Source organism: Chitinophaga pinensis (genome assembly GCF_007896845.1).
In the GTDB taxonomy this organism is placed as follows: Bacteria; Bacteroidota; Bacteroidia; order Chitinophagales; family Chitinophagaceae; genus Chitinophaga; species Chitinophaga pinensis_C.
Window position 1 is genome coordinate 230,686 of sequence record NZ_VOHS01000001.1, and the last position, 115,343, is coordinate 346,028.

110 protein-coding genes and 1 tRNA gene are annotated in these 115,343 nt (G+C 44.8%); 61 read left to right on the forward strand and 50 right to left on the reverse strand.

What is annotated here, in order from left to right:
- Window positions 1-142: 142 nt before the first annotated feature.
- The 3 genes from FEF09_RS00945 to FEF09_RS00955 all read right to left on the reverse strand — a co-directional run bounded on the left by FEF09_RS00945 (window position 143) and on the right by FEF09_RS00955 (window position 3,028).
- Complete coding sequence (locus FEF09_RS00945; RefSeq protein WP_146302999.1) at window positions 143-823, reverse strand: carbonic anhydrase family protein; 681 nt, start codon at window positions 821-823, stop codon at window positions 143-145.
- 51 nt (window positions 824-874) lie between these two features.
- Complete coding sequence (locus FEF09_RS00950) at window positions 875-2,521, reverse strand: SulP family inorganic anion transporter (protein WP_146303001.1); 1,647 nt, start codon at window positions 2,519-2,521, stop codon at window positions 875-877.
- Window positions 2,522-2,737: 216 nt separating this feature from the next.
- Entirely contained in the window at window positions 2,738-3,028 is a 291-nt protein-coding gene (locus FEF09_RS00955; protein WP_089810543.1) for a hypothetical protein, read from the reverse strand.
- 365 nt (window positions 3,029-3,393) lie between these two features.
- On the opposite strand from FEF09_RS00955, the gene FEF09_RS00960 reads away from it, so the two are divergent.
- From FEF09_RS00960 to FEF09_RS00975, 4 genes are all read left to right on the forward strand, one after another.
- On the forward strand, window positions 3,394-3,720 hold the full coding sequence (locus FEF09_RS00960; RefSeq protein WP_146303003.1) for a PadR family transcriptional regulator: 327 nt from the start codon (window positions 3,394-3,396) through the stop codon (window positions 3,718-3,720).
- A 47-nt stretch (window positions 3,721-3,767) separates the two neighbouring features.
- The gene (locus FEF09_RS00965; RefSeq protein WP_146303005.1) at window positions 3,768-5,573 is read left to right on the forward strand and encodes a PspC domain-containing protein; all 1,806 of its coding nucleotides are present in this window, start codon (window positions 3,768-3,770) and stop codon (window positions 5,571-5,573) included.
- A gap of 183 nt (window positions 5,574-5,756) precedes the next feature.
- Window positions 5,757-7,892, forward strand: a complete 2,136-nt coding sequence (gene feoB, locus FEF09_RS00970; protein ID WP_146303007.1) for a ferrous iron transport protein B — start codon at window positions 5,757-5,759, stop codon at window positions 7,890-7,892.
- Window positions 7,893-7,950: 58 nt separating this feature from the next.
- Window positions 7,951-8,856 (forward strand): M28 family peptidase, encoded by a 906-nt coding sequence (locus FEF09_RS00975; RefSeq protein WP_146303009.1) that lies wholly within the window; start codon window positions 7,951-7,953, stop codon window positions 8,854-8,856.
- Here FEF09_RS00975 and FEF09_RS00980 read toward each other — a convergent pair.
- Window positions 8,796-9,470 carry a hypothetical protein gene (locus tag FEF09_RS00980; protein WP_146303011.1) on the reverse strand — a complete coding sequence of 225 codons (675 nt, stop codon included), beginning with the start codon at window positions 9,468-9,470 and terminating at the stop codon, window positions 8,796-8,798. The two genes, FEF09_RS00975 and FEF09_RS00980, sit on opposite strands and share 61 nt — an antisense overlap.
- A 64-nt stretch (window positions 9,471-9,534) precedes the next feature.
- On the opposite strand from FEF09_RS00980, the gene paaA reads away from it, so the two are divergent.
- From paaA to nadD, 5 genes are read left to right on the forward strand one after another with little or no spacing between them, the layout of a single operon-like run.
- Entirely contained in the window at window positions 9,535-10,539 is a 1,005-nt protein-coding gene (paaA, locus tag FEF09_RS00985) for a 1,2-phenylacetyl-CoA epoxidase subunit PaaA (RefSeq protein WP_146303013.1), read from the forward strand.
- Window positions 10,540-10,595: 56 nt separating this feature from the next.
- Window positions 10,596-10,964 carry a 1,2-phenylacetyl-CoA epoxidase subunit B gene (locus tag FEF09_RS00990; RefSeq protein WP_146303015.1) on the forward strand — a complete coding sequence of 123 codons (369 nt, stop codon included), beginning with the start codon at window positions 10,596-10,598 and terminating at the stop codon, window positions 10,962-10,964.
- Between the two features lie 14 nt (window positions 10,965-10,978).
- Entirely contained in the window at window positions 10,979-11,734 is a 756-nt protein-coding gene (paaC, locus tag FEF09_RS00995; RefSeq protein WP_146303017.1) for a 1,2-phenylacetyl-CoA epoxidase subunit PaaC, read from the forward strand.
- A gap of 12 nt (window positions 11,735-11,746) precedes the next feature.
- Window positions 11,747-12,238: a 1,2-phenylacetyl-CoA epoxidase subunit PaaD gene (gene paaD, locus FEF09_RS01000; protein ID WP_146303019.1), complete on the forward strand. Its 492-nt coding sequence runs from the start codon at window positions 11,747-11,749 to the stop codon at window positions 12,236-12,238.
- Between the two features lie 14 nt (window positions 12,239-12,252).
- The gene (gene nadD / locus FEF09_RS01005; protein ID WP_146303021.1) at window positions 12,253-12,864 is read left to right on the forward strand and encodes a nicotinate (nicotinamide) nucleotide adenylyltransferase; all 612 of its coding nucleotides are present in this window, start codon (window positions 12,253-12,255) and stop codon (window positions 12,862-12,864) included.
- 1 nt (window position 12,865) lies between these two features.
- Here nadD and FEF09_RS01010 read toward each other — a convergent pair whose 3' ends face one another.
- On the reverse strand, window positions 12,866-13,900 hold the full coding sequence (locus FEF09_RS01010) for an AI-2E family transporter (protein ID WP_146303023.1): 1,035 nt from the start codon (window positions 13,898-13,900) through the stop codon (window positions 12,866-12,868).
- A 257-nt stretch (window positions 13,901-14,157) separates the two neighbouring features.
- Between FEF09_RS01010 and FEF09_RS01015 the strand changes: the two genes are divergently transcribed.
- The 3 genes from FEF09_RS01015 to FEF09_RS01025 are packed head-to-tail and all read left to right on the forward strand — an operon-like array spanning window position 14,158 to window position 15,228.
- Window positions 14,158-14,355 carry a YtxH domain-containing protein gene (locus FEF09_RS01015; RefSeq protein WP_146303025.1) on the forward strand — a complete coding sequence of 66 codons (198 nt, stop codon included), beginning with the start codon at window positions 14,158-14,160 and terminating at the stop codon, window positions 14,353-14,355.
- Window positions 14,356-14,381: 26 nt separating this feature from the next.
- Window positions 14,382-14,822 (forward strand): hypothetical protein, encoded by a 441-nt coding sequence (locus FEF09_RS01020; protein ID WP_146303027.1) that lies wholly within the window; start codon window positions 14,382-14,384, stop codon window positions 14,820-14,822.
- A gap of 34 nt (window positions 14,823-14,856) precedes the next feature.
- The gene (locus FEF09_RS01025) at window positions 14,857-15,228 is read left to right on the forward strand and encodes a hypothetical protein (RefSeq protein WP_146303029.1); all 372 of its coding nucleotides are present in this window, start codon (window positions 14,857-14,859) and stop codon (window positions 15,226-15,228) included.
- A gap of 11 nt (window positions 15,229-15,239) precedes the next feature.
- Here the strand turns inward: FEF09_RS01025 and FEF09_RS01030 are convergent, their stop codons facing one another.
- Complete coding sequence (locus tag FEF09_RS01030; protein ID WP_146303031.1) at window positions 15,240-16,265, reverse strand: SPASM domain-containing protein; 1,026 nt, start codon at window positions 16,263-16,265, stop codon at window positions 15,240-15,242.
- 122 nt (window positions 16,266-16,387) lie between these two features.
- On the opposite strand from FEF09_RS01030, the gene FEF09_RS01035 reads away from it, so the two are divergent.
- The gene (locus tag FEF09_RS01035) at window positions 16,388-17,155 is read left to right on the forward strand and encodes a glycoside hydrolase family 25 protein (protein WP_089810574.1); all 768 of its coding nucleotides are present in this window, start codon (window positions 16,388-16,390) and stop codon (window positions 17,153-17,155) included.
- 20 nt (window positions 17,156-17,175) lie between these two features.
- The gene (locus FEF09_RS01040) at window positions 17,176-17,454 is read left to right on the forward strand and encodes a hypothetical protein (RefSeq protein WP_146303033.1); all 279 of its coding nucleotides are present in this window, start codon (window positions 17,176-17,178) and stop codon (window positions 17,452-17,454) included.
- Between the two features lie 78 nt (window positions 17,455-17,532).
- Here the strand turns inward: FEF09_RS01040 and FEF09_RS01045 are convergent, their stop codons facing one another.
- A complete protein-coding gene (locus FEF09_RS01045) occupies window positions 17,533-17,745 on the reverse strand; it encodes a hypothetical protein (protein WP_012788473.1) in 213 nt (70 codons plus the stop codon).
- 516 nt (window positions 17,746-18,261) lie between these two features.
- On the opposite strand from FEF09_RS01045, the gene FEF09_RS01050 reads away from it, so the two are divergent.
- Entirely contained in the window at window positions 18,262-18,447 is a 186-nt protein-coding gene (locus FEF09_RS01050; protein ID WP_146303035.1) for a hypothetical protein, read from the forward strand.
- Window positions 18,448-18,572: 125 nt separating this feature from the next.
- Here the strand turns inward: FEF09_RS01050 and FEF09_RS01055 are convergent, their stop codons facing one another.
- Window positions 18,573-18,995, reverse strand: a complete 423-nt coding sequence (locus FEF09_RS01055) for a YybH family protein (RefSeq protein ID WP_146303037.1) — start codon at window positions 18,993-18,995, stop codon at window positions 18,573-18,575.
- A gap of 80 nt (window positions 18,996-19,075) precedes the next feature.
- On the opposite strand from FEF09_RS01055, the gene FEF09_RS01060 reads away from it, so the two are divergent.
- The 3 genes from FEF09_RS01060 to FEF09_RS01070 are packed head-to-tail and all read left to right on the forward strand — an operon-like array spanning window position 19,076 to window position 22,104.
- A complete protein-coding gene (locus FEF09_RS01060; protein WP_146303039.1) occupies window positions 19,076-20,266 on the forward strand; it encodes a DegT/DnrJ/EryC1/StrS family aminotransferase in 1,191 nt (396 codons plus the stop codon).
- A gap of 9 nt (window positions 20,267-20,275) precedes the next feature.
- Window positions 20,276-21,004 (forward strand): 3-deoxy-manno-octulosonate cytidylyltransferase, encoded by a 729-nt coding sequence (kdsB, locus tag FEF09_RS01065; RefSeq protein WP_146303041.1) that lies wholly within the window; start codon window positions 20,276-20,278, stop codon window positions 21,002-21,004.
- 23 nt (window positions 21,005-21,027) lie between these two features.
- Window positions 21,028-22,104, forward strand: a complete 1,077-nt coding sequence (locus FEF09_RS01070) for an iron-containing alcohol dehydrogenase family protein (RefSeq protein ID WP_146303043.1) — start codon at window positions 21,028-21,030, stop codon at window positions 22,102-22,104.
- An 89-nt stretch (window positions 22,105-22,193) separates the two neighbouring features.
- On the opposite strand, the gene FEF09_RS01075 is transcribed toward FEF09_RS01070, so the two are convergent.
- Window positions 22,194-23,420, reverse strand: coding sequence for an MFS transporter (locus tag FEF09_RS01075; RefSeq protein ID WP_146303045.1), 1,227 nt, complete (start codon window positions 23,418-23,420; stop codon window positions 22,194-22,196).
- Window positions 23,421-23,537: 117 nt separating this feature from the next.
- On the opposite strand from FEF09_RS01075, the gene FEF09_RS01080 reads away from it, so the two are divergent.
- Window positions 23,538-24,278 carry an NYN domain-containing protein gene (locus FEF09_RS01080; RefSeq protein WP_146303047.1) on the forward strand — a complete coding sequence of 247 codons (741 nt, stop codon included), beginning with the start codon at window positions 23,538-23,540 and terminating at the stop codon, window positions 24,276-24,278.
- 64 nt (window positions 24,279-24,342) lie between these two features.
- On the opposite strand, the gene FEF09_RS30560 is transcribed toward FEF09_RS01080, so the two are convergent.
- The 4 genes from FEF09_RS30560 to FEF09_RS01095 all read right to left on the reverse strand — a co-directional run bounded on the left by FEF09_RS30560 (window position 24,343) and on the right by FEF09_RS01095 (window position 27,899).
- Complete coding sequence (locus FEF09_RS30560) at window positions 24,343-24,486, reverse strand: hypothetical protein (protein ID WP_012788481.1); 144 nt, start codon at window positions 24,484-24,486, stop codon at window positions 24,343-24,345.
- A gap of 71 nt (window positions 24,487-24,557) precedes the next feature.
- Entirely contained in the window at window positions 24,558-26,537 is a 1,980-nt protein-coding gene (locus FEF09_RS01085) for a thiamine pyrophosphate-dependent enzyme (RefSeq protein ID WP_146303049.1), read from the reverse strand.
- Window positions 26,538-26,555: 18 nt separating this feature from the next.
- Complete coding sequence (locus FEF09_RS01090) at window positions 26,556-26,906, reverse strand: phage holin family protein (protein WP_146303051.1); 351 nt, start codon at window positions 26,904-26,906, stop codon at window positions 26,556-26,558.
- A gap of 48 nt (window positions 26,907-26,954) precedes the next feature.
- Window positions 26,955-27,899 carry a hydroxypyruvate isomerase family protein gene (locus tag FEF09_RS01095; RefSeq protein WP_146303053.1) on the reverse strand — a complete coding sequence of 315 codons (945 nt, stop codon included), beginning with the start codon at window positions 27,897-27,899 and terminating at the stop codon, window positions 26,955-26,957.
- 165 nt (window positions 27,900-28,064) lie between these two features.
- Between FEF09_RS01095 and FEF09_RS01100 the strand changes: the two genes are divergently transcribed.
- The 3 genes from FEF09_RS01100 to FEF09_RS01110 all read left to right on the forward strand — a co-directional run bounded on the left by FEF09_RS01100 (window position 28,065) and on the right by FEF09_RS01110 (window position 31,857).
- On the forward strand, window positions 28,065-29,036 hold the full coding sequence (locus FEF09_RS01100; protein WP_146303055.1) for a formylglycine-generating enzyme family protein: 972 nt from the start codon (window positions 28,065-28,067) through the stop codon (window positions 29,034-29,036).
- A 78-nt stretch (window positions 29,037-29,114) separates the two neighbouring features.
- Window positions 29,115-30,452: a Gfo/Idh/MocA family protein gene (locus FEF09_RS01105; RefSeq protein ID WP_146303057.1), complete on the forward strand. Its 1,338-nt coding sequence runs from the start codon at window positions 29,115-29,117 to the stop codon at window positions 30,450-30,452.
- An 82-nt stretch (window positions 30,453-30,534) separates the two neighbouring features.
- Window positions 30,535-31,857, forward strand: coding sequence for a D-alanyl-D-alanine carboxypeptidase/D-alanyl-D-alanine-endopeptidase (locus tag FEF09_RS01110; protein ID WP_186774141.1), 1,323 nt, complete (start codon window positions 30,535-30,537; stop codon window positions 31,855-31,857).
- Here FEF09_RS01110 and FEF09_RS01115 read toward each other — a convergent pair.
- From FEF09_RS01115 to FEF09_RS01135, 5 genes are all read right to left on the reverse strand, one after another.
- Window positions 31,854-32,474 (reverse strand): hypothetical protein, encoded by a 621-nt coding sequence (locus tag FEF09_RS01115; protein ID WP_146303061.1) that lies wholly within the window; start codon window positions 32,472-32,474, stop codon window positions 31,854-31,856. The two genes, FEF09_RS01110 and FEF09_RS01115, sit on opposite strands and share 4 nt — an antisense overlap.
- Before the next feature lie 135 nt (window positions 32,475-32,609).
- Window positions 32,610-33,977 carry a carboxypeptidase-like regulatory domain-containing protein gene (locus tag FEF09_RS01120; RefSeq protein WP_186774142.1) on the reverse strand — a complete coding sequence of 456 codons (1,368 nt, stop codon included), beginning with the start codon at window positions 33,975-33,977 and terminating at the stop codon, window positions 32,610-32,612.
- 128 nt (window positions 33,978-34,105) lie between these two features.
- A complete protein-coding gene (locus tag FEF09_RS01125) occupies window positions 34,106-35,551 on the reverse strand; it encodes a Gfo/Idh/MocA family protein (protein WP_146303065.1) in 1,446 nt (481 codons plus the stop codon).
- Window positions 35,552-35,620: 69 nt separating this feature from the next.
- Entirely contained in the window at window positions 35,621-36,307 is a 687-nt protein-coding gene (locus FEF09_RS01130) for a gluconate 2-dehydrogenase subunit 3 family protein (protein WP_146303067.1), read from the reverse strand.
- 21 nt (window positions 36,308-36,328) lie between these two features.
- Complete coding sequence (locus FEF09_RS01135; protein ID WP_146303069.1) at window positions 36,329-38,068, reverse strand: GMC family oxidoreductase; 1,740 nt, start codon at window positions 38,066-38,068, stop codon at window positions 36,329-36,331.
- 104 nt (window positions 38,069-38,172) lie between these two features.
- Here FEF09_RS01135 and FEF09_RS01140 point away from each other — a divergent pair, with 104 nt between their 5' ends.
- Entirely contained in the window at window positions 38,173-39,642 is a 1,470-nt protein-coding gene (locus tag FEF09_RS01140; protein WP_146303071.1) for a gluconokinase, read from the forward strand.
- A gap of 76 nt (window positions 39,643-39,718) precedes the next feature.
- Here FEF09_RS01140 and mutL read toward each other — a convergent pair whose 3' ends face one another.
- Window positions 39,719-41,611, reverse strand: a complete 1,893-nt coding sequence (mutL, locus tag FEF09_RS01145; protein WP_146303073.1) for a DNA mismatch repair endonuclease MutL — start codon at window positions 41,609-41,611, stop codon at window positions 39,719-39,721.
- A gap of 330 nt (window positions 41,612-41,941) precedes the next feature.
- Between mutL and msrB the strand changes: the two genes are divergently transcribed.
- Window positions 41,942-42,406: a peptide-methionine (R)-S-oxide reductase MsrB gene (msrB, locus tag FEF09_RS01150; RefSeq protein WP_146303075.1), complete on the forward strand. Its 465-nt coding sequence runs from the start codon at window positions 41,942-41,944 to the stop codon at window positions 42,404-42,406.
- A 56-nt stretch (window positions 42,407-42,462) separates the two neighbouring features.
- Here msrB and FEF09_RS01155 read toward each other — a convergent pair whose 3' ends face one another.
- Window positions 42,463-42,750 carry a YciI family protein gene (locus FEF09_RS01155; RefSeq protein ID WP_012788497.1) on the reverse strand — a complete coding sequence of 96 codons (288 nt, stop codon included), beginning with the start codon at window positions 42,748-42,750 and terminating at the stop codon, window positions 42,463-42,465.
- Between the two features lie 264 nt (window positions 42,751-43,014).
- Between FEF09_RS01155 and FEF09_RS01160 the strand changes: the two genes are divergently transcribed.
- The 5 genes from FEF09_RS01160 (at window position 43,015) to FEF09_RS01180 (ending at window position 47,080) form a co-directional block, all read left to right on the forward strand.
- Entirely contained in the window at window positions 43,015-44,790 is a 1,776-nt protein-coding gene (locus FEF09_RS01160; protein ID WP_146303077.1) for a DUF4836 family protein, read from the forward strand.
- A gap of 108 nt (window positions 44,791-44,898) precedes the next feature.
- On the forward strand, window positions 44,899-45,549 hold the full coding sequence (locus tag FEF09_RS01165; RefSeq protein ID WP_146303079.1) for an ATP-binding cassette domain-containing protein: 651 nt from the start codon (window positions 44,899-44,901) through the stop codon (window positions 45,547-45,549).
- Entirely contained in the window at window positions 45,546-46,526 is a 981-nt protein-coding gene (locus tag FEF09_RS01170) for a hypothetical protein (protein ID WP_146303082.1), read from the forward strand. Before FEF09_RS01165 ends, FEF09_RS01170 begins: the two co-directional genes overlap by 4 nt.
- On the forward strand, window positions 46,526-46,744 hold the full coding sequence (locus FEF09_RS01175) for a hypothetical protein (protein ID WP_146303084.1): 219 nt from the start codon (window positions 46,526-46,528) through the stop codon (window positions 46,742-46,744). The genes FEF09_RS01170 and FEF09_RS01175 overlap by 1 nt, the downstream gene beginning before the upstream one ends.
- A gap of 33 nt (window positions 46,745-46,777) precedes the next feature.
- A complete protein-coding gene (locus tag FEF09_RS01180) occupies window positions 46,778-47,080 on the forward strand; it encodes a Dabb family protein (protein ID WP_012788501.1) in 303 nt (100 codons plus the stop codon).
- An 87-nt stretch (window positions 47,081-47,167) separates the two neighbouring features.
- Here FEF09_RS01180 and FEF09_RS01185 read toward each other — a convergent pair whose 3' ends face one another.
- The 3 genes from FEF09_RS01185 to FEF09_RS01195 are packed head-to-tail and all read right to left on the reverse strand — an operon-like array spanning window position 47,168 to window position 52,097.
- A complete protein-coding gene (locus FEF09_RS01185) occupies window positions 47,168-49,723 on the reverse strand; it encodes a DUF3857 domain-containing protein (protein WP_146303086.1) in 2,556 nt (851 codons plus the stop codon).
- Between the two features lie 16 nt (window positions 49,724-49,739).
- Window positions 49,740-50,801 (reverse strand): DUF2891 domain-containing protein, encoded by a 1,062-nt coding sequence (locus FEF09_RS01190; protein WP_146303088.1) that lies wholly within the window; start codon window positions 50,799-50,801, stop codon window positions 49,740-49,742.
- Between the two features lie 48 nt (window positions 50,802-50,849).
- Window positions 50,850-52,097, reverse strand: coding sequence for an NAD(P)/FAD-dependent oxidoreductase (locus FEF09_RS01195; protein ID WP_146303090.1), 1,248 nt, complete (start codon window positions 52,095-52,097; stop codon window positions 50,850-50,852).
- Window positions 52,098-52,163: 66 nt separating this feature from the next.
- Here FEF09_RS01195 and FEF09_RS01200 point away from each other — a divergent pair, with 66 nt between their 5' ends.
- The 3 genes from FEF09_RS01200 to FEF09_RS01210 all read left to right on the forward strand — a co-directional run bounded on the left by FEF09_RS01200 (window position 52,164) and on the right by FEF09_RS01210 (window position 53,847).
- The gene (locus tag FEF09_RS01200; protein ID WP_012788505.1) at window positions 52,164-52,475 is read left to right on the forward strand and encodes a YbaB/EbfC family nucleoid-associated protein; all 312 of its coding nucleotides are present in this window, start codon (window positions 52,164-52,166) and stop codon (window positions 52,473-52,475) included.
- Window positions 52,476-52,528: 53 nt separating this feature from the next.
- Window positions 52,529-52,601: transfer RNA gene (locus tag FEF09_RS01205), tRNA-Thr, on the forward strand.
- A gap of 106 nt (window positions 52,602-52,707) precedes the next feature.
- The gene (locus FEF09_RS01210) at window positions 52,708-53,847 is read left to right on the forward strand and encodes a TPR end-of-group domain-containing protein (protein WP_146303092.1); all 1,140 of its coding nucleotides are present in this window, start codon (window positions 52,708-52,710) and stop codon (window positions 53,845-53,847) included.
- Here FEF09_RS01210 and FEF09_RS01215 read toward each other — a convergent pair.
- From FEF09_RS01215 to FEF09_RS01225, 3 genes are read right to left on the reverse strand one after another with little or no spacing between them, the layout of a single operon-like run.
- Window positions 53,813-54,478 (reverse strand): DUF2306 domain-containing protein, encoded by a 666-nt coding sequence (locus FEF09_RS01215; protein ID WP_146303094.1) that lies wholly within the window; start codon window positions 54,476-54,478, stop codon window positions 53,813-53,815. The genes FEF09_RS01210 and FEF09_RS01215 overlap by 35 nt on opposite strands.
- A gap of 3 nt (window positions 54,479-54,481) precedes the next feature.
- Window positions 54,482-55,228, reverse strand: coding sequence for a hypothetical protein (locus FEF09_RS01220; RefSeq protein ID WP_146303096.1), 747 nt, complete (start codon window positions 55,226-55,228; stop codon window positions 54,482-54,484).
- 38 nt (window positions 55,229-55,266) lie between these two features.
- Window positions 55,267-55,986, reverse strand: a complete 720-nt coding sequence (locus FEF09_RS01225) for a hypothetical protein (RefSeq protein ID WP_146303098.1) — start codon at window positions 55,984-55,986, stop codon at window positions 55,267-55,269.
- Between the two features lie 190 nt (window positions 55,987-56,176).
- Here FEF09_RS01225 and FEF09_RS30565 point away from each other — a divergent pair, with 190 nt between their 5' ends.
- The gene (locus tag FEF09_RS30565; RefSeq protein ID WP_186774143.1) at window positions 56,177-56,764 is read left to right on the forward strand and encodes a hypothetical protein; all 588 of its coding nucleotides are present in this window, start codon (window positions 56,177-56,179) and stop codon (window positions 56,762-56,764) included.
- Window positions 56,765-56,851: 87 nt separating this feature from the next.
- On the opposite strand, the gene obgE is transcribed toward FEF09_RS30565, so the two are convergent.
- Window positions 56,852-57,928, reverse strand: coding sequence for a GTPase ObgE (obgE, locus tag FEF09_RS01235; protein WP_146303100.1), 1,077 nt, complete (start codon window positions 57,926-57,928; stop codon window positions 56,852-56,854).
- A 156-nt stretch (window positions 57,929-58,084) separates the two neighbouring features.
- The gene (locus FEF09_RS01240; RefSeq protein ID WP_146303102.1) at window positions 58,085-58,672 is read right to left on the reverse strand and encodes an adenylate kinase; all 588 of its coding nucleotides are present in this window, start codon (window positions 58,670-58,672) and stop codon (window positions 58,085-58,087) included.
- 367 nt (window positions 58,673-59,039) lie between these two features.
- On the opposite strand from FEF09_RS01240, the gene FEF09_RS01245 reads away from it, so the two are divergent.
- Entirely contained in the window at window positions 59,040-62,081 is a 3,042-nt protein-coding gene (locus tag FEF09_RS01245) for a glycoside hydrolase family 3 N-terminal domain-containing protein (protein WP_146303104.1), read from the forward strand.
- A gap of 93 nt (window positions 62,082-62,174) precedes the next feature.
- Here the strand turns inward: FEF09_RS01245 and FEF09_RS01250 are convergent, their stop codons facing one another.
- Window positions 62,175-62,600 carry a hypothetical protein gene (locus tag FEF09_RS01250; RefSeq protein ID WP_146303106.1) on the reverse strand — a complete coding sequence of 142 codons (426 nt, stop codon included), beginning with the start codon at window positions 62,598-62,600 and terminating at the stop codon, window positions 62,175-62,177.
- A 198-nt stretch (window positions 62,601-62,798) separates the two neighbouring features.
- Here FEF09_RS01250 and FEF09_RS01255 point away from each other — a divergent pair, with 198 nt between their 5' ends.
- Window positions 62,799-63,848, forward strand: coding sequence for a COX15/CtaA family protein (locus FEF09_RS01255; protein ID WP_146303108.1), 1,050 nt, complete (start codon window positions 62,799-62,801; stop codon window positions 63,846-63,848).
- Between the two features lie 120 nt (window positions 63,849-63,968).
- Window positions 63,969-66,164 carry a patatin-like phospholipase family protein gene (locus FEF09_RS01260; RefSeq protein ID WP_186774144.1) on the forward strand — a complete coding sequence of 732 codons (2,196 nt, stop codon included), beginning with the start codon at window positions 63,969-63,971 and terminating at the stop codon, window positions 66,162-66,164.
- A gap of 3 nt (window positions 66,165-66,167) precedes the next feature.
- Here the strand turns inward: FEF09_RS01260 and FEF09_RS01265 are convergent, their stop codons facing one another.
- Window positions 66,168-67,169, reverse strand: coding sequence for an alpha/beta fold hydrolase (locus FEF09_RS01265; RefSeq protein ID WP_146303112.1), 1,002 nt, complete (start codon window positions 67,167-67,169; stop codon window positions 66,168-66,170).
- Between the two features lie 360 nt (window positions 67,170-67,529).
- On the opposite strand from FEF09_RS01265, the gene typA reads away from it, so the two are divergent.
- The 4 genes from typA (at window position 67,530) to FEF09_RS01285 (ending at window position 71,463) form a co-directional block, all read left to right on the forward strand.
- The gene (gene typA / locus FEF09_RS01270; protein WP_146303114.1) at window positions 67,530-69,344 is read left to right on the forward strand and encodes a translational GTPase TypA; all 1,815 of its coding nucleotides are present in this window, start codon (window positions 67,530-67,532) and stop codon (window positions 69,342-69,344) included.
- Window positions 69,345-69,454: 110 nt separating this feature from the next.
- A complete protein-coding gene (locus FEF09_RS01275; protein WP_146303116.1) occupies window positions 69,455-70,072 on the forward strand; it encodes an alpha-ketoglutarate-dependent dioxygenase AlkB family protein in 618 nt (205 codons plus the stop codon).
- A gap of 24 nt (window positions 70,073-70,096) precedes the next feature.
- A complete protein-coding gene (locus tag FEF09_RS01280; protein ID WP_146303118.1) occupies window positions 70,097-70,972 on the forward strand; it encodes a hypothetical protein in 876 nt (291 codons plus the stop codon).
- A gap of 56 nt (window positions 70,973-71,028) precedes the next feature.
- Window positions 71,029-71,463 carry an META domain-containing protein gene (locus tag FEF09_RS01285; RefSeq protein ID WP_146303120.1) on the forward strand — a complete coding sequence of 145 codons (435 nt, stop codon included), beginning with the start codon at window positions 71,029-71,031 and terminating at the stop codon, window positions 71,461-71,463.
- A 73-nt stretch (window positions 71,464-71,536) separates the two neighbouring features.
- On the opposite strand, the gene FEF09_RS01290 is transcribed toward FEF09_RS01285, so the two are convergent.
- Window positions 71,537-71,893 carry an IPT/TIG domain-containing protein gene (locus tag FEF09_RS01290; RefSeq protein WP_146303122.1) on the reverse strand — a complete coding sequence of 119 codons (357 nt, stop codon included), beginning with the start codon at window positions 71,891-71,893 and terminating at the stop codon, window positions 71,537-71,539.
- 276 nt (window positions 71,894-72,169) lie between these two features.
- Window positions 72,170-74,326, reverse strand: a complete 2,157-nt coding sequence (locus FEF09_RS01295; protein WP_146303124.1) for a S46 family peptidase — start codon at window positions 74,324-74,326, stop codon at window positions 72,170-72,172.
- Between the two features lie 170 nt (window positions 74,327-74,496).
- Between FEF09_RS01295 and FEF09_RS01300 the strand changes: the two genes are divergently transcribed.
- From FEF09_RS01300 to recA, 5 genes are all read left to right on the forward strand, one after another.
- Entirely contained in the window at window positions 74,497-74,928 is a 432-nt protein-coding gene (locus tag FEF09_RS01300; protein WP_146303126.1) for a hypothetical protein, read from the forward strand.
- Window positions 74,929-74,980: 52 nt separating this feature from the next.
- The gene (locus FEF09_RS01305) at window positions 74,981-75,643 is read left to right on the forward strand and encodes a ribonuclease HII (protein WP_146303128.1); all 663 of its coding nucleotides are present in this window, start codon (window positions 74,981-74,983) and stop codon (window positions 75,641-75,643) included.
- Between the two features lie 45 nt (window positions 75,644-75,688).
- On the forward strand, window positions 75,689-77,182 hold the full coding sequence (gene rpoN, locus FEF09_RS01310; RefSeq protein ID WP_146303130.1) for an RNA polymerase factor sigma-54: 1,494 nt from the start codon (window positions 75,689-75,691) through the stop codon (window positions 77,180-77,182).
- Window positions 77,183-77,227: 45 nt separating this feature from the next.
- Window positions 77,228-77,920 carry a hypothetical protein gene (locus FEF09_RS01315; RefSeq protein ID WP_146303132.1) on the forward strand — a complete coding sequence of 231 codons (693 nt, stop codon included), beginning with the start codon at window positions 77,228-77,230 and terminating at the stop codon, window positions 77,918-77,920.
- A 282-nt stretch (window positions 77,921-78,202) separates the two neighbouring features.
- Window positions 78,203-79,213, forward strand: a complete 1,011-nt coding sequence (recA, locus tag FEF09_RS01320; protein ID WP_146303134.1) for a recombinase RecA — start codon at window positions 78,203-78,205, stop codon at window positions 79,211-79,213.
- Window positions 79,214-79,957: 744 nt separating this feature from the next.
- On the opposite strand, the gene FEF09_RS01325 is transcribed toward recA, so the two are convergent.
- From FEF09_RS01325 to rlmD, 8 genes are all read right to left on the reverse strand, one after another.
- Complete coding sequence (locus FEF09_RS01325) at window positions 79,958-80,578, reverse strand: DNA-3-methyladenine glycosylase family protein (RefSeq protein ID WP_146303136.1); 621 nt, start codon at window positions 80,576-80,578, stop codon at window positions 79,958-79,960.
- Between the two features lie 92 nt (window positions 80,579-80,670).
- Window positions 80,671-81,657 carry a M28 family peptidase gene (locus FEF09_RS01330; RefSeq protein ID WP_186774145.1) on the reverse strand — a complete coding sequence of 329 codons (987 nt, stop codon included), beginning with the start codon at window positions 81,655-81,657 and terminating at the stop codon, window positions 80,671-80,673.
- Window positions 81,658-81,687: 30 nt separating this feature from the next.
- A complete protein-coding gene (cysS, locus tag FEF09_RS01335) occupies window positions 81,688-83,187 on the reverse strand; it encodes a cysteine--tRNA ligase (protein ID WP_146303140.1) in 1,500 nt (499 codons plus the stop codon).
- Window positions 83,188-83,265: 78 nt separating this feature from the next.
- Window positions 83,266-84,324, reverse strand: a complete 1,059-nt coding sequence (locus tag FEF09_RS01340; protein ID WP_146303142.1) for an endonuclease/exonuclease/phosphatase family protein — start codon at window positions 84,322-84,324, stop codon at window positions 83,266-83,268.
- Between the two features lie 105 nt (window positions 84,325-84,429).
- On the reverse strand, window positions 84,430-85,485 hold the full coding sequence (locus FEF09_RS01345) for an endonuclease/exonuclease/phosphatase family protein (RefSeq protein WP_146303144.1): 1,056 nt from the start codon (window positions 85,483-85,485) through the stop codon (window positions 84,430-84,432).
- 142 nt (window positions 85,486-85,627) lie between these two features.
- Window positions 85,628-86,380 carry a rhomboid family intramembrane serine protease gene (locus FEF09_RS01350; RefSeq protein ID WP_146303146.1) on the reverse strand — a complete coding sequence of 251 codons (753 nt, stop codon included), beginning with the start codon at window positions 86,378-86,380 and terminating at the stop codon, window positions 85,628-85,630.
- A gap of 18 nt (window positions 86,381-86,398) precedes the next feature.
- Complete coding sequence (locus FEF09_RS01355) at window positions 86,399-87,232, reverse strand: rhomboid family intramembrane serine protease (protein WP_146303149.1); 834 nt, start codon at window positions 87,230-87,232, stop codon at window positions 86,399-86,401.
- A 13-nt stretch (window positions 87,233-87,245) separates the two neighbouring features.
- On the reverse strand, window positions 87,246-88,664 hold the full coding sequence (gene rlmD / locus FEF09_RS01360; protein WP_146303151.1) for a 23S rRNA (uracil(1939)-C(5))-methyltransferase RlmD: 1,419 nt from the start codon (window positions 88,662-88,664) through the stop codon (window positions 87,246-87,248).
- A gap of 81 nt (window positions 88,665-88,745) precedes the next feature.
- Between rlmD and FEF09_RS01365 the strand changes: the two genes are divergently transcribed.
- The 4 genes from FEF09_RS01365 (at window position 88,746) to FEF09_RS01380 (ending at window position 92,662) form a co-directional block, all read left to right on the forward strand.
- Window positions 88,746-90,152, forward strand: coding sequence for a redoxin domain-containing protein (locus FEF09_RS01365; RefSeq protein ID WP_146303153.1), 1,407 nt, complete (start codon window positions 88,746-88,748; stop codon window positions 90,150-90,152).
- 117 nt (window positions 90,153-90,269) lie between these two features.
- The gene (locus FEF09_RS01370) at window positions 90,270-90,968 is read left to right on the forward strand and encodes a porin family protein (protein WP_146303155.1); all 699 of its coding nucleotides are present in this window, start codon (window positions 90,270-90,272) and stop codon (window positions 90,966-90,968) included.
- Between the two features lie 127 nt (window positions 90,969-91,095).
- The gene (locus FEF09_RS01375; RefSeq protein WP_146303161.1) at window positions 91,096-91,713 is read left to right on the forward strand and encodes a porin family protein; all 618 of its coding nucleotides are present in this window, start codon (window positions 91,096-91,098) and stop codon (window positions 91,711-91,713) included.
- 247 nt (window positions 91,714-91,960) lie between these two features.
- On the forward strand, window positions 91,961-92,662 hold the full coding sequence (locus FEF09_RS01380) for an outer membrane beta-barrel protein (RefSeq protein WP_146303163.1): 702 nt from the start codon (window positions 91,961-91,963) through the stop codon (window positions 92,660-92,662).
- A gap of 282 nt (window positions 92,663-92,944) precedes the next feature.
- Here the strand turns inward: FEF09_RS01380 and FEF09_RS01385 are convergent, their stop codons facing one another.
- Window positions 92,945-93,898: a methylenetetrahydrofolate reductase gene (locus FEF09_RS01385; protein ID WP_146303165.1), complete on the reverse strand. Its 954-nt coding sequence runs from the start codon at window positions 93,896-93,898 to the stop codon at window positions 92,945-92,947.
- Between the two features lie 211 nt (window positions 93,899-94,109).
- Between FEF09_RS01385 and lptB the strand changes: the two genes are divergently transcribed.
- From lptB to fabG, 3 genes are read left to right on the forward strand one after another with little or no spacing between them, the layout of a single operon-like run.
- Entirely contained in the window at window positions 94,110-94,874 is a 765-nt protein-coding gene (gene lptB / locus FEF09_RS01390; RefSeq protein WP_146303167.1) for an LPS export ABC transporter ATP-binding protein, read from the forward strand.
- Between the two features lie 23 nt (window positions 94,875-94,897).
- The gene (locus tag FEF09_RS01395; protein WP_146303169.1) at window positions 94,898-96,430 is read left to right on the forward strand and encodes a GH3 auxin-responsive promoter family protein; all 1,533 of its coding nucleotides are present in this window, start codon (window positions 94,898-94,900) and stop codon (window positions 96,428-96,430) included.
- A gap of 38 nt (window positions 96,431-96,468) precedes the next feature.
- On the forward strand, window positions 96,469-97,218 hold the full coding sequence (gene fabG / locus FEF09_RS01400) for a 3-oxoacyl-[acyl-carrier-protein] reductase (protein WP_146303171.1): 750 nt from the start codon (window positions 96,469-96,471) through the stop codon (window positions 97,216-97,218).
- 162 nt (window positions 97,219-97,380) lie between these two features.
- On the opposite strand, the gene FEF09_RS01405 is transcribed toward fabG, so the two are convergent.
- Complete coding sequence (locus tag FEF09_RS01405; RefSeq protein ID WP_146303173.1) at window positions 97,381-98,271, reverse strand: SMP-30/gluconolactonase/LRE family protein; 891 nt, start codon at window positions 98,269-98,271, stop codon at window positions 97,381-97,383.
- A 219-nt stretch (window positions 98,272-98,490) separates the two neighbouring features.
- On the opposite strand from FEF09_RS01405, the gene FEF09_RS01410 reads away from it, so the two are divergent.
- Window positions 98,491-99,966: a hypothetical protein gene (locus tag FEF09_RS01410; RefSeq protein ID WP_146303175.1), complete on the forward strand. Its 1,476-nt coding sequence runs from the start codon at window positions 98,491-98,493 to the stop codon at window positions 99,964-99,966.
- 22 nt (window positions 99,967-99,988) lie between these two features.
- Window positions 99,989-101,041 (forward strand): nucleoid-associated protein, encoded by a 1,053-nt coding sequence (locus tag FEF09_RS01415; RefSeq protein ID WP_146303177.1) that lies wholly within the window; start codon window positions 99,989-99,991, stop codon window positions 101,039-101,041.
- A gap of 154 nt (window positions 101,042-101,195) precedes the next feature.
- Here FEF09_RS01415 and FEF09_RS01420 read toward each other — a convergent pair whose 3' ends face one another.
- The 5 genes from FEF09_RS01420 to radA form a co-directional block, all read right to left on the reverse strand.
- Window positions 101,196-102,665 (reverse strand): stage 0 sporulation family protein, encoded by a 1,470-nt coding sequence (locus tag FEF09_RS01420; RefSeq protein WP_146303179.1) that lies wholly within the window; start codon window positions 102,663-102,665, stop codon window positions 101,196-101,198.
- Between the two features lie 127 nt (window positions 102,666-102,792).
- On the reverse strand, window positions 102,793-103,932 hold the full coding sequence (locus tag FEF09_RS01425; protein WP_146303181.1) for an ATP-binding protein: 1,140 nt from the start codon (window positions 103,930-103,932) through the stop codon (window positions 102,793-102,795).
- 9 nt (window positions 103,933-103,941) lie between these two features.
- The gene (locus tag FEF09_RS01430) at window positions 103,942-104,469 is read right to left on the reverse strand and encodes a glutathione peroxidase (protein ID WP_261387281.1); all 528 of its coding nucleotides are present in this window, start codon (window positions 104,467-104,469) and stop codon (window positions 103,942-103,944) included.
- Window positions 104,470-104,576: 107 nt separating this feature from the next.
- A complete protein-coding gene (locus tag FEF09_RS01435) occupies window positions 104,577-105,266 on the reverse strand; it encodes a ComF family protein (protein WP_146303185.1) in 690 nt (229 codons plus the stop codon).
- A gap of 56 nt (window positions 105,267-105,322) precedes the next feature.
- Window positions 105,323-106,696: a DNA repair protein RadA gene (radA, locus tag FEF09_RS01440; RefSeq protein ID WP_146303187.1), complete on the reverse strand. Its 1,374-nt coding sequence runs from the start codon at window positions 106,694-106,696 to the stop codon at window positions 105,323-105,325.
- Between the two features lie 701 nt (window positions 106,697-107,397).
- On the opposite strand from radA, the gene FEF09_RS01445 reads away from it, so the two are divergent.
- The 6 genes from FEF09_RS01445 (at window position 107,398) to pyrH (ending at window position 112,485) form a co-directional block, all read left to right on the forward strand.
- Window positions 107,398-108,087 (forward strand): zinc metallopeptidase, encoded by a 690-nt coding sequence (locus FEF09_RS01445; protein ID WP_146303189.1) that lies wholly within the window; start codon window positions 107,398-107,400, stop codon window positions 108,085-108,087.
- Window positions 108,088-108,640: 553 nt separating this feature from the next.
- Entirely contained in the window at window positions 108,641-109,084 is a 444-nt protein-coding gene (rplM, locus tag FEF09_RS01450; RefSeq protein WP_146303192.1) for a 50S ribosomal protein L13, read from the forward strand.
- A 14-nt stretch (window positions 109,085-109,098) separates the two neighbouring features.
- Window positions 109,099-109,488, forward strand: a complete 390-nt coding sequence (gene rpsI, locus FEF09_RS01455; protein WP_012788555.1) for a 30S ribosomal protein S9 — start codon at window positions 109,099-109,101, stop codon at window positions 109,486-109,488.
- A gap of 74 nt (window positions 109,489-109,562) precedes the next feature.
- Window positions 109,563-110,588 carry a 30S ribosomal protein S2 gene (rpsB, locus tag FEF09_RS01460; protein ID WP_089810726.1) on the forward strand — a complete coding sequence of 342 codons (1,026 nt, stop codon included), beginning with the start codon at window positions 109,563-109,565 and terminating at the stop codon, window positions 110,586-110,588.
- A 126-nt stretch (window positions 110,589-110,714) separates the two neighbouring features.
- Window positions 110,715-111,542 carry a translation elongation factor Ts gene (gene tsf / locus FEF09_RS01465; protein ID WP_146303194.1) on the forward strand — a complete coding sequence of 276 codons (828 nt, stop codon included), beginning with the start codon at window positions 110,715-110,717 and terminating at the stop codon, window positions 111,540-111,542.
- Between the two features lie 229 nt (window positions 111,543-111,771).
- Complete coding sequence (gene pyrH / locus FEF09_RS01470) at window positions 111,772-112,485, forward strand: UMP kinase (protein ID WP_146303196.1); 714 nt, start codon at window positions 111,772-111,774, stop codon at window positions 112,483-112,485.
- A gap of 108 nt (window positions 112,486-112,593) precedes the next feature.
- Here pyrH and FEF09_RS01475 read toward each other — a convergent pair whose 3' ends face one another.
- Window positions 112,594-113,679, reverse strand: coding sequence for a DUF3298 and DUF4163 domain-containing protein (locus tag FEF09_RS01475; RefSeq protein WP_146303198.1), 1,086 nt, complete (start codon window positions 113,677-113,679; stop codon window positions 112,594-112,596).
- Window positions 113,680-113,807: 128 nt separating this feature from the next.
- Here FEF09_RS01475 and pdxH point away from each other — a divergent pair, with 128 nt between their 5' ends.
- Window positions 113,808-114,452: a pyridoxamine 5'-phosphate oxidase gene (gene pdxH / locus FEF09_RS01480; RefSeq protein ID WP_186774146.1), complete on the forward strand. Its 645-nt coding sequence runs from the start codon at window positions 113,808-113,810 to the stop codon at window positions 114,450-114,452.
- A 136-nt stretch (window positions 114,453-114,588) separates the two neighbouring features.
- On the opposite strand, the gene FEF09_RS01485 is transcribed toward pdxH, so the two are convergent.
- Both FEF09_RS01485 and FEF09_RS01490 read right to left on the reverse strand, forming a co-directional pair.
- The gene (locus FEF09_RS01485) at window positions 114,589-114,705 is read right to left on the reverse strand and encodes a 30S ribosomal protein THX (protein WP_012788561.1); all 117 of its coding nucleotides are present in this window, start codon (window positions 114,703-114,705) and stop codon (window positions 114,589-114,591) included.
- Window positions 114,706-114,859: 154 nt separating this feature from the next.
- A complete protein-coding gene (locus FEF09_RS01490) occupies window positions 114,860-115,129 on the reverse strand; it encodes an HU family DNA-binding protein (RefSeq protein WP_012788562.1) in 270 nt (89 codons plus the stop codon).
- Window positions 115,130-115,343: the final 214 nt, after the last annotated feature.

Genomic DNA, 115,343 nt, shown 5'->3' on the forward strand with positions numbered 1-115,343 from the left:
CGTAGGATGAACGTAGGATAAGCATTATCTAAGCATTATCAGACTACACAAAGATACTAAAAATAGAGAAGCCGCTCCTGGAGAAGAGCGGCTTTTCCTTTGTATATGACTACAAGCATGGCTTGTCAGGAGTTGTACATCCTTAGACTGTCACAGCCTCAGGAGTAGTGTTGAACTTCTCACTACCGATTACCAGGGTTTCTTCCTGGAATGTCACCACACCTGTTTCTACATCATACATAGCGCCGATAATACCAACCTCGCCATTCAGGATCATTTCACGCAGAATATGACTCTGCTCCAGGATCGCCTGTACGGAACGCTCAGTATGAAGATGTGTCACTGCATCCACGAATGCAGGGTTAGAAGAAGTTCTGTTTTCAGTGATGGTTTTCTCTGCGAAAACTGCCGGTGTGATTTTGTTCAGCAAACCGGTCAGGTTACCCATCTGTACCATATCGCATGCACCTTTGATCGCACCGCATTTGGAGTGACCCAGCACGACGATGAATTTAGATCCTGCTACTTTACAGGCATATTCCAGACTACCCAGTACGTTGTCAGAAATTACTGCACCAGCCAGACGGATACTGAAGATATCGCCCAGCCCCTGGTCAAAGATCAGTTCTGCAGAAGTACGGGAGTCCATACAGCTTACAATCGCAGCCATTGGCCACTGACCATCACGGGTGTCGTTTACCTGCTCAAGCAGGTTACGGTGCAGTCTCAGGTTATCTACAAAACGTTCATTACCGCTTTTCAATAATTCATAAGCCTGTGCCGGAGTGATATTGGATTGTGCTGCCTTATTTAATGTTTTCATTTTTTGCAATTTTTTTACTGGTTTTAAATTTAATACAAAGAGCTGCTGTGATTAATTCAGCTGAAGCTCTTTCAACAATTGTTCGTGGTTACCGGTGATAGTATGCACATGACCACTGGCTATTTTCTCCTGCTGCTCGGGGGAAATATTTTCAGTGTTGGCCAGTTTATACTGTTCCTTGAAACCAGTGATAATTACCGTGATGTTTTTTTGCACGGCTTTTACCTCTTTGAACTCTCGTATAGTTTCTAATACGTCAAAATCTATGTATGTGGTTTTACTTCCGTCAATAACCACAGTAGAATTTTCCGGCATATGGTCGAGCGTCAGCAAAATACTGGCTTTATTCAGGAAGGAAACTTCCTGTGCAAGTTCCAGAATAATGCTTTCGCCGGCTTTATATTTCTCCTTACGGAAAAAGTAAGAACTACGGATATTACCACGGAGAATGGCAATTACGCTGACAGCCATACCCAGCGAGATACCAATCAGCAGATCAGTAAATACGATCGCGACTACGGTTACTACGAATGGAATCCATTGATACTTACCGTTTTTGAACATTTCCTTGAAAATGGAAATCTTACACAGTTTGTATCCGGTTACCAACAGTACCGCTGCGAGGGTGGCCAGTGGTATTTTGTTCAGCAGGGTAGGAATGAAGGCTGCACAAACTAACAGCAAAGCGCCGTGTGAGATAGCAGACAATTTGGTCCGGGCACCGGAGTTGATGTTTGCAGAGGAGCGCACGATTACAGAAGTAACCGGCAGACCACCCAGCATGCCACTCACGATATTACCGATACCCTGCGCCTGCAGTTCACGGTTAGGGGGAGAATGACGTTTCATCGGATCCAGTTTGTCTGTCGCTTCCAGATTCAGCAGCGTTTCAATTGAGGCTACTATGGCGATAGTGGCGCCAACGACCCAAACGTCTTTATTTGTAATGGCGCTGAAGTCAGGAAGTGTGAACTGACCAATGAACGAATTGAAATCGCTTGCAACGGGAAGATTTACCAGGTGAGATGGTGAAACAGCCAGTACACTGCCGGTGGCAATGAAAAGAGTGTTCAGTCCGACACCTGTCAGTACAGCCACCAGAGGAGCTGGTACCACGTTCACTTTAGGGATCTTGTTCCAGTAAAGGATGATGCCTACAGATACGATGGTAATCAGGGTAGCACCAAGGTGAATATGATTCAGGGTAGAGAGTAAAGCAGTGATGCTGTTGTCTCCATCTACCTGTATAAAAGCGAAGTCGCCTTCAGAGTCAGCGTCATAACCAAAGGCATGTGGCAACTGTTTCAGTATAATAATAATACCGATAGCAGTCAGCATACCCTTGATAACGTTGGAAGGGAAGTAGTTGGCAACGATGCCCGCCTTTAAAAGACCAAGCGCCAGCTGTATAACACCACCGATCACAACGGCTAACAGGAAAACTTCAAATACGCCAAATTTTGTAATAGCTGTCAATACTACAGCGGTAAGACCGGCCGCGGGACCACTTACACTCAGCTGAGAACCGCTCAGGGAACCGATCACCAATCCACCTACAATGCCGGCTATCATACCAGAAAACAACGGCGCTCCGGATGCAAGGGCTATACCCAGACACAGCGGTACCGCAATCAGAAATACAACAAGGCCGGCAGAAAGGTCACCTTTAACATTGGAAAATATGGATTGCCTGCTCATAGTCAGAAGGATTTAAAATAAACGCGAATAACGTTACAACAGGGGATAGGCATGCCCTTGTTAACTGGCATAGCTACTCCGGTTAAGTGAAAAAAATGGATAATAGTAAGTGTGCGCGTGTGCGCTTAATATGGAGGAAATAAAAAGAGAACAGTATAAAGCCGAAAAAGCCCCTGCAGGGCAGCATGGCTGTACTGATTCAATAGTTTAAATCTATTAGCAGTTGGGTGGAGGACAATGTATTTCGCGGGTAGGACCCTGTGGGATTTCCGCAAAGAAGTTATAGTGCAGACTCTTTACCAGCAATGAAGGCTCAAACTGGATAATTGAGCTGTTGTTGAGGAATTTGAGATCCTTGGCAATCTTAACGAGGTCGCAATTGCAACCATCTTCCACAGGATGCTCTTCAACGATCTGATTATTGAACAGTATCTTCCCCACCTCCTTAATAGGAAGGAGCTGTGTGCACATTAGTGCAAGGAGGAATATGCCAATCAATCTTTTCATCTGTACAGTACAAAAATAAGTCAGTGCTTACCTACTTTGTAAAGATAGACTATAAAAAAATGTTAAATCCCTTTTATTTATGGATGGCATTTCTGGGATGCCTTATACCCATTTTCCACCTTTTCATCCCTTATTTAAGACCGTTCGTCACAAACGCAAAAATTTTTTCTGATAGCGTTTAAATTTTCAATTGGCTATATATCAATCACTTAATTCAAAACCAGTAATATTCTAAGCAAGTTATTTTGTTTTCTATGGTATTGTGTATTGCATAGTAGTATAAATTCCCTATCTTTACATTGTAATTATCAAAAACCACCATTCACCATGATTAAGTATCGTTTTATTCATAAAGCTCACTTGCCATGAATATAGATAACACAACGTCACAGATGAGAAAGGGGGTGCTTGAGTTCTGCATCCTGTCGATCATCAAGCAAGGAGAAGCTTATCCTTCAGACATTATCGAAAAAATGAAAGAAGCAAAGCTGGACATCCTGGAGGGCACCCTTTACCCACTGCTCACACGACTTAAAAACGCAGAATTACTTACTTACCGATGGGTTGAAAGTAATTCAGGTCCCCCGAGGAAATATTTTTCCATGACCGATAAAGGAGAACTCTTTTACAAGGAACTGGAAACGACATGGAACGAGCTGGCCAATGCAGTAACACAGCTTACAAGTCAATAACATTACTACTACCATCCAATAACCAAAACCTAAAATAGAGCATCGAAATGAAAAAGATCATTAACATAAACCTGGCCGGCCGCCTTATCGCTATCGAGGATAGTGCATATGAGATATTGCGGCAGTACCTGGAAAGCTTGTCGCGGTATTTCGCCCGCGAAGAGGGTGGGGATGAGATTGTGAGTGATATTGAGAGCCGCATTGCCGAGCTTTTCCTAAATAAATTAAAAACAACACACTGTATCACAGACGAAGACGTGCAGGCCGTAAAAGCCTCCATGGGTACGCCTGAACAGTTTGATCAGGTAGAGGAAGGTAGTGGCAAGCAACAGCAGCCAGCCAACGATCCTGCATATGAATCTATCCGCCCCCGCAAAAGGCTGTACCGCGATCCGGACGCCAAAGTACTGGGTGGTGTGTGTGGTGGCCTTGGCGCTTACCTCAACGTAGATCCGGTGGTGTTCCGTATCATCTTTGCCCTGCTGGCCATCGGTGGATTCGGCTCCGGTATCTTAGTATACTTCATTCTTTGGATTGTAACCCCTGAGGCAAACACTGCGGCTGAAAAGCTGCAGATGAGAGGAGAAAAGGTAGACGTAAATAATATACGTGCTACTGTACAGGACGAGATCAACGCTGCTAAAGGCCATTTCAAGAACTTTGGGAACGATGTTAAAAATTTTTCTCAGGGCCGCGGAAGGCAAGTTGGTAACGACATCGAAAGAGCTTTTCGTAACATCTTTGAAGCGTTAGGAAAAGTACTCCTGTTACTGACCAAGGGATTCTTCTATTTTCTTGCGGTTGTGATCCTTATCTCGCTGATCAGCGTAGGAATTGGCATCACCGCATCTTCCGCGGCCCTCTACCCTTTGAAAAACCTGATCCTGTCAGGTGCTACACAAAATCTGTTACTCTGGTGCTCGATTCTGTTCCTCGTAGGTATTCCTATCGTGGCGCTGATCATGTTCTTTGTCCGCAAGGCTACCGGTATCAAGGAGACCAACCGCTATGTAGGATATACGCTGAGCCTGTTATGGTTCGCTGGTCTGATCTGCGCAGTGGCCCTGATTACCTCTGTAATAAGAGATTTCAGGACAGGTCCCGGAAGAATTTTAAAAGAAAATTACGCCCTCGTGCAACCTTCCAATGGAAAGTTAGTCATTAAACAGGCGGAAGATTATACCAATATCGATGATATCGACTTTTTCGGGGATGCACTGCGTGTGACAGAAGACACCGTTATCATCAATTCCGCCAGAATAAGACTGGAGAAAAGTGATAGTGACAGTTTCGAGGTGTATATAGAACGCTATTCCCGCGGACGTACCGTTGCTCAGGCAAGAGCGCTTGCAAAACAAATTCAGTATCAGCTGGAACAAAGAGATTCAATTCTCTACGTACCATCAGGTATTTCAATTCCGGCGAACTCCAAATTCAGAGGACAGCATATCCGGGTGATTGTGAAAGTGCCTGCCAATAAGAAGGTACAGATGGACAGAAATCTGGAATATTCTCATGGATGGGACTTCAATGACGACTGGGATGAATTTGGCCGTAACCGCGACAGGGGTCACGTCGAAATCAAAATGAATGAAGACGGATCTTCAGTAGATATGGATCATAACAATGATTCCGATCGTGAGGAGAATGATAATAATGACAACAACGGGGATAACAGAGAAAATAAAGCGGACTCCCTGGAAAGAAATTACCGCTATAAAGGTGGAAAACAGGAAAATAAAACGCCTGTTGACAATAGTGGCTCCAACAGCACTCCCGCTGCAAAGACAAGTGAAGCAGCAATGGACGTAGTGAGCACTATCGGATACAGTTTATATAAACTCGTTAAGTGATGAGAAATGTGTGTTAAAGATTAAACTTTGTCATCACAATAAGTTCAATAGTTACAGAAACACTGACCACGGTTTTTACCGTGGTTTTTTTTTAACGGATCTTTTTCCCGATCCGATTCCCCGCCTCCTGTATTTAATCATAACTTTGCGCTTTTAAACCGTTTATCAGGATAAGGCTAAGGAATGCAGGCAACAAAAAAAGCTACGATCAATATCGCGTTGGTAGGGAATCCGAATAGTGGGAAAAGTTCGCTCTTTAATGCGCTGACAGGTCTGAACCAGAAAGTCAGCAATTTTCCGGGAGTTACTGTTGATAAAAAGACAGGGGCGGCTACTATTTCGTCCGCACTCCAGGCCAATATTATCGATCTGCCGGGAACCTATAGCCTGTATCCTAAAAGCGCGGACGAGTTTGTTACCTATGATGTACTCGTCAATCCTGCCGCTGATGAACAACCGGACATGATCCTCATCATCGCCGACGCCTCCAACCTGAAACGTAACCTGCTCTTCTGTTCCCAGATCATGGACCTGAAAATTCCGGTGATTATCGGTCTTACCATGATGGACATCGCCCGCAAAAAAGGTGTTGAAATAGACGAAGCCGGTCTTGAAAGAGAACTGGGGGTACCTATCGTGAGCATCAATCCCCGGAAAAATAAAGGTGTGACGGAGCTGAAGAAGATGATTGATCTGGTAGCTAAAGAAAAACAATCCGTAGCCCCGAGAGATTTCATTGACAGTCAGGCATTAGCGCCGGAAGTGATTCAGGAAATCAAAAAGTATGTACAGGTGAAAAGCGATTATGCAGCTATGCATATTGCTGTGAACCACCACGAACTGGCATTTCTGAACGGCGGACAAAAACTCGCCGTCACCAATATCCTGCAAACGCACCAGTTCAATAAAACCAAGGTACAGGCGGAAGAGATCATGCAGCGTTATGCAAGGATCAAGCACATCATGAAAAATACCGTGGTGGAGGCCGATCCTTTGCAGAAACAGTTACAAACCGAGAAACTCGATAATATATTACTCCACCGCTTCTGGGGATACATGATCCTGCTGGGTATCATGTTCTTTATGTTCCAGAGCATTTTCTGGCTGGCATCCTTTCCGATGGATTGGATCGAAGCCGGTTTTGGCTGGTTAAGCGGCTGGCTTACAGGCGTATTACCCGCCAATCAGCTGACAGATATTCTGGTCAATGGGGTGGTTGCCGGTCTGGGGGGAATAGCCGTGTTCGTCCCTCAGATCATGATCCTCTTTGCTTTTATTACCGTGCTGGAAGATACCGGTTATATGGCGAGGATCAGTTTTCTGACAGACAGACTGATGCGTCAGGTAGGATTGAACGGTAAATCAGTAATGCCGTTAATCAGTGGTGTTGCCTGTGCCGTACCGGCTATCATGGCAACCAGAAACATTGAAAACAGAAAAGAACGCCTGATCACCATCCTCATTACACCATTAATGAGTTGCTCAGCACGTTTGCCTATCTACACCGTAATGATTGCCCTCGTTATTCCGGACAGACCTGTATTCGGCTTTTTGAGCCTGCAGGGACTGGTGATGATGGGGCTGTATCTGCTAGGTTTTGTGATGGCATTGTTTATCGCTGCTATATTGAAGTTGTTTATCAAGATAAAGGAGAAGAGCTATTTCATTATGGAACTGCCGGTATACCGTGCGCCCCGCTGGGCAAACGTGGGTACTACCATGGTGCAGAAAGCAAAGATCTTTATTACAGATGCGGGTAAGGTGATTATGGTGATCTCCATCATACTTTGGTTCCTTGCCTCTTTCGGACCTAAAGACAGAATGGAAAAGGTGACAGCGCATTATGAACAGCTGAAGACGGCTCATCCGGAACAAAGCGAAGCGCTGGACATGGAAATGCAATCTGAAAAACTGGGTAATTCCTATGCAGGAGTACTGGGGCATGCGATTGAACCGGTTATCCGTCCGCTGGGCTATGACTGGAAGATCGGTATTGCGCTGATTACGTCTTTTGCGGCACGTGAGGTATTTGTTGGGACAATGGCTACGCTGTATAGTGTCGGAGAGTCTGCGGAAGATAATGACGCCACCCTGAGAGAAAAAATGACCAATGCGACCTGGAAGGATGGTCGCCCGGTATATACACTGGCAAGTGGTGTTTCACTGATGTTGTTCTATGCTTTTGCGATGCAGTGTATGAGTACACTGGCTATTGTGAAGAGAGAGACCAAATCATGGAAAATGCCCGCAATACAGTTCGTATATATGACAGCCCTTGCATATATCTCAGCCCTGATAGCCTTCCAGTTGCTGAATTAACCGTACTGATAAGCGCTACGCAGTGAAATAACTTATATTGCAGTATAACAGATAAGGTATGAAAATATTCATCCAGAGTTTGCTGCTCTTCATAACCGTTGCCGTACAGGCACAAACCCCAATCGATTCTACACAACTGGTCAACGACGTAAAAACGCTTTCATCTGATAAATATGAAGGCAGAATGGTGGGTACCCGGGGCAGCCGGCAGGCACAGTTCTATCTCATTTCCCGATTCCGCGAGATCGGGTTACAACCTTTTCATAATACATTCGAATACCCGTTTTACTTTTCGGATGGGGATAAGCAGATCATGGGTACAAACCTGTTTGGGTATATCAAGGGTACATCAGACGCTGCTATTGTGGTGACCGCCCATTATGACCACCTTGGTATCAGGCATGATGCAGGAGGCAAGGACAGTATTTTCAACGGTGCAGATGATAATGCTTCCGGCATTGGCGGATTGCTGTCACTGATGACCTATTATAAAAAACACCCGCCACGTCATACTATTATTTTCGCCGCGCTGGATGGAGAAGAGGCGGGATTACAGGGGGCAAAGGCGTTTGTGAAGCAGCCTCCGGTTCCATCATCTCAGATGGTACTGAATATCAATATGGATATGATCGGCCGGAATGATAAGCAGGAATTGTATGTCTGCGGATTGGCACAGTTTCCGGAACTTAAACCTTATGTAGACGCTGGCGTGGCAGCAGGAAATGCAATCAGATTATTGTCAGGACATGACAGGAAAGAAGAAGGCGCCGGCAACTGGTTAAATCAGAGCGACCATTATGAATTTTATAAACTAAAGATTCCATTCCTTTATTTCGGTGTGGAAGATCATCCTGATTATCATCGGGTATCAGATGAATTTTCCGGTATTCAACCTGCCTTTTATTACCACGCGGTATTGAAGGTCCTGAGTGTACTGGAATCGGCGGATAAAGGGTTGCAATAACGGGTCAGGGCGCCTTCCAGTGTGAGGGCTGCCAGTGCTTCTCCGACCAGACCTTTCCATCTCTTTTGTGCGGCAGGATCTTGTCCGTGATTGGTTTCCCGGTCATAAGCTTCCTGTAACTTATTCATTTCCCGGAAAGACTCAATGTATTGATACTGAATGATGCTGTCGAAGTCTTCGGCGGTGAGCTCCATAGATTTTATACGCTGTTGAAAACGGAGGGCTACCAGCCATGTAATGTCAAAGTGTAATTGCTCGTGTTCTAAAGCGTAATTATCACGTGCGAATGATTTTACCCAGGAAGCACCTTTTATAAAGAAGACCTGAAGGGTCAGATTTATCTGCAAGGTGTCTTTCTTATGGAGGCTGCTGCCTTCGTAAGCGAAACTGGTATATGAAACTGCTGCACTGGGACCGCGCAGGGGAGGGGTAGCTTTGAAATCAGACCATTGCAATTTGCGGTGTGGCTGATAAAAGAGGCTGTCAGAATCCGGGTCTTCCGGCCTGCGGTCAGGTGTGAAGACGATTTTTATGATAGTAACAGGGGGTGTTTCCTTTGGCTGAGCGGCAGGAAACAGCAAAGTACACCATATGAGTTGCAGGAATAAAAACATAGCACCCGTTCAGAATTAAAGGTACATTTTTTCGTAACTTACAATCTACCAAAACAATCGCACTATGTACGGTGGCGGATATATTTATGATGATTCCGGCAGATCCTGGCAGCAGGAAGAACAGCTGCAGGATGATCCTGTTAAACTGGCGGCGTTTGAAGCGCGTATTGCCCGTGGAGAAAAAATTGAGCCCGGCGACTGGATGCCGGCAGAATATCGCAGACAGCTGATCAGATTAATTGAGCAGCATGCTCATTCAGAGATAATAGGCGCTTTGCCGGAAGGCACCTGGATCACAAGGGCTCCCGGATTTAAGCGGAAACTGGCGCTGATAGCAAAAGTGCAGGATGAGATCGGACACGGACAGTTATTGTATAATGCAGCGGAGACGCTGGGTAAATCGCGGGAGGCCATGATCAATGACCTGCTGAGCGGCAAATCCAAATACTCCAATGTGTTTAATTACCCGGCCGAAACCTGGGCAGATGTGACCGTGATCGGGTTTCTGATAGATGCAGCAGCTATTGTGAATCAAGTGGCTAATGCTAAAGGCTCATACGGACCTTATTGCCGTGCGCTGGAGAGGATCTGTTACGAAGAGAGTTTCCATCTGAAGCAGGGACACGATGCTTTTATCGAGTTGGCAACTGGTACTGCTGCACAGAAAGCGATGTTGCAGGATGCACTGAACCGCTGGTGGCAGCCGATTATGCATTTCTTCGGTCCACCGGATAAAGTGTCTGCCCATAGTGAAAAGCTCATGCAATGGAAAGTGAAAATGGCCAGCAATGATGATATGCGTAATCAGTTTCTGGATGCCTATGTGCCCAAGATATGGGAGTTAGGACTGACATTACCCGATCCGCTGTTGAAAAAGAATACGGATACCGGCAAATGGGAGTTTTCAGACCCGGACTGGGACCTGTTTTTTGAAGTGATCAAAGGTAATGGGCCTTGTAATAAAGAGAGGCTGGACGTACGCAAATGGGCGGAAGAACATGGACGCTGGATCCGGAAAGCGCTCATGCGGCAGGAAGAGAGAGAACGTACGGCATTGCCGGTCGCATAAGTATAGCAAAGTAAATCAGATTGTTCCCCGGGATTAACAGACAAGTACCACGTTTTATGAATGAATCACTGGATCCACGTGTTAACCGGCTACGGTTAAATAATAGTGACGGCTCCTTCAGTATAGAAGAAGGAGAAAACTGGAATGTATTCGAAGTATTTCATCAGGAAAAAAGAGGCGCGCACCATGAACATGTCGGTTGTGTACATGCTCCGGACGCAAACCTTGCATTGATTTTTGCCAAAGAACAGTTTGGCCGCAGGAAAAAATGTGTGAATCTATGGGTGGTACGCAGTGCAGATATACTTGCATTCGACCTTGAAGATGAAGACATGTTTGCCAACAATCCGGATAAAACATACCGGGATGCCAGCGGATTTAAGGTCATGGATAAAATCAACAAATTTAAAGCACAGTCAAAATAGCTCCCCATATCCCAATGCAATCAGAACAAGCATTACCCGAACTGCTCATCAAAATGGCGGATGATGAACTCATAATTGGCCATCGCAATTCAGAATGGACTGGCTTAGGACCGGTCATGGAAGAAGATATTGCATTCTCCTCTATGGCACAGGACAAGATCGGCCATGCCTGGGCACTGTATCGTATACTACAGGAGCATTTCAATGGCAGCGATCCCGATCAGTTTGCATTTATGAGAGAAGCAGCAGATTTCAAATGTTCCCAACTGGCTGAAATGCCAATCACTTCTTATGATTTCAGTCTGATGCGGCACTTTCTGTTTGATCATGCAGAGACCGTACGCTACCAGTCTTTTTCACAGAGCAGTTTTACGCCACTACAGCAACTGGCGGCGAAAATAAAAGGAGAGTTAAAGTATCATACACTACACGCAGATGCGTGGATACTGCAACTCTGCGCCGCAGGAGCAGAAAGTAAAGGACGGATGCAACAGGCACTGGATAATTGCTTCCAGCTGGCAGGCGGCATTTTTGAACAAGGAGAAGCAGAGGAAGTGTTGATTGCTGAAAAGATATATCCCGGTGAAGCGGCGTTATATCAACAATGGCTGAACAATATATCACCCGTTATAGAAAAAGCCGGACTTACCCTGCCGCAAATGACCGCACCGGTTTATGGCGGACGTAAAGGACAGCATACAGAACATCTGCAACAATTATTAAACGAAATGGGAGAAGTATTCCGGCTGGATCCGGAAGCTACCTGGTAGAAAAAAACGGATATGCAAACAATTACCACATTACAGGCTGTTTACAATGCCCTTGACCACGTTATGGACCCTGAAATCCCTGTACTGAGCGTACTCGAGCTGGGTATGATCACAGATGTAAAGGTTGATCTGGAAGGGGTACACGTTAAAATGATCCCTACTTTTTCTGCATGCCCGGCTATCGATGTTATCAAAGAGAACATCGCGAGTGCAGTAGAAAGAGAGCTGCAGATGCCCGCTATAGTTACAGTTGACAAAGAGGTGAACTGGAACAGCAATCGTCTGACGGAGACCGCAAAAGAGAAGTTACGTAACTATGGTATTGCTCCTCCCGGCAAACATGAAGGCGAGGTAAACCTTGATATGCTGATCAAAGTGAGTTGTCCACATTGCGGTAGTGAAAACACCTATCTGCGTTCTCCATTTGGATCTGCACTTTGCAGAGCGCTGCATTTCTGCAAGGAATGCGGGATGATGTTTGAACAGTTCAAACCGCTCTCATAAGGATACACATATATATGTCCTTATTATTCACTACTTTCACGCTCAAAAAACCGGGGCATGAAGATAGGCTTGTATTTGGATCATTTAATCCTGTACATACCGGACACCTGATAATAGCGAATTATATAGCATACAATTCAGACCTTGATAAAGTATGGTTAGTGGTTTCACCACAAAACCCATTAAAACCAGCTGGATCATTATTGAATGAGCATACCCGTTTTCATCTGGTGGAACTGGCCATTAAGGACGAACCCAAATTAAGAGCAAGCAATATCGAATTTTCGCTGCCCAGACCTTCTTTTACCATAGATACACTGACTTATCTGTCAGAGAAATTTCCCACGCAGGAGTTCGTCATTATTATGGGAAGTGATAGCTTCAAGAACATTACCCGTTGGAAAAATTATCAGCACATCATCAAACATTACCCCATCTGTGTGTATCTGCGCCCCGGTCATGAAGTGACAGAGACGCATGGTGCACAGGTAGAAATATTAAAGGCCCCCATGCTGGATATTTCTTCTACTGATATCCGTAAGTGGATACAGGAAGGAAAGCCTATCCGTTATATGGTGCCGGATAATGTGGCGGCCTATATCGCAGAGAATAATTATTATAAATAACTCACTGTTTGATACGCACTTCGCGCTTCTTTGTAAAGAATTCATTTGAGTAGATCTCCAGTAGCAGGATAAACATGGAGATCAGTAAAGGACCAAAGATCAATCCTATAAAACCGAAGAGATTCACACCTATCAGCACGCCGAACACAGTAATCAAAGGATGCACATCTCCGATCCTTTTGGCTAACACAAAGCGGAATATATTATCTGAAGTGCCTACAACCGCAAAGCCATATACCAGTATACCAATGCCCTGCCATGTCATACCGGTACCAATCAGATAAAGTCCCATAGGCACATATACAGCAGCCGCGCCTACTACAGGCAGCATAGCGGTGAAACAGGTGACTGCAAACCAGAAAACCGGCTGTGGTACCTGAAAAATAAAGTATCCGATAATAGATACCACACCTTGAATGAGTGCAATAGCGGGGATCCCGACAGCATTGGCAATCACCAGTTTATGGAATTCTGTCCCCAGACGGAGTACGTTCTCATCTTTCAAAGGAATATATTCATACAACCATGCTTCCATCTCTCTGGCGTTTACAAGCATGAAGTACAAAATGAAATAGAGTATAGCGATGGCTGTTAGTGTATTGAAAGTGGCGCCCAGCAAGGTTGGCAAAACAGAAGTGAGGTAACCCTGCAGGCGTTCCAGTTTCACCTGTGACAGCACATCGAAGTTGGTGGAGTCTTTTATACGAAGGTTCAGCTTTTCGATACCGGCGACCATTTCCTGCGAGTGGGAAACTGCATATCCTATCTTATCTGTAAGCATATTGATCAGCATACCAAAAGGTAGCAGGACGATGATGAAGGAGAGGAACATCAGCAGGGCGGCAGCGAGACTCTTTTTCCAGTTACGTTTTTCTACCAGCCTGAACATGAATTTCCTGCTTAGTATATACATGGTAACAGCGCCGAGAAATCCGGGGAAAAATGTATACAATTCTTTAAAAAGTACATACGCCAGTAGCAGAATGATAAGCAGAAAGCTAACTTGTTTTATACGCTCGTTGTCTATTACGCTCATGAGGTTAAGGTTATTCTGTCAAGAGATATAGCTATCGTGCAAAAAGAATACCGTTCACGGCAATATTTTCATGTACTATAAAACTAAACTATTAATGGCTGTAAAGTGTTTAAACAGTGCAGATTATTGAACATGTATCAGTAATAAATAAATATTCTTTAACAGTTATCGTAAGGAGATCGGAATTATTGGAATAATGTTTGTTTTCTGTACAGTACGATTGTAAAATCATTGTTCACTTTAAAAAACTTTATTTTATGGCAAGCAACAGTTCAAAAGCAGTTGTATCATTCATTGTTGGCGCAGCAGTAGGAGTAGCAGTTGGCTATTTTCTGAATTCTGACAAGAAAGATGAATTGGTAGATAAACTGAAATTCCAGGCAGATAAGCTGAAAGACAAGTTCAAGAAGAAAAAGGAACAATATGAGGATGCATTGGAAAATGAGTTAGCATAACCCTTGCTTGTACAAAAAAAATTTGCATGGAAGATAATTTCGGCAATTACTTCAATCAGACCGGCAAGGTTGCAAAGGAATACCTTGAAACCCGATTGGACCTGATTAAGCTTCAGGCAGCAGGAAAGCTATCGAAGGCCCTTGGGCTCTTCTTTTCATTGATACTGGCTTTCCTGCTGTTCTTTTTCGTTATCGTATTCCTTGGCATGGTGCTGGGATTCTGGATCGGTGAAATGACCAACAGTTTTACATTAGGATTTTCCTGCTCGGCGGGCCTGTTTGTAATACTACTGGGTATTATATTGGTCTTCAGAAAACCGCTCGTTCAAATCCCTTTATCCAATATGCTGGTGAAGGAATTGTTGAATGAGATGGAAGTGGAGGAGAAGGATGATGAAGAAAAAGAAGCCAATGCGGTGAAGAAGTCTGAAGATGAAGAAGAGGAAGAATTATACGAACAACTATAACAACGTTCAAAGCATTCATGATAAACTTTTACACATGCCCAAGGTGAAAGTAACGAGCCAGGACCTGTTACAAAAAGAAATTATCCGCCTGAAAAAACGTTCCCGTGCCCTTGAAAATGAGCTGGGAAACAGGGTGGAGCATCTTAAAGGTAACTATGGAAAAATGGCATTGAATTCCGTTATCCCGGGAAGCGCGAAACATTCGGGCGTACTGGGCATAGTAGGACGTGTCGCAAAAGTTGCCTGGCAGAGCGGCAGTTTCAAATCATTCACGACCAGTGCATTAATGACGGCACTGGAGTTTGCAGGCGTCCGTTTGGGCATTAACCTGTTTGACAAATTCCGTAAAAGCCGCAGCAAGAAGAAAAAGGCAAAAGCTGCGGCCGAAAGGCAAGAAGAAGATTAGAAAAAGGTTTGTTATCCCCAAACCTTTGTTCCTTCACTACAGTTAGCGCAAATATCAATATTGGCGCGTCCTTTCTGAATCTGTGTTCTGAATTGAATATACTTATCGTTGTGCCACAACTCTTTCAGAGACTCTTTCTTGAGATCTCCCAATTTGTGTTGTGCATCCTTGTCAAAGCAACAAGGAACTACGAGTCCATCCCAGGTAATAACAGGAGCGTGCCATAAGCGCCAGCAATGGTTACCCATCTTATTTTTGATAGCGTAGGTGCCATCTTCATTGCGATGATAACGGCTGTATTTATCAATGGTAGGAATCAGGCGGTTGCCTTCTTCATAATCATATACCTGTGCGGTTTTAAAACGTACTTCATCTACACCAATCTCTTTTGCCAGCAGTTTAATGTCTTCGATCTGGTGTTCATTTGGTTTCACAACCAGAAACTGGAAGAACACAAAGGGTGTTTTTGACTTCAGTTCTTTTTTCCACTTCACAATATTCTTTGCACCCTGAATGACTTTATCGAGATTACCACCCACACGATATTGTGTATATACATCTTGAGTAGTACCGTCAATCGAGATGATCAATCTGTCCAGACCACTTTCCACTGTTTTACGGGCATTTTCATCTGTCATGTAATGCGCGTTGGTAGAGGTCGCGGTATAGATACCTTTGTCATGTGCATACTTCACCATTTCGAGGAAGCCCGGATTCAGATAGGGTTCTCCCTGAAAGTAGAAGATCAGGTATAATAGTTCTTTATAGATCTCATCGATGGTCTTCCTGAAAAAGTCCTGCTGCAGCATACCCGTAGGGCGGGTAAAAGCGCGGAGACCACTTGGGCATTCCGGACATCTCAGGTTACAGGATGTTGTCGGTTCAAAAGACACGGATATTGGATAACCCCATTGTATAGGCTTACCAGTCCACTTGCTTACAAAATAACTACTCAGTACCTTACCGGCGTTCCAGGCGCGGCGGAGCGTGAACTTAGAAAGCAGATTGAGGCTATCATTAAGATTAAATTCTGGCATAACAACATCACTTATTATTGTAAAAATAAGATAACTACGCGGGTTATGTATAATAATAATTATACTTGCTGTGAAATTTGGAAAACCTTCCTATTTAATGCGAAAGCTGAATCAGTTTAAAAGTGTCAAAACTCCGAATTAAGAAGTCCAGGCGTCTGGTTTTCGTCTTTTTATTCCTCCTATGTCTGGCTGCTGGTGGCTGGCTATGGTGGCTGGACAAAGAAGATGCCATCAATTTTGTACGATACGAAGAATTTGGTATTGATATGCCAGTGAATTATTCCATTCATGGAATAGATGTATCGAAGTTTCAGAAAAATATCAACTGGTCCGCCGTAGAGCAGATGCAGGTGGACAGAATCCATATATCATTTGCATTCATTAAGGCCACTGAGGGGATCACCCGTCAGGATGCTTCATTTAAAACGAACTGGCAGAAAGCGAAGAAAGCCGGAATCGTACGTGGGGCCTATCATTTCTTTTATTCCACAAGAGATCCGCTGAAGCAGGTGATTAATTTTCAGAATGTAGTACAGCTTGAATCAGGCGACTTACCACCTGTGCTGGATATAGAGGTGCATAATAACCAGCCTGCTGCTGTGATCCGTTCTACTGCGAGGATCTGGTTGGAGGAAATGGAAAAGGCATACGGTGTTAAGCCGATCATTTATACCAACATACACTTTTACGAGACCTATCTTGGAGAAGAGTTTGACAAGTATCCATTGTGGCTGGCGCATTATTACCAGAAAGAACGACCTTCGACAAAGAGACAGTGGTTATTCTGGCAGCACAGCGATATAGGCAGGGTGAACGGTATCCGTACAACCGTTGACTTTAACGTATTCAGAGGGGACAGCCTGGCACTGCGGAAACTATGTCTTCCTTAATTCATCAAAAAAGAGCAGATATGGAATCACAGGAGCCGCAACAGGACAGGAAAGAACCATTTGATATGAGGATCGTGCAATATTTCGTGAGAATAATGCGGACGGTATTCCTCTTCTTTTTCTGGATGATGATCAATGTTTTCCTTGGGTTATATTTAGGCTTTGCCATTCCGGAAGAATCGACACCCGGAAGAATGATTTTCTTTTATAGCTGGTTTGTGCTTTCCCTTGCAGGGTATCTGTTTATTGTGATAAGGATGTGGCGAAAGGGGGGTAAGGTACAGGACAACTATGAATAAAAAAGAAAGTGATCAATCATGAAGATTTACACATCGAACTTCCGTTCTCAGTAAAGTCACAATTGATCACTATAAACCTTACAGCAACGTCGTCTGTTGCAAATATGCCTGTTGCATACCTTTTATGATGCGGGCAACATCTTCCTCAGACTTTCCCGTTTTACGTTCAAGTCTGACATACAGCTCCCTTTCCTTACCTCTTTCAAACACTAAATCTTCGTCTGAAAGTTCTGTAAAACGCTGTTTCAGCAGTTTTTTCAGTACCGACCACTGGTATCCCCGGATGTTCATAGTAGCATTTTTATAATTGTTATTGAATTTATATGTAGTAGTAATATCCAAGTTGCCAATTTTCGATTCCTGTTCCGTGTCAATCCTTCAGGGTAACTGTCATGAATTGCTGAGGTATAACTATCGTGGTTATCAACACGGGCGGAATATATAATGTTCAAAGTCTATGCCATCTGCGGGTAATCAAAATGTTAAAAAAAGATAAGCTCTTCTACCGCATTTCCTTTGCAGTAGCCTGTTTGTACTTGAATGAGTAGTTTTTATAGGGTGTTTTTGACTGCTAAAAAAACTGCTAAAACGTATAGGCAGTACGTTGTGCAATCTATTGCACCAGCCACGGCTACTACCATGATGTGGAGGATGCTGCACATAGCTTACAACGTTTTGGGGCGCATTTTGTGGAAAGCATTACTCAGAACTATAATAGAATGCCCAATTATCAAGGATTTGACAGCTGGAACAGACTTTGCAAAGTATAAAGTGTAACCGACAAGCAAACATTCTAAAACGGAACATATGCTAAGTGAAAAAGAAAAAGACGATAAGAAGTCTTCTGAAGAGTATAATCAGCCGGAACAGCATCCCGTTGAAGTGTTAAAAACAAGTAAAGCAGATAATTCCCGCAATCCGCTGCACGGAGATCTCTCCGAAGAACCTGAAAAGGAAAATGCAGTGGTGCGCGATCAAGATAATAAAGACTAAATCGTTACCATAGATTTATTAGATTAACCTTAATATCCAACTGAGGAAAAACGAATTAGTAAAACTTCTTCTTTAATGTTGTGGTGTATAGCAGGCCGTCCCATTCATGGGATGGTTTTCTTTTTTTAGCTACTATGGTCAGCAATTATCTTCCAGTTTCCCCTGATCTTCTTAATGAGCAGCGAAAAGTGTCCCTCCAGATCCCCAATTGTCCTTGTCAGGTGCCACTTTCCTACCACAAACCATGTATCATTGGATAATGGTTTCATTTCCAGTATATTGAAATTCAGCTTGCCCATTGCGGCCGTGTCCGGATAGGAGCGTTTATAATTATCCAGTGTTGCCTGCCAGCCGTAGGTCGGCCCTCGTTTACCAATAAATATCAGCGAGTCAGATTTCCAATAGGTGCTCATAAAGGCATCCAGATCGCCCTGATTCCAGGAATTTGTTTGTTTCTGTAACAAGGCCTTGATGGCAGACTGTGGCTGTTGGGCATGGAGGCCGGCAAACGGAGCCGTCAACAGGATAAGGAACAGCAATAAACGCATGGTAATTTTTAGTAAAAGATAAACAGTTTTTGCGAGGACGGGCAATATGATTGTACTACATTTGCAAAAATCAACAACTTATGCCCGGATATGAATTTTTTGGCCCGGAAGAACGCAAGGAAATAAATGATGTATTGGATACAGGCATTTTTATGCGTTATGGCTTTGATGGTCCCCGTAAAGGCATCTGGAAAGCTAAGGAACTTGAACAGGCCATTTCTGAAAAACTGAACGTAAGCCATACACACCTGGTATCCAGCGGTACTGCTGCGCTGACCACTGTAATGGCGGCTCTGGGTATTGGTGCCGGAGATGAAGTGATCATGCCTACTTTCACATTTGTAGCCAGCTTTGAATGTATTTTCTCTGTTGGTGCCACACCTGTACTGGTAGATGTGGATGATACACTGACGCTCGATCCGAAAGCGGTGGAAGCGGCTATCACCCCGCGTACAAAGGCGGTAATGCCAGTGCATATGTGCGGCTCAATGGCTGACCTGGATGCACTGAAAGCAATCTGTGACAAACACAACCTGATATTATTAGAAGATGCCTGCCAGTCATTTGGTGGTACTTATAAAGGAAAAGCGCTGGGTACCATTGGTCACGCAGGGGCTTTCTCATTTGACTTCGTAAAAACCATCACCTGCGCAGAAGGTGGTGCCGTTGTTACGAACGACAAAGACGTTTATCTGAAATGTGATGCATACGCTGACCATGGTCATGACCACCTTGGCGTAGATCGTGGTGCTGACCTGCATCCATATGTAGGATACAACTACCGCATCTCCGAACTGCATGCGGCAGTTGGTCTGGCGCAGGTACGTAAACTGGATACATTCCTCAGCATCCAGCGTAAAACAAAGAAAATACTCAAGGATGCACTGGCTACTGTACCGGGTGTAACCTTCCGCCGTCTGCCGGATGCAGAAGGAGACAGTGCTACTTTCCTCGCTTTCTTCCTGCCGGAAGAATCACAGGCAAGAGCTGCTGCCGCTGCTATGAAAGCTGCCGGTCTGCCTGCCTTCTACTGGTTTGACAATAACTGGCACTACATCCGTAATTGGGAGCACTTCAAACAGAGTGCGGTATTGTCCCGTTTCGCACCGGGTCTGCAACAGGCAATGGAATTGTATAAAGTAAAACAGTTCCCCGTATCTGATGCTATCATGAGCCGTTGTATCTGTACGCCTATCAACCTCGGTTGGAGTGAGGAAGAAATACAACAACGTGCAGAGAAATTGGTGAACGCGGTAAAGAGCGCTTTATAAGATATCAGCATGAAGAAAGTAGCCTTAATTCCTGCCCGCTATGGTGCTACCCGTTTTCCGGGCAAACTGATGGCAAAACTGGGTGGCAAATCTGTGATCCTGCGTACCTACGAAAGCACCGTTAATACAGGTGTATTTGATGAGGTAATGGTCGTTTGCGATAGTGACATCATTTACAACGAAATAGTAAGTAATGGTGGTAAAGCGATCATGAGTAAAAAGGAACACGAATGCGGCACCGATCGTATTGCAGAAGCCATTGAAGATCGTGCCGATGTGGATATTGTTGTCAATGTACAGGGTGATGAACCTTTTACCCAGAAAGAACCGCTGGAGAAATTACTGCAGGTTTTTGAAGGAGAGGAGGGAAAGCATGTACAGGTAGCTTCACTGATGCAGGTGCTGAAGGATTGGAAATCTATTGAAGATCCTAACTATGTAAAAGTGACTGTTGATAAGAAATCCAACGCCCTTTTCTTCTCCCGCTCGGTGATTCCATATCCCCGTGATAAGAATGTAGCGACCACATACTATGAACATATCGGTATCTACGCTTTCCGTCGGAAAACGCTGATGGATTTTACCAAAATGCCGGTAAGTCCGCTGGAAGCTGCTGAAAAGATAGAATGCCTGCGCTATCTGGAGAATGGCATTTCCATGAAAATGGTGGTGACTGAATATATGGGCGTGGAGATCGATACGCCGGAAGATCTGGTGAAGGCAGAAAAATTACTGTAATACTAAAACATTAAACCACCGAGATGAAATTCAGGAATTTTAAAATGGTTGATTATGTGGTGTTTGGCCGTGGTGCGTTTGACCAGCTTGACGAAATACTGGCTCCCCGCCGTCAGGGCGATGCGCCAATGATCTTTTTCGTAGACCACTTCTTTCAGGGAAACGAAGCGTTTGCAAAACGCGTTCCTCTGAGAGGTAAAGATAAAATCGTTTACATCGACGTTACCGACGAACCTAAAACCAAGTATGTAGACAAGGTAAGAGACGACCTGAAAGCAGAATTTGGTGAAGTAAGCGGTATCATCGGTATTGGTGGCGGATCCGTGATGGATATGGCTAAAGCCGTTGCCTTAATGATGAAAAACCCGGGTTCTTCTGCTGACTATCAGGGATGGGATCTGGTAAAAGTAGCGGGTGTGTACAAAGTAGGTATCCCTACCATCTCTGGTACCGGCGCTGAAGTAAGCCGTACCTGCGTACTGACTGGTCCTACCCGTAAACTGGGTATGAACTCAGACTTTACGCCATTTGATCAGATCGTACTCGATCCGGAATTAATCAAAGGCGTACCGGTAAATCAGCAGTTCTATACTGCGATGGATTGTTATATCCACTGTATTGAATCTCTGACAGGTACCTATCTGAATGCATTCAGCCGTTCCTATGGTGAAGAAGCATTGCGTCTTTGTCAGGAGATTTTCCTGCACAAAGAGCAGTGGGACGATGATGCAGATGAGAAACTGATGATGGCTTCTTATGCCGGTGGTATGAGTATCGCGTATTCTCAGGTAGGTGTGGCCCATGCAGTGAGCTATGGTCTGGCATACCTGCTGGGTACCAAACACGGTATCGGTAACTGTATCGTATTTGATAAGCTGGAAGAGTTCTATCCGGAAGGGGTGAAAGAGTTTAAAGAAATGGTGAAGAAACATAACATCGACATTCCACAAGGTATCACCAAAGGACTGACAGATGAACAGTTTAACATCATGATCGATGTGTCACTGGGCATGGCTCCACTGTGGGAAAATGCACTGGGTAAAGACTGGAAAGAGCAGATGACCCGTGAGCGTTTACGCGCACTGTACGAGCAGCTGTAATATCGATCAGTAATATCTTTTAATAGAAAAAGCCGTACGCCTGAAGCGTACGGCTTTCCTTTTTTATAGTAAGTCGTTGAGCTGCTGATTTAACGAAGAAACCGCTTTATTGGCGCACGCATATGCACAAAGCGCCACATTACCTGCAGCCTGCGATTGTGATAAATAAACAACAGGTACACAGAAGCCAGTAAAGTCATCACGGCCGTACAGTAGAACGTAAGTGCGAAAAAGCGGGTATCGTTGTGATAGATAAAAGCAGAAAGGTATGCACCCAGACCAATACCAGCCTCCATTGCAATATACATACTGGCTAATGCCCGTCCCTTAAACTGCGGATGTCCAAGATCAATCGTCCAGGCAGTGATTGCAGGAGAGTTTAGTCCTACAGATACACCGTATATAATGGCTGCTGTCAGCATCATGGCCGGGGTATGAGATACTGCCAATATGAAGACGGCAACCGCCATTGTAAAAGAAGAGATCTTAAGGATAGGAACGCGTCCGTATTTATCGGAGACTTTCCCGGCCAGTAAACGGATACCGATAGAGGCCGCTGTAAAAAAGGTGAAGAACAGTCCCTTATTCTGAATGCCCAGGTGGCTGCTGAAGTCAGGAATAATGGTGAACAATGCTCCGTAGCTCAGATAGGTCAGAAAAGTGACGATCACCGGTGCCAGTACGAGAGGTTCAAAAATCTCACTCTTTGAGATCCGGAGAGTGGACAATCTGAAGCCCTGTTTGTCAGCCAGCGTTTCCCGCATACCACCCGCCAGTATCACTACTGATAAAAGTGCGAAAACAGCAGATATCTGGAACATTACCTGAATGTTCCATTGTGTGGAGATATAACCTCCGATAGCGGGTCCAAGTGCCAGACCTATAGTACTGAACAATCCGACCATACCCATGGCTTCCGCTCTGCGCGTAGCTGGTACAATGTCAGAGACATAAGCGGCGGTGCCTGTTGGTTTAAAACCGGTGGAGAATCCATGGAAAAAGCGAAGTAATAAAAAAGCGCCTACGGAACTGACGAGCGGATAAAGCAGACTGCACACCACACATACCAGAGAACCGAAGATCATTACCGGTACCCGGCCGATCGTATCTGTCAGTTTCCCGCTGAAAGGACGGGACAAACCTGCCATGAGAGTGAAAAGCGCAAGAATATATCCTTTGTAATCCTCACCGCCCATCCGGGTCAGATAAGCGGGTAATTCCGGAAGCAACATGTTAAAGCTGGCGGAAAACAGTGCATTGCTGAGGCATAGCATAATGAAGTGGAAGGTGTAAACTCTCCCGGGCGACTGATCCATAATACAAAGTTACAGATAATGGATTTATACACAGGAGCTTACCAGAAAAATTACAACTAATGTTATTTTATCAGCAGGCTGGTGTTAAATTTGTTTATCACCCCCAATAAAGCATATATGGAAAACAAAGATCTCCGTTTGGCTGTCCTGATTGATGCTGATAACATCCCCTACAACAAGGTGAAAGAGATGATGGAAGAGGTGGCCAAGTATGGTATTCCCACATTCAAACGTATATATGGGGACTGGACAAAACCCACATTGGCCGGCTGGAAGACAGTACTGCTGGACAATGCCATTACCCCGATACAACAGTATAGTTACACTTCCGGCAAAAATGCCACAGATTCTGCCATGATCATCGATGCGATGGATATTCTTTACACAGGCAGGGTAGATGGTTTTTGTCTGATTACGAGTGACAGCGACTTTACCCGTCTTGCTACACGTTTGCGGGAGGCTGGTATGCGGGTGTTCGGTCTGGGAGAGAAGAAGACGCCCAGCGCTTTCAGGGCTGCCTGTGACAAGTTCATTTACCTTGAAATTCTGGTGAGCGAGGTGAAAGATGCGTCTGTCAAACCGAAAACAGTGAAAGAAAAGACAAAGGCCATCAGCAAGGCAGATAAGGAACTGGTGAATATGCTGGGATCGAGTATCAATGATATTGCAGATGAAGACGGCTGGGCTTATCTCGGAGAATTGGGGAATCTGTTATTGAAGAAACAGCCTGATTTCGATGCCCGTAACTATGGGTACAGCAAACTTTTACAGCTGATCAAAAGCTTCGATGACTTTGAAATAGACATCAGGGAGAGCGGCCGTAAGATGGGGAAACTGGTATATGTAAGGGTAAAATAAGACATAAAAAAAGCCATTTTACAGTGGAGTAAAACAGCTTTTAAATATCTTAAGTTGTTGAATACTAGCGTTTAGCGTACTTGATCGCCGCGTACAGGAACATTGCAGCAAACACGATGATAACAACATAGGTCAAAGAGTGAGCGATCTTATCTCCAGCTCTGTAAAAATCTGTAGTCTCTACGTTATTGATTACTTCAAGCAACATAAAAAAAATGTTTATTGGTCCGGGCTGCAAGTTAGCGCATTATCCTCGAAAATCCCAACATACATACCTGCCTAATAATTCATCAGTTGCTGTATGTATTGATGCATACGCGTTTTAGCGAGGAAATTTTTCTCCAGCTCAGCCGCAAAAGGTACTGGGGTGTCGAGTCCTGCACAGCGCATGACAGGAGCGTCCAGCAATGAAAAACAGTGTTCTGCTATCCAGGCGCTGATTTCTGCCCCAACACCACCGGTCAGGGTATCTTCATGCAGGATCAGCACTTTTCCACTTGCTTCCACAGCAGCTCTGATCGCTTCATAATCCAGCGGAAGCAGGGTGCGAAGATCCAGAATGTGGAAAGATATATCCGGATACTGTTGTGCATATTCCAGGGCCCAGTGTACACCACTACCATAGGTAATGATGCTGATATCCTCCCCGCTTTTTACAAGTCTTGCTTTCCCGATCTCTGTAGTATACCAGTCCAGTGATACCGGACCACTGATACTGCGGTAAAGTGCCTTGTGTTCAAAGAACAATACCGGGTTAGGATCCGCGAAGGCAGCCAGCAGCAACCCTTTGGCATCAGCCGGCGTAGATGGGTAAACGACTTTCAGTCCGGGTACATGGGTGAACCATGCCTCGTTGCTTTGAGAGTGGAAAGGACCGGCGCCAACACCTGCGCCTGCCGGGAGGCGGATAACCACATCGGCGGTCTGCCCCCAGCGGTAATGTATTTTAGCGAGGTTATTAACGATCTGATTAAAGCCGCAGCTGACAAAGTCGGCAAACTGCATTTCTATCATACTCTTAAAGCCCATGATGGACAGTCCCAGTCCGGCGCCAATAATAGCGCTTTCACAAAGGGGGGTATTCCTCACTCTTTCTCGTCCATATATTCCGGAGAATCCTTCTGTAATTTTAAAAGCACCGCCGTATTCAGCAATGTCCTGTCCCATGAGAATGAGATTGGGATAGCGGTCCATTGCCTGATGCAATCCTTCTGAGATCGCATCTATAAAGCGCTTTTCCGGGGAAGGAGTATCCTCAGGAGGATCTGTCGCGGGAGGAGCCGGCGCATATATATCGCTTAGTTCATCTGTAATGCTGACTGCAGGAGAGGTGGCAGACAGGGCCTCATGGATATCCTTGTCTATATCCTGTTTCAGTTGTTCCCTGATGCTCCTGATCTTTTGATCATCCAATAGGCGCAGGTATTGTAGAAAGCCTTCAAAGTGGAGAATAGGATCCTGTTTGGCCCATTCTTCCAACAAGGCAGGAGGGACGTACTTTGTACCGCTGGCTTCTTCATGGCCGCGCATACGGAAAGTCATTGCTTCTATCAGGACGGGTTGCTGTTCCTGTAAAGCATGTCTTTTGGCTTCTTTAATAGCATGGTACACTTCCAGCAGGTTATTGCCATTGATGCGCATACCACGCATACCATAACCTGCGGCACGTTGTACGAGTTGTTCACAGCGATATTGTTCTTCTACGGGCGTGCTCAGGCCATAGCCATTGTTTTCTATGAGGAAGATGACAGGCAAGTCCCATACCGCCGCTACGTTGAGGGCTTCATGGAACTCGCCTTCACTGGTACCGCCTTCACCAGTGAAGGCAAGCGCCACTTTATTTTCTTTTTTGAGTTTATGCGCGAGTGCAATGCCATCTGCAATAGATAGCTGTGGTCCCAGATGAGAGATCATGCCACAGATGTGATGCTGCCGGCTGCCAAAGTGAAATGAGCGTTCGCGTCCTTTGCTGAAACCCAGCGGACTACCCTGCCATTGGTGAAACAATTGTTGAAGAGACATCTGCCGGGTGGTGAATACGCCCAGATTGCGGTGCAGCGGGAGTATCCATTCATCCATATCTAACGCTAAAGTGGCGCCGACGGCAATGGCTTCCTGACCGATACCGGAAAACCATTTTGTCACCTTGCCCTGCCGGAGCAGTAAAAGCATTTTTTCTTCTACCAGCCGGGGATATAGCAATTGTTTGTAAAAACTCAGCAGCTCTTCATCACTGATGTGTGCACGTTCAAAGTACATGGTGTAAAAACTCAATCGTTATTGCCTCTTATCGCCTCCTGCTATACTGTGCATAATACCACTGACTACAGTTAGTACTACACTGAATATCAGCGCCCAGAAGAAGCCATCCACGGAAAAGCCATTCACCAGTTTTGCGGCCAGTAAAATGATCACGGCGTTGATCACCAGCAGGAACAGTCCAAGCGTCAGTATTGTTGCAGGTAAGGTCAGTAACACCAGGATCGGTTTTACTAACAGGTTCAAGATAGCCAATACTAATGCAAGAATGAGCGCACTGGTAAAGTCCTCAATATTAACGCCGGGCAATATATAGGCAGTCACCATTGCTGCCAGTGCCGTCACTAATAACCGGATAATAAAGTTCATAGGGACCCGAATTTTCCGGGAAGGTAATAAAATTGGTGTTATACCCGATTACAGAAAATTATCACTTTCACGGTATGCCTTTATAAGGGCCTGTTCGCCTTCTTTTCCCGGATAGGCATTACCATGTTCCATACCCAGAATACCTTTGAATCCTTTCTTGTGGAGGTGTTTGAAAATATTCTTGTAGTTGATCTCACCGCTTGTTGGTTCCTTACGGCCAGGATTGTCGCCGATCTGGATATAGGCAATTTCATCCCAGCACATGTCCATTACAGGAATCAGGTTGCCGGTATTGCGCTGCATATGGTAGATATCGTAGAGTATTTTACAGCTTGGGCTATTAACCGCTTTACAGATGCCGTAGCTCTGTTCTGCAGTACGCAGGAACAGGTCAGGATTGTCGCTCAGTGGCTCCATCACCATCACCAGACCTTCTTTTTCCAGTACACCGGCGCCTGCACGGAATGCTTCGATAACATGGGCTGTCTGTACGCCAATAGGCAGGTTGCGTTCAAAATAACCTGGTACAACGGTAGCCCATTTTGCATTGACACGTTTGGCTGTTTCCAATGCCCGTTTACATTCTTTTACAAAAGCATCTTTAAACTCCTGTTTGCCGCTGGTCAGAGATACCTTCCAGTTATCGCCCGCATCGATCACAAATACCCCCATCTGCATACCGAGTTTGCTGAGCAGTTTACCAATCTTCTCCTGTTCAGCCGTATCTCTTTTCATCATGCCGTTGTCTTCAATTGAACGGAAACCCTGATCATACATAAACTGTATCTGATCAAGGAAGTTCTCACCACCGCTGTTTTTAAACATACCGTCATGAGGGGCGTAGTTGAGATTGAAGGTTTTGCCTGCCTGTTCTTTATCCTTATCCTTATCCTTATCATTGAAGGAATGATGGGTTGCTGCGACAGCACTGCCTGCTGCCAGCGTAGAAAGACCTGCCAATGTGCTTTGTTGAAGGAATTTTCTTCTTTCCATAACGTTAAAGGGTTGATTGCATGAATGCTAAATGTAATCGCTTTTTGATTCCGGTGCAAGGGCTCCGGGAGGGAAAAGTGTATTTCTTACCCTCATTCATGGAAAAAACGTTGCATCCCAAGTTTTGATTTAATAAATTCACAGGTATTATCTTTCAAACGTTTTATGAAAAACAGATTATTGGCGTTTTCGCTGGGATCTTTGCTTGCTGGTCCGGTGTTCGGACAGCAGACAGCCTCCCAGCCATTTGCTGCTTACGAAGAAAAACTGCCCGGAACTACATTCTCTTTTAAAATGGTGCCCATTCCCGCAGGAGAAGTAACGCTCGGAAGTCCCGATAGCGAAAAGGGAAGGCATGCTGATGAAGGACCGCAAAAAAAGGTGAAAGTCAATGCATTCTGGATGAGTGCCTATGAGGTTACCTTTGAGCAGTACGACGTTTATTCTGATCCGGAAAAAGACAAAACACCTATTCCGGATGGCATGACCAGACCAAGTCCTCCCTATATAGATCTCACCCTCGGGATGGGTAAAGTAGGAGGCTATCCTGCTAACAGTATGAGTCAGTACGGCGCATTGATGTACTGTAAATGGCTGTATGCAAAAACCGGTGTGTTCTACCGTCTGCCGACAGAAGCAGAATGGGAGTATGCCTGCAGGGCAGGTGCTGCAACCGCTTATCCTTTTGGTAACGATGCCTCGAAACTGAAGGAATACGCATGGTTTGCCGGCAATAGCGATAACAAATATCACAAGGTAGGAGAGTTAAAACCGAATGCCTGGGGTTTGTACGACATGCTCGGCAACGTGGCAGAATGGACACTGGATCAGTACGATGAGCAATACCTGCAACATGCAGAAGAAAGCAATCCGTGGATCAAGCCAACATCCAAAACTCCCCGGACCATCAAAGGGGGGAACTATCGTGATGAGCCGGTAGCATTGCGCAGTGCCAGCAGACTGAAATCAGATCCGACATGGAACCGCAGGGACCCACAAATACCGAAAAGCTTCTGGTGGAATGCAGACGCTCCATTTATCGGATTCCGGGTAGTACGTCCCGCACAACAGCCGACTAAAGAAGAAGCTGCCCGTTTTTTTGAAGAGGTAGTAGATCAATACAAAGGAGCAAGATAACTTACAAACAGCCACAGGCTGAGAATACAGGTCAACAGAAAAAATTCCCCCGATTAACACATAAAAAAACCTTCTATCATGCAACAGGAAGAACTGAATCAATTCCACGGAAAGTCCCGCAGGGACTTTGTAAAAGAGTCTTCACTACTGGCTGGCGGTTTACTGACCATGCCTATGCTGTCTCAGGCCAATTTCTTTTCAGGAGCAGACAATGTGATTAAAATAGCGCTGATCGGATGTGGTGGGCGTGGTACCGGTGCCGCTGTACAGGCACTAAGTACCAAACAGAATGTTCAGCTGGTGGCTATGGCCGATGCTTTTGCTGAGCGACTGAATAACAGCTACAACGACATTAAAGGAGAAGTAGGTGACACACCCGGAAAGCTCAATGTAAAAGAAGAGAACAAATTTATCGGTTTTGATGCCTACAAAAAGGCGATCGCACTGGCAGATGTGGTGATCCTTGCGACACCTCCGGGTTTCCGTCCGATTCATTTTGAAGAGGCGGTAAAACAGGGTAAACACATTTTCATGGAGAAACCGGTAGCAACTGATCCTGCTGGTATCAAGAGAGTGCTGGAAGCTGCAGAAGTAGCGAAAAGTAAGAAACTGAACGTTGTAGTAGGATTGCAACGTCGTTACCAGACTTCTTATCGTGAAATGTACAAGCGTTTTCAGGATGGTATCATCGGTGATGTTTTATCTATGCAGGTGTGGTGGAACCAGGGTGCATTGTGGGTAAGACCCCGTAAACCTGAATATACCGAAATGGAGTACCAGATGCGTAACTGGTATTATTTCAACTGGTTATGTGGTGATCATATCGTAGAACAACATATTCACAATATTGATGTCGGCAACTGGTTCATGAATGATTATCCGGTAACAGCCGTAGGTATGGGTGGACGCTCTGTACGTACTGGTAAAGAATTCGGAGAGATCTACGATCACCACTATGTTGAATACCGTTATGGTAATGGCGTGGTGATGAATAGCCAATGTCGTCACTGGAAGGATGCAGACAGCAGGGTAGATGAAGAGATTGTCGGCACAAAAGGCCGCATGCTGATGGACAAAGCGGTGATCAAAGATCATAAAGGCAAAGTGTTGTACCAGTTTGATAAAAAACTGGAAAACCAGCCATATCAGGCGGAACACGACGAACTGTTTGCTGCGATCGCAAAAGGGGAGTATAAGTTCCATGATGCAGAAAGAGCAGCTAAAACAACGCTGACTGCTATTATCGGCCGGTTGGCCACTTATTCCGGACAGACTATCGCATTTGATAAAGCATTGAATTCAGGTTTGAATCTGCAACCTGCAACCTATGCTTTTGATGCTGCTCCGCCGATCGTGCCCGATGCTGATGGTAACTACGCCTACGCGAAACCAGGTATCACTAGATATTTCAGCTGACACGCTGTATATTAGAGATAATTTCTACTATACTAAGATGTTGAAGGCTCCTTTATGGAGCCTTCACTTTATAAGGATGTTTATGAGATCATTCAGGATTGTTTTATCTGCTTGTCTGTTACTTTCGCAGGCTAAGCCGGCTACCGCGCAATACGGTCCGATTAAGAAATGGGCAGAAGAAGAGTTGCTGACAAGCGCCCCTTTGAAACAGGCGCATACCGGCATCAGTATCTATGAACCTGCCACCGGTAAATACTGGTACAATTATCAGGAAGATCATTATTTCACACCCGCGTCCAATACAAAAATCTTCACCCTGTATACCGGATTACGTTTACTGGGCGATTCATTACCTGCTTTACGCTATCTCCTTACTGACTCCGCTTTATATGTAAAGGGAATGGCAGATCCGGCCTTCCTGCATCCGGATTATAAGGTGCAGCCTGCGTGGCAATTGTTACAGCAGACCAGTCAGCCGATAAGGTTGGTGCCGGCCGTGATAGAAAATAAACGTTTTGGCAGTGGCTGGGCATGGAGCGATTATGCGGATTACTATCAGCCCGAATTAAACGAATGGCCGGTATATGGTAACGTTGCCCGTGTACGCCATCATGGCGATAGCACTGTTATATGGCCCCGTATGTTCAGTGATACACTCCATTTTTCCGTTCACAGAAATGATAAACTGGAAGAGCTGCTGACAGAAAGAGACGAGCGTAGCAACCGGTTCTCGGTAACATACAATGGTAATGACAAGAGCGTACAGGAAGGAGAAATTCCCTTTATTACCGGAGGCAATGATGATCTGGTGTATCGCCTGCAGGATACTTTACATAAACAGATCAGTATAGTTGCAGGGGGTAATCAACCCGCACAAACCTCATTTTCACTGCTGAGAGGGATTCCCGTGGATACCCTTTTTCAGCCCATGATGCATCGTAGTGACAACTTCTTTGCAGAACAGACATTGATGATGTGTTCCGCTTTGTTGTGGGATACAATCAGTACTGCACGTACGATCGCCTTTATGCAAAAGAGTTATCTGGCCAATCTGCCGGATACGCCAAAGTGGGTAGATGGTTCCGGGCTTTCCCGTTACAATCTTTTTACGCCGAGAGATTTTGTGAGCGTGTTATCTGACATGTATAAAACCTATCCTTCACAAAGATTATATGCATTGTTCCCGACAGGAGGAAAAGGCACGCTGAAGAATTATTATAAGCAGCAGTTCGTACACGCCAAAACGGGGACCCTATCCGGCTGTGTCGCATTAAGTGGATATCTGGTCACCAAAAAGAATAAAACTTTAGTATTCAGTGTGTTGGTGAATAACCACAACAATAGTGCTACCGCTGTCAGACGAACAGTAGAAAGTTTCCTTACCCAGATCTGGGAAAAGTACTAACGGATCTTATAGTCTACCAGCCGTACGGTATCTGTTGGGGAGTTTGTTTCTATATAACCTACTCCCGGCGCGTAATAATAAGTGGCGATGGTGCCGGCAGGGTATGTCGTTTCTCCGACAATGATCGCTGCATCCTGTCTGACAACAATAACATCGTTGTACGTTACACCCATTACTCTTCTGGAAACATCTCTTTCAAGTACATGGTATTGCAGCAGGCCGAATTGTTTCACCCCGGCAACCGTTGCGAGTACAGTATCGCTCCATGTAGCACCGGTGGGATAACTATCATGCAGAAAAAGTCTGTCGCCGGGTGTCCGCTCATAATCAGGCAGGGACAAGGCCGGTTCATACAGGAAGTAGCGGCCATTATCACAACGGATAAACTGGTCGTTGTACCCGTCATTGAGAATAGCATACCGACGTCCTTCGATACTGGTATCTTTCCTTACTCTAAGGGTGTACTGAGAGGCGTCTCCCAGATTGTTGGCATACTGATAAGTGAATGATGACCCGGGTGTATACGGGGCATAACTACAGGGAGTGATGGTATTCAGTGCTTCAAGGCTTTTCTCTTTACGACATGCACAAATAGCAATAATACTCAAGGCTCCCAAAACGGATAGCAGTTTAGACGGCATAGGAACTTACTCTAATTAGCATTGGCATAGGAAGGCACGGGATAGTTAGTCCCTAAAAGTAATAAAAAACTTTCGGGCGCTTTAGTATAAATTATTGAATATCATAATTAGTTAATCACATACTACGATATTGGGCGTGATAGTTCCGCTGCTGGCGTTGGTGGTCATAGCAGATGTTTTCCCTGTACCATTATCTGTGGCGGTCAGTGTGATATTGACCGGATCAGTTTCACATCTGACGATAGTAGTGTTAAAACTGCCTTGCGAAATGCTGGCTGCATAATTCACGCCGTCGATATTAATGATCACTTTTCCTGTCGCCACATTGGCGTTGTCGCAGTCTTTTGCCGTTCCCTTGATAATCAGGGAGGAACTTGCCGGCAGTGTGACGCTGACGTTATTAACGGTAGCGGCTGTGCTGAAAGGACCTATTTCCTGTTGACGCAATACATTGTCACAGTTATCAGTAACAGTCAGGATCAATACATTATTGGCGGGTACCTTGCCATAGAATATGCCGTCTTCGGCCGAAAAGGCGAAGGATGGAATGAAATCTACTTTGGTCATCACGGTTACCCTGAGATTGGGCACAGGGTTGCCATTCTGATCTTTAATATCGGCGGTGAGTACGATCTGTGGGAGTGTGGTGGCACAGAGCCAGTAGCCGGGTTTTGTGATATTGCCGACATAATCATTGCCTTCACGGGTAGCGGTTCCTTCCTGTACCCAGAAGCCGGTAGCACTGTTAAAATACCAGAGAGGTATTTCAGCAGGTGCACTGCTGGCGAGGGTATTTGGTATCATGATGCGGAATGTCACCGGGTTGGTGGAGTCCGGATGTAAGGTATTACCAGCTCCGTCTTCCATGGTTGTGGTGATCATACTGAATGCCCGCAGGAAGACCTGTCTGTTCTGGTTATTTATGCCCCTCAGGTCTCCCGGCATCTGATCAGCAATCGTACTGTTTTCCGGATTGATATAGATGGAACGCACGGTAACCGGGCCACCATAGATCTGGTCTCCGGCAGTTAAGATACTGCCGGCAGGAAATGTGAGCGTCCCTTCGGGAAAGGGAATAATACCGCCGGTAGTTCCGCTTATTGTCGTCTCATTTTCAAGTAGTAGTTCGATCTGTATATATTGTATAATGCCTTCCCGCACCATCAGTGTACGGTAGCCCTTGAAATAGCCATTTTTATCCGCAGTTACAACCGTTGCATCATCCGGGCCATCGATTTTTTCCAGCAGAAAATAGCCGCTTGCATCAGTCGTAGCTGTTACACCGCCACCTGTGACAGTTGCACCCTGTACTGGCTGGCGTTGTTCATTCAGTACGCGTCCCTGAATACTGGTAGTGACGATTTGAGCAGGGGGAGGTTCTGTTTCCGGAGGAGTTCCTTCAAGAGAAACTTCTTTCCTACAGGCGCTTATTGTTAATAACAACAGGCAATACACCAGCACTGGGGACAATCTTAACAAATGCATATGGAATTTGGAATGGGATTAATGATCGTTGTAGTAAATATAGGGCTTAACCGGCTGATTAGCAAAGAAAAAGGGAAGAACATTGCTGTCCTTCCCTTTGAATATTATTATTCGCTGCTGAGTTATACGCCAAGGCTCCAGCCTTGACGATATGTTCTCTTAACGAATTGATTGGCATCATCAAAGTTGGTAATTTTCATCTCTTTGCTATCCCAGAGCAGTTTGATATAGCGGCCGGGGAAGCTTGTTTTACCTTCTTTTTCTTTCTTGATGTCGAAGCTTCTGATAGCGAGGTTGGCCATCAGCAGTGTTTCGGTCAGCGGACCGGCAATAGAGAACGGAGAGCTGATCAGTTTGTCTTTCGGACTATTGAAACCAGCAATCGCTGCATTTACCCACTGTACATAGTGTCCTTCCGGTACACGTGCAATGGTCTGCGGAGTGTTCGTCTGTTTGGTTTTGCTGGTTGGCAGTAATTGCGGATCTCTACCGTAGGTGCCACACATCATTTTACCTTTATCACCGATCAGGATAGCGCCGTTACCGCCGTCACCCATTACTTCGTTAGGTCCCAGTTCTTCAGGGCGTTCTGGCTGAATACCACCATCCATCCAGTGGAGGGTGATCTCTTTACCATTTTTGCCGTCGAATTTCAGGATTACGTGAGAAGAAGGAGGACAGCTTTCAGGGAAGTAACCGCGTTTGAATTCGTCTACATAAACGCTACCTACACTACATTCCACTGATTTCGGATAGCCGAGTCCGAGAATACGGAATGGTGGTTCGATGATATGACAACCCATATCACCTAATGCGCCGGTACCATAATCCCACCAGCCACGCCAGTTGAATGGAACGAGTTTATCAATATAATCTTTGTAGGGAGCTGTACCCAGCCATAGATCCCAATCCAGTTCTTTAGGCACTTCTGCCTTCATGCTGGACCATGGAATACCTTGTGGCCATACCGGACGATCTGTCCAGCAATAAACGGTATGTACATCACCGATCAGACCGGCATTGTACCATTCCATCATCTGACGTACGCCATCGCCGGAAGCACCCTGATTACCCATCTGGGTAACTACTTTATTTTTCTGGGCAGCGGCAGTCAGTGCACGTGCTTCGAAAATATCGTGGGTCAGTGGTTTCTGCACGTATACGTGTTTACCCAGCTGCATGGCCGCCATTGCCGCTACTGCGTGCTGGTGGTCAGGTGTGGAAACCGTAACTGCATCAATATGTTTATGCTCTTTGTCAAGCATTTCCCTGAAGTCCTTGTAGAATTTAGCTTTGGGAAAACGCGCAACAGAAGCAGCAGCCCTACGGGTGTCTACGTCGCACAGGTAAGTGATATCTGCAGGACCTTTTGCAATCTCAGACAGATCGCTTTCTCCTTTACCACCAACACCAATACCGGCAACACGTAAACGATCGCTGGGAGCAATAAAACCTTTACCTCCTAAGACGTGACGTGGAACGATCATAAAACCAGCTGCAGCAAGCGCACCTTGTTTTAAGAATGATCTACGGGATTCATGACTTCCCTTGTTATTTTTTTCGACCATATGTAACAAAATTTACCGATCAATATAAAAGAAAATGAGAGAAATTACCTGTTATTAATGATGTGTGGATTAGTCCCAGGTCATGATCGTACCTCTGTCCTCCATCTTTACATACAGTGGAAGCAGTTTTTCATCATAGGCAAGACCATATTGCTGGAGAACATCTGCCGGCACACCATCCCATTCAGTAGGAACGTTGCCTTTGTAACCAAGATCCTTGATACCGGCTTCGCTGGTAAAGAAGCCATTTGCAGTCAGGTCCCGCATTAATGAGAAGAAGGCAACGCCCTGACTCATTTCTGGTTTGGCCTGTTCCGGATAGGCGATCTGGTCCACAAGTTCCAGTTGTTGTTGTTGGGTGCAATCTGTAAACGCATTGTTGTAGCGTTTCATACACTGCACATCCAGCCAGCGTAATCCGCCACGCAGGGGCAATTTGAACTGCGGCTGGTCCTTGGCCATGAACTCAATGAATTCCGGCACTTTTGCTGCTGAAGCACTAACCGAGTGTTCATCGGCGGGTATAATAATATCAGAGAGAACTGTAATCGTTTTCAACTCGGTGGCAGTAAAAAAGGTTTCCGCCATCAATGCAGCATCTCTGGCAGCTTCTGGCTCTGTACGGCCATAGCCGCCGAGCTTACCTGCGGAGTCTTTGTCTTTGGCCGGAGACTTTTTATCATCACAGCCGGTAAGTATGGCGCCAACTGATAAGGAGCCTATCGTCAGCGCTTTGAGCGATTCCCTTCTGTCCATAATGGGAGGAATTAAGGTGTATTAAATGTTTTGCTTTTTCAGTTCACTCATCATGTATTCTGAAGCACGGAGTGATAACGCCAAAATGGTCCAGGTTGGGTTTTTATCAGCCTGAGACACAAACGGACCGCCATCGACTACAAACAGGTTTTTCACATCGTGCGCCTGATTATACTTATTGACTACGGAGCGTTTGGGATCATCACCCATACGGGTTGTACCTACTTCGTGAATGATCCTGCCGGGTGTCTCCAGTCCGTAGTTTGTTTCAGGACCAGGTTTGGTACCCAGTGGCGTACCACCCATTTCATGGATCAGCTGATCAAAGGTATCCTGCATGTGTTTTGCCTGTTTGATCTCATGATCACTCCAGGTATAATTGAAACGTAGTACCGGAATACCCCATTTATCCACCACTTTCGGGTCTATTTCGCAATAGTTGTCTTCACGGGCGATACACTCACCACGGCCGGCCATACCCACCGTTGCACCATAAAAATGACGATAGTCGTCTTTCAGGGAAGCGCCATATCCACCCGCTGGTTTAGGCTTGCCATCACTGCCGGGGTATTTGCCATTCAGACGCTCAATACCGGTAAAACCACCATAAGATGGCATACGCATACCGCCTCCGAATTCAATATGATATCCACGCGCGAAATCCAGTTTTTTATTGTCTTCCCACCATGGAATATACACGTGCATACCCCCAACACCGTCTTCATTGTAGCGTTTACGGCCCATCAGATGAGGCATAAAGGCTGCTCGCGAAGAACCGGTAGAATCATGCAGGTATTTACCCACTACGTTACTGGAGTTGGCCAGTCCGTTAGGGAACCGGGCTGATTTTGAATTCAGCAGCAGACGGGCCGACTCACAGGCACTGGCTGCAAGTACGATCACCCGGGCATTCACTACGTATTCCTGAAGATCTGTTTTATCAACATACGCTACACCAGTTGCTTTACCCTCTTTGTCAGTAAGCACTTCTCTGGCCATGGCATTGTCATAAAGATCGACATGACCGCTTTTCATCGCAGGCTTTACGAGCACGGATGAAGAGGAGAAGTCCCCATATACCTGACAGCCACGGTTACATTGGCCGCAGAAAAAACAGGCACTACGCTCTTTATTCACAGGCCTTGTCAGCATGGACATACGGGCGGTAATTACCGGAATATTCAGTTTATCGCCTGCTTTTTTCAGCATCAGCTCATGCAGACGTGGTTTGGGAGGAGGCAGGAAGAATCCGTCCGGCTCATTGACCATTCCTTCTTTGGTGCCAAATACGCCGATCATTTTATCTACGCGGTCATAGTAAGGTGCGACATCCTCATAACTGAGCGGCCAGTCATCACCCAGACCATCATAACTTTTATGTTTAAAATCCCTTGGGCCGAAGCGCAGGGAAATACGTCCCCAGTGATTGGTGCGCCCACCTACCATGCGGGAGCGGAACCAGTCAAATTTGGTCCCATCCTTTGCTGTGTAAGGTTCACCTTCGATATCCCATCCACCGTAAGCAGCATCGAAATCGCCAAATGGACGAGTTGTGGTAGCACCTCTGCGGGGAGAGGCGTAGGGCCATTTTAACTGGGTGATTTGTTGCGGGTCAGCCGGATCATATTTGGGCCCTGCTTCCAAAAGGGCTATTTTAAGTCCGGCTTCAGAGAGTATTTTAGCAGCCATACCGCCACCTGCACCTGAACCAACAATGCAGATATCATACACAGGTCCCTTCTGTTTTATCTGAAATGCCATAATCGTGGATAATTTATTTGACCTAAAGTGATTTTAAATCTATAAATTATTTTCTAAGGATTATAGCAAAAAAAGTATAAAAGGAAATTTCTAAAAACATAGTAATGGAATATATAATAGGAGTGGATCTGGGTACAAGCAGTACCAAAGTGATTGCTGTGAGACAGGATGGAAAGGTGATGGCTCATTCTCAGCAGGAGTATACTATTACGCAACCGGAGCCCGGCCATAGTGAGCAGGACCCTGATGTGATATTACAAGCTGTGAAGAACGGTATCAGGAGTGTAGCTACTATTATGAAAGATCCGCCGGCAGCAGTGTCTTTCAGTACTGCGATGCATAGCGTAATGGCCATGGATAGTACCGGGAAAGCCCTGACGCCTTTAATTATATGGGCTGACAACCGTAGTCAACCGGTGGCTGACAGATTACGGAGTACACCTCTTGCTGCCAGTTTACATCAGCAAAGTGGTACACCTGTACACGCAATGTCTCCACTGTGCAAAATTATCTGGTGGAAGGAAGAGGCGCCGGAGATATTTGGAGCCGCGGCCTGTTTTATAGGGATTAAGGAATACATCTTCTACCATTTCTTTGGCAGATATATCACAGATCATTCAACTGCTTCAGCAACGGGGCTATTTAATATACACGAACTGAAATGGAACACTGCCTCTTTGAACGAAGCTGGTATAACAGCCGCTCAGTTACCTGAACTGGTGAGCAGCAACAGTATCATTGACGGCTTACTGGAAACAGCGGCACAAGAACTGGGGATTCCTGCGAATACCCGCTTTATTGCCGGCGCCAGCGATGGATGTCTGGCCCAGCTGGGAAGTAATGCCCTTGATAAAGGACATGCCACCCTGACGATCGGTACAAGTGGTGCGGTACGTATGGCTATCGATCAGCCACTGACAGATCCGGAGGGAAGGCTGTTCACTTATGTGCTGACACCCGGTCATTTTGTAACGGGAGGAGCCATCAATAATGGTGGCGTGGTATTACAATGGTACCTTGATTCTTTCCTGCAATCGGCCACCGAAAAGCCCTTGCATGTGGATGCCGGTCTGCAACAGGCATTGAGCACACCAGCAGGAGCAGAGGGGCTGCTGTGTCTTCCTTATCTGCATGGAGAACGGGCGCCGGTATGGGATGGTCATGCAAAAGGCGCCTTTATCGGAGTACAGCCACAGCACACTACCTGGCATTTTATGCGGGCATTACTGGAAGGGATGGCAATGGGATTGTTGAGTATCACAGAAGCACTGGAAGAGACCGCCGGTAAAGTAGAAAAGATTTCAGTGAGTGGTGGATTTACACATTCCCCGGAATGGGTGCAGCTGATGGCCGACGTATTCCAGCGCCCTATGTATCTGCGGCAGGAAAGTGATGCTTCTGCTATGGGGGCGGTACTATTAGGATTTCAGACCCTGAAAATAGACACCAGTTTCGGGATAGTGCCCGAAAAGGTATTCCAGCCACGTACGGAGTATGCGGCCGTATATGGCAAGGCATATGGAATACATGGTAAATTGTATGGCGCCCTGAAAGATATCTTTCCCTTGTTGTGAGATGAGGGTGAACATAAAAAAGCCTGATCGGAGACGATCAGGCTTTTTCTATTATAATTAGCTTATTGTCAGTTATTTACCCGAACATTTTAGCAAGGTCCGTCAGTTTAAAGGAGATATAGGTGTATTTACCTCCCGGAGCTGAATTCGGCATGGTGCAGGCAAACAGTTCGTCGATAATGTTCTGCATTTCGCGGGTAGACAATGATTTTCCTGCCTGTATGGAGTTGTTACGCGCCATTGAGCGGATCAGTTGTTCCCTGCGGGGCAGTTTGAGTTCATGACTGAAGTGCTTGAACTGTTCGAGCAGTCCTTCAATACTGGCTTGCTCATTACCGCTCTGGATATCTGCCGGAGTACCTCTCACTACAAAAGTATTGTTGCCAAAAGGCTCAAGGTCATAGCCAAGGGTCTGCAAATCAGGGATCATTTCCATGATCAGTGCTGCATCTGCTGGTAAGAGCTGCAGTGTTTGCGGAAACAGGCTTTGTTGGGTGGGAATGGAGGTCTCCTGAACGGCACGTTGGTAACGTTCATACAGGATACGCTCATGAGCAGCCTGCTGATCTATCAGGATAAAGCCCGATTTGATCTGCGACAGGATGTATTGCTGGTGTACCTGAACAGGGACTTTCTGATCGATGCTTGTATCCTGCCAGCCTTCATCAATCATAGAGGTAGCAGAAGAACGGCTTTCGATTGTTGTGGAATGGGTCGTGTAAGACTCTTCCTGCGGACTGTCCATTGTTTCAGTCTCCGTTTCCGGATATGTTGCGTTAGACTCACCGGAGCCATACAGGTCTTTCCAGTGTTTCAGGTTACTGGATTTGTCGATCGTATGGGCCTGATTCGCCTGAGTAAAGCTCTTATAAAGAGATGTATTGACAGATTTTGCCTGTTGCTGTTCGGTAAATGGTTTGCTGACAGCATCCAGCTGCTGGATACCCGGATCCAGACCGAAGTCCAGAGTAGGGGTAATGTTGAATTGTGCCAGTGCGTGTTTTACGGCGGACTGTACAAAGGCATACATCAGCTTTTCGTCATCAAACTTGATTTCCTGTTTGGTCGGGTGAACGTTGATATCCACATGACCGGGGTCCAGATCTATAAATAACACATACAACGGGAAGCTGTCTGCCGGGATCATTTCCGCAAACGCATTCATGATGGCATGATGCAGATACGGACTCTTGATGAAACGGTTATTGACAAAAAAGAACTGATCTCCTCTGGTTTTCTTCGCAGTTTCCGGTTTCCCTACAAATCCATGTACGTTCATATAGTCAGTCGTTTCCTTGACAGAAACGATCCTGGCGTTATAATGCTGACCAAGGATAGCGATGATTCGCTGTTTCAGGGAACCCTTTTCCAGATAGAAAAGCTGTTGTGTATTGTTGGTAAGTGTGAACTGGATCTGGGGGAATGCCATGGCTACGCGGATGAACTCATCCACGATATGCCTCATTTCTGCGGCATTGCTTTTCAGGAAGTTACGACGTGCCGGTACGTTGAAGAAGAGGTTCTTCATGGCGATACTGGTACCTTCAGCCGTCTGACACATTTCCTGTTTCTTTACAGCACTGTTGTCAATTTCTATATAGGTACCTATTTCCGAACCGCGGAGACGGGTTTTGAGTTCAACCTGGGAAACGGCGGCAATAGAAGCCAGCGCTTCACCACGGAAGCCCATCGTACGTATGGAGAATAGATCGTTTATTGTCTGTATTTTGGAAGTAGCATGTCGCTCAAAGCACATCCGTGCATCCGTCTCACTCATGCCTTTCCCGTTATCAATCACCTGCACCAGCTCTTTTCCGGCATCCCGGATAATGAGTTGAATTTCTGTCGCACCTGCATCTACGGCGTTTTCCAGCAGCTCTTTTACTGCTGAAGCGGGCCGTTGAATCACTTCCCCTGCTGCAATCTGATTCGCTATATTGTCTGGTAATAGATTTATAATATCCGCCACTTATTATGTGCCTTTTGCCGTAAAGTTAGCAAAGTTTAGCCTTTGATGGGGGAACTGGGGTAAAGAAGTGTACCTGAGAATGTGCATATGAGGTGGACTTGATATGGACTTGATATTCGAATGTGTGTACAGGCGGGCATCTACAGCTGTGGGAATTATGTTAGTTACTTTATCCGGGGTGTGGAAATATAATTTATTCACATCATTGTGTTGTTAACAAGACGTTAATCAATAATATTTTAGGCCATGAACTGGTGGAATCTGATAAATTTGGGCGTTTCCATCTCAGTTAGCAACCGCACCTATTCTCAGGCGCCAAAAAATAAGTCTATGGAAGACCAGAAAAAGAGTGATGTATATTCAAGAACGGATACCGGCAAAGTGAACCTCACCAACGAAGAATGGAAAGAGCGCTTATCTCCGGAAGTATATAATATCGCAAGGGAAAAGGGTACCGAATGGGCTTTTACAGGAAAATACTGGAATAGCAAGGATGACGGTACCTATTATTGTGCTGCCTGTGGTAACCCGCTGTTTGTATCAGACGCAAAATTTGAAAGCAGCTGTGGCTGGCCCAGCTTTTTTGAAGCGGTGACCAAAGGTAGTCTGATCTATGCACCAGACAATACACATGGCATGCATCGCACAGAAGTGATGTGCGGACGGTGCAAAGCACACCTCGGACATGTATTCGATGACGGTCCTCCTCCGACTGGGTTACGCTATTGTATCAATTCCGTTATACTGGACTTTGAAAGAGCGAAAGAGGCCGAAAATAATTTTAATGGGAAATAGTAAGTCTGCGGATGCCTGATTGCGGATATGGTTATTATACGTAATCAGGCATTTTTTTAGGAAAGATAAGACTGTAACTCGTTGACGTAGGATGTTGGCTCAAACTCGATAATCTCATACAATGCCAGCTGGTATTTGTCCAGTGGATCTTCAGTGATAATTTGCTCTACTTCTTTACGGCTTGATGCTTTACAAATGATCAATCCCCCTGATTTCGGCTTACGGCGTCCAGCCAGAATAAATTGCCCGCTCTTATAGAACTTCTCCAGAAAAGCTCTGTGTTGCTCCATATAATGCTCTACGGCAGCTACCGGACGGATGTATTGTAAAAGAATTAAGAACATAACAGCGTTTCAATAATAGGATTTAGAATCATTTAGAGACCTCATTATATTGCAAAGGTATAAAACTATTGCAGCTTTTATTTTTATAATAATAGCGTAGAAATGAATGTTTTATCACAATATTTCATGACAACCCCCGTTGGATGCCCAAATGCTAATATATGAATAAAATCGCTAATTTATATAAGGCCCCTATAAGGTAGTAAACGAAAAAGAGAGTATTTTAGCGTCCAATTCACTCATTTTTAATTTTATCCCCCGATTATGACAAAAATGTTTTCCAAAGCTTTGTTAGCCGCATCGGCCATCGCGATCCTGCTATCCTCCTGTTCCAAAGTACCGGAACAGAGTAAATACATTCCTAAGACAGCCAGCGTTGTGGTAAGTGTAAACAGTAAGGAAATCAGTAAAAAGCTGATTACCAACGGTATTACAATGGATAAGCTTTTCGCTGCAGTACAGGAAAAGGATTCGCTTAGCGAAGCGCAGAAGTTCTGGAAGGATATTGAGAATTCAGGGCTCGACCTGCAGGCTAACTCCTTCGTATCAGTAGTATACAACAAGGAAGCTTCTTATGTGGCGCTGACCGGCGGACTGAAAGATGCAGACAAATTTGAAGATTATCTGAAAAAGAATGTCAGCAACTTCTCTCTGCAAACAAAGTCTGACTATAAATACATCCTGGAAGAAAAACAGGAAGCGGTGATCGCATGGAATAAAAGCACCGTTATCTATCTGAAAGGAACAGAAGGAGATGCTATGCAGAAAGCACTGCCTCCGGGCGCTATGCCTCCGGTGCCAGGTGCAGATACAGATAGCGAAGAGTCCGCAGATTCCAACACTGCTCAACCAGCAGCGCTCGTTACTACAGAAGGTGCTCAGCAATGGGTAGCTGAAGTAGACCACCTTTTCCACCTGAAAAAAGAGGAAACTGCGGGTTCTATCGAAGCGTTCAATGATCTGCTGAAAAATAATGCAGACGTTAGCCTGTATGTAAATCCGGAGCCAATCTACAGCGCACAGGCTGCGATGATGCCAGCTAATCTGAAAACATTGCTGGCTGGTTGCTACTACACAGGTGCGGTAAATTTTGATAAAGGTAAGATCGTTGTTGAAGGAACTTCTTATGTAGGAAAAGACCTCGCTGCTATCTACAAGAAATATGGCAACATGGAAGCTGATCTGGACATGTTGCAGAAATATCCTTCCCAGAATATCACCGGTTTCCTCGTATATGGCTTTGACTTCCGCATGATCGGCGATATCGTGAAAAGCACCGGTCTGGATGGTATTGCAAATATGGGTCTGCAAAGTTCAGGTCTGACACTGGACGATATCCTGAATGCATTCAAAGGACAACTGGTATTCGTAGCTTCTGACTTCGAAATGAAGAAAAAAGCAAGTCTGTATGACGGCGATTCTACCACCTCTCCTGAATCTAAATGGGTATTTGCGATGAAAGTAGGCGATAAGGCTGCTTTTGACAAAGTAATGAATTCTCCGATGCTGAAAGGTTTCTTCACCAAACAAGGTGATGGTTACGCGTTGACGCAAAACTTCCCGGGTATGCCTGCTATCTCTATTACTGATAAACTGGTAACAAGTGCTTCTGACTCAGCATTACTGCAAGAGTATCTGGCTGGTAAAGGTAAAGCGGGTGGTCTGGATAATAGTTTCGTAAGCAAGATCAAAGGTAATCCGATGGGCGCTTATGTAAACTTCGAGAAGATCGTCAATAATATCCCGGATAGCGAAATCCCGGCAGAAGGCAGACCTTTGGCTGGTAAATTCAAAAACCTGCTGAAAGACATGACTGCAATCAGTAACTCTTTCGATGGTAAAACACAGCATTCTGAAATCGTGCTGAACTTCAAAAATGAAAACGAAAACAGTCTTGTGCAACTGGTAAATCTGGGCACTGAAACTGCTAAGTTCATTGAAGAATCAAAGAAAGCAGAAGCTGCTCCGCTTGATAGCGTTGTGTCTGTAACAGACAGCGCGGCACTGCCTGTAGACGCTGCTGAAGCAGACAAAAAATAACCTGATTACAGAAGATAACGGGAATGTCCATGGAGGGTACAACCACCATGGACATTTTCATTTGGAAAAAGCTCTATATTGAGTCATCATTTCAAGAACACCAGTTACATGCAGATACAGTTAGATAACCTGGTGCCTGTTCCGTTGCGGGACAAGATCCTGCAACGATCCTCAGACGTCTGGAACAGGCAGATAACATTTACCCCGGGTAATTTCATCAAAATAAAAGCGCCTTCGGGTACCGGTAAAACGACACTCGTGCATTACCTGTATCATATCAGAACGGATTATACAGGTCAGGTACTGGTGGATGGTCAGCCATGGTCAGCGCATTCCAAAGCTACCATTGCCACGATGCGTCAGGAACGGATAAGTGTCATATTTCAGGACCTGCGTGTATTCGAACAGTTAACCGCCGGAGAGAATATTGAATTGAAAAGAGTAATGAACGGTCAACCCTACTGCACAGCTGAAAAAGTAGCAGAGATGGCCGCAAAACTGAATATCACGCATATACTGCATCAGAGCGGACGTACGCTTTCTTATGGCGAACGCCAGCGTGTGGCAATCATCAGGGCACTGGTACAACCTTTTCAATGGCTGATCATGGATGAACCATTCAGTCATCTGGATGAGGAAAATGCACAACGTGCAGCACAGCTCATCGCAGAAGAATGTAAAGCGCGTAAAGCAGGATTTATTTTAACAGATCTGGATAACGATACCAGATTTGCATATGATATACATTATAACTTATGATGCCATCCTTTTACCAGTTACTCAAAAAAATTATTCAGACCGGTATTGGCAGGTCCCGTCTTATAATGGCCACCGGCGGATTAGGCATTGCCATGATCTTGCTCCTGATCGCAATACAGGCTCATTCCGACTTTGACCAGTTGTTATACAGTCAGCAGAACGCGAATGAAAGCGCAGACTTTCTTGTGATCAATAAAAAGATCACAAACGCAATGATGGGACAACGTGGACAAAGCATGTTTACCGCTGCTGAAATTGCGGATATCAAGCAACAATCCTTTGTGGAGGCATTCGGATTTATCACCTCCAATCAGTATAAAGTAACCGCTGCCGCACCCGGTGATCTGCATTTCTACACAGATATGTTCTTTGAATCCGTTCCAGATACTTTTATCGATGTGAAAAATGAAGAATGGAAATGGACACCTGCTGATAATACCATCCCTATTATCCTGCCAAACGATTTTCTCAACCTCTATAACTTTGGTTTTGCGTTGAGTCAGGATCTGCCACAGATCTCACAGGAAACAGTGAAGGCAATCCCCATGAAAATAACAATCTCACAGGGTTTACTGACGCAGGAATTTACAGGACGTATTGTTGGGTTTTCTGACCGTATATCTAGTTTTCTGGTACCCGGCAGTTTTATGGAATGGGCGAATGCGAAGTTTGGTAATGGAGTGGTTGCATCTCCTTCCCGTGTGATCATCAAAACGAAGGATCCATCTAACCCGGCACTCGTTAAATATCTGGACGATAAAGGATATAATACTAATCAGGACAAGATCAAATACAGTAAGACAAAATTAATCGTACAGACCATCGTATCTGTTATCGGCTTCTTCGGTTTGATTCTGTTGTTGTTTGCATTGCTGGTTTTCAGCATGTTCGTTCAGCTGGTGATTGCAAGCTGTAAAAAGAAATACAACTACTGGTTACATTGGGTACTGCTCCTCGTCAGTTACAACGATACCTGATGCGTCAGTTCGTGCCTTTGTATATTGCTATAGGTATTGTTGCATTGCTGCTCGTAGCTGCCTTGCAATGGTGGGCTTCAAAACAGCTGGCCGGATATGATATGGTCATCTCTCCATGGATCGCTGCTGGTACCGGTATTGCAGCTGTCATCGTTATTGGACTGGTATATATTGTCAACAGGATCAATATACGGAAGAACATTAATGCAATCAGCTGATAAATTGTTTCACATACTTAAACTATAAAGAAGATGTTTGTACACGTTGTAAATTTCTGGCTGAAGCCAGGTCTTTCAGAAGAAGATATCAAGAAATTCGAAGAAGGCGTACAGTCTCTGAAAGCGATTGAATCACTGGTGATGTTCAACGTAGGTAAGCCTGCAGCAACCGATCGTCCTGTAATTGATAAGAGCTATAGCTATTGTGAGTTGACCGTATTCAATGATGAAGCAGGCCACGATATCTATCAGCAACATCCTGTGCACCTGGCATTTGTAGAAAACTGCAAACACCTGTGGGAAAAGGTACTGATCTATGATTCTGAAACAATCTGATGAATCTCACTAATCATCGCAAATAAAAAACAGGCACCTCATAGAAGTGCCTGTTTTTTATTTGCGATGAGCGATTATGATATACTTTTAATTGCTTTCGTAAGGCATAATAAAGGTCTCTTTCACCTGCTTTGATTTTAGCATGTAGGGGATCAATACGGCAGCCACTATGGACGACTGCATAATGATCTGAACAGATGCATCCGCCCAGCCTTTTCTTTCATAGACATAGTTAAACACCAGAATATCTGCCAGATTGAACAGCAGATAGAAGATAATAAATGCAACCAATGCCTTCGGAAAAGTATCGCGTTTTTTCAGTAAAAGAGAGACCAGCAACAGATTAAAAACAAGCATACATATCACGCCTGCCAGTTCCGTTACCAACAATAGCTGAAGCAACGAAGTACTATGTGTCGCGTTAGTAAGTTTGTCCAGCTGTAACCAGATATTATTGCTGAAAATATCCATATTGATCAACGTATAAAATGTCTTTACCGGCATCAGGAAAATAGCGATGGCGATCAATACCAGAAAACCATTAATAGCAGGAGGGTAGTAGGCTGCCTGCGCCGGCTGAAATGATATTTTATAGAAGCGGAGTGCATGGTGCGTAAACACGCCAGCAAAGAAAATAGTCAATCCGATGATAAACCAGTTGATACCCTGAGAAGGCGCTTCGCTCTGAGCTTTTCCTTCCATGTCCCAGTAAAAAACAAACCCCAGGAAATCATCTATCTTCTTTCGGTCTTTGATATAAGTATCCAGGAAGTTGACAGGAATGTGATCCTGATAGGTTTCAAAAGTATAGTGTAGTGTAACGATATTATCTCTTACAGAAGGAACGAAATGAAGCGCGTAATACGGATTTTTGATGTGCAGTTCTTCTTCATTAATGCTCCATGCAGATGGCATTTCTATAGTAATAGTATAATCCTGTGAAAATGGATATCTCATTGCCAGTGGCGCTGTTTTTTTATCCTCTTCTTCTGCATAAGCAGGTAAAACATCGCGTAACAGATTTGCTTTTACGTTGAAGTCGATACGGTTTATTCTGGCACTGTCTGTTTTCCATGGTGTATGTAACAGATAGTTTTCTCTTATTTCTATACGGTCGTCATCTTCATTGTCAATCACGCGGAGCGAAGAATCAATGCTCACACTACCGTAAATATTCTTGTAATAGTTTAGAAATGTATTCTCATTATCCTTCCGGCTACTATTGGCAAGCAGGTCACGCTGGTCATCTGCATATTGCATCGTGAAGACAGATGTGACGGAAAGTCGGCCGGCATTGGACTGGTCAGAAGGAAGCTGAAAATGTTCATGTACGACGGTTTTACCATTGGCAATATTTTTCACGGGTGTAAACCCGTTTTTGCCCGCCGGATCAATGATCAGTCCCTGTTGAAAATCGGAAATGGTCAGCGCTGCAAGGTTACCCCGTTGGAAACTTGTGGTGGCATCAATCCAGTAATCTTTGTCATTTAGTCTCGCATACACAATTGCGTGATCAAATATATCCGGTGCCGGAAGGAAGTCTGCCACACGTCCCTTATTGTAAGAATCAACGTAGGCCATACTGGCGTAAATACCATTCGCTTTCAGGATTGTGGCCAGTAACAGAGATTTATCTTTACAGTCTCCAAAACGTTGCATAAGTATTTTATCCGGTGTATTGGGACGGTGAGAGTATTCTCCCATTTCGATGCCCATATAACGGATATCATCCTGCACGAAACGGATTGCTTTTAGCATGTACGTTTCCTTGTTCTTGTGTGACTCTCTTTTCAGTTCTGCGATCTTTGCTTTCAGTGCTGCACCGGGAGGGGGAATTTTATTAACGCGGTCACCCCATTTGATCACTTCCATCCAGTCCCTGTATTCTGTTGCCTGTACGGTCGGATAGTTGTCATACCAGCTGGGAGCATCTTCTTCACTTTCCGGGGCCTGTATATTGGTCATTTCCCATTTATAGACCTGCATATTATTGACCATCTGCCGGTCAGGCATAGGAGCGCCATTAAAGGTCTTAAAGAAGATCTCTCTGGCAGGATCTGTAATGATGCTTCTATGAAAATTAACAATAGGACTGGGAGAGGCGAGATAAAAAAGGCTGGTAAATTTATGCTCAAATATCGGGTTGTTACCCTCGATGGTATAAGCCAATTCTATCTGGTCACCTTTGCGTACATCTTCCAGTATATAGTAAGCGGTATAAAGACCACTGTAGATAAATCGGGAGAGATCGTCTTCCTGTTGCAGTATTTTAAATTTGGATGCCTGCAACTGGTTGATCAGTTTTCCTTTTCTTCTGATAAGGATTTTATGAAAGAGCAGCTTTTCGTACACCGGGTCATAATCAACCTTGATCTCTGCGGCATTCTGAATACCCGCTTCGGAGACGATTTGTTTGATTTCGTGCCGGTATATAGCTGATTGTTCTACATGCTGTTGTTCTTCAAACAGCAGCATATAATAACCGTTACTGACATCGCGGGCATCTGGCTCCTGCTTCAGATCCGGTTTATAGGGAACCCGCCAGGAGGGTTCCGGTGTAATAGAAAAGTTTTTTTGCTGCGCGCCGGACCTGGCAGCAGCGCAACATATGAATAAGATAAGGATCGGAAGTATCCGGTGCATAGGGATAAAATAGGCATTAATTGTTCTCTGTGGTCAGCGCATATACTGCGAAGGAAGCCAGCCAGTGTTCTCCTGCATAATCGCCGCTGGCTACGTGCGGGATGGCGGCTTCAAGGTGCAGATTCGCCAACCGGAGAATTGCGTCCCGGTTTTCTGTTGTATGACGTGCAATGCCGTACAGGCACCAGGCCCTGCTCAGATTTAAGCCGTACAGATGTACGAGTTTACCGTCGGTGAGGTCTTTTACCTGCGCTACCTTAAATGCGGTAATATCTTTGGCAAATAAATCAGGCAGGAATGCTTTGATCCATTGCTGGTATTCTGCCGCCGGCAGTATACGCCACATCAGGTCTGCTTCTTCGAGGCAGGGAGAAAGGAAATCGTAGCCACCTGGTTCCCACGCAACAGGACAATTCTTATCAGCTGCATAGAAACGGATCGCTGCCTGACGGATCGCGTTTTGTAAGTCGGTGTCTTTTGCGGTGACAGCATAGTCCCACGCGAGAGAAAGACCGAAAGCAAGATTTGTGTGTTCTCCTACACGAATAGGATACATCAGTTTACCGAGGAAATCAACATATGCTTTAGCAAACTGCGAAGCCAGTGGCTGTACATTGGTCGCCAGTTCTTTTCCCAGCGGTGTATTCCAGGTCAGCAGTTCCCTTTGCAACTGTAGTAACCAACTCCAGCCGTAGATACGTTCAAAGCCTTTATTTTCTTTGTTTTTAAACAGCGCTTGTTCCTGTTTGATATTAGCCGCCGTCAGGTTTTGTGACAGTTTGGTAATGATCTCTTTTTCTTTAGTCATGCCGGGGAACGACTTGAGCAATCGTACCAGCATCCAGTGGCCGTGCACGCTGCTGTGCCAGTCGTAGCAACCATAAAATGCCGGGTGATAGTTCCGCGGATTGATCACGAGAGAACTGTCAGAAAATACGACACCTGTTTTATAAGGAAACTCCTGCTGCATGCAGCGGAGCGGTAATTCGGCCAGATGTGCGGCACCCTGGGCTGTAAGGTCCAGTAAGCCGTTGCTTTTGCGTGTATAATATGCCTGTTGTGCAAATGATGCTGGCATGAGAAAGCCGGTTATAAGAGAAAGGAGAATGAGTTTTTTCTTCACTGTTTAGCGATTGAATAACAATTTTACGTAGAAGGATGGTTTGGCCAGTTTCTTACGCAGGTCTACTTCATAGAACATGCAGGACAATAATTCCTGCAGCTGTTTGTTGCGGCTGCTGATCTTCATCAGGGTATTGAACAGCCACGGATATTTTACCAGCTTCTGAAGACGATGGCTTAGCTTCAGCTCGGGTCCAAGTATGCGGTAAATTTCCGAATCATATTTCGCCAGCTGTGCAGCAGAAACGTTGTTCGCCTTCAGGGCTTCTGCTGCCTGTAAGGCTGCGATTCTGCCTGAATACAGTCCATTACCGATACCTTCCCCTGTGAAAGGATCGATGAGGTATGCGGCGTCACCTACCAGCATATAACGCTCACCGGAAATGACACGTTGTTTGCTACCCAGTGGAAGACCATAACCTTCTATGCCGCTGACCAGTTCCGCATTTTTGAAACGTTCTTTAAAGACAGGGTCATTTGCCACGATATCGAGCATCGACTTCTTCAGATTCATTTTCTTTTTGCGCACGGCTTCACTCAGTACGCCTACTCCTACGTTTGCTTCGCCATTGGGTAATGGGAAGATCCAGAAATAGCCCGGTAACAGCTCTTTCAGGAAATGCAGTTCGATGAAATTATCCGGGTTGTTGCCACTGACATTTTTATAGTAAGCGCGGATACCTGCCACATAGTGTTCAGGTTCCATGGTAATATTCGCTACTTCTTTGGTGAAAGAAGAGTGTGCGCCGTTGGCGATGATTAACAGCTCCGCCTTCACTTTAAAATCGTTACTGCCGGTTACATAATAACCATCTTCTTTCAGTTCATATTTGTCAACAGTTACTCCTTCCAGTAAGGTGATTTCAGACCTGCGTCTGATCTCGTCAACAAGGAAATTGTCGAAGTCAATACGCTTGCATACATAACCGATGGGCGTCTCTTTGTGTTGCTGATTGCTGCTGTTGTAATCGGGACGATAACCTACATCCAGACTATGTCTTCCGGGAGACACGAAGGTGACGCCCCAGCTGTTCACTTTGAAATTAGCTTCCTTGAGTCGTGTTGCAATAGCAGGATCTATTTTGTTCAATGCAGTGATCACCTTTCCACTCAAACCATCTCCACATACCTTATCCCGGGGGAAAACAGCTTTATCTACCACTACACAGTGAATACCGAGTTGTGCCAGTTGAAGGGCGGCTGCAGCTCCCGCAGGACCTGCGCCTACAATACATACTTTAGTTTCCAACATCCTGTACATTTAAACTGTTAAGATAAAGAAAAGAGGGATATCTTCGCGGCCTAAAATCAACTGACCATGTTCGGAGACTTATTTGGAAAACTGCAGGAAGCGCAGTCTAAAATGAAAGAAAGTAAAGAGCGCCTCTCTCATATCACTGTAGATGGAGAAGCAGGCGACGGCGCTGTGAAGGTAGTTGTAACCGGTAACCGCGAAGTAAAAAGTATCGATGTGGCAGAACATCTGCTGGAAAAAGATAATAAAGAAGAACTGGAAGATCTGCTGATTACTGCACTGAACCGTGCTCTGAAAAACGCAGAGAATGCATGGGAATCTGAAATGAAAGGTATTGCTGGCGGTATGCTGGGCCCTCTCGGCGGCTTATTCTAAACCAGACCGCTGTCCGCTTTCAGGTCAATGGATCTATATTGCGATAACTGTACGCCAATCTAGCTCAGCCGGTAGAGCAACAGTTTCGTAAATTGTAGGTCGTGGGTTCGATTCCCATGGTTGGCTCTGTAGCAATGAAATTGAACCACCGGTAACACTACCGGTGGTTTTTTGTGTTTAACCCCGATATATTAATACTAGTTGTTATCTTTATCCTATAAAGTATATTCCTATGCGATATGTTTTGCTGCTGGCTGTGGGCATCTCTCTTTTCGCCTGCACCTCCCCAACAAATAAGACAAAGACAAACACGGAAGAACAACCCGGAAAATCTGCTGGTCTCAGTGAGGCAGAGCTCTTTGAGAAAGATGTTATTTTAAAGGCTGCGCAAGCCAGCAAAGGAAAGAATAAGGTTTCGGACAAATACTTCCTCGATGGGATAGACATGTACCGCAATAAGAAGGACGCTGCCAAAGCAATTGCGTTGTTTAAGCAGGCGATCCTGGAGCAACCACAGGCAAGAGCTTATTTTGAATTAGGTAATGCCCTCGCTGATCAGCATCAACTTGCGGATGCAGCAAGCGCTTATCAGCTTGCAGAAGCGCTGGACTACAAACCTACCTCCAAAGTACTGTATAACCTCGCCTGTGTATACTCCAGAGCAGAAGATCGTGAATCAGCTGAATATTATCTGGTGTCTGCCATTGAATTCGGCTACAGCAACATTAAAAATATCTATGCTGATAAGGATCTTGAGTTTCTTCGCAGTCAATATGGTTTTAATACAACCGTGACCACTGCCATCAGTGGCGCTACAGATCCTTCAAAACTGCAATGGAATCTGTTCTGGCATGAATTCAAACAGGTTTCCTATCCACTGGTACTCGACGAGCGCTATGGCGATAAACTAGGGGAAGATTATATTTCCTATGAGTACGAGCGTTTCGTTGCTGAAATGAGAGATAATGCAAAATTCTCCCGCGAAGTAGGCTTTGAATTTTATCACGTAGGTCTGGCAAAAAACAGTGACAGCATTAAAACGTTGATCTACGCTGTACGCAACGTCATCATGGGTGGCACACCTCCTCCGGAATACTATATCGTGAGCTATGACGATCATGGGAAACTGATCGATAAACTGCTGATCGGCGGACATAAGAAACTGGCGGAACCATTTCGCGTAGCGAAACTGTCTCAAAATGGAGATATTGAAGTAGGACTGTTTACGCAGGTTTACAAGAAGAACCCGGAAGAAGAAGGATATGAGGACAATGAGCTGGTGGAAAGCAAATTCCTCAACAAAGAATTCTATACTATTTCAGGTGATGGTCACTTTGTTAAGAAGGACGGACTGCTGGGAATGAGGTTTTAAGATAACCCGGTCCCCGGCGGATAATAGCTTCTGCAATCAGCAGATTCAATGTCCAGCTTAACCAGGAAATGAGGATATATGCCTGTACAGGGTGAATAGGCATATTAAAATAACCGATCAGGAAAGCGTAGAAACGAAGAGAGATAGCGGAGAGTGTAAGTGCATAACTACGTATCATCATGTCAGTATGCCGTTTCCAATTGCGTTGCATGGCATAACGCCAGCCCAGAAAGGTGAAGAGCAGCCATAGGGAAGCCAGTATTACAAAACTGATCCTTGCCGGCAGACCTCCATTGGCATAAAACCCCATAATCAGTCCGGAAGGACCACTAAAGGCGAGTATAACCAATGCATATATTTTCCCGGACCTGCGATGCAGGCCGGGAAATTTTTTTAGTATATAAATGCTGAATTGAATGAGTCCGGTAAGCAGTACAATGACGCTCGTAAAGACATGTACATAGAAGCTGACACGCCAGTGCCGGATGTGATACACCAGTTGTTTAGTGATCAGAAAATCTACATAACGGTCAAATGACGTGTAAGGCAGGCTTAATAGTAGCATCAGCCAGCAGGTATATAGAATAACGGCTGCGAACAGATAAAAGAGAATACGTCTGCTTAATGGCATCTATTAATAGTTGGCGTACATGACAAAGTTATCTCCTTTGATCTCTGTCATATCTGCCTCACCGGTTGTCGTATCGCCATCTGCTACAAAAACGGTGGAGCGATTAGGATAGTTGCTGGTAGACGCCCAGTTGACAAATAGCTGATATTCTCCTCTTTTCTCCCAGGTTCCTTTCACGGTATTCATCTGTCCTGAGAAGGTAGAATCAGTGATTTTGTCGTAATAGTTCAATTCACAGTTACCATCATTACGAAATTCAATGTCACAATGATTGCCCGAATAAAAGCCGGGATCGTTCATGTCTTTAGACAGTTTTTCGAGTACAAAAGTCTTTGTCGTCAGACTTTTGGTATTGGTTGGCTTCCACGAACCGGCCGCTGTCGCCAGAGAGGTATCCATTTTTATCGTAAACACACCATCAAACTCATGGTCGCCGGGTTCTGACAACGAGATCGCATATGAGCTGCCGTTGTCAGTAATAGTGCCACTGAGATTTCTTCTGAGTCCTTTGTGCGTATTGTAGCCTGCTATTTTGAATCCGCTGCAGTAGTTGATAGTAATATAAATCGGGCTGCCACCAAAGTCTCCTTTGTATGTTCCCATAATGCGTGCCTCCATAGGCGTTTTTACTCCTACAACAGGGACTTCAACGGCGGAGCTATCTGTAGAAGCGGCATCTGTAGCCGGGGTTTTGGAGCCGCATGCGCTAAGTAAGCATGCGCCAAGGAATGCTGTAATAACGTATTTCACAGGGTGTTTTTTTGTAAAGTAAGTAATAAAAGCAGACTTTATGCTCCTCCGTTTTGAAGAAATTGTTCCAGTCGTTCACGGGTGATCACCTGATTTCCCCAATAGAAAGCATCTTTCAGGTGGATATTAGATAAAGAAGCATTGGATTGCTGGCTCAGCCACTGTATAAATGATGATTGATTGTCAAAGGATTGTTTAGGGTTATGCATGCCGCCGTCCCATAGTTCGCCGTAATGATACCGGCTATCACGGTATTCCAGTCCCATACCGCAATAATCTCTGTGGGAGTAGCCGATACTACCGTGCAGCAGTGCCTTCGCTACTTTTTCGGCAAGGGCTTTTCCGATAGGCTGTGTATCTGCGGCGAGGTGCTGTTTCAGCTCTTTCTGTCGTTGCTGTATTTCTCTCTCTGTTTCTCTGGCTGCCACCTGTTTTTGTCGCTCATGTTGCGCTTTGGACAGATGAGTGTAAAGAAAGGTTTCTTTTGTCAGATCGATATCTACCTGAAGGATAGCTGTCTGAGGACCACAGGCTTCCAGATAATCCCGGATGGCTTTCTGTAACGGATAATCGAAATCCCATATCAGCATGGATTTATTATCACGGGTTCGTATACAGCTGAGGGAGAGCAGAAGGGTAGAAGTCAATTCCGCCTTAAGCCGGCCTTTTGTACAGCCGGTTCTTTCCAATTTCTCCTGTAAGTGGGCATTCAGGGCGGCTGTAACCTGTTCAGGATTGCTCATGGCGCCTTCATTCATGACAATAATTTCTGTATAGCAAGATATTCAAAACTCCCGGTTTGTTTTGTATATTTAATCCCGGAAATCATTTCTATCAGAACTATTAATCTGCAAACCCGTTATAGTTTAGTGTAGCTGCCCTGATCAAATTAAACAATTGAGCTTTAGTCAACACCCAAAATTTCTATAACAACCAAAACTTAAATTCATGAAACGAATGTCCTTCAACATTATCGCTTGCCTTGCGCTGGCATTTGCTATGCTCACCGTTTCCTGTGGTAAAGACGGGGATACCGGTCCACAGGGAGAACAAGGTGCTCCCGGTCCCGCTGGTCCTGCCGGTCCTGCTGGTCCACAAGGCCCCGAGGGTTCCGCGAATGTGATCTATTCAGATTGGCTGGACGTAGCATATGAAGCAGATACGATTCATACCAGTGGCGGCGGTATTGATACCGTTGGGTATTTTGCACAGATAGAGGTAGCAAAACTTGACCTCAATATGCTGACGAACGGAGAGATCAAAGTATATCTCAATGGCTTCAGCGCTGCTGATCCGACCGTTATACCATTACCGTACTTCAATATTTATTCTAATCTGAGTATCAATCCGATCTTCTATCTGAATACTATTGAACTGTATTCCAATGGCGATATCAGTACAGTTCAGGATAATCAGGGCGTTAAATACCAGCAATACCGTTATGTGCTGATCCCAGGTGGAGAAGAAGCGCGTAAAGCGAAAATTGACTGGAATAACTATGAAGAGGTGAAGAAATACCTGAACCTGAAGGACTAATTATTACATACCTTATAAAAGAAGAGGCGTCCATCATTGATGGACGCCTCTTCTTTTATAAAAAGACTGATCTGGTCAGATCTGCGATTAATGTTCTGCTTCTTCTTCGAAGTCCTCATCATCTTCCTGTTCTTCCTCTTCTTCGATCAAGCGGCTACGGCTTGGTTGTACATCGCTGTTCAGCGCCTGCCATAACATATCTTTCAGTTCAGAAAGTCCCTGTTGGGTCACAGATGAAATGAACACAACCGGTACATCAGCTGGCAACTCTGCGGCAATCGCTTCTTTCAGTTCATCATCCAGCATATCGCTTTTACTGATAGCCAGCAGGAATTGTTTATCCAGCAGCTCAGGGTTGTATTGTTCCAGCTCATTCACCAGAATATCATAATCCTTTCTGTGATCGGCACTATCAGCCGGGATCAGAAAAAGGAGTACGGAGTTTCTTTCAATGTGGCGAAGGAAGCGGTGTCCAAGTCCCTTTCCTTCATGTGCGCCTTCGATAATACCCGGCAGATCGGCAATAGCGAATGAGCGGTCATTACGGTAAGGTACCATCCCCAGATTAGGAGTGAGGGTGGTAAACGCATAATCGGCAATTTTAGGTCTTGCCGCTGTGATAGTAGAGAGCAGGGTGGACTTACCCGCATTCGGGAAGCCTACCAGACCTACATCCGCTAATATTTTCAGTTCGAGTACTTTCCAGCCCTCGACGCTTGGCATACCCGGTTGGGCATAATCCGGCGCCTGATTGGTGGCAGATCTGAAAAAGTTGTTACCACGACCGCCCTGTCCACCGGATATCCAGATCACTTCTTCTCCATCCTGCAGAATTTCAGCTTCAAGATCCCCGGTTTCTTCATCAAATGCCTGGGTTCCGAGCGGCACTTCAATAATAACATCTTCCCCGTTACGGCCGGTACTGTTATTGTCTCTACCGTTGCCACCATCTTCCGCTACCACGTTTTTATACCAACGCAGGTGAAGCAGAGTCCATAACTGGGAGTTTCCTCTCAGAATGATGTGGCCGCCACGGCCGCCGTCTCCACCATCCGGACCCGCCTCGGGGTTATATTTGGTACGCATGAAGTGTGCACTACCTGCGCCACCCTTGCCGGATTTTGCGAAGATCCTTATGTAATCAACAAAGTTGCCTCTTTCCAAAGTATTCGATTTATGCTTAATGTAACGCAGTCTGAAACAGACCGGCGTTAAATACGAAAACGCAAAGATCGTTAAGTTCAGCCACTTTAACTACGCTTTTGCGTGCTAAAATGCTTACTTACAATCTTTGCGTTTGAAAATATGTGGACCGGGAGATTAAACTTTTTCCTCTACCAGGCTTTCTATTTCTTTGCTCAGGCGGTCAAAGATCTCGTCAACCGAGCCTTCACCCTTGATTTTCTTGAACTTACCATATTTGGCATAGTGGTCTGCAACAGGTGCAGTCTTATTATGGTATTCTACGATACGAGCTCTGATTACTTCTTCGTTGGCATCGTCGCTGCGACCGGAGGTGACACCTCTGTTTAACAGACGCGCAATTAATTCATCTTCAGGAACTTCCAGTGCCAAAACATTGGAAATAGCCGTCTTTTTCAGGGACAGCAGCTTATCCAGTGCTTCTGCCTGCGCAGTAGTACGGGGAAATCCGTCGAAAATAAAGCCTCTTGCTTCCGGGTTAGCATCCAGTTTAGAGCTGATCATGCCAATCACAACCTCATCAGGTACCAGTATACCCTGGTCCATCACTTTTTTTGCTTCCAGGCCAAGTGGTGTTTTCGCATCAATCTCGCTACGCAGCAGATCGCCGGTAGACAGGTGAATAAGCCCGAATTTTGAAATCAGGTTAGCACTCTGAGTGCCCTTACCGCTACCGGGAGGGCCAAATAAAATGATATTGACCATGTTTTAAGAATACTTTAGCAAGACTGCAAATATAGCAAACAATTGAATGTATTGGTAACTAAAATTGCGATTGCTTGAATAATGTGAAATATTTAAGAAATTTCCTAGATATGTTTTAATGATTTGCTGTAAATAATGGATTATTTTTAAGAAGTTCACTGTTGATGCAAAGTGGTCAACGGAAGTGGTTTACAAGCTTTCATGCCATATCACAGGTTAACGTAAATATAAACATTTCTACTGCCGGATAATTGCCGCAGGTGAAATTATCTAGTAAAAAAATATTACCTGTTCAAACATAAAATGTTCCACCCATAGTGATAGAAGTCATGCGCTATGGAGTAATAATTCGTAAGTTTAGTTGATGATGATGAAGCAATTAACGATTTTAGGTCTCTCTTTTTTATGCCTGGGTGGGAGTGTGCTGATGGCCATTCCGGGGAAAGGTCCCGGGCCACGCTTAGTGAAACAAAATGCGTCAAAGGAAGTAAACGACAACAAGCCTGTCAGCAGAAAGGTAAAAATCAGGCAGGAAGATCCTGCCACCCATTGGGTTGACAGTGTCTTTGAATCCCTGAATGATGATGAACGTATTGCCCAGCTGATTATGATCCGGGCCCACTCTAACCTCGGGGCGGATCATGTGAAAAAAGTAGTCAAAGACATTCAGAACAACAAGATCGGAGGATTGATCTTCTTCCAGGGTGGCCCCGTTCGCCAGGCCAATCTTACCAATTACTACCAGTCTATTGCCAAAACTCCGCTCATGATCGCCATCGATGGTGAATGGGGATTAGGCATGCGTCTGGACAGTGTGACTTCCCTGCCACGCAACCTGATGTTGGGTGCGATGCAGGATAGCACCCTGGCTTACGAATATGGTAAGCAGCTGGCCATGCAATGCCGCCGTCTGGGTATCCATGTGGATTATGCCCCGGATATGGATGTGAATAACAATCCTAATAACCCTGTCATCAATGATCGCTCATTCGGGCAGGACAAGTTTCAGGTAGCCCGCATGGGTGTGCAGGTCATCAAAGGCATGCAGGATCAGAACGTAATGGCCGTTGCCAAACACTTTCCCGGTCATGGTGATACCGATGTAGACTCTCATCTGGATATGCCGGTGATCCGTAAGTCAAGGGCTCAACTGGATTCACTGGAATTGTACCCATTCCGTAAAGCGATTGAAGCAGGTGTACAGAGCATCATGATGGCACATCTGTACATCCCGGCACTCGACAGTACACCTAATACACCCACCTCCATTTCGCATAAAGCCATTACTGACTACCTGAAAGGGGAGCTGGGCTACAAAGGCATCGTCATTACAGATGCTCTTGAAATGAAAGGAATCGCGAAATTTTATACCGGTGGAGAAGAAGCTGCCCGCTCACTGCTGGCCGGCAATGATATGATGATGCTACCCTCTACCGCAGCTGGTAGTGTGGAAGCCATCAAACGCGCCATCAGAAGAGGGGATATTACCTGGGATGAGGTAAACGCCAGAGTGAAAAAAGTCCTGTTGGCGAAATATAAGCTGGGGCTTAATAAACCACAGGTGATCGATGTCAGTAACCTGACTGCCGATCTTAATGCGGGTACAGATTCATTGACCAAACGTATTGCCGGTCAGGCGATCACGCTGGTCAAGAATGACAACAACCTCATTCCATTTAACCAGCTTACGCCGGGCAAACTGGCTGTAATTGCAGTAGGGGCGGATGTTAATAACGCATTTCTGCAAACGGTAAAAACACTGCGACCTGATGTTAATTCCTTCATCTTCACCGCCCGTCAGGCGGAAACACAGGTACCGCAGGTGGTAGAGCGCCTGAAGAAAGACTATCAGGCAGTGATCATCAGTTTACATAACTATGGTCGCCGTCCGGCAAATAACTTCGGTATCAGCTCAGCGGAACGTTTACTGATCCAGCAATTACAACGGGAAATGCCTTCCGCAACAGTGGTATTCGGAAATCCATATGCGATCCAGTATTTCTGTGACGGCCCTACTATCATCGCTGCCTACGAAGACGATGATGCAACACAGCGTACAGCAGCTGCTATTCTCTTTGGGCAGCAGCAGGCAAAAGGTAAACTGCCGGTCACCGTATGCGCTAATTTCCCGTATGGAACTGGTATTATAGCCCCGCCACCACCAGCGCCGGTTGTGATAGAAAAAGAAGAATTGCAGCGTGTAAAGCCGGAAACCGTAGGTATGAGCAGTCAGACCTTACAGAAAATAGATGTACTGGCGAATGATATGATCGCTAAAGGAGCAGCTCCGGGTTGTCAGATCCTCGCATTGAAGAATGGTAAAGTGGTGTATGACAAGACTTTCGGTTTCTTTGACTATAGTAAACGCGAACCAGTTACCGCCAATGCCTTGTATGACCTGGCATCTGTTACAAAGATCTGCGCAACCACCATTTCTGTGATGCGCCTCTATGATGAAGGAAAACTGAGTCTTGATGCAAAATTGGGTGATTATCTGCCATGGGTGAACGGCACAGACAAAGCCGGACTCCGTATCCGCGATATTCTCCTGCATCAGGCCGGACTGGTATCATTCATTCCTTTCTACAAAGACGTTGTGGATGCCAAAGGCTTCCCTGATACTACGTTATTCCACGCATATGCGGATTCGGTGTATTCCGTAAGGGTAGCAGAGCACCTGTATATGAAATCTGATTATGTGGATTCCATGTACAAACGTATTCTTACAAGTCCGCTGAAACCACAACAGGGTTACGTGTACAGTGATAATGACTTTATCTTCCTCGGAAAGATCGTAGAACAGCTCACCGGCAAAAAACTCAACCGTTACGTAAGAGAAACTTTCTATGAACCACTGGGATTGACCACAACCGGTTTCCGTCCAAGAGAACGTTTTCAGTTATCACAGCTGGCGCCAACTGAAAACGAACCAATCTTCCGCCGTCAATGGATAAGGGGAGATGTGCATGATCCGGGTGCCGCTATGTTTGGTGGAGTGGCAGGACATGCCGGCTTATTCTCCAATGCAGAAGATCTGGGGATCCTTATGCAGATGTTGCTGAACGGGGGTAAGTATGGTGGAAAACAGTATATCAAATCAGAGACACTGCAATTGTTCACTGCATATAGCAGCAATATCAGCCGTCGTGGATTAGGGTTTGATAAGCCGGAAAAGACCAATGGTAAAAAAGGAGAAGCTTATCCTGCAAAGAGTGCATCTCCGCTTACATATGGCCATACTGGTTTTACCGGTACCTGTATATGGGTAGATCCTCAATCGCAGCTTGTTTTCATCTTCCTGAGCAACAGGGTATGTCCTGCAGGAGGAGATAATAAAAGACTCATCACACAGCATGTGCGCGAGAATATAATGGAAGTGCTGTACGAAGCGATGGAAGATAAGAAATAGGTATAGGGAAAACGGGATAAATAGGCAATAGTGCCAGATGAAGTATGCCCTTAGTGGCCATTCATCCGGCACTATTTTTTATAAAACCAATATCTATTGTACGGATACTGTTCTGTTGATGCTTGTTTCTGTTCTGATGTCTACTGTTTTTTCTGCCAGCTTGTTACGACCTCTTCTGATTTCGAAGGTGTAAGTGCCGTCCTGCAGTTCCTGCATATTGAACTTTGCGACATACAACATCGTTACTGGTAGAGACTCCTGATGCAGTGTGTAATTGTTGGCATCTTTGATGCTCAGTGTTACTCTTTCAGTACCCGGATTTTCAACGGTAATTTTGAAAATCAGCTCCTCCGGTTTCACCTGAGCAACTTTGAGTCTGAAGCTTGTTACAGGGGCTGGGGTCTCGTCGTTATTAACAATGCTGATCTTGCTTTCGTTATATGCATAGGCATTCGCCTGGGCTTTCGCAAAAGATAAGTTAATGAGGATAGCGGCTAGTATGAACGGTGTACGTTTCATGACAATACTTGTTTGTTGTTGTTATTGATTTTGTCTGTACGTATTAGCTAATACATGGTTCCTTAAATCGCCGCAAAGATCGAACGGTTAAGTTAACGGAAGGTTACGGCCAGGTTAACATAGGATTATGAATCGGGAACCAGATGATGACGAAAGTCATTCTTAATTGTCATTTGATACCTAACTTTGCTGGCGTTTATGGAAAAATCGAGATTACAAAAGCAGCGGCCGGTAGCTATCTGGCTTTATATAGGGGTGGGAATGCTGATTGTGCAGGTGTTACTGGGCGGAATTACCCGTCTTACAGGCTCAGGATTGTCTATTACCGAGTGGCAGCCGCTTCTTGGGGCCTTACCGCCGATGAACGAGGCAGCCTGGCAGGCAGCTTTTGATAAGTACAAGGAGATTGCCCAGTTTCAGTATGTGAATAACCACTTCACTTTATCCGATTTCAAGTCAATTTATTTCTGGGAATGGTTCCACCGCGATTGGGCACGCCTGATGGGGGTGGTATTCATTATTCCGTTTATTTACTTCGTAGCAAAGAAGAAGATAGACCGGTCTATGATACAACCTATGATCATCCTGTTTATACTGGGAGGATTACAGGGTGCTATCGGCTGGATCATGGTACAAAGTGGTCTTAATCAGGAAGATCTGTATGTGAGTCATATCCGCCTGGCGGTTCACTTTATATCCGCATTGGTGCTGTTATGTTATGTGTTCTGGTTTGCGCTTAAACTTAGTACTGCCAATCGTCAGTTACTGGCAGTACCGCGTCTGCGCAGGTTTAACCTGCTGCTGCTCGGACTACTAACATTGCAGCTGATATATGGTGCTTTCATGGCAGGACTCCATGCGGCACTCAATGCGAATACCTGGCCCGATATCAATGGTATGTGGTGGCCGATGGGGATGTTCACCGGTAATTTCCTGACAGATATTACACATAATCCGATCACTATTCAGTTTATACATCGCGGACTGGCCTATCTGATCACTATTCTGGTGATCGTATGGTGGTGGAAAGCAGCGGAGGCCCGTGAAAATAGTCTTTTACGGAGTGTACGTTATCTGCCTTTATTGCTGGTATTCCTGCAGGTGGTGCTGGGTGTGCTGACTTTACTGGGCAGCCGCGTTAAAATCCCTATTACACAGGCAATCCTGCATCAGGGCGTAGGGATGCTGCTGTTACTCTCACTTATATGGACATTGTTCCTCAGCAGAAATAAGGCGGTCAGAGAATAAGGTTAAATCTGGCCAATAACATGTTAAAGTTTTTCGTAAGTTTATTTGTAATAAGCTTATCGGATGAAAGTGAAATCATTGTTGGTCAGGTTTTTTTATTCTTTTCCTATACAACTGTTCTTGCTTCACTTCCGCAAGTATCAGGTGTTACTGCTGTTCTGGGCTATACTTTTTAGTACAATCAACGGTGAATTTGCCAAAGTTTTTGGTGGTGATGCCTTGTATCTGGCGCCTGAATATCTGGGTAAGGTAAACTTTTACAGCACTTCTATTCTGGGGGTTGCTACCGGCTTATTCGTAATGAGCTGGAATATCACCACTTTTATTCTGCATACCGGCCGGTTTAAGTTTCTGGCCACCACTGCACAGCCGTTTTTTAAATATTGTCTTAATAACTCGATCTTTCCGATCGCATTTCTGCTTAATCTCCTGCTGCGGAGCTGGGAATACCAGCGTTATCAGCAACTGAGTTCGGTACCTGAAATATTACTCCTGACAGAAGGATTTATCTGCGGTTATCTGTTGATCATTTTCTTCTGTTTTTTCTACTTTTTTAACGCGGATAAAAACATTGGCCGACGACTGGAAAAGAAGTTCGGAAATCCCCGTAATTTTTTGCGTTTAGTGTTAAAGCCCACACAGGAAAAGGATGAAAATGCCCTGCCTGTACACAACTATTTCAGCTCTTTCTTGCGGATCCGCAGAGCCAGAAATGTAGACCACTACAATAAGCACTATCTCGATAGCATTCTGAAGCAACATCACTTTGCCGCGATGATCACCGTCGGATGCGCGTTGATCTTTCTGGTAATACTCGCATTTCTGATGGACTATCCCGTCTTCAGGATCCCCGCGGGAGCCAGCGTGATGATCTTTTTTGCCTTCCTGATCGGTGTGGCAGGCGCTTATGCCTACCTGTTACAAAGCTGGGCAATTCCAATGGTACTGGTGATGTTGTTTGCCCTGAACTGGATGGTAGAACATGACCTGCTGGATAATCGTAATAAGGCTTACGGATTAAACTATAAACTGCGTAAACAACGACCTGAATATAGTGTAACCGCATTACAGCAATTCTTTACAAAAGAACGCGCTGATAATGATAAAAAACAGACCCTGCAGATACTGGAAAAATGGAAGGAAAAACACACTGGTCGTAAGCCTAAACTCATCGTGATTAATTTCAGTGGCGGTGGCTTGCGTGCTGCTACCTGGAGTATGAATGTATTGCAAAGACTGGACACTCTGATGAATGGTCAGTTGATGAATAATACGGTCCTGATGACGGGTGCATCCGGAGGTATGATGGGGGCTTCCTACTATCGTGCATTATATCTGGAAAAACAACAGGGACGTCGTATTGATATGCAGGACAGCAGTTATACAGAGCGTATTTCCCGCGATCTGCTGAATTGTGTGTTTACATCAATGGCGGTGAACGATTTTATTACACCTTTTCGTTCATTCAGAATTGGTGATAAACGTTATGCAAAAGACAGGGGCTACGCCTTTGAAATGCAGTTGAACAGCAACACAAATAATTCGCTTTCCGGTACAATCCGGGATTATCAGGAACCGGAAAGAATGGCGCAGGTGCCGATGCTCGTATGGAGTGCGACAATCAATGCTGATGGCCGCCGTCTGATCATTTCACCACAGCCGGTCAGTTATTTGTGTGCACCTGAATATTCATCACCCAGCAGGACGGTACGCGATATTGATGGTGTTGATTTCACACAGTATTTTGCCGCGCAGGATGCACTTGATCTGCGTGTAACGAGTGCAATAAGAATGTGCGCTACTTTCCCTTACGTATTGCCGAATGTGTTTCTGCCCAGCGTGCCGATTGTAGATGTGATGGATGCCGGTATAAGAGATAATTTCGGACAGGAACCCTCTATGCGTTTCCTGTATACTTTCCGGCAGTGGATCAATGAGAATACGGACGGCGTTGTATTTATTCAGGTAAGAGATACCAGAAAGAACGATATCAAGTCTATCAAGCAGTCTATGAAACTGAATGATATGATGTTTGATCCGCTGTTTACGATGCAACAGCACTGGAGCGCGATGCAGGACTTTGTACAGGATAATGAACTGAATTATCTGGAGGGGTATTTTCCCGGCAAATTCCATCGTATTATTTTCCAGTATGTGCCGCAGAAAGAAGACAAAGCAGCCGCTCTGAGCTGGCATCTGACTTCACGTGAAAAAATAGATATTGCCGGGGCTTTGGATAATCCGACCAATCAGGCCTCATTTGACAGTGTGATGCATATGGTCCGCAAGCCAATGCTCACGGACCATCAACAGTAATTTTTATCGCAGAAATTCCAGCAAAGGCTGAATGAATTGCGGGTAAGCTTCTATATGTGGAAGATGCCCTACGCCTTCGATAGGTGCAAGTTTTGCATTCGGAATACGTTTGCTGATTTCCTGTCCTAACACCGGGTAATTTCCCATTGTCTTTTTCACTTCTTCGGATACATTCGCTTTACCCAGCGCAGTACGGTCACGCTGACCGATGATCAGCAGGGTAGGGACTTTGATGTTTTCAAATTCATAGAAAACCGGTTGTGTAAATATCATGTCATATGTCAGTGCCGCATTCCATGCTACACGTGGATAGTCCGCACCAGCGGTCCATCCGGCCTGTAACACTGCCCATTTTTCATAAGCAGGTTTCCATGCTCCGGCGTAGTAGTTATCCAGCTGATATTGTTTGATTTTTTCAAAGTTCTGTTTCAGTTCTCCTTCATACCATTTATCCACTGATTGGTAAGGCACTTTTACTTTCCAGTCTTCCAGCCCGATCGGATTTTCAAGGATCAGTTTTTCTGCCACATCAGGATACATCAATGTAAATCTTGTGGCCAGCATGCCTCCCATGGAGTGCCCGAGTACAGCAGTTTTACAGATTTGTAATGTGTCCAGCAGGGCCTTTGTATTCTGTGCGAGCAGCTGAAAACTATATTGGAGGTGTGGCGGTTTGCCGGATTTACCAAAGCCTATCTGGTCGGGCATAATTACCCGGTAACCTTTATTGCTGAGATCTGCAGCTGTACTGTCCCAGTAAGCGCCGCAGAAGTTCTTCCCATGCAATAGCATAACCACTTTTCCATTGGGCTTTAAAGGCTGAACATCCATGTAAGCCATACGCAGGGTTTGCCCTTGTATATTTAAGGTAATGTAGTGAACAGGATATGGATATGAATAACCGGCAAGGTCGGCGTCATATGGTATAATTGTCTGTGCATTCGTGCGGCTGAGCAGGAGTGAGAAGGTCAGTAAACAGGTAACAAAAATTAATCTTCGTGTCATTATTCACAAATTGGTGAGTAAATATGGGTTATCGAACAAAAGTAGTGCCTGCAAGGCGGGATCGTTAAAGTTTGTGATGTACGGAAGCATAGAAGCCATAAATATCAAAAAGTTACATCTGTCGTCCTTTCGTTGTATTTTTGTAGTATAGAGAGGAGAGTAGGCAATAGAAATTTGAGGCGTAACAGATTGTCAATTAACAGATTACCAACCGGGAGTTTATATTTTTAACGAATTCTTTGGAGAAATGATCACAATTATTTAAAAGCCTATCCCCACTTTTTCCACATTTTATCATAACTTTGCGCCTTCTTTTGGCCCGACCTGTGTCACATAGCCAGAACAAATTGAACAAGATTTATGAATATCCGTAACATAGCAATCATTGCGCACGTAGACCACGGTAAAACTACCCTGGTTGATAAAATCCTTCATCACACCAACGTTTTCAGGGCTAACCAGGAAACAGGTGAGTTGATCATGGACAACAACGACCTGGAAAAGGAACGTGGTATCACCATCCTCAGTAAGAACGTTTCTGTTGAGTACAAAGGGGTGAAAATCAACGTAATTGATACTCCGGGCCACGCCGACTTCGGTGGTGAAGTTGAAAGGGTATTGAAAATGGCAGATGGTGTAATCCTGTTGGTGGATGCCTTCGAGGGACCAATGCCTCAGACCCGTTTCGTACTGCAGAAAGCGCTGCAGCTGAAACTGAAGCCGATCGTGGTAATTAATAAAGTAGACAAGGCGAACTGCCGTCCTGACGAAGTGCACGACGCAGTATTCGAACTGTTCTTTAACCTGGATGCAACGGAAGAACAGCTGAACTTCCCAACCTACTACGGTTCTGGTAAGAATGGCTGGTTCAACGACTCATTAACACAGTGTGAAGATATCACTCCATTATTGGATGGTATCCTGGCACATGTTCCAGAGCCACAGATTCCAGACGGTAACCTGCAATTGCAGATCACTTCCCTGGATTACTCTACCTTCCTTGGCCGTATCGCTGTAGGACGTGTAGCTCGTGGTACTATCAAGGAAAACCAGCAGATCTCTCTGGTACAGACCGACGGTTCTATCAAAAAGTCCCGTGTACGTGAACTGTATACCTTCGAGGCACTGGGCAAAAAGAAAGTAACTGAAGTACAGCCCGGTGATATCTGTGCGGTTGTAGGTCTGGAAGACTTTAACATCGGTGATACTATCGCTGATTTCGAAGCTCCTGAAGCATTACCGGTTATCAGTGTGGATGAGCCAACCATGAACATGCTGTTCAGTATCAACAACTCTCCGTTCTTTGGTAAAGACGGTAAGTTCGTTACCTCCCGTCACCTGCGTGACCGTCTGGTAAAAGAAACTGAAAAGAACCTTGCGCTGCGCGTAGTTGATACAGACAGTGCGGATAGCTTCCTGGTATATGGTCGTGGTATCCTGCACTTAGGTGTATTGATCGAAACAATGCGTCGTGAAGGATTTGAGTTGACTGTAGGTCAGCCACAGGTAATCCTGAAAACTGTTGACGGTAAGAAATCTGAACCATATGAAACACTGGTAGTAGACGTTCCTCAGGAATTCGCCAGTAAAGTAATTGATCTGGTAACTCGTCGTAAAGGTGAGATGCTGATCATGGAAACAAAAGGTGACATGCAGCACCTTGAGTTCGAAATTCCTTCCCGCGGTCTGATCGGTATGCGTACCCAGATGCTGACCAACACAGCAGGTGAAGCTGTAATGGCACACCGTTTTATGGATTACAAACCATGGAAAGGACCAATCCCAGGTCGTAGCAATGGTGTACTGATCGCTAAAGAAGCCGGTACCACTACTGGTTACTCACTGGATAAACTGCAGGATAGAGGTTTCTTCTTCGTAGATCCGGGAGAAGAAGTGTACAAAGGCATGATCATCGGTGAAAACAACAAACCTGGTGACCTGGTAGTTAACCCGAACGAGGGTAAAAAACTGACCAACATGCGTGCAAGTGGTAGTGACGCTGCAACCAGCATCGCTCCTAAAACCCTGATGACACTGGAAGAGTGTATGGAGTACATCCAGCACGATGAGTGTATCGAGGTGACGCCTAACCACATCCGTATGCGTAAAACATATCTGGATGAGGAAGACAGGAAGAGATTCCAGAAAGTAATGAAAGCAGACGGTATCGCGTAAGCCCCATCTGTTTCAAAGATATAAGCCGCTTCGTATTACACGGAGCGGCTTTCCTTTTGTCCCGGACTGACTATATTCATTGCGTAGCTGCATTGTATATTTGTATCACAATGGAGCCGCAAATACCATTATTTAGTGATCCCGCCTGTCAGCACATACCCCTGAAAGACGGAGACCTCATTTACTGTCCGCAGTTTTTTCCTCTGCCGGAAGCCAATCATCATCTGCATACTTTATTAAGCTCCATCGACTGGCAACAGGAAAGCATGGTCATGTATGGCAAACCAGTACTATTTCCGCGCCTGATGGCGTGGTATGGAGATGCTGGCAGCAGTTATTCCTTTTCCGGAAAGACCTATCACCCTGCACCATGGACAGCAGCACTTGTACAGATAAAAGAAGCGATCGCCCCCATCTCCGGTGTGGACTTTAATAGTGTGTTGCTCAACCGCTACCGGGACGGAAAAGATTCTATGGGCTGGCATGCCGATGATGAACCCGAATTGGGACTGAATCCGGTGATAGCCTCCGTGAATCTCGGTGCTACCCGGCGTTTTATGTTGCGTCATGTGAAAGAAGCACACAAATTTGAACTTGAATTACAACATGGCTCCTTATTGATCATGAAAGGTGCTCTGCAACATCACTGGCAACATCAGGTGCCGAAAACAACCAAAGTTTCAGCAGAAAGAATTAATCTCACATTCCGTGTCATTCAGCGGATGTGATCAATAACCTTAAAAGACATCGTCATGAAAAACCCCATCTTACTCATCGGCAATGATATTAACAACATATCCAAAGGCCAGAGCTGGAAAGACCTGCTTACAGATATTGTCAGCTTTTGTCTGCCGGATGGTTGCGTGCAGCTCGATGAAAGAAAACCATTTCCATTATTGTATGAGGAAATATTCCTTACCGCTATCCGCCAACAACATATCCGGGAAGCGGAACTGAAAGCATTTATTGCAGAGAAAACACTCCGGATTGAACAGAATGAGATCCATGCCGCTATCAGAGCCCTCAAACCAGCACATATTCTGACTACCAACTATGAATTTACATTGGAAGGAGAAATTCCCGAAGGCAATAACAGCCTTATTCAGGAAAGAGCATTCAGTATTTTCAGAAAATATACGGTCGGCGGTACCGATTACTGGCATATTCATGGGGATTGCCTGAATCCGCTGAGTATTAATCTTGGATTTGAACATTACGGCGGACAATTACAACAAATGAGAAACTATGTTGTGTCCGGTACTACGTATACAAGTCCGCAGGCACCTCGTCAGTCACTCGTACAACGTATTCAGCAACATCTTCCCGTGAAAGACGACTCGTGGCTGGATCTGTTTTTCACCCGGGATATTCACATATTCGGATTGTCCCTCGATTTTGTAGAAACAGACCTCTGGTGGCTGTTGACTTACAGGGCCCGTCAGAAATTTCAGAAGAACACAATTCCTGTCCGGAATGCATTGTACTATTATATTCCGACAGAATTTGTAAAAGGAGCCAAGTTTAAACTGGATATGCTGGCTGCCAATGATGTAAAAGTCATTGATATAGCGGCACCCGATAAGCGGACTTATTATGAAGAGGTGCTGAAGCAGATTAAACGTTTGTGAACCTTATGGAGTGATTTTTGTTCTTTTGCGGATATAGACCACTTAAAACGTAAACTATGTTTATCAGATTAACAGCACTGGCAATGGTTCTTCTTGCCAACACATGTAACCAGAAGGCTGTGAAACAGGATATCGCCAGTATCCAGAGTAAAAGATGGGCACTCACTACAATGAATGGCGCCAAACAGGAGAAATCTCCTATATGGATGGAATTTGATCCGGCAACCCACCGTTTTAGTGGTAATGGCGGCTGTAATAAAGTAAGCGGCGAATATCAGCTGGAAGGTAACGAAATCACCTTCGGTAAAGTCATCAGTACACGAATGGCTTGTATAGATCCGCAGGGAAATGAAAGAGAAAGCGCATTTCTGCGAATGCTCAGTGATCGTACCTACACTGTAAAGTTTGAAGATCAGTTGTTACAATTCCGCGATAGCGGTAGAGTAGCAATGTCATTCACCGGATTTAAAAAAGCGGCAACGACTAAATAGTCAATACTCTGCATATTATATGAATGCAGCGTACACACAGACAGAACAGTCTATGTGCACGCTGCATTTTTTGTTATCTGCCGGCGAGCATGATGATCTGATTGTCCACAAGAACAGTATCAGATACTTCGTTGCCCACCTTTACAGTGATGGCTATTTTAGCCGTTTTCCGGGCAGGAATTTGTACGATTAATTCATTGTCTGAAGCGCTGATGATCTTTGCTTCCACATCATCAACGATCACTTTATTGTCAGTTGTTACATGACTGAATCCTTTACCGTGTATGGTCAGTAAAATTTCCGTTGTACCTGCAGGAAGTGTGTCCTGCATCTGAAACGCCGTTTTTTCGGCAGTAGGGGTAACCTGACAACTGTATAGACAACACATTACCATGGCTATAATAGCCAGACTCATTTTCTTAATAAACATAAAACTTATTCTTTTTGGGGTTCAAGGGTTAAAACAGCGCGGTGTAGTGTATGGAGCTAACGGCGACTGTTGGTATTCAATTAAATCGGACGCAAAGGTAGGGACTTTTCAGTTACCAACAATACGTATTAATACCTGTAAATCAGAATTGAGTATTAATACTTGCTTGTGGCAAGTAAATCGCAGTCAATAAAAAGAAGGAGAAAATGTCGTAATAAAACGAGGGTGTTTACCATCCGGCAAACACCCTCGTGTAGTAATTATTTCTGCTGTTTTTTACTTGATCAGCTTCAGCTCATTGATAATGTTGCTGGCACCACCCAGTTTATCAATGCACCACAGTACGTAACGTACATCTACACAGATGGTGCGGTTATACACAGCATCAAACTGTATTTTATGGCTTAATGCTTCATAGTTGCCGTCAAACGCAAGACCAATCAGTTCACCGTTTGCATTCAGCACAGGAGAACCTGAGTTACCACCGGTGATATCGTTGGTGGTAATGAAACAGGTAACGATGTCATTTTTTCTCAGGTCTTTGTATTGACCAAAGTCTTTCTTGTTGTAGAGGGAAACATAATTTTCCGGCAGATCAAATTCGTAATCGCCCGGTTTATATTTTTCCATCACACCTTTCATCGTACATACGTAGTCATATGCAACCGCATCACGTGGTGCATATGGTTTTACCTGACCATAGGTCAGACGCATAGAAAAGTTCGCGTCAGGATACCATTTTTTGTTAGGTTCCATCTCCAGTTTGCCTTTCATATAAGTACGTCCCAGATCGTTATTTTTAGTCACAAACTGGTTATACAATGGCAGGTACTTAGCGCTGAAGTTTTTAACGAAAGCGCTGGAGTATGCAAATGCAGGATCCGTTTGCAGGGTAACTGCATCCGGATTTGCCACGAAAGCTTTCCAGCGGGCATCATTCATGATCATAGATCCGGACATGATCGCGGAAGCCCAGAGGCGGTAGGTATTATTATCGTCCAGACTACCGAATTTTGCCTTGATGGCATCGTAGAATCCGATAGGATGCTGTGCCACAGGAATGTCTGTATAGAACAGGTGACAGGTAGCTGCGAGTATTTTCTGATCGCTGGTTTTGTCTTCTTCTTCCAGGAATGCAGTACGTGCTTTATCCGCTGCCTGAATGCTTTGTTTGATAGCATCAGAAGAACCACCTGACTGTAGCATCGCTTTTTCTACTGCCTGCAGACTGGCTGCAAAAGCGGCCAGTGGAGAGCCCATGATACCTTCATTGATGTAAATGCGGTGTTTTGCATAAGGAGCCCAGGTCTTGTAGTTGGTCGTGTAATCAGAGAATATATTGGCATATTCAGTTTTACCGGTTGCCCATTTTCCAAATGCTGCTTCTTCTTTTTGTTTCTCTTCTACCACATGATATTTCACGAGTTGTTTTGCTTCACCGTCAAAGAATTTCCAGTAATTAGCAATACCGGCATAAGAGGACGCCAGTTTCAGCTTGATCGCCGGATCTTTTTTCATCTGCTCAAACATGTAGGAGAGACGTACCGCACGCAGTGCTACAACAGAAGGGTTTTCTACGTCTATTTTCAGTTTTACGCCTTCGGAGCTTTCGTAACGGTTGGTACCGCCCGGATAACCGAAGATCATTGCGTAATCATTCTCTTTAATTCCTTTGATAGAAACAGGCAGGAAATGTTTTGGTTTTAAAGGAAGGTTTGCTGCAGAATAATCAGCAGGCTTGCCATCTTTATCTGCATATACACGGAAAACGGAGAAGTCGCCGGTATGACGTGGCCATTCCCAGTTATCAGTGTCGCCACCATATTTACCGATGCTTTCCGGAGGGGCGCCTACCAGACGGATGTCTTTGTAACGCTCGTATACGAAGAGCAGGTACTGGTTGCCCTTGAAGATGGGGAGTACTTTTGCTTCGTAATTGGTGCCGTTGATCGACTGACTCACAATTTCACCTATGATCTTTTGCTGTTGCTGCATTCTTTCCGGACCGGAGAGGTCTTTCAAGCCGTCCATTACCTGTTTGGTAACGTCATCTACTTTTACGAGAAATTGAACGGACAGGCCTTTTGCGGGAATTTCCTGACTTTTGTCCAGAGCGTAAAACCCGTTTTTCAGGTAATTGTGCTCAACGGAGCTGGCGGTGGCGATGGCGTCGTAACCGCAATGGTGGTTGGTGAAAATCAGCCCCTGATTGCTCACTATTTCTCCGGTACATCCGCCACCGAAGATGATAATGGCGTCTTTCAGGGACGCTTTGTTGATACTGTACAATTGTTCTTTCGTCAACTTAAGACCTTTCTTCACCATGTCATTGTACACTTGCTGTCCCAATAAATAGGGCAGCCACATTCCTTCATCTGCTTTGGCGAATTGAGCCGCCAGCAGGAACAGAAGGATCAGCAGATTCTTCTTCATAATTGATTATCGTTTTAAAAAAAGCAGGCTCAAACCTAGGTATTTTTTCAATAAGCGCCATATTGTCTGTGGTAAACGGTTGTAGCGGTCACAATAATTCTGGAATGGCATTTGCAAAAAGACGTATTTATCAGGTACGTAACACTATAAGCTCACTTTAAAACCTACTTATGAAAAAGGTATTGCTCCTATTGACTGTAGCGGCTTTCATGGCTTGTCAGGAAACCTCCAGACAGGAGGAAAAAAAAGAGGAGATGAAGGAAGGTGTGGAAAAAATTGGACAGGATGTAAAGGAAACCGCTGCTGATACGAAGGAATACATGGAAGCCCAACGTGATGAACTGAGAAAAGACCTGGAAGATCGTAAACGGGAAATTGACCAGAAAATGGAGGAATTGAAAAAAGACGGCTCCGCCAAAAGTAAAAAAGCAAAAGCAAAACTGGCTGACCTGAGAGATCAGATCGATGTAAAACTGGGAGAGCTGAAAAATACGAGTGCCGACAAATGGGATAGTACCCGGAATGATGTTGATACACTGTTGAAAAGGACGGACGAGGAGTGGCAGGAGTTCAAAGCGGACTTTAAAGAATTATTCCGATAGGGATAAGAAATGAAATTCCCTACCTTTACCACAATAATCATACTAAAAAGCCTTGTTACGTTCATATCACCAAAAAGATATCGCTTTTGAGGCCGGCTGCGATGAAGCCGGACGGGGGTGCCTTGCGGGGCCGGTATTCGCAGCAGCTGTGATTTTACCGCCTAAATTCAGGAATAAACTTCTGAATGATTCCAAGCAGTTAAAGGCTTCCGACCGGGATAAATTGCGTGTGGTAGTGGAAAAAGAGGCGATAGCTTATGCGGTAGCCAGTGTGGATAATCTGGAGATAGACAGGATCAATATCCTGAAAGCGTCTTTCAGAGCCATGCACCTGGCATTGGACCAGCTAAAACAACAACCGGGTTATATTCTGGTCGATGGAAACAGGTTCGTTCCCTATGGAAAGACTCCCCATGCCTGCATTGTCAAAGGGGATGGCATATATGCCTCTATAGCAGCAGCCTCCATTCTGGCTAAGACATACAGAGATGAATACATGCACAAGTTGCATCAGGAATATCCACATTTTGGGTGGTTGGAAAATAAGGGTTACCCTACTTTGTTCCACCGGGATGCTATCCGGACACATGGCGAAACGCCTTATCACCGGAAATCATTCAGATTATTACCTGATCAGCCGGAGCTTGATTTTAATGCCCCTGTAGCGGAATATACAGTTGTGAAAGTGGTTTCCCCGGAGGAAACCCAGGATTAGGTAAAACTATTGTTTATTTATTTTGCCCTTGGATAGGATCAGATTATGTTAAAGCAGACACAACAGCAGAAGCTATTACAGAAATTGTCGCCGCAGCAGATTCAGCTGATGAAACTGCTTCAGGTACCTACAGCTGTTCTTGAAGAGCGTATCAAGGAAGAGCTGGAGGAAAACCCTGCCCTGGAATACGGGGAAGACGCGCATGAAGATGAATACAAAGACCCACAGGAAGAATATAACAGCAGCGAGGAAGGCGATGACGATGAGTTTGAACCTGATGGGAGTGAAAATGAATACGATAATATTGACATTTCCGAATATGTAAGTGAAGGAGATGATGACATCGCTGACTATAAACTCAGAGATGACAACTACCCTGATCAGGATGAAAACAAAACCATCCCGGTAAGGGTGGAAACTTCTTTTCACGAACACCTGCTTGAGCAGTTAGGTATGCTCGAACTGGATGAACGGCAGAACGCTATCGCGGAGCAGATCATTGGTAGCATCGATGATGACGGCTATCTGCGTCGTGAAGTAAGTGCAATCGTAGACGATCTTTCTTTCTCCCAGAATGTTGCTACCGATGAGGATGAGATCAAAGAACTGATCCGTATGATTCAGGAATTTGATCCGCCGGGTATTTGTGCTACCGATCTGAAAGAATGCCTGTTGTTGCAATTGAGACGCAAACCACAGGACGATCCGGGAGTAGTAGGCGCTTATCTGATTCTGGAGAATTACTTCGACGAGTTTACTAAAAAACACTACGAGAAGATACAGAAGGGATTGAATATGAATGATGAAGCGCTGAAAGAGGCGATCGGGCAGATCATCAGACTGACACCTAAGCCGGGCGGTAATTTTGCTACCCTGAATAAGGCGGAAAGTTATGTGGTGCCTGACTTCTTCATCCTGAATAACAATGGTAAACTGGAGCTGACGCTGAACTCCAAGAATGCGCCTGATCTGCGTATTTCTGAAGGGTACAGGGACATGCTGAAAGAATATGACCGCGGAGATAAGAAAGACAAACGTCAGAAAGAAGCGGTGTTATTCATCAAACAAAAGATCGATGCGGCAAAATGGTTCATTGATGCCATTAAACAGCGTCAACATACCCTTTTGTCTACCATGGAATCCATCATGGGGTATCAGCGCGAATTCTTCCTTACGGGAGATGAAACAACCATGCGTCCGATGATCCTGAAAGATATTGCCGATATCACCCAGCTGGATATCTCTACTGTGAGCCGTGTGGCAAACAGTAAATATGTACAGACGGAGTTCGGTACCTTTAAGCTGAAATTCTTCTTCAGCGAATCTTTGTCCACCGACAGTGGGGAAGAAGTATCTACCCGTGAGGTAAAAAAGATACTGTCTGACCTGATTGAAGGAGAAAACAAACGTAAACCATTAAGCGACGAAAACCTGACCAAGATGTTGCAGGACAAGGGGTATAACATTGCCCGCCGTACTGTGGCAAAATACCGCGAACAGTTAAATATTCCGGTAGCAAGGTTAAGGAAGGAGCTTTAAAGAATGAGGCGTCCGTACCGCCCGGAATGAGACGGAAATCTGTGAATGGAACAAGTAATAATACCCACAACTGATAATTCCCGGCAGAATAAGCCGGCATTTTCACCAGTATTACGTGCAGCAGCGGAAGTCATATCATATGTATCACATCCGCTTTTCCTGCCAACGCTGGTAACGGCATTCGTTGTCAATGCCCTACCGGAGTATTTCGTTCAGTTCAAAGAGGGTAGCGTTCGCTTTGCCTTTGATGCGCTGTATTTCAGGGTAGTGTTTACCACGCTTTTCCTGCCCATTTTCGTGGTAATGCTGTGTAAAGCACTGGGTTTTGTCGAGTCTTTCCAGTTACGGGCCCAGAAGGACCGTATCATTCCATATATCGCCTGCACTATTTTCTACTTCTGGATCTACTTTGCCTTCAAACGTGAAGGAGCAGCACCGCCTTTCTTCAATGCCTTTTTTCTGGGGATCTTTATTGCCATCGTAATGGGCATGGTCGCCAATACCTACGTGAAGATCAGCATGCACACTATTGGCTGGGGCGGTGTGATCGGTTTTCTGCTGATGCTGATGATCGGGATGAACATGAATATCAGTCTGGTACTGATGGTGGCATTCCTGCTGGCCGGCATCGTGGCTACTGCCCGTCTGATCCTTGGTGCACACACACCTGCGGAGATCTATACCGGCTTCGGAATGGGTATTCTGGCGCAGCTGATCGCATATGCTATCGTAGGATAATTCCTTTTTTTTAAAAACTTTCTGGCTACGCACATTCAGTGCGTATGGACGTATCATCTTTGTAGTGTTATTTGAACATTGACATTGACATATGCGTCTGTTGTGCGTTAGCCCCCTTAAATTTTTATATAACAAGCATAACAATAATAAACGTGCGAGGTCGGATCTTTTTTACTATAACATTTAGCATTATGCGGCCAGAATGCTAAAAAATTTAGGATAATAGAAAATTAGGTCATAACTTAGCACACACCATTAAATTTGTAAAAAACACTTACTAATATGTCTACAGCCAATACTGACAAACTCAAGGCGCTCCGCCTTACGATGGACAAAATCGAGAAGGATTTCGGAAAGGGATCTGTGATGATGATGGGTGAAAAGGGCACAGATCCAATGGAAGTAATTTCTACTGGTTCACTGGGTCTGGATATAGCGCTTGGTATCGGTGGCTTCCCTAAGGGAAGGATCATTGAGATATATGGACCTGAATCTTCCGGTAAAACTACCGTTGCTATTCATACAATTGCAGAAGCACAGAAAAAAGGTGGTATCTGCGCAATCATAGATGCTGAACACGCATTCGACAGTTCTTACGCTCAGAGACTGGGTGTAGATGTAGATGCGCTGTTGATTTCCCAGCCAGACCATGGTGAGCAGGCACTGGAAATTGCTGATCGTCTGATCCTCTCCGGAGCGGTAGATGTGGTGGTAATTGACTCCGTAGCTGCCCTTGTACCAAAAGGTGAACTGGAAGGTGAAATGGGTGAAAGCAAAATGGGTTTACAGGCACGTCTGATGTCTCAGGCACTGCGTAAACTGACCGCGACAATTTCAAAAACAAACTGCTGCTGCATATTCATTAACCAGCTGCGTGAAAAAATAGGAGTGATGTTTGGTAATCCGGAGACTACAACCGGTGGTAACGCGCTCAAATTCTACGCTTCCGTGCGTTTGGATATTCGTCGTATGACACAGATTAAAGATGGTGATGAAGCCGTTGGTAACCGCGTTAAAGTAAAAGTAGTAAAGAACAAAGTTGCACCTCCCTTCCGCCAGGCTGAATTCGATATCATCTTCGGACAAGGTATTTCCAAGATGGGTGAAATTATCGATATGGGTGTTGAATACGGCATTATCCAGAAAAGCGGCAGCTGGTTCAGTTATGATACCAACAAGCTGGGCCAGGGCCGTGATGCCGTGAAAACATTGCTGCTGGATAATCCTGAAGTAGCAGCTGAGATCGAAGGAAAGATCAAAGCGAAATTAGCAGAGCAACAGGCTTCTGCATAATGATGACTGTTAAAAGTTGTCAATGATAAGTGTCGGCGTCACTTGTTGACAAGCGTGAAAGGATACCTATAAAAATGTGTCTCAAACGTTGCGACACTCGTCTCAAGTCTGAAGGTTACCGTTTGACGATGCGGTGCCGGAAATGAAGTGATAGATACGTCAAACCAGCAACAATCAGCAGGCTGCAGTCATACATATGCACTGCCGCTTTATTAAGAGTTGTTTTAGTTTTAGATATAAGCATTGGGTTAGTTAGTATTAACGTAAATCCCTGCCTTCTCCTGGGCGGGGATTATTTTTTTATAGCAAGTTTGAACGTGAGTGTGTAATGAGACACTTTATCCTCCTCAAACTATGCATTGTTTATTCTTTAAATAGTAGTTGTTTGTTCGCTGAATGCCTAACGTTGTACTATACTTTTTAGCAAGCCTTTTGAACTATTCATCGCATTAATAATTGTCTGGCTGATAGATATACAGTATAATATTTTGTTCTTCCCAAACAACTGTTTTATCTTTTTCTTAACTCGAATTACTGCACATCCACTGCATATAAAAACAGTAAATTTGAACTTACCAATCAGTGTTCTTTGCCTTGCCTGATAATAGTCTGACTATACTCATCTTACGTTAATGCTACGTTGAAAACGTAGCATTAACGTAAGATGAGTATAGAAGAACAATGAGATAAATGCAAGATGGTTATTCAAGGTGTATCACTCAATGACTAATCTGTAATTCCCGGTTAATTCGTTGGTTTCATATCCTTCCATGCCCACAGATATCTGCTTGCATAAGTCCTGTAAGGCGACCATTTCTTAGAGATCTTCTGCAGCTTTTCCCGGAATGCTTTCTTATCTGTATTATCCAGTTTGTATAGTTTAATCATCGCCTGTTGCAAGCCCAGATCATCTATCGCAAATACATCTTCTCTGCACAGATAAAACATCAAAAGCATCTCAACTGTCCAGCGACCTACACCTTTGATCTGTGTGAGATATCTGATGACTTCCTCATCTTCCATCTGCAACAGTTTTTTATCTGTTAATTTTTCTTCCACAGTAAAGCGCGCCACATTGTGTACATAACTCACTTTTGCATTGGATAATCCGATGCTGCGAAGTGTTTCCGGTGGTGTATCAAGTATCTGTTGTGCATTGGGTTCTTTCCCTTCATACAAAGCAAGAAAGCGGGTATAGATGACGGTGGCTACCTTTACACTTAACTGCTGACTCATAATAGATCCGATCAGCTTCAAGGCAATATTCTTCTGGACATTCAGCGCCGGCAAAGGCTCCGTCATAATAGCCGCCAACTTCTTATCCTTACTGAGATGTACCAGATGTACTTCGGGGGATTGTCTCATAAAATCGGTTTAAAGAAAAATGCTCCTGATAAAGCAATGTATTAAATTTTGCTTCATCAGGAGCATTCTCCCTGCGGTTCTTTTGGAACTATTTAGTACCCGAAAGGTTGCTTGTATAAAACTTCGAGGATCGTCTGACCAACTACCTGTAATGTACGTTTGTCAATCACTGTCATGTTATCATTGGACGTATGCCAGTGCGGAACAAAGTTACCGTTCTGTTGCAGCGCAATGATATCAAAAGTGGGAATATTCGCCATTGTATTCACGTATACGTGATCGTCAGTGATGCTGGTTCCGATATTCTCATAACGGAAGTAATCGGAGTATCCCAGACGGTTAGCTACATCCCAGAACATTTTCATCGGACCATAAGCATACTGTTGTGAACCGCCTTCCATAAAGAACTGAGAAGCACGGCCACCCACCATATCCAGGAGGATACCGTAATTGGCTTTGTAGCCATTTACGTGTGGATTTTTAGCCCAATACTGTGTACCCAGACAATAGCTGTTTTCCTCTTCACTGATACCATAATCTTCCACATCAGTCAACAGAATATCAACACCTGCTTTCGGTTTATCTGCATGCAGTTGGCGGGCTACTTCAATCAGCACACCTACACCGCTGGCGCCATCGTCAGCACCATCCAGTTGCTTGTTTCTGTCAAAGGCATCCTGATCAGCATGTGGACGCGTATCCCAGTGGGAGAGCAGCAATACACGCTGCGCAGCGGCCGGATTGAAGCTCGCGATGATATTGATACAAGGTAATGATACGTTTTTAGGACCTTTTACAGTCGTACGCTGTATATATACAGTATCCGCAAGTGGCTTCAGTTGCGCGATCAGCCAATCAGCACATTTTTGCTGTGCCGGAGTGTTGGGAATACGCGGACCGAAGCTTACCTGTTTTGCAGTATAAGCATAAGCACTGTCTGTCTGAAACACCGGCACATTCACATTTTGAATGGTTGCCGCTGGTGTGCCGGATGCTTCCGGCTGATTGGTTTTTGTCGGTTGCTGACAGGCGCTCATGCACAAGGCTACACCTGCTGCAAAACTTAGTATTTTGTACATATTAACAAATGGCTGTTTGATCATGACGGCTTACTGTATGCTGTAGGTCATACTACCATCTTTCTCGTCTTTCAATTGTATACCTACCGCTAATAACTGGTTGCGGATCTTGTCGGATGCTGCGTAGTCTTTACGGCCTTTCGCTTCCTTACGCATTTCCATCAGCAGCTGAATAACGCCATCCAGTTTGCTGTTGTCATTGCTAAGTGTTTCCGGCTGCAGCCCAAGAATATCGATCAGGAAGTTCTGCCAGGTCTTTTGCAGGAGCTGGAAGGTATCTTCACTGAGTTCATGCATTTTTACCTGTCCACCCTTGATAGAGTTGATGACAGGAGACAGCTCGAACAGGTTGGCCAGTACTTTGGCCGTGTTGAAGTCATCATTGATGAATTCCTGGCATTCCAGACACCATTGACGTACCTGTTTGTCCAGTTCTTCATTGATCGGCTGTACATCGGCTGTATAACTCAGTTTCTGCAATACTTCAAATGCAGACCATAAACGCTGTAAGCCTTTCTCCGCGGCCTGTAATGCCTCATTGGAGAAGTCCAGTGTACTACGGTAATGCGTCTGCAGAATGAAGAAACGGATCGTCATCGGACTGTAGGCTTTTTCCAGCAGGTGATGATTACCTGTGAAAAGTTCCGTCAGTTTGATCGTATTGTTATAGGCCTTACCCATTTTACGGCCGTTAATGGTGATCATGTTATTGTGCATCCAGTAACGGGCCATCAGTTCACCATGGGCAACTTCACTCTGCGCGATCTCACATTCGTGATGTGGGAACTGCAGGTCCATACCACCACCGTGAATATCGAACTGTTTACCCAGATATTTACTGCTCATCGCAGAACACTCGATGTGCCATCCGGGGAAACCTTCTCCCCATGGACTTGGCCAGCGCATGATGTGCTCAGGCGGCGCATTTTTCCAGAGGGCAAAGTCTACATTATTGTTCTTTTCTTCCTGACCTTCCAGCTCACGGTTGGAGCTTTCCAGCATATCTTCCAGTACACGACCGCTCAGAATACCGTAATCATGCGATTCTGCGTATTTCTTTACGTCAAAGTATACAGAACCATTGCTTTCATAAGCATACCCTTTCTCAATGATCGTTTTGATCATCTCAATCTGCTCGACGATGTGACCGGTTGCAGTAGGTTCAATGCTTGGCTCCAGACAGTTAAACCGCAGGAAAGCCCAGTGAAAGAGGTTTGTATATTTCTGTACCAGTTCCATTGGCTCCAGCTTTTCCAGCTGAGCGCGTTTGGCAATTTTATCTTCAGCTTCACGGCCCTCTTCTTCGAAGTGACCTGCGTCTGTGATGTTCCTTACATAGCGGACTTTGTATCCCAGAAACTGTAGATATCTGTATACAACGTCAAACGTGATATAAGGGCGGGCATGGCCCAGGTGCGACTCTCCTGAAACGGTAGGGCCGCATACATACATACCAACATGTCCGGGATAGAGAGATGTGAATACTTCCTTTTGCCGATGTAGCGAATTGTATATTTTAAGCTCAGACATATCAGATATTTTCAGCGAGTGTAAGCTACACTTAGTTTTGTTAGGATTGCAAAGATAATTATTGTTTCGTGAGTGACATTACCGTCTGGCACTAACATTGGCTATCACAGGGTAGTGATCGGACAGGGTAGAGTTTATTTTCCTGAATGAATTGATTTTGAATGACTTGTCTGCAAATATATAATCAATCCGCAGGGTAGGAGCCAGTCCGGCGTAAGTCCGGCCGATACCACTGCCCTTTCTTAGAAACGCATCCTGCAGATCGCCCCGGATGGTAAAATAAGTATATGATGCCGGTGTATCATTAAAGTCTCCGCATACAATCACGGGATATGGACAGGTACTGATAAATGCCGATACAATATCAGCCTGTTTACTGCGATCCACATACGCATCACGCATTTTCTGGACAATATTGCGTGTAGCCACCAGACCGGTATCCTCCTGTTTTTTTATCTTTTCAATAGAGCGGTAATCCCTTTCATTAAAGCGATAAGAAGCGAGGTGCATATTGATGATGCGGATCGTATCGCCGTTCTTCACAATATCAGCATAAATCAGGCTCTCACTCCGCGGGCCGTAAGACATTTTCAGTTTGTCTGACTTGATGATCGGATAGCGGGAGTAGATGATCGACCCCCAGTGCTGCATACCATCCCTGTTGAAATCACTTGAAAAGAAGCGATATGGGAGTTTCATCTCCCGGGAAATATCCTCTCTGTTATTGAAATCGTTTTTCTTTTCTGAGGTATAGAAGTCCTGCAGACAGACTACATCCAGTTCCTGCTTTTTTATCAGAGCAAACATCGCTTCCCTGTTGTATTTGCTGTCTTTCTCACGGTAAAGCCCGAACTGAGCAACATTATAGCTCATAATAGTCAGACTGCCGGGAGGATTGGCAAACTGTTTTCCGGAAGAAGGATAGTTGAACGCGATAAAAGCAGAAATGGATTTCCAGCCTATTACGACCGGCAACATAGGCAGCAGACAATATTTAAAATCAAACAGCAGCCAGCAGATAAAGAATAGCACCAGCACCAGCAACAGCAAGGGGAAGAGTAACGTAATGAAACTGATAGGCCACCATCGTTCCGGCGAAACGTACGGTGCCAGGCAGGCTACTATAAACAGAAGCACTACAATGGTGTTCACCGTTAAAAAGAATCCTTTTGTGAATAACCTCAGAAATCTCAACGCCTATCGCTTTTAGGTTAAAGATAGGAGAAATGATGAATTCATGCATTATAATGATAAGCCCGCCATGATAGGAAAATGTTGAAATCCTTTCCTGTGAAAGGTCTTATAACTTTTAACGCGTATAGGTTTTTGTGCCAGAATATAATCTATGCGTAAAGTAGGAGCCAGAAAGGACAAAGTACGGCCTATTCCGAATCCTTCTTCGAGAAATGCATCCTGCATATTTGAACTGATCGTATTGTAGGTATAGGACACGGGCGTGTCATTAAAATCTCCACACACAATCACTTTATACGGACTGGCAGCGATCAGGCCAGCCATCTTCCTCGATTGTGCGGCTCTTTTATGAATCGTATGTTTCATTTTAGAGGCCAGATTCCGTACGCCTGAAAAAGTGCCTTGTCCTCGTTCCAATAGGTCATAATCGTTGCCTCTGAACATATAAGATTGCAATTGTGCGGTCAGCACACGAATGGTATCGCCCTGCACCAGAATATCTGATTGCAGAAAGCTGCTACCGCTGCCTGCGGAGCTATATCCACAGGGTATTTTACTGCTTCTGACAATAGGAAAGCGTGAGAATAGTATAATGCCATAATGCCAGTAATTCCAATGGCTCATATCACAGGTGAAAAAGTGATAGGGATACTGCAGTGTACGGGCAATGGAATCAATATGGTTGGTGAAGAAAGGCCCTTCGTTGGTATAGAATTCCTGCATACATAGAATGTCCGGTGAGGCATCCCGTAGCATATCGTAAATGGAGCCCTGTAACACAGAATCTTCCCTGTAATCATTCAGGCCCATATTACTGGTATTGAAGGTCATGATGGTAAATCGCCTGTCCGGCCGGTAGGTGGTATCCTGTGAGGAGATCACATTGATGCCAATACTGGAGAACAGGGCATGCAGAGATAAGATAAAACCCGCGAGGGATATCCACAGATATCTTCTTTTCCAGAAAAGCCACAATATGATAAAAGCGAAATTGATACCCCAGCAGATGAGGAAAGTCAGACCGGCAAAACCGCTGAGCCAGAACTGTTGTGGATTCAGGTAAGGCAGCCAGGCGGAAAGAATAAGACTAACGGCGATCAACACATTGCATAGCAATAGGAATCGGGGTAAAAATTTAGCTACAAACAGCACGACATAGGGGTTTTACTAAAAATAGGGATAAAAAAGGGAAATCAAAAGAAAAGCCCTCCGTGGGGAGGGCTTAATATATTGCGCGTTACCATCTTTACTTTACCACGTGCAGGTGAGATTTCGGATGGAACAGGTGTGTGATCTTAAAGATAAATTTATTGAATCCGAGTCCGAGGTCATTTCCTTTCTTCCATTGCTGCATGTAGATAAGTCCTGTGAGTCCGCCACCGATCAGCGCCGGTAAAATGGTAATATCCTGACTGTTCATCACATGGCTGCCAACATTCACGATCAGGAAGATCACGGTTATGATCCAGAAGGGAATAGGCAGATTGGGGAGTAATCTGTAGTTGGGCGCAACGACAGTCGCACCGATTGCCAATGCCATAACAGAAGCAGAGGCGCCTGTCATCATTGCAGCAGGCTGTAATGCATGAAAGGAGGGGATCAGCTGCATACCGAGCAGGTAGCAAACTGCACCAACTATACCACTTAACAGATACAGCGGCAGGATACGCTGGCGTCCGGCATGATTCTGCAGCATGGTACCAAAGCAGGCCAGCCAGATCATGTTACTGGTAATCATCCAGAAACTGTTATGGGTGAACATTGTTGTGAACAATGTCCACGGATTTTTCAGCAGTCCGTCGATAGTGGAAGGCAGCAGTACATGCGACAGTACATCTCCTTTGAATCTGGCCGGAGGGTTACCTTCAATACCATAGACGATTTCTGTAAAAAACAGCAGCATGAATACGGTGATGTTGACAAGCAACAGCTGTGTGACCATATTCTTTTCTTCTCCAAGGGATAATGGAGTTTCGGATCTTTCCTCGACGTACATCATGTCACAATATCTTTAATGTTAATAAAAATGACTACGGTTCTTTCTGTTCCAGATCTTCAGGAGAATATAACTGAAGATGACGCCTCCAAGGTGGGCAAAGTGTGCAACGTTATCACCAGCTGAGTTTTGGATACCTGAAAACAGTTCCATCAGGATGATGATACCGATGAAGTATTTCGCCTTCAGCGGGAACAGGAAGTAAAGGTAAATGAGATTATTCGGAAACAGGTAGCCAAATGCGAACAGCAGTCCGAATACGGCGCCGGAAGCACCCAGTGTAGCCCCATTAGGGTATACCCGTGCAAAATCGTTGATGAAGACTTTTGCGGCGGCAATTACATTCGGGTTATCAGGTGCTGCATTAAATGCCGTTCTGATACCTTCCGCTCTGAAGTTGCCGGCATCCAGATCGAAGCGGTTGTCCAGTATTCTGAAGTTGTCCAGTGTTGGATTGCTCAGGAATTGATGGGCATCATGGGCCAGCCGTACGTTCTCGTAGGTCAATACACCCATGTGGCAGAGTGCAGCTCCAAGACCGCACACCATATAGAATATCAGGAAACGTTTAGGCCCCCAGATATTTTCAAGGGTGGCGCCAAACATCCACAGTGTAAACATGTTTGTGAACAGGTGACCGAAGGAGCCATGCATGAAGAGGTGTGTCACCAGCTGATGTGGCTTGAAAAGACTGGATCCCCAGTAATGCAGGGCGAAAGTATCTTCAATGAATCCCGGATTTTCAAAAAACCTTTCCAGGGAATTCTGTGCAAGGAATACCAAAACATTGATGATCAATAGGTTTTTGATCACCGTAGGAAGTATTTCAAATCTGCCGGGCCTGAACTCGCTCATTTCTACCTATTCTTTAATGATTAATTCTTTTCTCTAATAATACCACATTCTCGATATGGTGCGTGTGTGGGAACATATCCACCGGTTGTATCTTTTTCACGCTATACATCACATCCAGCAGCGCCAGGTCTCTTGCCTGAGTCGCAGGGTTACAGCTTACATAAACTATGCGGGGAGCAGCGATTTCGAGCAGCTTGTTCACCAGTTTCTCGTGCATACCAGCCCTCGGCGGGTCGGTGATAACTACGTCAGGTTGTCCGTGCTGTGCAAAGAAAGCATCATTGCAGATGTCCACTACATCTCCGGCATAGAACTGGGCATTATTCACATTGTTGCGGGCTGCATTTTCGATCGCATCGTCAATTGCCTCTTTGATCAGCTCAATGCCCACAACCTTGCCTGCCTGCCGGGATACAAAAATACCAATACTGCCAGTACCACAATATAGGTCATAAACAATTTCTGTTCCTGTTAATCCTGCAAAATCCCGGGTTACCTGATAGAGGGCTTCCCCCTGATAGGTATTCGTCTGGAAAAATGACTTCGGACCGATCTTAAAGGTGAAATCTTCCAGTTTTTCTTCGACATAGCCTTTTCCAAAATAGGTTTTGGGCTCCAGGTCGAAGATCGTATCGTTCAGTTTCGGGTTGATGGTGTACAATACGGACGTAATGCCGGGTACGGTCGCGAGGAGGTGGTCCAGCAGGGCTTCCCTGTCCTTTTTGTTCTCATGATGGATGACGAGATTGACCATTACTTCTCCGGTCGTACAGATCCTGATGACCAGGTTACGCAGCCAGCCTTCTTTTGCACGGATGTCGTAAAAAGACAGGTTGTGCTCCAGTGCGTAGGCGCGGATGGTATTGCGGATGGCATTTACCGGTTCTGCCTGCAGGTAACAGGTGTTGATGTCCAGTACCTTGTCAAACAGTTTCGGAACGTGGAAACCGAGGGCATTTTTCCGGGGAATGTTGCCATCTTCGTCCAGTTCCAGCTCATCTGCCGGGAGATAAGCTTTATTGCTGAAAGTGAATTCAAGTTTATTACGATAGTGAGTAATGTGTCTGGAGCCCATGATCGGCTGCATCGGGGGCAGTTCCAGTTTACCAATTCGCTGAAGGTTGTCAGCCACCTGCTGTTGCTTATATTCCAGTTGCTGGTCATATGGCAACATCTGCCATTTACAGCCTCCACAGTTACCAAAATGCTCACAGAAAGGAGTAACGCGGTTGGAAGCGTAAGAATGGAAATGGACGGCTTTACCTTCTGCCCAGTCTTTTTTGTTTTTACCGAGGCGAACGTCTACCACATCTCCGGGTACAACACCCCCTTCAATAAATACTACTTTCCCGTCGATGCGGGCCAGTGCTTTTCCCTCTGCGGCGTATGCGCTTACAGGGACTTTTTCAAGAATAACATTTTTTTTCCTCACGGGTGCAAAGGTAGGATTTTAGCCGATCACTGATTTTTGAAATTCCCTTTTCCTTGCTACTTTTACAGGAACCGATATCCTATGCGTAAACTTATGATATTACTGGTCTGTATTTTATGCCATTGGCAATTGCAGGCCCAGGGCTACCAGCTCACTTTTCAGTTAAAACAGTATAAGGGAGGACAGCTGGCGCTGGCCCATTATATGGGAAAAAGCTTTTACATGGCTGATTCCGCCCAGATCAATGAGCAGGGTATCGCAATTATGAAGAATAAGGAGGCTTTACCCGGCGGTATTTACATCGTATTACTGCCCGGCAGGCAACGTTATTTTGAAATGTTGCTTGATAATAAAGATCAGCAGTTCTCTATCGCCATTGATACCTCAGACCTGATCAACAAGACGGTCTTCAGGACTTCCAAAGAAAACGAAATCTTCCAGTCATATAACAAATTCCTGCAAAAGGAAGTATCTACCCAGGATAAACAGATCAATGGTCTGCTGGCCAGACATACGGCTGCTGACAGTGCCGCTGCCAGACCTTTACAGGTGGCATTGGGTAAGCGACTGCAGGACTTCCGTAACGGTGTTATAGGAAAATATCCACAAAGTCTGCTGACCAGCATTTTCAGGGCTATGAAGGAGCCGGAAGTACCGGCCGCTCCGGCAGGAGAGGACTCCACCTTTGGTTACCGTTATTATAAGGCGCATTACTGGGACAGTGTTAACCTGAATGACGGACGTCTGGTAAGAACGGACATCATTGAGCGGAAACTGAGCAGATATTTTACGCAGCTGGTCGCCATGGATCCTGATTCTATTATTGTGGAGGCAGACAAGGTGGTAGAGAAGACCAGAAAGGATAAAGAAATGTTCAAGTTTGTGGTATGGTGGCTGACCTATACCTACGAAACTTCCAAGTATATGGGTATGGACGCGGTGTTTGTACACATGGTGGAGAAATACTACGTATCAGGCGACGCGTACTGGCTGAAAGATGATCAGTTGAACAAGATCATTTCGAGAGCATATTCTATGGCGCCAAACCTGATCGGACAGCAGGCGCCCCCGTTGGATGTAAAAGATTCTGCACAACAACCCTTATCCCTTTATACGACCAAAGCCAAATATACTGTGCTTGTTTTCTGGGATCCTACCTGTGGACACTGTAAGGTCGAATTACCCCGTCTTGACTCGGCATATAATGCCAACTGGAAGAACAAGGGCGTAGCGATGATCGGCTTTAAGACGGAAGGTACCAAAGACGAATGGCAGGGTTTTATCAAAGAGCACAACCTCAAAGGATGGATTCACGCATGGGATCCGGACGCACAGAGTAACTACCGTCGTCTGTACGACGTATATAGCACACCGGTAGTATATCTGCTGGATGAAAAAAAGAAAATTCTGGCTAAAAGACTCGGTGTGGAACAGCTGAATGACTTCCTTGAAAAATTAGAATCTAAAGCGGAAACAGTTCATAAATAACGAGATATAGTTTTTATTTAATGTTGTAACTGACTTACTTGCAGCCAGATAAGTTTGCTGCATCTGGCTTTGGCATAGTCTTTGGAATTCCGTAGACAGAATCAAAACTCTACGGTTATGACAAAGAAGATTATCCTTTCGTTTGCGGCCCTTGCAATTTCTTTCGGAGCTATGTCTCAGGTGCGGGTAGGTGTAAAAGGTGGTTGGAACCTTTCCTCCATCTCAGTTGACAATGACGGATCTGTAGACAAAGACCGTTCATTATCAGGTTATCACATTGGTGCTATCGTGGACTTCCCACTGATAAAAAATGTCTTGTCTTTCCAGCCCGGTGCGTTCTACACCACTAAAGGCGCGAAGCTGACATCCGGTGATAAAGACAACGACGCCACAGTGCCATACGTTAAATACACAACAAGGCCCCAGTACATTGAAGTTCCAGTAAACTTTATTGGTAAAATTCCGGTAGGTGCAAACACAAGACTGTTTGCTGGTGTCGGTCCTTACTTTGCATTCGGCGTAGCCGGTAAAAACAAAGTGAGCAGTACCCTTGCAGGTGTAACTACCTCTTCAGAATCCGATATTAAATGGGATGATGATACCCCATTCAACGACGGTGATCCTGATCGTGGTCTGAACAAGTACAAAAGATTTGACTGGGGTGGTAACGTGCAGGTAGGTGCTGAGTTTAATAAGTTCCTGCTTTCTGCACAGTATGGTCTTGGTTTCGGTAAGATCAACTCTGGTGGCGATGACAGCAGAAATGAAAAAAACAAGAACCGTGTATTTGCAGTTTCAGTAGGTTATCTGTTCTAAGATTACATCAAGTTTAAAACCGGGTGTAAACAGGCAACACCTCCCACTAATAACACAATAGCTATGAAAATGGTATAACATCCAACAACGCCTGTAGGATGTTATACCGAAAATTTAAAACACCTATATGAAAAAGGTATTATTATCTGTTGCTGCACTGATGATTGCAGGCATTACTTTTGGCCAGACAAAATTCGGTATCGTGGCAGGACCAAACTTCTCTAGTGCAACCGTTAAAAGCGCAACAGGCGACAAAGAAACCGGTGACCTCCTGGTAGGTGTAAGAGCTGGTTTAACAGCCGATCTGCAGCTGGCTGACGAGTTCTATATCGGTACAGGACTGCTGTATGCCGGTAAGGGAAGTAAAGACAAAGACAACAGCAATTTCAAAACTACCCTGTCTTACCTGCAGGTGCCAATTAACTTCCTGTTTAAGCCTGAAGTTGGTTCCGGTAAACTGAATCTGGGAGCAGGACCTTACGTTGCATATGGCCTGGGTGGTAAACACAAAGGCACGATTGGTAACGTTACCGGCGAAGTAAAAGCATTTGACGATGAAGCTGGTCTGGCCAAACTGAAACGTTTTGACGCAGGTCTGGGCGTTGTTGCCGGATATGAGCTGAAGCAGGGGCTGTATCTGGGTCTGAATGCTGACCTGGGTCTGGTGAATGCATATGACAACACCGACAATGACCGCAGCTGGAAAAACACTTCTTTTGGTGTGTCTGTAGGTTACAAATTCTAAGGCAGGCAAATATTTATCGGAGAAGTCCTCTTCGCCACCCGGCGGAGGGGACTTTTTCTATTTTAATTACGTTGGCGAGATTTTTTTTAGTGTACACAAAAATTTAAAGGTACAAAGTGGACAATTGCATTATTTTTATACCCGTATTTTTATTTACGGGAGTATATCCCGTGTTGTTTCCCTGAAAATACCCAATTTTTTAAAGAAGAGGACAATACCGCAACATTACAACACAACATGTAAACGCATGAGTAAAACTTTTACACTTATCTTTTTAGTGTTTCTTGCATTCGTATTTCCTGTGCATGCCCAGGTGAGTCTGGGTCTGAGAGGAGGTTATACTTTATCCGCCACGCAGATCAAAAATGCACAAGGTTATAAGAGTAACAGTATTGGCACCAACAGCCAGCTGAAAAATCTGCATGCAGACCTGATTATCAACGTACCTGTGTACAAAAACCTTTATTTTCAGCCATTGGTAAGATACATTACCAAAGGCGCTTATCTCCGTCCACTGCCATCTAAATCCGGCTTATTGGAAGAATCAGCCAACCAGCTGAAACTGCATTATCTGGAAGTTCCACTGAATGTGATGGTAAAAATTCCTGTATCTGTTGGCAAGATCGTTTTCGGTGCAGGGCCTTATGTAGCTTATGGTCTGAATGGGTCGTACGATCTGGACCTGATGTACAATGGCACTGTATTGAGTACCGAATCTCACGATGTCCAGTTTAATTACAAAGATCGCGGGATTGCTCCGGGTGTCAGGCTGAATCGGTTTGACGCCGGTGCGAACATAGCGGTGGGGTTTGAGTTCAACAACCTGATGGTTGTAGGCGCCAATCTCAGCAGAGGATATGCTAATCTTGACCGGACTTCTTCTGCGAAGATTACCAATAGCTATTTTTCTGTGAGTCTGGGCTTTTTGCTTGACAGGGAAGATTATTAAAAGAAATACACAAAGTGCGTTATTGTCAAGGGGAGTCCGCCATATGTCGGACTCCCCGATTTTTTTTTAAGGAGGATAGGGGGATGGTCAGCGACAGCCGTCTTAGAAGTGATAATCCCACAAAGTATTATCTCAAAAAAAACAAAAAGTGTGACAGTTATTCGGACATGCCACGACGTTTCCACGTGTTGGCATTTTTTTCAGAAAAAAACGGTTACCATTTAATAAAAAAGCGGTCCGCCTCAGGCGGACCGCTTTAATTTTATCGTGTAGCGCTTTTTATTATACTACTTCGGCGACTGCTTTACGGATCACGTGTGGTTTACCCAATGTGTAGTAATGCAGTACCGGTACGCCAAACTGTTTCAGTTCTCTTGACTGCTTGATCAGCCATTCTGTACCTACTTCTTCCACTTCCTTATCTGTTTTGCATTTGAGGATTTCTGTAGAAAGATCAGTAGGAATATCCACATGGAAAGTACGGGGCAGGATGGTCAGCTGCTTGCGGGTAGTGATAGGTTTGAGTCCCGGAATGATCGGTACGGTGATTCCAGCTTCGCGGCATTTACCCACGAAATCGATGAATTTCTGGTTATCGAAGAACATCTGGGTAACGATATAATCTGCACCGTTTTCCACTTTCTTTTTCAGATAGCTCATATCTGTCTGCATGTTCGGCGCTTCGAAGTGTTTCTCCGGATAGCCTGCCACACCGATACAGAATTTGGTTTTCACACCACTTTGCAGATCTTCTTCCAGATAAATACCATTATTCATATGTACTACCTGCTGGAGCAGTTCGTCTGCATAACGGTGCCCGTTTGGTTCAGGTTCAAAGAAAGTTTCATTTTTAGGTGCATCTCCACGTAAAACGAGCACATTATCCACACCAAGATAATTAAGGTCGATCAGGGCATTTTCTGTTTCCTCCCGGCTAAAGCCACCACATATCAGGTGTGGTACAGCATCTACATTGTAGTGCCCCATTAGCGCGGCACAGATAGCTACCGTACCCGGTCTTTTACGGATTTCTACTTTTTCAAAAGAACCATCGGCCCTTTTTTTGAACATATGTTCACTTCTATGGTAAGTAACGTTTACAAAAGCGGGTTTAAACTCCATTAATGGATCGAGGTGATCATATATAGAATCAATACTTTTACCTTTAAGGGGTGGCAGGATCTCGAATGAGATCAGGGTATCTTTAGCCTGTGCAATGTGTTCTGTTACTTTCATAGCAAAATAGAAGTGGCCTTAAGTTAATGCCGCTCAAAAATAAGACATATGTCAGTATTATCATCTAATTTTTGACGAAAAGGGCGAATATTTTTTTAGATTGTCCTCCATTCATAGATAAAAATTAAACGGTAGGGGATAAAGTGGGTGAGTGCCAACAGTTAACCGTTGAAAGCTAAACTAAAAGTGTATTTTTGCTAAGTTTGAACATATGGCATTAAAAATACATACAGATCAGCTGGTAAAACGTTACGGTAACAGAACCGTAGCCAACCACGTATCTGTAGAAGTGACACAAGGAGAGATCGTGGGTTTACTCGGACCTAACGGCGCCGGTAAAACAACCACATTCTACATGGTAGTGGGGCTTATCAAGCCCGATGAGGGACAGGTGTACCTGGATGAGGTGAACATCACCAAGCTGCCGATGTATAAAAGGGCGAAGATGGGTATTGGTTACCTGCCGCAGGAAGCTTCTGTATTTCGTAAGCTGAGTGTGGAGGACAATATATCTGCCGTACTGGAAATGACCGGACTGAAAAAAGCAGAACAGAAGGAGAAACTGGAAAGTCTGCTGGAAGAGTTCCGTCTTACCCACGTACGTAAGAGCCCGGGCGATGTATTGAGCGGTGGTGAGCGCAGGCGTACTGAGATTGCCCGTGCACTCGCAGTAGATCCTAAGTTCATTCTGCTGGACGAGCCGTTTGCGGGTATCGACCCTATTGCCGTGGAAGATATTCAGTCAATTGTTGCCCGTCTTAAATATAAGAACATCGGCATCCTCATAACAGACCATAACGTACAGGAGACACTTTCCATTACAGACAGGGCATATCTTCTTTTCGAGGGCAAGATCCTGAAAGCCGGTACTGCGGAAGAGTTGGCCGAAGACGAACAGGTTAGAAAAGTGTATCTTGGCCAGAATTTCATTTTACGTCGTAAAAATTACCTGGACGAAGCAGCTAAGCAACAATAAACTACTACGTTCCTGATCCTATTATGAGAATATTAAGTCCTGCAATATCACAGTTGGCGCGTTTGCGCATGGGGCGTATAGAATACTTTATGCAATACCCCGTGCAGGTGCAGCAACAGGTATTCCAGAATCTTATCAGCGCAGCTCAGTATACTGAGTTTGGCAAGCAGTACAGCTTTTCACAGATATATAAGATAGAAGAGTTTAAACAGCGGGTACCTATTCACAATTATGATACCCTCAAGCCTTACATCCAGCGATTGATGGAAGGGCCGCAGAATATTCTGTGGAATACGCCTATCAAATGGTTCGCTAAATCCAGCGGTACCACTGCCGACAAAAGCAAATTCATACCTGTTTCCGTAGAAAGCCTGGACGATTGTCATTACCGTGCCGGCCGTGACGTATTATCACTGTACTATAACAATTTTCCTGAGTCCCGTCTGCTGACCGGCAAGTCACTTGTCATCGGCGGCAGCCATCAGGTAAATAAGCTGGATGCCGAAAGCGATTCTTACTTCGGTGATCTGAGTGCTGTGATGCTGCAAAACATGCCATTCTACGGTAACATGATCCGTACGCCCGACCTGTCTATTGCCCTGATGGACGAATGGGAGGAGAAGATAGAGCGTATGGCGAATGCTGTCATTCATGAAAACGTCACTTCTATAGCCGGTGTGCCTACCTGGACACTGGTATTGATCAAACGTATATTCGAAATCACCGGGAAGGATAATCTGGCAGATGTATGGCCTAATCTGGAACTGTACATGCACGGAGGTGTGAGCTTCACACCGTATCGTGAGCAGTTTAAACAACTGATCCGCAAGCCGGATATGTTCTATCAGGAAACCTACAATGCCTCTGAAGGTTTCTTCGCGGCGCAGGATGTCATCGGCCAGGAAGGGCTGTTGTTGTTCCTGAACCATGGCATCTTCTACGAGTTTATGCCAATGGAGGAATATGGGAAAGAGTGTCCGCAGACATTACAGTTGCAGGACGTAGAGATGGGTAAGAACTACGCACTTATCATCAGTACCAATGGTGGTCTGTGGCGTTATCTGGTGGGAGATACAGTGCAGTTTACTTCTCTTGCTCCCTACAGGGTGAAGGTAAGTGGTCGTACAAAGTCTTTCATCAACGCATTTGGTGAGGAACTGATCGTTGAAAACTCGGATACCGCTATCGCTAAAGCCTGTGAAGTGACAGGAGCTGTGATGAACGATTATACAGCCGCTCCGATCTATTTCAGTGGAAATGATGCCGGCGGACATGAATGGCTGCTGGACTTTGATAAAGCACCTGCTGATATCAACCAGTTCATTGATGTGCTGGATAGTACACTCAAAGCCATTAACTCTGACTACGAAGCAAAAAGACACAAGGATATGGCATTACGCCGTCCGGTAGTACACGTATTGCCAAAAGGTACTTTTACCGAATGGCTCAAGAGCAAAGGCAAACTGGGAGGACAACATAAAGTGCCCCGCCTTAACAACGAAAGGCAGCACGTGGAAGAAATTCTTAAATTCACCGGTATTTCCGGCAAAATCTAACCTGAATAAATCATTTAACTAACAACTATTACGTCTATATGAAATTACTGGAGAACAAAGTAGCTATTGTAACAGGCGCCAGCAGAGGTATAGGTGAAGCTATCGCAATTAAATTTGCAGAGGAAGGTGCACACGTTGCATTCACATATCTCAGCTCTGACGAGAAAGCCAAAGCACTGGAACAAAAGTTACAGGCAATGGGCGTAAAGGCTAAAGCCTATAAATCCAACGCCGGTGTGTACGAAGAAACTGAGACACTGGTAAATGACGTACTGAAAGAATTCGGTAGCATCGATATCTGCGTAAATAATGCCGGTATTTCCAAAGATAACCTGTTACTGCGTATGAGCCCTGATCAGTGGGACGACGTAATGGATATCAACCTGAAGAGCGTGTATAACATGACTAAACAGGTGATCCGCCCGATGATGAAGGCAAAAAGCGGTTCTATCATCAACATGAGCTCTATCATTGGTATGAAAGGTAACGCAGGTCAGAGTAGCTATGCTGCTTCCAAAGCGGGTATCATCGGTTTTACAAAATCTATCGCTGCTGAACTGGGTAGCCGTAACATCCGTGTGAATGCGGTAGCTCCGGGTTTCGTAGAAACAGATATGACACATTACCTGAAAGATGGTGACGGCGCAAAAACTTACATGGAGAAAATTCCACTGGGTCGCTTTGGTAGCCCTGAGGATATCGCAAATGTATGTGTGTTCCTGGCATCAGGCATGAGTAACTATGTGACCGGACAGGTGATCAGTGCTTGTGGTGGATTGAACATGTAATTTTCAATCAGGAATTTAGTAATTCGTGTATCCGGATTGAATTCCTGTTGTACTAAATTAAAGACATAAAGAAGGGTGCTTCATACTTTGAAGCACCCTTCTCTTTTTATATATAACTGATATTTTATTGCGCGTTTATCTTCGCTGTATTCCCTGATTCACTTAGTATCTTTTGCCCGGTATTTCCACATTGAACTGTTCCATACACTTCCTGTCCTGTAAGGTCACATATACTGTTTTGCCATCTTTACCACCGAAGGTCAGATTGCTGCAATGTTTGCCTTTCAGTGGGATCTCTCTGATCTCTTTTCCTGCGGGTGACAGTACTACGATCGTGCCTTTTCCCCAACGGGCTATGTAGAGGTTACCGGCTTTGTCGCATTTCATACCGTCGAATCCAAAGTCAGGGAAGGAAGCGAATAAGGTCTTGTTGCTGATATTACCATCCTTGTCTACATCGTATTTCCATACTTTGCGCTGTACGCTTTCATTGACATACAGAGTCTTTTCGTCGGGGCTCAGTTCGATACCATTGGTGGTACCCATATTGGTTTCCAGCAATACTGCCTTACCACCCTGATCGATGCGCCATATCTGACCAGAGGAGTTTTTCCAGTCCGGATCAGAAGCAAACAACTGATCTTTTTTATTGATGCAGAGATCATTTGGCTGAGACATTTTATCGGAATGAACATATACGCTTACTTGCCGGGTTTTTGTATTCACTTCAAGCACGTTATGTCCTTTGAAATCGGGCAGATACATGTTGCCTTTGCTGTTGAACTGAATGCTGTTGGCAATACTGCTATCCGGGAGTGTTACAAACAACTGGCCGCTGCCATCTTTGGTACTGATCTTACCGATGGTGCCATCTTTCAGGTAGTTCACCACATAGAGATTGCCTGCTTTATCAAAGTTGGGGCCTTCAATATTCACAGAGAACATATTTTCTTTTGTCAGATCCTGCGTCTGGTACAAGGCTGTCGATTTGTGTTGTGCCATTGCTGCACAACCTGCAGTCATTGCAAGAAATAAACAGATATGCTGTTTCATGATGAGAAATTAACGTGAGCTATCAAGTTAAGAAAAGATATGTGGTTATCAAGGCTTATTACGATGAGCGGCAGATATTTTCCTTGTTTGTGTAATTGATTTATATGACAAAAATGATTACATTATTTGCTATTCAAAAATTTGGTTATCAAACTATTAATATATTAGAGAAGTACTTATATATTTGTAGTGTTATTAGTCCTGTGTAAACGTCATTATATGTTCAGAGCTATACCTATTGTCTGCTTTATCTGGCTGGTCTTTAACTCATCCTGCAATAACCGCCCGAAACCCGCTGTTATCATAGAGCATAAAAGTATCAATATAGCGCAGGTTGTGCCGGATAGTACGACGAAATACTATGATTTTGTCAACGGTCTTACGCAGTTGAAGCTGCCGTATCCGAATGCCTATGAACTGAAAGAGATAAAGGACTATGCACATTATCTTGGAATAGATACGACTTATCAACAGGTAAAAGCGGGACGTTTCGCTACTACAAACGGACTTACGCCGGTTATCTTCGAATGTGAGATCAATGATTATGAGCGGCGTACCTGGTTGCTGATCTTTAATGATAATGGTGTGGAGCAGTCAAGATTGCAGATAGCGGCGGACGTACGTCCGTCATCGGAGGAGGAGACATCTGACGAACCAACGGCTGTGAAGGATACGACTACTACAAGATTTACGAGTGAGTGGTTTTACATCGGATTGGATTCTGTGATAGAGGTGAGGGCCCGTCAGTCTGCTTATGTACAGGGCAGCCAGAAAGTGAATACAAGCCTGCGGTTTTATCGTATAGGGGCTAAAGGAACGATTAAAGAAGTGTCACGTGATAAGGAATCGTTTGAAAAATATGCAGGGCGTTTTCCTGAGCAGCAGTTGCCGGCTATTGTGGATACGGTGAATACAGGAGCGTTGAAAACAATCTCCCGGCTGACGCCTTACTATGATTTCAGGGAAGAGAGTCAGGATCCGTTATATGCGATGGGTAAGCTGGAGATCGGAAAGAGGGCAACGGCGTTGCTGTATGCGAGAGATACGATCTATCTGGATGAGGGCTTGAACTATCCGGCGGTGAAACTGGTCACTTATAAGAAGGGGAAGGAGATCGACAAGATCGTTGTATATGGGGGAACACTGGGAGAGCATAGTGAAACGATATACCGGAAATGTACAGTGGATAAAGATGCAAGCATCAATCTGCAGGAAGAAGACAGCAGGGTAGTGGATAGCAGCTTCCGTTTCAAAACGGTGTATAACATGCAGTATGAGATCCTGCCGGGAGGGAAGATCATTGGCAGGCAGGCCACTTCAATTGTGCATAGTTCTAAGCTGTATAATGAGAAAGCGCTGATCAAATATTTCAAGGGGAAGTACAGCACACATAATTATATATCGTTGTTCAATATCAGGGCGAAGGATAATATACTGGTGGGAATGCATGCTTATAATAAAGGGCAGGAGAATTATCTGGAGTTGTTGACGGTGAATAAAGACAATAAGATCATTGACAGATATACCATATACGATCATCTGAAGAAGGCGAAGGCGGCAGATGTGAAGGCGAAGAAGATGGAGGAGATTGAAGATGATTATAATGACAGGCGTGGCAGACTGACGTGTGATGCTATTATCAGATTAGCGGGCAAGGATCTGCACATTACGCCGGGTGGTAAGTTTGTGAAATAGTTTTCACTATTTTCGCCTGACCATGATACATGTTTCAGAATTTAAAGATTTAGCGTGTCTGTCCATTCATAAAGTGGGCAATGCCTCACAGGAGGAAGCACTGATATGCTCTCAGGAGCCGTTGGAACTGAAGGATGAAGCGATCAGTCAGCTGTTGCTGACTTACTTTATACAGCCGTTTACAAACAGTGCGGAGTATTTTCGTTTTTATCATGAAGCGGATCTGCAATTAAATGAGATTTTTCAATATTGCCGCCGTATCTTTGAGAATAGGGACAATTTTCATGAGCAATCAGTCAATATTGCCAAACATCTGTATAAGCATTCCACTCATCCGAAGATCAAGGGAGGAGAACTATATATAGCCTACTTTAGTAAATGTCTTGTGGATGGAGAAGAAGTCGAAGCAATAGGTATTTTTAAATCAGAGAGCAGGGACACCTATCTCAAAGTATTCCTGGCCAACGACAATTATCAGGTGGATTATGAAGACGGTATCAATATCAACAAGCTTGATAAAGGATGCCTGATCTTTAACACCGAAGAGGAAAACGGGTACAAAGTCAGCGTAGTAGATAGCATTAGCAAACAGAATGAAGCAGTTTACTGGAAAGATGCTTTCCTGCAGGTACAACGCCGTGAGGATAGTTATCACCAGACAGAACTTGCCGTGAATATGTGTAAGAAGTTTATCAATGATAAACTCCCTGATCAGTATGAGATCAGCAGAGTGGATCAGGTAGATCTTCTTAACAAGTCAGCAACCTATTTCAAAGAGAAAGAGCAGTTTGATCTGGACGATTTTGCACAAGAGGTACTGGGCAACCCCGAAGCTATTCAATCCTTTAAGGAGTATAAACAGACGTTTCAGCAGGAATTCCAGCAGGAGTTCCCCGACGAGTTTGACATATCATCACCTGCTGTAAAGAAACAGCAGAAGGTGTTTAAGAGTGTAGTGAAGCTGGACCGGAATTTTCATATTTATATACATGGTGACAGAGAAATGATTGAGCGTGGTTTTGATGAAGCGACGAATCTCTATTACTATAAACTCATGTTTGAGACTGAATCCTGATTTATCTTTTTTTTCATAAGCAAAAACCAATTGTTAAACAAAGGCTGTTCTTCCGGGCGGCCTTTTATTATTAATAGTGGTTGCTGTTATTCCCGCAAATAAAAAGGGCGCATTCTGTAATGAATGCACCCTCTTAATGGTATTTAACAGATGTTTATTTCTGTTTCTCACGAGGTTTGGGTGGTTTGTTCTGTCCACCGCCGCCTTGTGGTTTCTGTGCGTTAGGATTGTTTTTATCCTGTGGCTGTTGTGGCTTAGGCCCGTTATTAGGAGGGCGTTGGTCCTGCTTCTGCTTTGGATTTTGCTGTTGCGGGCGCTGTTCCTGTTTAGGCTTCTGCTGTTGTTGTTGCTGCGGACGACCTTCCTGAGGTTTCTGCTGCTGCGGACGGTTTTCGGGCTGCTTTTGCTGCTGTTGTGGGCGGTTCTCCTGTTTAGGTTCCGCTTTTTTACCAGCTGGCTGTTGCGGCTGTTGGTCTTTCTGCTGTTTGTGTTTTTGTTTTTCCTTGTCTTTGTGTTTGCGTTTCTGGGATGTTTTTTCCAGAGAGCGGAGGCTGATCTGACCTACCACATCTGCAAATCCAAGGTCTTCCGCTTTTGGTTTGGCTACGACTACTTCAACTGCTTTCAGATCATCAGGTCTGATGTTCTGTTTGTTGAGCTGGCGTATTTCCTTCACACGTGTGATTGTGAGCGGATATTGTTTATTACTGTCGCCATAGGAGTACCACATCAGATTTTTGAAGATATCTCTTTTCTGAAGGGTAGCTACGCCATTGACAGTTTCGATGGTATCTGCATCTTCAGGGAATTCCCTCAGTGCATCCAGATAAGTGTCCAGTTCATAGTTCAGGCAACATTTCAGACGGCCACACTGACCGGAGAGTTTTGCCTGATTAATGGACAGGTTCTGATAACGGGCAGCGGTGGTATTTACGCTCTTGAAGTCAGTCAACCATGTTGAGCAGCAAAGTTCTCTTCCGCAGCTACCGATACCGCCTACTTTTCCTGCTTCCTGGCGGGCGCCTATCTGACGCATTTCCACCTTGACACGGAACTCACCGGCGTATAATTTGATCAGTTCGCGGAAATCCACCCTGTCATCAGCCGTATAAAAGAAAGTGGCTTTACGACCGTCAGCCTGAATTTCAACTTCTGCGAGTTTCATCTCCAGACCTATACTGCGGGCGATGGCTCTTGCTTTGATGAGGGCGTCCTTTTCACGGGCTTTGTTGTCCTGCATCCTTGCAAGGTCTTCGTTAGTGGAGCGACGGAGTACCTTCTTCACTTCAGGGGTATCTTCCACGCGTCTTTTCTTCATCTGTAATTTAACCAGTTCGCCTGTGAGGCTGATCTGTCCGATGTCGAAACCACTTACGCCTTCTACGGTAACCATTTCTCCTTTATCAAGGATCTGTTTGGTGGTGTTTCGGAAAAAGTCCTTCCTGCTACCGTTGTTGAAACTTACTTCTATTATATCAAATGGTGCTAAGCTATCACTTAGGGGAATATTGGCCAGCCAGTCGAATACATTCAGCCTGTTGCAGCCTCCAGTACTGCATCCTCCATTACTCTTACATCCTGACGGCTTCCCCTCTGCACCTGTACCACATCCGGCACAAGCCATATTAATCGATTTAAATTATTAAATGAAACACATCCGGGCATTGGACCGGATGCCTAAATATATGTAAAAGCCCTTATTCCATAAGGGCCGGAATAAACAAAGATAACGGAAAATGCCCTTAACTAAGTCATACAGCCGGAATCGGCCGCTTTTTAAAGATATACTGCAGCTTTATGGAAAGCGCGTGGAACAACAGTTTGGCGTTTGCGTTGCGTTCTATGTAGTAGCAGGCATTGTCGAGTTCCTGCATGATCTGTTCCATCTGGTGAAGGTCGGCCAGCTTTTGCAGTTTGAATGCAAAGTCGGTTTCTTCTTCTGAAAATGCCAGCAGGCTTCTGTCTATATACTTGAGTCTCAGTGTATGTTCCAGCAGGTTGATAAAATAGCGAAGGAACTGTTTCTGATTTTCGCGTCCCATTTTGGTGCTGGCGATTCCTTCTACCCAGCCCTGCAGGGCTACGCGGTTGCCGGTAAATATATAGTTGAGCCAGTTACGTAACAGTTCATGATAGTCATCATCCGAGTGTTGCAGCATATACAGGGCTTCCCTGTAATTGCCGGATGCAATGGTTGCGGCCTGTCTTGCCTTTGCTGCCGGGATCTTTGCACGGTTGACCAGTGCATCTACGATCACTTCTTTGGGCAGCGGATTCACTTTAATAAGATGTGTACGGGAAAGGATGGTCGCCAGAATTTGTTCCTGATTTTCGGCCACCAGCAGAAAAATAGTATTGTCTGGTGGTTCTTCGATCAGTTTCAGCAGTCTGTTACCTTCGTTACCGAGGTACTCAGGCATCCACATCAGTAATATCTTGTAAGTGCTTTCGAAGCTTTTCAGGCTCAGCTTGCGGATGATGTCCTGACACTCCATAGCCGTGATATTCCCCTGTTTATTTTCCGCTCCGATAAACTGTAACCAGTCATACGCATTTCCATAGGGATGCGTGTCTATAAACTCGCGCCATTCGGCTGCGTAGTCAGAACTGATTGGTTTATCGCCCGGTTTACGGGGGATGACCGGATAGGAGAAGTGTATATCAGGATGGATGTATTTACCTGCTTTTACACAGGCCTGACACTGCCCACAGGCGCCATCAGGCTGTTTATTTTCGCAGACCAGGTATTGCGCAAATGCCAGTCCTAACGGAAGACCGCCTGCTCCTTCAGGCGCCAATATAATATTAGCGTGACCGAGCCGGTTGTTTTCCGTGGACCTGATCAATTGTTGTTGTATATCTTCCTGACCTATGACATTCGAAAAAAGCATAGGCGCAAATTAGTATTTCTTTTCTATCGCGGCCGTTACTTCAGGAGAAAGTGGTTGTGTTTTAGGAGAGAATACGGCTACGAGGTTACCTTTTTCGTCGAGCAGGTATTTCTGGAAGTTCCATTGTACTTCTGCAGGTTCGAAATGTTTTGTTTTACTTTCTTCTGCCAGCCATTTATAGATTGGGTGAATGTCTGATCCTTTTACAGAAATCTTGGCAGCCATCGGGAAGCTAACAGCGTATTTTTTTGTGCAGAATTCTTTGATCTCTGCGTTGGAACCTGGTTCCTGCTGACCAAAATTGTTAGCCGGGAAACCGATGATCACCAGGTTCTTTTCATATTTCTTATACAGTTTTTCCAGTTCGGCGTACTGTGGGGTGTTACCGCACATAGAAGCCGTGTTCACGATCAGGATCTTTTTGCCTTTATAATCAGCGAAATTGATCTTACCACCGTCCACAGATTCAACCTTGTAGTCATATATAGCGCCTCCTTTCATAAACAAGAGCATTGAAATTAAGAGTGTCTTCAGCATCGTCATATAATTAAATTTATTGTAGAGTGATTGTAAATGTGTGAGCAAATAAAATTAAGTAAAATATTGTATATAAGGTGTTAATGATAGACGGCTGCCCGGCTCTTTCAGTGGCGGGCAAATGCCAGTGCACAGATGCTGACAGCAGCGCCGGCGTTCACCAGTAAACGACTGCAGGCTTCTATGGTTGCGCCGGTGGTGATGACATCATCTACCAGCAGGATGTGTTTATTTTTCAGATCGGCATCAGGTTGTAATGAGAAACTGTCTGATACGTTGTGCCAGCGGGAGAGCCGGCCTTTATTGGTTTGTGAGGTAGCCTGCTGATGGCGGATCAGGATACCGTCTGACAATGTTTTTGCTGTAGCAGCAGCAACGCCGCCGGCAAGTACCATCGCCTGATTATAACCACGTTGGCGTATTTTAGAAGGATGCATGGGAACGGGTAGTACGGTGTCGATTTCGTATAGCCACCTGCTTTGTTGCAGGGTATGTCCCATGAGGCGTCCGAAGTAGGTAGCGATATCTTCCCGTTGATTGTATTTGAACTGATAAATGAGTTGCTGGAGAAAGGTTGCTTTTCGGTAGTAACAGGTGGCCATGGCGTGACGGATATTGACCCGTCCCCAGAATATCTTTTCTACGGGGTTATCGTGCAGGAGCTGATAACCGGTAAAAGGTAGCCGTCTATGACAGCGCAGACAAAGTATATGTTCTGTATCTGTCAATTCCATACCGCATCCATCACAGGTATGCGGATAGAACAGGTGTAGCAGGGAGGATAACAGGCTTTTCATTATGAGAAGATGGTAGTTAGTTCCCTGAATGTAATGAAAAGCCTGCAGGCGGAGAATTAAAACAATCCGCGGTATACTTCATCTACTCTGCCTACCGGTACTACTTCAATATTAAACTTACTGATATCAGTTCCTTTTTTATTGTAGCGGCTGATGAATATCTTTTCAAAGCCGAGTTTTTCTGCTTCTGCGACGCGTTGTTCGATACGATTTACGGCACGGATCTCTCCACTTAATCCGACTTCACCGGCGAAGCAGATTTTACTACTGATCGGAATGTCTTCATAAGAAGATAGTAATGCGCATAATACTGCGAGATCAATAGAAGGATCTTCCACGCGGATACCACCGGCGATATTGAGGAACACATCTTTGACACCGAAGTGGAAACCACCACGTTTTTCGAGTACGGCGAGGAGCAGTTGTAGTCTGCGGAGATCAAATCCGGTAGCGGTACGTTGTGGGGTACCATATACAGACTGGGTGACGAGTGCCTGTACTTCTACGAGCATAGGACGCATACCTTCTATGGTAGCAGCGATAGCAACACCGCTCAGCTGATCTTCCCGTTGGGAGATAAGTATTTCAGAGGGGTTTGTTACCTGTCTTAATCCGCCACCGGTCATTTCATAAATACCCAGTTCCGCCGTAGAGCCGAAACGGTTTTTAATGGTACGAAGTATGCGGTAAGCATAGTGTTGATCACCTTCAAACTGGAGAACGGTGTCAACCATATGTTCCAGTATTTTCGGACCGGCGATGGAACCATCTTTGGTGATATGACCGATGAGGAATACGGGTGTGTGACTTTCTTTTGCGAAGCGTTGTAATTCGGCGGTTGTTTCCCTGATCTGGGATACGCTGCCGGGAGCAGATTCTATAAAAGGAGATTGCAGCGTCTGAATGGAGTCAACGATGACGAGTTGCGGACGCAGTTTTTTTATTTCCTGAAAGATGGTTTGTGTAGAAGTTTCTGTCAGCAGATAGAAAAGATCATTTTGGACCTGTAATCTGTCTGCTCTCATTTTTATCTGCTGTGCACTTTCTTCTCCACTTATATATAATGTAGTGATGTCTTTGAGTTGTAATGCATTCTGAAGGAACAAGGTACTTTTACCGATACCAGGTTCACCACCTACGAGTACCAGTGAGCCGGGTACGATACCGCCGCCTAATACACGGTTCAGTTCTGCATCTGGTGTGAGTAGTCTTTCTTCTTCGGTACCGCTGATCTCGGAGAGATTGACAATATTATCTGATTTGCTGCCGTGTTCTTTCTCTGGTTGCCATCCTGCATTACGTAGAGGGATATCTTTTTGTACTTTCTCTTCAACGAAAGTATTCCATTGACCACAACTCGGACATTTACCAGTCCACTTAGCTGATTCATATCCACAATTCTGACAGAAGAAAGCAGTTTTAATTTTCATGCAGCAAATTTAAAGCGGAAATATTCTGCTTTGTTAAAAGAATAAAAAACGAACGTCGGAAAGATGACATAATAAAGTTGAAGGATGGAGTGTGTCAGTTAAAAAATAAGTGATGATAAAAAGTGGTGTCTTATTGAAATGAAAAATCGGGAAAACGGATGTGTAAAATGTTAAAATTTTAATCAGAAAAGTGGGGTATGAAATCGGGTAAAAAAGAAAAGAGCCAACAGAAATTTCTGCTGACTCTTTCTACTTACTAACCCATTAAATTCACGTCTAAATTACTAAATGGCTACAGAATAAAAAAGTTTATTTAATTGATGTGAATAACTTTTGAGGACTTTTCATAATGTGACAGATCTGCCACCATAGCACGTTTCAGCCGGTGGGAGCATTCAATTATACTTTCATTAAAAGGGCGTAAAAGGTTGATAAATAGGAATGATGCCGTCATAATTTATATATGAAAAACGGGTCATAAAAACATTAATTATATCTGTCATATCGTCGGTTTTTGCCTTGGAAAATATTTTATAACGACATATTGACAGTGTTAAATTTCCTCTTTGTCAGGTATCGGGTGGAAGTGGGCGGGGCAATTCTTAAGGAAATCCTAAATCCGGTTTTAGGGGGGTGGTTGGACGGTTATTTGATGAGAGATACCTGTAATTTTGTACTGATTTAAACTATATCTGATTATTATGACACCTGGCTTTTTTCTCATATCAATGATCTTTGTAGGGATCAGCCTGTTAGTGAGCTGGCGCCTGCGGAGTAAATTTAAGGAGTATAGTGCTGTACCGACCACATCGGGCATGACGGGTAAGCAGATTGCCGAGAAGATGTTGAAAGACAATGGAATATATGATGTGCAGGTCGTTTCGGTTGACGGATTTCTGTCTGACCACTATGATCCGTCCAATAAAACGGTGAATCTGAGTCCGGATGTATATTCCGGTGCGAATGTATCGGCTGCTGCGGTTGCTGCTCATGAATGCGGGCACGCGGTACAGCATGCCCGGGCTTATCAGTGGCTGAATCTGCGATCCAGATTGGTTCCGGCTGTACAATTCAGCTCCAATCTGGTGCAATGGGTATTGCTGGGCGGTATATTACTGATCAATGTATTTCCCACCTTGTTGCTGGCGGGTGTTATTCTGTTTGGGGTAACGACCGTATTTTCTCTGGTAACCTTACCTGTTGAGTTTGATGCTTCCCGCAGGGCATTGGCCTGGCTGGATAATACAAACCTGATGCGTAGGGAGGAACATGATAAGGCGAAGGATGCTTTATGGTGGGCTGCAATGACTTATGTGGTGGCGGCTGTTTCTTCAGTAGTGACCCTGTTGCATTATTTAATGATTTATCTGGGTGCGAGGAACAGGGATTAAAGATAAATATCTGTTAATCAGTATAGAAGGTCGGGAGAGTACTTCCCGGCCTTTTTTAATGGTTAGGTATTCACCATCCTTCATTAATCCTTCATTTCAAAACGAAGGATTAATGAAGGATGGCGAATACCTGCTAACAAGATGATAGGGGCTAAGCCGGTTTCGATATGTTTGTCCTGAATGCCCCCTATCGGGTTCGAAAAGGGGATGACATGCTTTATACATGCTTAATACATGCTTTACATACGGCGCATCTCAGGGAGAGCGGCAGGGAACTGTGACAGCGCATACTGGCGGAGATGTGTTTCATTATGAAATCTGAATATGTGTTAAGCGCTGATTTAAAGTTGAAAATTGGTCGCTGCTAAATATCGGAGCCATGTGTTGATAACTCTGTGTCAAAATTATTATTGAAAATCAATTCATTATAAGGGTGCCTTGTAAAAAAGAACCTAAAATGTATTGTTTATTGAAATAAGAAATTTAGCTTTGCACTCCCAATTTGTTTGGGATGTTATATCAAGACCGAAAAACTTTATTATAATATACTATAATGAATACTTTAAGCTTCAGAACTAAATCGGCCAACGACGCTACAGTTACGCGTGAGTGGCACATTGTAGATGCCACTAACCTGACTTTAGGAAGGATGGCTGCGAAAGTTGCAGCAATTCTGAGAGGCAAAAACAAGCCTTATTATACTCCTCACACTGATTGTGGAGATTATATCATTGTTATCAACGCTGAGAAAATCCAGTTCACCGGTAACAAATGGAACGATAAGGAATACCTGACTTACTCTGGTTATCCAGGTGGTCAGAAAGGAGAGGTAGCCAAGGACCTGGTTCGTCGCAGACCAGAACTGATCATAGAAAGAGCTGTAAAAGGTATGCTGCCTAAGAATCGCCTGGGTCGTGCTATGTACAAAAAACTGTTTGTATACGCAGGCGCTGAGCATCCTCATGCTGCGCAGAAACCGAAAACATTAACTTTCTAATTTTTCTCTGATACATGGAAAAGCAAAAAAACACTATTGGTCGTCGTAAGGAAGCCGTTGCCCGTGTTTACATCAGCAAGGGTACTGGTAACATCGTAGTAAACGACAAAGACTATAAAGAATACTTCACACTGGTTTACCTGCAGAATCAGGTAGAACTGTCCCTGAAGACTATCGATGCTACAGATAAATTCGATATAAAGGTAAATGCTGCTGGTGGCGGTATCAAAGGTCAGGCAGAAGCTATTAAGCTGGGTATTGCTCGTGCGCTTTGCGAAGTGAACATCGAATACCGTCCGGCGCTGAAAGCTGCTGGTCTCCTGAAACGTGATCCAAGAGGCGTTGAACGTAAGAAACCAGGTAAAGCTAAAGCTAGAAGAAGCTTCCAGTTCTCTAAACGCTAATCGTGATGAATGCGTACTACTAAATGTTTTACGCAGATTATTAACATTGACCTTTTATAACAGAGTATAATAACATGGAAAATAATACCTCATTACAGCAGCAGTTACTGGAGGCAGGTGTACACTTCGGTCACCTGAAGAAAAAATGGAACCCGAAGATGCTGCCTTACATCTTCGCAGAAAAGAAAGGTATTCACATCATAGATCTGAATAAAACCGTTGAAGGTTTACAGGAAGCAGCAGCTGCCCTGAAATCTATCGCAAAGAGCGGTAAAAAGATCATGTTCGTAGCCACTAAAAAACAGGCTAAAGAAATCGTAGCGGAAGCTGCAAAACGCGTTAACATGCCTTACGTAACTGAAAGATGGTTAGGTGGTATGCTGACTAACTTCGCAACTATCCGTAAGAGCGTTAAGAAGATGCAGAGCATCGAAAAGATGCTGACTGATGGTACTTTCGACAGTATCACCAAGAAAGAGCGTCTGACTTTAACCCGTGATAAAGAGAAAATGGAAAAAGTTCTGGGCGGTATCGCTCAGCTGGCTCGTGTTCCTGCAGCACTGTTCCTGGTTGACATCAGCCATGAGCACATTGGTCTGGCAGAAGCTCGTCGTCTGGGTATCTCCACTTTCGGTATGGTAGATACAAACTCCGATCCTACTAAAGTAGATTTCGCAGTTCCTGCCAACGATGACGCAACTAAGTCTATCGCAATCATCACTAACTATATCGCTGCTGCAATCGCAGAAGGTCTGGCTGAGAGAGCAAATGAGAAAACTGACGACGTAGTAGAAGAGGAAGAAGATGACAACAAAGCACTGAAATTCGAGCTGGAAGGCGGCGAAGATCGTGAAAGAGGTCGCAGACAAGGCGGCGGCGGTCGTGGCCAGGGTGGTCAGAACGCTGGCGGTGGTCGTGGCCAGGGTGGTGGTAACCGTCCAGGTGGCGGTGGTGGCAATCGCCCAGGTGGCGGTGGCAACCGTCCAGGTGGTGGTGGTAACCGTCCAGGTGGCGGTGGTGGTAACCGTCCAGGCGGCGGTGGCGGCGGACAGCGTCGTCCAGCTGGTTCCGGCGGTCCTAAACCAGGCGGCAACAGATAAGCTTCGTTTTAAACGACATAAAGCAATTGCGAATCGTGGAACATCTCTTTGCTCCATGGTTCGCAATTGAGCGTTAATAGTTGATAAAGAATAAACATTAATCTATAATAAACTCATTATAAAGTTATGGCAGCAACAATTACAGCAGCTGATGTAAACAAACTGCGTCAGCAGACTGGTGCAGGCATGATGGATTGCAGAAAAGCACTGGTTGAAAGTGATGGTGATTTCGAACAAGCAGTAGATTATCTGCGTAAAAAAGGACAGAAAGTAGCTGCGCTGCGTTCTGACCGTGAAACTAAAGAAGGTGTTATCATCGCAAAAACTAATGCTGATGGTACAACTGGCGTAGTAGTAGCACTGGGTTGCGAAACCGACTTCGTTGCTAAAAACGAAGATTTCGTAAAATTCGCTCAGTCTATCGTTGATCTGGCTCTGTCCAGCGGTGCAAATACCCTGGAAGAACTGGGCGCAGCGACTCTGGATGGTGCTAGCGTTAACGACAAAGTAAACGACCAGGTTGCTAAAATCGGTGAGAAAATCACCCTGGCGAAATTCGAAAAGATCTCTGCAGCTTCTGTAACTTCCTATATCCACGGTAACTACCGCATGGGTGTACTGGTAGGTTTCTCTGCACCTGTTTCTGAAGAAGTAGGTAAAGATATCGCTATGCAGATCGCAGCAATGAACCCAATCGCAGTTGATGCTGATGGTGTTTCTCCTGAGCTGATTGCCCGTGAGAAAGCTATCGCTATCGAGCAGATCGCTGCTGAAGGTAAAACCGGTGACATGGCTGAGAAAATCGCTATCGGTAAAGTGAACAAATTCTTCAAAGAAAATACACTGTTACCTCAGGCTTTCGTAAAAGACAACAACAAATCCGTTGCAGATTATCTGAAATCTGTGAACGCTGACCTGAAAGTAACAGGATTCACAAGAATCGCATTAGGGTAATTTGATTACCTACAGAAAAGGGAGAGAATCACATTCTCTCCTTTTTTTTGCGCTTTACCATACATATGCAGGCGCACTTAACGGAAACCGGCCGCTATTTTCTGAAATAGTTCTCCACTAATGACCAGGCCGGCCGGGACACAGGAAATACCCCGTTCCGCATTTTTTATATATTCGGGGACTGTAAACTAATTACTAACTAACATTTTCATATCATTTTTCATAAGTCATGTTGCCAAAGTATAAGCGTATTTTACTCAAATTGAGCGGTGAATCCCTGATGGGAGAAGGTAATTACGGTATCGATCACAGAGTGATCACGCAGTATGCGTACGATATTAAAGCTGTGACCGACTTAGGAGTGCAGGTAGCCGTAGTAATTGGAGGTGGTAACATATACCGTGGTATGAATGAGGCTGAAACCGGCATTGAAAGAGCCCAGGGTGACTATATGGGTATGCTGGCGACAGTAATCAACGGTATGGCCATGCAGAGCGGTCTGGAGAAAGTAGGGTTATATACCCGCCTTCAGTCAGCTATCAAAATGGAGCAGATTGCAGAACCTTATATCCGCCGTCGTGCTATCCGCCACCTGGAAAAAGGTCGTGTAGTTATCTTTGGTGCCGGTACAGGAAACCCTTATTTCACTACAGATACAGCAGCCTCCCTGCGTGCGATCGAAATACAGGCTGATGTGATCCTCAAAGGTACCCGTGTAGATGGTATTTATACTGCTGATCCGGAGAAAGATCCTACCGCTACCCGTTTCGAATCTATCACCTTCACAGAGGTATACCAGAAGTCGCTGAATGTAATGGATATGACCGCATTCACGCTGTGTCAGGAGAATAAACTCCCGATTATCGTATTCGATATGAATAAAGCAGGTAATCTGATGCAGGTGATTATGGGTAAGAATGTTGGTACGCTGGTGAAAGGGTAATTGACAAACAAAACAGCTTATCGATTCATATTGTCAGGAATCGGAGTGAAGATCAGGGAATGCATGTAATAACAGTCATTCCCCGATCTTTATTCCCGGTTCCTGATCTTATTTCAGGAGGGGCTTAATGTCTTTGAAAGGCACAAACAGCATTACCTGTCCCAGTGCATAAGGGCCGATTTCATATGGGGTGTAACTGAATCCGATCCCTTTTTCCGTCACCAGAAAGTTATCATTCGGCACGATCTCTTTTACGAGCAGCATTGTCTCGATTCTTTCCCCATCTTCCAGTTTATAGATCCTGCGGAACGATTTTGCCAGTTCCGGTATCAATGCTTCCTTGTATTCAGGTTTCAGGAAGTCTGCTACTTTCAGCACTTTCTTTTTCTCCAGATCGAGTACTGTATAATGCGCACCATAGTTGCCGTGCGCACCGCCGGTGAAATCATAGGAGAAAGTTTCCAGTACCAGTAAAGGGTATTTATTCCATACTATTTTCATGTCTCCATCTGCACCCCAGCTGGCAGTTGCCGGAATGCCATCAGTGGTATCAAGGTCCTTTTCGTTGACCTTATAGGTGGCAAGGAAAGAGTCGATATCTCTTCTCAGGTATTTCTGCGGATCAGTGATCTGACGTCCTTCAGTGATATTGAGACGTACAAAGTCGGAGATGTCTGCGTCATTGCCGGCAGCAGGCCATACAATACTATTCGATGCCTGGCCGACAGGTGTGTTGGGATTACCCGGAAAAAGCGGCACGGAATCGGTCGCATAAAGCACATCGAACGCAACGGCATTTTCAAGGCTTGATTTGAGCTCAAAGGGATAAGAGGTACCCTTGCCCCGCCACTTGCCTTTAAAGCCTCCCAGGCTATCCAGTTTGCCCGAAAACAGCCTTTCCTCATTTCTGTCCGTGTTCTCATACAGAATGACCTTGTCTCCTTCGGGACTACCCCATATCATAATTGGTTCACCGATGTTGTCATATGTGTAATATCCACGGAGCACCCAGGGGCCGGATTTAATCAGGTCCATGGTGATAGGTTCGTCACCGATCTTTCCCTTCAGATGCAGATAGTAAAAAGGGGTGCTGGTAGGATCCGGTGCTTTTGCAGTCTGTGCAGACTGTTTTGTCTTCGTGCTACAGGATACAAGCAGACAACAGGTAATAGCGAATAATAGTATGGTTCTCATGCGATAAAATTAGTAAATATTTGTTTCGGAGAATGAGGGCATCTCACGGATACTGATGACGATCATATTACCTGCATCCGGTAGATGCGGTCTTTATAAGTATCTTTGCCTCAGATAAAAACAGGACCATGTTGAATAAAGAAGTAGCAGATCTGCGCAAAGACTATCGCCTTGCTTCGCTTGACGAGCAGGATGTGGCTCAGGACCCTATACAACAATTTGAACGCTGGTGGAAAGACGCTACCTCCGGACAGCTGGATGAGCCGAATGCGATGACGCTTGCTACCAGCACGCCGGACGGTTATCCATCTGCACGTATTGTACTGCTGAAGAGTTTTGATGAGGACGGATTTGTCTTCTTCACCAACTATGATAGCCATAAGGCACAGGACATGGCGGCTAATCCGAATGTATCATTATTGTTCTTCTGGCGGGAGCTGGAAAGACAGGTACGTATATACGGTACTGTTAGTAAGACATCCACTGAGATCAGTGATGAATATTATGAAAGCCGGCCATTAGGCAGCCGTGTAGGCGCTATTGCATCTCCTCAAAGCCGTGTAATACCGGGTCGTAGTTTTCTGGAAGAGAACGTAAGAATGGTGGCAGAGAGATATGTATTGGAGGATCCTAAACGTCCTGCTTACTGGGGTGGTTATGTGGTGAAGCCGGTGAAGATGGAGTTCTGGCAGGGAAGAAGCAGCCGCTTACATGACAGGATATTGTATACGAAGGAAGGAGAGAACTGGCTGATCGACAGACTGGCGCCGTGATGCAAAAATTAGGAATTAGGAATTAGGAATTTCAGCTATAAAGTCTTTTCGTCTGAATTAAGTCAGGAAAGTAATTAATAGGAATGCAATTCCTACGTCTTAATTCCTAATTGTTAATTCCTAATTCCTAATTGGACTAAGCGTTTGCTTTAGCCTTAGCAGCAGCAGCTTTCTTTGGTTTTGCAGGTCTTGCCTTGCCGAAAGAACCGTTAGAAATTTTGCCTTTTTTGGTTTTGATATCACCTCTACCCATTGTAAACAGTTTGATGTTTATAGTTTGAAATGTTTGTTCACTGAGGATGTAACTCCCCATAATTACCCTGCAAATTACGAAATAGCGTGGGTTAAATGCAAAAAAAAAGCAAGAAACAGTGCTGTTCCTTGCTTGAATAAGTTAAGCTAACAAATTAAAGCTTGTCGGACAGAGCCTTACCAGCTTTGAATTTAGCAACTTTCTTAGCTTTGATCTTGATGATCTGGCCAGTCTGTGGGTTTCTACCGTTACGAGCAGCACGTTTAGAAACAGAGAAAGTACCGAAACCTACTAAGGTTACTTTACCACCTTTTTTCAGGGTATCAGCAACAGCTTTAGTGAAAGAATCCAGTGCTTCGTTAGCTTGGGTTTTAGTGATACCGGCATCTTTAGCCAGTTTGTCGATTAATTCGGCTTTGTTCATAGCTAGTAAGATTTAACTAGTGAATAAAATGTTTGATGTGAGCAAATATAGCGCGTTTTATCAGATTACCAAATTTTTTGAATCTTTTTTAACTAAAAAATCATCGGCTGAAAACGCTTACAGATAACGGTTACAGCAGATTCACACATCATGAGGCATCAATGGGTGTAATGCCTTATTTTGTTGAAAACCGCTGTGATAGCACATTTGCTGT

What these genes read in the sequence shown, in the direction of transcription:
- rpsI (WP_012788555.1), top strand. Translation starts at nt 109,099, where the DNA reads ATGGAAAAGCAAAAAAACACTATTGGTCGTCGTAAGGAAGCCGTTGCC.
- pdxH (WP_186774146.1), top strand. Translation starts at nt 113,808, where the DNA reads ATGTTGAATAAAGAAGTAGCAGATCTGCGCAAAGACTATCGCCTTGCT.
- pyrH (WP_146303196.1), top strand. Translation starts at nt 111,772, where the DNA reads ATGTTGCCAAAGTATAAGCGTATTTTACTCAAATTGAGCGGTGAATCC.
- FEF09_RS01040 (WP_146303033.1), top strand. Translation starts at nt 17,176, where the DNA reads ATGGAATCACAGGAGCCGCAACAGGACAGGAAAGAACCATTTGATATG.
- FEF09_RS01090 (WP_146303051.1), bottom strand. Translation starts at nt 26,906, where the DNA reads ATGAACTTTATTATCCGGTTATTAGTGACGGCACTGGCAGCAATGGTG.
- FEF09_RS00955 (WP_089810543.1), bottom strand. Translation starts at nt 3,028, where the DNA reads ATGAAAAGATTGATTGGCATATTCCTCCTTGCACTAATGTGCACACAG.
- FEF09_RS01135 (WP_146303069.1), bottom strand. Translation starts at nt 38,068, where the DNA reads ATGGCATTTCAGATAAAACAGAAGGGACCTGTGTATGATATCTGCATT.
- FEF09_RS01215 (WP_146303094.1), bottom strand. Translation starts at nt 54,478, where the DNA reads ATGCCATTAAGCAGACGTATTCTCTTTTATCTGTTCGCAGCCGTTATT.
- FEF09_RS01055 (WP_146303037.1), bottom strand. Translation starts at nt 18,995, where the DNA reads ATGCGTTTATTGCTGTTCCTTATCCTGTTGACGGCTCCGTTTGCCGGC.
- recA (WP_146303134.1), top strand. Translation starts at nt 78,203, where the DNA reads ATGTCTACAGCCAATACTGACAAACTCAAGGCGCTCCGCCTTACGATG.
- FEF09_RS01445 (WP_146303189.1), top strand. Translation starts at nt 107,398, where the DNA reads ATGACACCTGGCTTTTTTCTCATATCAATGATCTTTGTAGGGATCAGC.
- FEF09_RS01375 (WP_146303161.1), top strand. Translation starts at nt 91,096, where the DNA reads ATGAAAAAGGTATTATTATCTGTTGCTGCACTGATGATTGCAGGCATT.
- FEF09_RS01410 (WP_146303175.1), top strand. Translation starts at nt 98,491, where the DNA reads ATGTTCAGAGCTATACCTATTGTCTGCTTTATCTGGCTGGTCTTTAAC.
- FEF09_RS01160 (WP_146303077.1), top strand. Translation starts at nt 43,015, where the DNA reads ATGACAAAAATGTTTTCCAAAGCTTTGTTAGCCGCATCGGCCATCGCG.
- FEF09_RS01085 (WP_146303049.1), bottom strand. Translation starts at nt 26,537, where the DNA reads ATGTACTTTGAACGTGCACACATCAGTGATGAAGAGCTGCTGAGTTTT.
- FEF09_RS00975 (WP_146303009.1), top strand. Translation starts at nt 7,951, where the DNA reads ATGAAAATATTCATCCAGAGTTTGCTGCTCTTCATAACCGTTGCCGTA.
- FEF09_RS01435 (WP_146303185.1), bottom strand. Translation starts at nt 105,266, where the DNA reads ATGAAAAGCCTGTTATCCTCCCTGCTACACCTGTTCTATCCGCATACC.
- lptB (WP_146303167.1), top strand. Translation starts at nt 94,110, where the DNA reads ATGGCATTAAAAATACATACAGATCAGCTGGTAAAACGTTACGGTAAC.
- paaD (WP_146303019.1), top strand. Translation starts at nt 11,747, where the DNA reads ATGCAAACAATTACCACATTACAGGCTGTTTACAATGCCCTTGACCAC.
- FEF09_RS01185 (WP_146303086.1), bottom strand. Translation starts at nt 49,723, where the DNA reads ATGCACCGGATACTTCCGATCCTTATCTTATTCATATGTTGCGCTGCT.
- FEF09_RS01365 (WP_146303153.1), top strand. Translation starts at nt 88,746, where the DNA reads ATGCGTAAACTTATGATATTACTGGTCTGTATTTTATGCCATTGGCAA.
- FEF09_RS01350 (WP_146303146.1), bottom strand. Translation starts at nt 86,380, where the DNA reads ATGATGTACGTCGAGGAAAGATCCGAAACTCCATTATCCCTTGGAGAA.
- FEF09_RS01180 (WP_012788501.1), top strand. Translation starts at nt 46,778, where the DNA reads ATGTTTGTACACGTTGTAAATTTCTGGCTGAAGCCAGGTCTTTCAGAA.
- FEF09_RS01250 (WP_146303106.1), bottom strand. Translation starts at nt 62,600, where the DNA reads ATGAAACGTACACCGTTCATACTAGCCGCTATCCTCATTAACTTATCT.
- FEF09_RS01225 (WP_146303098.1), bottom strand. Translation starts at nt 55,986, where the DNA reads ATGAATGAAGGCGCCATGAGCAATCCTGAACAGGTTACAGCCGCCCTG.
- FEF09_RS01095 (WP_146303053.1), bottom strand. Translation starts at nt 27,899, where the DNA reads ATGGAAAGAAGAAAATTCCTTCAACAAAGCACATTGGCAGGTCTTTCT.
- typA (WP_146303114.1), top strand. Translation starts at nt 67,530, where the DNA reads ATGAATATCCGTAACATAGCAATCATTGCGCACGTAGACCACGGTAAA.
- FEF09_RS01395 (WP_146303169.1), top strand. Translation starts at nt 94,898, where the DNA reads ATGAGAATATTAAGTCCTGCAATATCACAGTTGGCGCGTTTGCGCATG.
- FEF09_RS01490 (WP_012788562.1), bottom strand. Translation starts at nt 115,129, where the DNA reads ATGAACAAAGCCGAATTAATCGACAAACTGGCTAAAGATGCCGGTATC.
- FEF09_RS01255 (WP_146303108.1), top strand. Translation starts at nt 62,799, where the DNA reads ATGGAAAAATCGAGATTACAAAAGCAGCGGCCGGTAGCTATCTGGCTT.
- FEF09_RS01385 (WP_146303165.1), bottom strand. Translation starts at nt 93,898, where the DNA reads ATGAAAGTAACAGAACACATTGCACAGGCTAAAGATACCCTGATCTCA.
- FEF09_RS01420 (WP_146303179.1), bottom strand. Translation starts at nt 102,665, where the DNA reads ATGGCTTGTGCCGGATGTGGTACAGGTGCAGAGGGGAAGCCGTCAGGA.
- FEF09_RS01405 (WP_146303173.1), bottom strand. Translation starts at nt 98,271, where the DNA reads ATGAAACAGCATATCTGTTTATTTCTTGCAATGACTGCAGGTTGTGCA.
- FEF09_RS01415 (WP_146303177.1), top strand. Translation starts at nt 99,989, where the DNA reads ATGATACATGTTTCAGAATTTAAAGATTTAGCGTGTCTGTCCATTCAT.
- FEF09_RS01210 (WP_146303092.1), top strand. Translation starts at nt 52,708, where the DNA reads ATGCGATATGTTTTGCTGCTGGCTGTGGGCATCTCTCTTTTCGCCTGC.
- FEF09_RS01070 (WP_146303043.1), top strand. Translation starts at nt 21,028, where the DNA reads ATGAAATTCAGGAATTTTAAAATGGTTGATTATGTGGTGTTTGGCCGT.
- FEF09_RS00945 (WP_146302999.1), bottom strand. Translation starts at nt 823, where the DNA reads ATGAAAACATTAAATAAGGCAGCACAATCCAATATCACTCCGGCACAG.
- FEF09_RS01130 (WP_146303067.1), bottom strand. Translation starts at nt 36,307, where the DNA reads ATGGACAGAAGGGAATCGCTCAAAGCGCTGACGATAGGCTCCTTATCA.
- paaC (WP_146303017.1), top strand. Translation starts at nt 10,979, where the DNA reads ATGCAATCAGAACAAGCATTACCCGAACTGCTCATCAAAATGGCGGAT.
- FEF09_RS01125 (WP_146303065.1), bottom strand. Translation starts at nt 35,551, where the DNA reads ATGGTCGAAAAAAATAACAAGGGAAGTCATGAATCCCGTAGATCATTC.
- FEF09_RS01240 (WP_146303102.1), bottom strand. Translation starts at nt 58,672, where the DNA reads ATGGTCAATATCATTTTATTTGGCCCTCCCGGTAGCGGTAAGGGCACT.
- FEF09_RS30560 (WP_012788481.1), bottom strand. Translation starts at nt 24,486, where the DNA reads ATGTTGCTTGAAGTAATCAATAACGTAGAGACTACAGATTTTTACAGA.
- FEF09_RS01265 (WP_146303112.1), bottom strand. Translation starts at nt 67,169, where the DNA reads ATGACACGAAGATTAATTTTTGTTACCTGTTTACTGACCTTCTCACTC.
- FEF09_RS00980 (WP_146303011.1), bottom strand. Translation starts at nt 9,470, where the DNA reads ATGTTTTTATTCCTGCAACTCATATGGTGTACTTTGCTGTTTCCTGCC.
- FEF09_RS01075 (WP_146303045.1), bottom strand. Translation starts at nt 23,420, where the DNA reads ATGGATCAGTCGCCCGGGAGAGTTTACACCTTCCACTTCATTATGCTA.
- nadD (WP_146303021.1), top strand. Translation starts at nt 12,253, where the DNA reads ATGTCCTTATTATTCACTACTTTCACGCTCAAAAAACCGGGGCATGAA.
- FEF09_RS01475 (WP_146303198.1), bottom strand. Translation starts at nt 113,679, where the DNA reads ATGAGAACCATACTATTATTCGCTATTACCTGTTGTCTGCTTGTATCC.
- FEF09_RS01430 (WP_261387281.1), bottom strand. Translation starts at nt 104,469, where the DNA reads ATGCTGAAGACACTCTTAATTTCAATGCTCTTGTTTATGAAAGGAGGC.
- FEF09_RS01355 (WP_146303149.1), bottom strand. Translation starts at nt 87,232, where the DNA reads ATGAGCGAGTTCAGGCCCGGCAGATTTGAAATACTTCCTACGGTGATC.
- FEF09_RS01200 (WP_012788505.1), top strand. Translation starts at nt 52,164, where the DNA reads ATGTTCGGAGACTTATTTGGAAAACTGCAGGAAGCGCAGTCTAAAATG.
- tsf (WP_146303194.1), top strand. Translation starts at nt 110,715, where the DNA reads ATGGCAGCAACAATTACAGCAGCTGATGTAAACAAACTGCGTCAGCAG.
- FEF09_RS01080 (WP_146303047.1), top strand. Translation starts at nt 23,538, where the DNA reads ATGGAAAACAAAGATCTCCGTTTGGCTGTCCTGATTGATGCTGATAAC.
- paaA (WP_146303013.1), top strand. Translation starts at nt 9,535, where the DNA reads ATGTACGGTGGCGGATATATTTATGATGATTCCGGCAGATCCTGGCAG.
- FEF09_RS01030 (WP_146303031.1), bottom strand. Translation starts at nt 16,265, where the DNA reads ATGCCAGAATTTAATCTTAATGATAGCCTCAATCTGCTTTCTAAGTTC.
- FEF09_RS01295 (WP_146303124.1), bottom strand. Translation starts at nt 74,326, where the DNA reads ATGAAGAAGAATCTGCTGATCCTTCTGTTCCTGCTGGCGGCTCAATTC.
- msrB (WP_146303075.1), top strand. Translation starts at nt 41,942, where the DNA reads ATGGAAGACCAGAAAAAGAGTGATGTATATTCAAGAACGGATACCGGC.
- fabG (WP_146303171.1), top strand. Translation starts at nt 96,469, where the DNA reads ATGAAATTACTGGAGAACAAAGTAGCTATTGTAACAGGCGCCAGCAGA.
- FEF09_RS01110 (WP_186774141.1), top strand. Translation starts at nt 30,535, where the DNA reads ATGAGATCATTCAGGATTGTTTTATCTGCTTGTCTGTTACTTTCGCAG.
- FEF09_RS01275 (WP_146303116.1), top strand. Translation starts at nt 69,455, where the DNA reads ATGGAGCCGCAAATACCATTATTTAGTGATCCCGCCTGTCAGCACATA.
- FEF09_RS01165 (WP_146303079.1), top strand. Translation starts at nt 44,899, where the DNA reads ATGCAGATACAGTTAGATAACCTGGTGCCTGTTCCGTTGCGGGACAAG.
- FEF09_RS01025 (WP_146303029.1), top strand. Translation starts at nt 14,857, where the DNA reads ATGCCCAAGGTGAAAGTAACGAGCCAGGACCTGTTACAAAAAGAAATT.
- FEF09_RS01010 (WP_146303023.1), bottom strand. Translation starts at nt 13,900, where the DNA reads ATGAGCGTAATAGACAACGAGCGTATAAAACAAGTTAGCTTTCTGCTT.
- FEF09_RS01015 (WP_146303025.1), top strand. Translation starts at nt 14,158, where the DNA reads ATGGCAAGCAACAGTTCAAAAGCAGTTGTATCATTCATTGTTGGCGCA.
- FEF09_RS01155 (WP_012788497.1), bottom strand. Translation starts at nt 42,750, where the DNA reads ATGTTCTTAATTCTTTTACAATACATCCGTCCGGTAGCTGCCGTAGAG.
- FEF09_RS01140 (WP_146303071.1), top strand. Translation starts at nt 38,173, where the DNA reads ATGGAATATATAATAGGAGTGGATCTGGGTACAAGCAGTACCAAAGTG.
- FEF09_RS01380 (WP_146303163.1), top strand. Translation starts at nt 91,961, where the DNA reads ATGAGTAAAACTTTTACACTTATCTTTTTAGTGTTTCTTGCATTCGTA.
- feoB (WP_146303007.1), top strand. Translation starts at nt 5,757, where the DNA reads ATGCAGGCAACAAAAAAAGCTACGATCAATATCGCGTTGGTAGGGAAT.
- kdsB (WP_146303041.1), top strand. Translation starts at nt 20,276, where the DNA reads ATGAAGAAAGTAGCCTTAATTCCTGCCCGCTATGGTGCTACCCGTTTT.
- FEF09_RS01280 (WP_146303118.1), top strand. Translation starts at nt 70,097, where the DNA reads ATGAAAAACCCCATCTTACTCATCGGCAATGATATTAACAACATATCC.
- FEF09_RS01425 (WP_146303181.1), bottom strand. Translation starts at nt 103,932, where the DNA reads ATGCTTTTTTCGAATGTCATAGGTCAGGAAGATATACAACAACAATTG.
- FEF09_RS01290 (WP_146303122.1), bottom strand. Translation starts at nt 71,893, where the DNA reads ATGTTTATTAAGAAAATGAGTCTGGCTATTATAGCCATGGTAATGTGT.
- FEF09_RS30565 (WP_186774143.1), top strand. Translation starts at nt 56,177, where the DNA reads ATGAAACGAATGTCCTTCAACATTATCGCTTGCCTTGCGCTGGCATTT.
- rpoN (WP_146303130.1), top strand. Translation starts at nt 75,689, where the DNA reads ATGTTAAAGCAGACACAACAGCAGAAGCTATTACAGAAATTGTCGCCG.
- FEF09_RS01370 (WP_146303155.1), top strand. Translation starts at nt 90,270, where the DNA reads ATGACAAAGAAGATTATCCTTTCGTTTGCGGCCCTTGCAATTTCTTTC.
- radA (WP_146303187.1), bottom strand. Translation starts at nt 106,696, where the DNA reads ATGAAAATTAAAACTGCTTTCTTCTGTCAGAATTGTGGATATGAATCA.
- cysS (WP_146303140.1), bottom strand. Translation starts at nt 83,187, where the DNA reads ATGTCTGAGCTTAAAATATACAATTCGCTACATCGGCAAAAGGAAGTA.
- rpsB (WP_089810726.1), top strand. Translation starts at nt 109,563, where the DNA reads ATGGAAAATAATACCTCATTACAGCAGCAGTTACTGGAGGCAGGTGTA.
- FEF09_RS01190 (WP_146303088.1), bottom strand. Translation starts at nt 50,801, where the DNA reads ATGCCAGCATCATTTGCACAACAGGCATATTATACACGCAAAAGCAAC.
- FEF09_RS01170 (WP_146303082.1), top strand. Translation starts at nt 45,546, where the DNA reads ATGATGCCATCCTTTTACCAGTTACTCAAAAAAATTATTCAGACCGGT.
- FEF09_RS01485 (WP_012788561.1), bottom strand. Translation starts at nt 114,705, where the DNA reads ATGGGTAGAGGTGATATCAAAACCAAAAAAGGCAAAATTTCTAACGGT.
- FEF09_RS01285 (WP_146303120.1), top strand. Translation starts at nt 71,029, where the DNA reads ATGTTTATCAGATTAACAGCACTGGCAATGGTTCTTCTTGCCAACACA.
- FEF09_RS00950 (WP_146303001.1), bottom strand. Translation starts at nt 2,521, where the DNA reads ATGAGCAGGCAATCCATATTTTCCAATGTTAAAGGTGACCTTTCTGCC.
- FEF09_RS01315 (WP_146303132.1), top strand. Translation starts at nt 77,228, where the DNA reads ATGGAACAAGTAATAATACCCACAACTGATAATTCCCGGCAGAATAAG.
- FEF09_RS01060 (WP_146303039.1), top strand. Translation starts at nt 19,076, where the DNA reads ATGCCCGGATATGAATTTTTTGGCCCGGAAGAACGCAAGGAAATAAAT.
- FEF09_RS01245 (WP_146303104.1), top strand. Translation starts at nt 59,040, where the DNA reads ATGATGAAGCAATTAACGATTTTAGGTCTCTCTTTTTTATGCCTGGGT.
- FEF09_RS01195 (WP_146303090.1), bottom strand. Translation starts at nt 52,097, where the DNA reads ATGTTGGAAACTAAAGTATGTATTGTAGGCGCAGGTCCTGCGGGAGCT.
- FEF09_RS01300 (WP_146303126.1), top strand. Translation starts at nt 74,497, where the DNA reads ATGAAAAAGGTATTGCTCCTATTGACTGTAGCGGCTTTCATGGCTTGT.
- FEF09_RS01045 (WP_012788473.1), bottom strand. Translation starts at nt 17,745, where the DNA reads ATGAACATCCGGGGATACCAGTGGTCGGTACTGAAAAAACTGCTGAAA.
- FEF09_RS00965 (WP_146303005.1), top strand. Translation starts at nt 3,768, where the DNA reads ATGAAAAAGATCATTAACATAAACCTGGCCGGCCGCCTTATCGCTATC.
- FEF09_RS01105 (WP_146303057.1), top strand. Translation starts at nt 29,115, where the DNA reads ATGCAACAGGAAGAACTGAATCAATTCCACGGAAAGTCCCGCAGGGAC.
- FEF09_RS01020 (WP_146303027.1), top strand. Translation starts at nt 14,382, where the DNA reads ATGGAAGATAATTTCGGCAATTACTTCAATCAGACCGGCAAGGTTGCA.
- rplM (WP_146303192.1), top strand. Translation starts at nt 108,641, where the DNA reads ATGAATACTTTAAGCTTCAGAACTAAATCGGCCAACGACGCTACAGTT.
- FEF09_RS01175 (WP_146303084.1), top strand. Translation starts at nt 46,526, where the DNA reads ATGCGTCAGTTCGTGCCTTTGTATATTGCTATAGGTATTGTTGCATTG.
- FEF09_RS01325 (WP_146303136.1), bottom strand. Translation starts at nt 80,578, where the DNA reads ATGAGACAATCCCCCGAAGTACATCTGGTACATCTCAGTAAGGATAAG.
- FEF09_RS01330 (WP_186774145.1), bottom strand. Translation starts at nt 81,657, where the DNA reads ATGTACAAAATACTAAGTTTTGCAGCAGGTGTAGCCTTGTGCATGAGC.
- FEF09_RS00990 (WP_146303015.1), top strand. Translation starts at nt 10,596, where the DNA reads ATGAATGAATCACTGGATCCACGTGTTAACCGGCTACGGTTAAATAAT.
- FEF09_RS00960 (WP_146303003.1), top strand. Translation starts at nt 3,394, where the DNA reads ATGAATATAGATAACACAACGTCACAGATGAGAAAGGGGGTGCTTGAG.
- FEF09_RS01100 (WP_146303055.1), top strand. Translation starts at nt 28,065, where the DNA reads ATGAAAAACAGATTATTGGCGTTTTCGCTGGGATCTTTGCTTGCTGGT.
- FEF09_RS01050 (WP_146303035.1), top strand. Translation starts at nt 18,262, where the DNA reads ATGCTAAGTGAAAAAGAAAAAGACGATAAGAAGTCTTCTGAAGAGTAT.